Genomic DNA, 110,653 nt, shown 5'->3' on the forward strand with positions numbered 1-110,653 from the left:
GCCCCCACCCGCCACCGCCGCGAGGCCGGCGTCGGCTACATCCCCGAGGACCGCCACCGCCACGGCCTGCTCCTCGAGGCGCCGCTGTGGGAGAACCGCATCCTCGGCCACGTCACCGAGCGGCCCAACTCGCGCGGCGGACTGCTCGACCTCAAGGCCGCCCGCGCCGACACCGACCGCATCGTCCAGGCCTACGACGTGCGCACCCCGGGCATCGAGGTGACCGCCGCCTCGCTGTCCGGCGGCAACCAGCAGAAGCTGATCGTCGGCCGCGAGATGAGCCACGACCCGAAGCTCCTCATCGCCGCGCACCCCACCCGGGGTGTGGACGTCGGCGCGCAGGCCGCGATCTGGGACCACATCCGCGAGGCCCGCCGCAAGGGCCTGGCCGTGCTGCTGATCTCCGCCGACCTGGACGAGCTCATCGGGCTCTCCGACACCCTGCGGGTGATGTACCGCGGCCGCCTGGTCGCCGACGCCGACCCCGCCACCATCACCCCCGAGGAGCTGGGCTCCGCCATGACGGGTGCGGCCACCGGCCACCTGGAGCACACAGAGGACGCCGACCGATGAACAAGCTGACCCAACGGATCGACAAGGAGCGGCTGCTCCTCGGGATCGCGGCGCCGCTGCTCGCCGTGGTCGCCGCGCTCGTCGTCACGACCCTGGTCATCCTCGCCACCGGCAAGAACCCGGGCGACGCCTTCAGCGACATGGTGACCTACGGCTCCGCCAGCGACAGCCAGGTCTTCATCCTGAACAAGGCGACGACGTACTACCTGGCGGGTGTCGCGGTGGCCCTCGGCTTCCGCATGAACCTGTTCAACATCGGCGTCGACGGCCAGTACCGGCTCGCCGCGTTCATCGCCGCCGTGCTCGGCGGCGCGCTGGCCGTGCCCGGCTGGATCGCCGTCCCGCTGATCGTCCTGGCCGCCATGGCGACCGGTGCCCTGTGGGCGGCCATCGCGGGCGTTCTCAAGGTGACGCGGGGTGTCAGCGAGGTGATCTCGACGATCATGCTGAACTCGATCGCCACCGCGATCATCGGCTACCTGCTCCAGCCCGGAAAGCTCGGCCAGCTCGACCAGGCCGGCACCCTCGTCTCCACCAAGCCGCTGCACGCCTCCTCGCACTTCTTCAACATCGACACCGGCCCGGCCGGCGTCCTGGACGGCTTCATCGTCGTCGCCGTGGTCGTCGGTCTCGCCTACTGGTTCGTGCTCGGCCGCACCCGGTTCGGCTTCGACCTGCGCACCGTCGGCCAGTCCGAGAGCGCCGCCTCCGCGAGCGGTGTGTCTGTCAAGAAGATGGTCGCCACCAGCATGATCATCTCGGGTGGGGTGGCCGGTCTGATCGGCATGCCCACGCTGCTGAACGAGAGCTACCAGTACGACAACAGCTTCCCCAACGGGATCGGCTTCACCGGCATCGCCATCGCCCTGCTCGGCCGCAACCACCCGGTCGGCATCGCCCTGGGCGCCCTCCTGTGGGGCTTCCTGGAGCGCACCACCAACCACCTGGAGTTCGAGGGCTACGACAAGGAGATCCTCGGCGTGATCCAGGGCGTCATCGTCCTGTGCGTCGTGATCGCCTACGAGGTCGTCCGCCGCTACGGCCTCAAGCGCCAGCAGCAGCGGGTCGGCGCCGAACTCGCCGCCCAGGCCGTCGCCCCGATGAAGAAGCAGGAGGTGGCGTGATGACTGCCACGAAGACCGACACGCCACCGCCCGTGGCGCCCAAGGCGGACGCCGCGGCCAAGCGCCAGGGCCGGTCGCTCGGCCAGATCCTCATGATCGTCGCGGGCGCCCTGCTGCTCGTCGCCGCGGTCCGCGTGATCACCGGTGCCAACCAGCTCGACTCCGCCGGCCAGATCAGCGCCGCGCTGGGCCTCGCCGTGCCGATCGGACTGGCCGGCCTCGCCGGCCTGTGGTCCGAACGGGCCGGTGTGGTCAACATCGGCCTCGAGGGCATGATGATCCTCGGCACCTTCGGCGCCGGCTGGATCGGCTGGCAGTCCAGCCCCTGGCTCGGCCTGCTGTGCGGCATCGGCTTCGGTGTCCTCGGCGGCCTGGTGCACGCCGTCGCCACCGTCACCTTCGGCGTCGACCACATCGTCTCCGGTGTAGCGATCAACCTGCTCGCGCTCGGCGCCACCCAGTACCTCGCCAAGCTCTTCTTCGTGGACGGCGATGCGGCGGAGGCCGGCGGCAACCCCAAGCAGTCCCCGCCCTCGGACTCGCTGCCCAACTTCGACGTGCCCGGCCTCTCGGACGCCCTGCACTCGGTCGAGAAGCACCACTGGTTCCTCCTCTCCGATCTCGCCGGCATCCTCGGCGGTCTGGTCACCAACCTGTCCGTGGTGACCATCCTGGCCGTGGTGCTGTTCGTCGGGACCTGGTGGCTGCTGTGGCGCACCCCGTTCGGTCTGCGGCTGCGCTCCTGCGGTGAGAACCCGATCGCCGCGGAGTCCCTCGGCGTCAACGTGTACAGGCACAAGTACGCGGCCGTAGCCGTCTCGGGCGGCCTCGCCGGCCTCGGCGGCGCCTTCCTCTCGCTGGTCACCTCGCACATCTACCTGGAGGGCCAGACCGGCGGACGCGGTTACATCGGCCTCGCCGCCATGATCTTCGGAAACTGGCGGCCGGGCGGCCTGGCGATGGGCGCGGGCCTGTTCGGCTTCTCCGACGCGCTCCAGCTGCGCAACGGCGGAGTGACCGTGCACGCGCTGCTGCTCCTCCTGGTGGTTCTTCTCGCGGCGCTCGCCGGCTGGAAGCTCTACCGCAAGGCCCTGTGGCAGGGTGTGATCAGCGCCGTCATGGCCGCGCTCGTCCTGGTCTGGTACCTGGTCACGGACGAGGTGCCGGGCGACTTCGTGGGTGCCACCCCCTACGTCGTCACCCTGCTGGTGCTGTCGCTGTCCGCGCAGCGCCTGCGGATGCCCAGGGCGGACGGCATGCGGTACCGGAAGGGACAGGGCAAGTGATCTCGGACGCGACGACGGTCGACTGGGACGGCCTGCGCGAGGAGGCGCGCGCGGCGATGTGCCGCGCCTACGCCCCCTACTCCGGCTACCCGGTCGGCGTCGCCGCGCTGGTCGACGACGGCCGGGTCGTCACCGGCTGCAACGTGGAGAACGCCTCCTACGGTCTCGGCCTCTGTGCCGAATGCGGACTCGTCTCGCAGCTCCAGAACAGCGGCGGCGGCCGGCTCACCCACTTCACCTGCGTGGACGGCCACGGCGAGATCCTCGTGCCGTGCGGACGCTGCCGGCAGTTGCTGTACGAGTTCGGCGGGCCGGACCTGCTGCTGGAGACCCCGGAGGGGATCCTGCCGCTGTCCCGGATGCTGCCGCAGGCCTTCGGCCCGGACCACCTCGCCAAGTAACGACCCCGCGGCCCCGTACGAGCCGTCCCTCGTGGCCGGCCCGCACGGGGCCGTCCCCCTTCGCACCCGGAAGGAACCCCACCCATGGCCATGGACGCCATCTCCGTCATCCGCACCAAGCGGGACCGCGGCGAGCTCAGCGACGCGCAGATCGACTGGGTCATCGACGCGTACACCCGCGGGGAGGTCGCCGACGAGCAGATGTCCGCGCTCGCCATGGCCATCCTCCTCAACGGCATGAACCGCCGGGAGATCGCCCGCTGGACCGCAGCGATGATCGCCTCCGGCGAGCGCATGGACTTCTCCTCCCTGTCCCGCCCCACCGCCGACAAGCACTCCACGGGCGGCGTCGGCGACAAGATCACGCTTCCGCTGGCCCCGCTGGTCGCCGCCTGCGGCGCCGCCGTCCCCCAGCTGTCCGGCCGGGGCCTCGGCCACACCGGCGGCACGCTGGACAAGCTGGAGTCGATCCCCGGCTGGCGGGCCCTGCTGTCGAACGAGGAGATGCTGAACGTCCTCGACACGACCGGCGCGGTGATCTGCGCGGCGGGCGACGGACTGGCCCCCGCCGACAAGAAGCTCTACGCCCTGCGCGACGTGACCGGCACGGTCGAGGCGATCCCGCTGATCGCCTCCTCCATCATGTCCAAGAAGATCGCGGAGGGCACGGGCAGCCTGGTCCTGGACGTCAAGGTGGGCTCCGGCGCCTTCATGAAGACCATCGAGGACGCCCGTGAGCTGGCGTCCACCATGGTCGGACTCGGGACGGACCACGGCGTGAAGACGGTCGCCCTGCTCACCGACATGGCGACGCCGCTCGGTCTGACGGCGGGCAACGCCCTGGAGGTCCGCGAGTCCGTGGAGGTCCTGGCCGGCGGCGGCCCGGCGGACGTGGTGGAGCTGACCCTGGCGCTGGCCCGGGAGATGCTGGACGCGGCCGGCCTGAAGGACGCCGACCCCGCCAAGGCCCTGGCCGACGGCTCGGCGATGGACGTCTGGCGCCGCATGATCGCCGCCCAGGGCGGCGACCCGGACGCGCCTCTGCCGACGTCGAAGGAACAGCACGTGGTCAAGGTTGGCGCCGCCGGCGTCCTGACCCGCCTCGACGCCTACGGCATCGGCGTCGCCGCCTGGCGCCTCGGCGCCGGCCGCGCCCGCAAGGAGGACCCGGTGCAGGCGGCGGCGGGCGTCGAACTCCACGCCAGGCCCGGCGACACGGTGACGGCGGGCCAGCCCCTCCTGACCCTCCACACGGACACCCCGGAGCGCTTCGAGTACGCCCTCGAGGCGGTCGAGGGTTCGTACGACATCGCGGCGCCGGGCACGGCCTTCACGGCGTCCCCGGTGGTGCTGGAACGTATCGCCTGACCTGCGGTTTCCCCATTCGGATGAACGGGATCGGTGGACCTGCACCGGTCCCGTTCGGCATGCTGGGATCGGTGACGCACCGATGGGAGAACCGCCATGAGCGCACTCACCGTGAGCCAGGACCCCGACCAGAGCTGGGACGACCTCGTCCGGTTCTGGGAGGAGATGGAATGGCCCGAGGGCAGCAAGGTGGAGATCATCGAGGGGATCATCACCGTGTCGCCTGCTCCCGCACCCCGCCACAACGTCATCGCGGAGCTGATCCAGCGTCGCCTCTATTCCGCGATCCCCGACGACTGGGGGATCTACCGGACACTGGCGATCGCCGTGCCGTCGCGTCTGGGCATGCTCATTCCGGACCTTGTGGTGGCTCCGCGACCGGAGTGCGCGGAATCGGACACACACGTCCCGGCCGCTCTCGCCGAACTCGTCGTCGAGGTGACGTCCAAGTCCAACGCCCGCCACGACCGCATCAGCAAGCCCGCCGCCTACGCCACCGCCGGCATCCCGCTGTACCTCCTCGTCGACCGCTGGGCCCCCGACGGGCCCACCGTGACGCTCTACGGAGAGCCGAAGGGTGACGTCCACCGTCCCCTGGCCACGGCCAAGTTCGGCGAACCCGTCAAGCTGCCCGCCCCCTTCGACGTCGTGATCGACACCAGCGAGTTCCCGGTGGACTGATACGCGGTCACCCCAACAACGCCGCAACCACCACCAGCACCGGCACCGACGCGATGGTCGACAGCAGGATCGACTGCTGGGCCAGTGACTCGCCCACCCGGTAGCGGCCGGCGTAGGTGAAGAGGTTCTGGGCGGCGGGCAGGGCCGAGGTCACCACCACGTCCAGCAGTTGCGGGCCCCGCAGCCCGAAGACGCTCGTCGCCAGGGCCCAGGCGACGACCGGCTGACCCACCGACTTCAACGCCACCGACAGCAGGACCGGTTCACGGTCCCGGCCCCGGCCGGGGGCCGCGCTGCCGCGCAGGGCGATGCCGAAGGCCAGCAGGACGGCCGGGACGGACATGTTGGCGATGAGGGTGAGCGGCTCCATCACCGGGCCGGGCACGCGCACGCCGGTCGCCGAGATCAGTACGCCGCTCAGGGCGCCCACCGCGACCGGGTTGCGCAGCGGGGTCAGCAGCCGCCGCCACAGGGGGCCCTTCTCGCCCGCGCCGGACAGGTCCAGGATCGTCAGGGCGATCGGTGTGACCAGGATCTGCTGGAACAGCAGCACCGGGGCCACCAGCGAGGCGTCCCCGAGCACGTACACGGCGATCGGGATGCCCAGGTTGCCGGAGTTGACGTAGCTGGAGCACAGGGCGCCGATCGTGGTGCGGCCCACGCCCCAGTGCCGCAGCACGCCGAACGCCACGAACACGCCGGCCACCACCGCCGTGCTCGCCGCCGTCACCAGCAGCCGGCCGGAGAAGACCACCGACAGGTCGGCCCGGGCCAGCGTGGTGAACAGCAGGGCCGGGGTCGCCACATGGAAGGCCAGCTTGGTCAGCACCTCCTGACCCTGGTCGCCGAGGTGGCCGCGCCGCCCGATCAGATAGCCGACGCCGATCACGACCGCGATGACCGCGAAACCGGTCAGCACCCCTTGCACACGGCCTCCTCGGCACGGGGGAGGAGGCCGTCGGGTATCCAGGGCGGTGCTGATCCATGGGGCATGCACTCACCCTCCGCGGAGGGAGGGCGGCAGGTCAATGTGATCTCCGGCGGGCGGCCCCGCCGCGATGAGTTGTCGCCCGCAGCAGGGTCTACCGATCGTGGACGCCAAGACACCCGCCGTGCTCGTGCTCGCCGGCCCCGTCACCCGGGAGGAGGTGAGGGGGCTGTGCGACGACGTCTGCGGTCTGCTGGAGAGGACCGGAGCCGGTGTCGTGGTGTGCGACGTGGGCGGGCTGGGACCGCCCGGCCTCGGCACCGTCGACCTGCTGGCCCGGCTTCAGCTGGCCGCCCGGCGGGCCGGGGGCCGCATCCGGCTGCGCGACCCCGGTCCGGCGCTACACGCCCTGCTCCGCCTGGTCGGCCTCGCCTTCGAGACGGAGGGGCAGTCCGAACAGCGGGAACCAGCGCTGGGTGTCGAGGAAGCAGTGGAAACCGATGATCCGGCCGTCTGAGATCTCGAGCACCTGCACGGCCCACGGCGTGAAGCCGCCCTTCTCCGGGTCCGGCTTGTACTGCGCGAAGCCCGGCAGCCCGTTCGCCCGCACCGGCAGCAGGCGCGAGCCCGCACAGGCCGAGCCGAGCGTCGTCATGAAGCCCGTGATGTCCCCCGAGCCGGTCAGCCACAGGTCGAACGGCGGCATCGTCATCACCGCGTCCTCGTGCAGCAGCGCGGTCAGCGCCGTCATGTCGTACCCCTCGAACGCCTTCACATAGCGCTCCAGGAGCTTTTGCTGCTCCTCGTCCAGCGGGTCGGACACATCGGCGCGGGCACCGGAGTCCTCCCGCTCGGCGAGCGTGGCCCGCGCCCGCTGCAGCGCGCTGTTGACCGAGGCGACCGTGGTGTCGAGCAGCTCGGCGACCTCGCTCGCCTTCCAGGCCAGCACCTCGCGCAGGATCAGCACGGCCCGCTGCTTGGCCGGCAGCTGCTGGAGGGTGGCCATGAAGGCCAGCCGCACGGATTCCTTGGCGACCGCGGCCTCCGCCGGGTCCTGGACCGCCGGCAGGACCCGGCCGTCCGGCATCGGCTCCAGCCAGGTGCTGTCCGGGCGGGGTGCCAGCGCCGCCTGGGCCAGCGGCGTCGACTCCGTCAGATCCATCGGCCGCGCCCGCTTGTTTCCCGCCGACAGCATGTCCAGGCACACGTTCGTCGCGATGCGGTACAGCCAGGAGCGAAGGCTGGAGCGGCCCTCGAACTTGTCGTGGCTGCGCCAGGCGCGGACCAGGGTGTCCTGTACCGCGTCCTCCGCCTCGAAGGACGAGCCGAGCATGCGGTAGCAGTAACCGGTCAGCTCGACCCGGTACTTCTCCAGCTCTGCGTCGAGGTCCGCCGTCGCCGTACCGTTGCTCATCGTGGTCCACCCACCCCTGTGGCCGTTCCGTCCGTGCGCGTTTGTCGCGCCCAGCACTTCGGAAGCTACCGCAGGCCACTGACAACGGCCCCTGAAGCGGGGAAACCAGCAGGTCACCGGGTGGTGGGGCGCTCGTACCCCAGTTCGCCCGGTGCGCCAGGCGTCGCCGGCGGCACGGGGCGGGCTACGCCGCCACCGGCCCGCGCCGCGCCGCCACCCGGGCCGCCCGGGATCCGAGCACCGTGATCGTCACGACGCCCAGCACCGCCAGCAGGCCCACCCCGACCGTCCCCGGCCAGCCCTGGGCGTGGAAGGCCATGGCGCCGACCGTGCTGCCCGCGCTGGAGCCGATGTAGTACGCGGACTGGTACAGGGCGGAGGCCTGGGCACGGCCGTGGACGGCGGTCTTGCTGACCGCCGAGGAGGCCACCGCGTGCCCGGCGAAGAAGCCCGCCGTGATCAGGACCAGTCCGAGGAGCACCGGTGCGACCGAGTCCAGCAGCGACAGCAGCAGTCCCGCCGCCGTCGTGGCACCCGCCAGGTACAGGGCGCCCCGGCGGCCCAGCCGGCCCACCAGCCGTCCCGCCGTCGACGCCGACACCGTGCCGACGAGATAGACCAGGAAGATCGAGCCGACGATGCCCTGGGGCAGGGAGAACGGCGCCGCGGTCAGACGGTAGCCGATCACCGTGTAGACCCCGCCGAACACCGTCATGAACAGCGCGCCGATCGCGTACAGGCGGCGCAGCAGCGGATCGGCCAGGTGGTCGCGGACCGTGCCGGCCAGCACGCGCGGGCGCAGCGAGCCCGGACGGAAGTGCCGGGGCGCCGGCAGCAGCAGGCGGAACGCCACCGCGCACAGCACCGCGATCACGCCGACCACACCCACGGCGACCCGCCAGCCCCACTCCTGGGCGACCCAGCCGGTGATGACCCGGCCGCTCATCCCGCCCACGCTGTTGCCCGCCACGAACAGGCCGATCGCCGTGACCAGCGCCCTCGGGCGGACCTCCTCGGCCAGATAGGCCTGTGCGGAGGCCGGCAGCCCGGCCAGCGCGGCGCCCTGCACCGCCCGCAGCACCACCAGCGCGCCGAGCGACGGCGCGAACGGCACCAGCAGGCCGACCGCCACCGCCACCGCCAGCGAGGCCGTCATCACCGTACGGCGGCCGAAACGTTCCGACAGCGCGCTCATCGGGAGGACGAACAGGGCCAGTCCACCGGTCGCCGCCGCGACCGTCCAGCTCGCCTCGCTCGCCGCCACCCCGAACTCACCGGAGATCAGCGGCAGCAGTGCCTGCGTGGAGTACAGCAGCGCGAAGGTCGCGACCCCGGCGAGGAAGAGGGCCAGGCTCATCCGGCGGTAGCCGGGACCGCCGGGGGCCATGCGGGAGTCGGTGGCGTCGACGGCAGGGACGGTGCGTGCGGCGCCCACGACGGTGGACGCCCCGGTACTGGCGGGAGACATGCCTCGACCGTAGGAACCCACGCCCTCATCCGTCCAATGCATGGAAAGGCCATAATCGTTCCCATGGCGCATCAGCAGAGGTCACACGGTCGGCTGTCACCGTCCGGTGACACAGAAGACATCGAAGGAAACACCGAGGAGATCGCGCGCCTGCTCGCGCCCCGCCTCGCGCACTTCGCCGGCGTCGCCCGCACCGAGCACGTCACCCGGGCCGCGCAGGAGATGGGGGTGCCGCAGTCCACCCTCTCCCGCGCCATGGTCCGGCTGGAGCAGGACCTCGGTGTGGACCTGTTCGCCCGGCACGGCCGTACGGTGTCCCTCACCCCCGCCGGCCGCACCTTCCTCAGCTCCGTCGAACGGGCCCTCGCCGAGGTCGAGCGCGCCGCCGAGGAAGTACGCGCCGACGCCGACCCGGCCACCGGCAAGGTCGCCTTCGGCTTCCTGCACACCATGGGCGCCGAGACCGTGCCCGGACTCATCCACGCCTTCCGCGCCGACCACCCCCGCGTCCGCTTCAGCCTCGTCCAGAACTACGGCGAGGCCATGCTGGAACGGCTGCGCGCGGGCGAGCTGGACCTCTGCCTGACCTCACCCGTGCCGGACGCCCCCGATCTCGTCGCCCGCCGCCTCGACGAGCAGAAGCTGCGCCTGGTCGTCCCCGCCGACCACCGGCTCGCCGGCCGCCGCCGCGTCCGCCTCGCCGAGGCCGCCGAGGAGGTCTTCGTGACCCTGGAACCCGGCTACGGGCTGCGCCGCATCACCGACGCCCTCTGCCGCGAGGCCGGCTTCACACCGCGGGTGGCCTTCGAGGGCGAGGAGACGGAGACCCTGCGGGGCCTGGTCGCCGCCGGGCTCGGCGTGGCCCTGCTGCCCCCGCCGCCCGTACCCCGGCCGGGGGTCGCCGAACTGACGGTCACGGCCCCGCGCGCGGTACGGGAGATCGGCGTCGCCTGGCTGGAAGGCCATCCGGACACCCCACCGGTGGCGGCGTTCAAGAAGTTCCTGCTGTCCCGGCGGGGCAGGCTGCTGCCCTGACGCGCCGGCACGTTCAGCGCCGCAGCGTCCTGCCGAACCCCGCCGCCAGCGGCATCCGCAGCCCCAGCGGCGGGGGCGCCGCCAGGGCGTCCTGCACGGGCCGTGAGAAGGGCCGCCCGAACAGGGTGCCCATGACGAAGTCGGTGGCCAGCGCGGTGACCTCGTCGCGGTACTGGCGCAGCCCGTGGCCGTCGGCGTGCACCTCGAACCGGCACACGTCCCGGTTCGCCTTCTTCGCCCGCGCCGCGAACCGGAACGACAGCTCGGGATCGGTCCGCTCGTCGTTGGTTCCGTGCACGATCAGCACCCGGCGCCCGACGAGCTGCTTCACCGGTTCGGGGGAGACGGCCACGTCCTCCTCGGGCAGCCAGGGAGCGATCGCCACCACCGCCTCGACCGCCTCGTGCCCGCCCGCGTGCAGAGCCGCCCGGCCGCCCATGTCGAGGCCGGCCAGGCACACCGGAACGTCGCCGTAGCGCCGTACCACCTCCTCGACCGCCCAGGTCGCGTCGCGGGCGAGGTGCGCCTCGTCGCCGTTCCAGCCGCGGTAGCGGTAGTGCACCACGTGCGTGACCAGTCCCTGGCCGCGCGCGGCGCGGGCCAGCCGGCGCCCCAGGGCGCGCACGGAGGCGGCCGCCAGCAGGGGAGAGGGCCGGCGTCCGGAGGCCTCCCGGCCGCCCGGAAGCAGCAGCACCGCTCCGCTCACCGCCGTCGGCTCCGGGCCGAGCGTCCTCCCCAGCCTGGCCGCACGGACCGGCGTCGCTTGCTGTGCCATGCCAGAACAGTGGCAGAAGCACCGGTCCGCGCCACCCGTCCGTACGGTCACCGTTGGATATCGACGGACGTGCGCGTGACGGGGACCCGGCCATCTGCCGCGCGGTTTCGGAACTCCGGATTTCTACGCGCGTAGGCGTTAGAGTGCGGAAATGACGAACCAGACTGCCCACCTGGGGAACACCCCGAGCACGGACCAGATCCGCCGGGCGCCCAAGGTTCTGCTGCACGACCACCTCGACGGCGGACTCCGCCCCGGCACCGTCGTCGACCTCGCCCGCGCCTCCGGCTACTCCCGGCTCCCCGACACCGACCCGGAGAAGCTCGGCCTGTGGTTCCGCGAGGCCGCCGACTCCGGCTCCCTGGAGCGGTACCTGGAGACCTTCTCCCACACCGTCGGCGTGATGCAGACCCGGGACGCCCTCGTCCGCGTCGCCCGCGAGTGCGTCCAGGACCTCGCCGAGGACGGCGTCGTCTACGCCGAGGTCCGCTACGCCCCCGAGCAGCACCTGGAGGGCGGACTGAGCCTGGAGGAGGTCGTCGAGGCCGTCAACGAAGGGTTCCGGGAGGGCGAGCGGCTCGCCCTCGCCGACGGCCGGCGCATCCGGATCGGTGCCCTGCTCACCGCCATGCGGCACGCGGCGCGCGCCCTGGAGATCGCCGAACTCGCCAACCGCTACCGCGACGTCGGCGTCGTCGGCTTCGACATCGCCGGCGCCGAGGCCGGTTACCCGCCCACCCGGCACCTGGACGCCTTCGAGTACCTGCAGCGGGAGAACAACCACTTCACCATTCACGCCGGCGAGGCCTTCGGCCTGCCCTCCATCTGGCAGGCCATCCAGTGGTGCGGCGCCGACCGGCTCGGGCACGGGGTGCGCATCATCGACGACATCCACGTCCAGGAGGACGGCACCGTCACCCTCGGCCGGCTCGCCTCCTACGTCCGCGACAAGCGCATCCCCCTGGAGCTGTGCCCGAGCTCCAACCTCCAGACGGGCGCGGCCTCGTCCTACGCGGAGCATCCCATCGGGCTGCTGAGCCGCCTCCACTTCCGCGCCACGGTCAACACGGACAACCGGCTGATGTCCCACACCAGCATGAGCCGGGAGTTCGAGCATCTGGTCGAGGCGTTCGGTTACACGCTCGACGACATGCAGTGGTTCTCCGTCAATGCGATGAAATCAGCGTTCATTCCTTTCGATGAACGGCTGGCCATGATCAATGACGTGATCAAGCCCGGCTATGCGGCGCTGAAATCCGAATGGCTGTTTATCCAGACCGCCTCCACCAGGGCTTCTGTGCCCGGCAAGGACTGAAAACGGCGCCTCGGGCGAGGGGCGGGTGCGGACGGCTTTCACAAGCCGTCCGCATCTCGCTGTTTGCGGCTGGTGGCCCGGCGTGTTTACGGTCGTGGACCGCTCGATTCCCCGTCATCCACTCAAGGACACATTTTCATGAAGCAGTCTGCCGCCAAGACCCTTGGTGTCGCCGCCCTCGGCGCTGCATTCGCCGCCACGGGAGCGGGCGCCGCGAACGCGGCCCCGGCCGCTCCGGACGCCGGTCAGGCGCTGGGCACCGTCAGCCAGGCGCTCCCGACGGAGAACGTCACCAACGCGCTGCCGGGGGCCGGTACGGCGCTGAACCAGGCGAAGCCCACCGTGCAGAGGGGCCTCGCCGCCGCGCAGCCGGTGGCCCAGAGCATGCTCGAGCAGGGCCCCACCAAGCCGGTCGCCGGGCTGCTCGGCGGACTGCCCGTCCAGGGCCTGCCCACGCACGGCCTGCCGGTCAACGGCCTCCCCGTCGGCTGAGCACCGCACACCACCGCAGCCGCGCACCACACCGCACCGCACGGACGCCGACACGCCGCCGGGGCGCACCCCTGCTTCAGGGTGCGCCCCGGCGGCGTCGGGTCCGGCGATGTCCGGGCGGGCGCGGCTACCAGGCCGTGCGGGCGGCCTTGTCCTCCGAGGGCAGCAGGATCCACAGCGCGAGGTAGACCAGGAACTGCGGGCCCGGCAGCAGGCAGGACAGCAGGAAGATCACCCGCATCGTCGTCGCGGAGGTGCCGAAGCGCCGAGCCAGCGCGGCGCACACTCCGCCGATCACGCGGCCGTGGGTGGGGCGGGCAAGGGCGGCGTTCATCTGTCTGCCTCCGTGGGCTGTCGGTGGTGCGGGGGCTCCCCGTCGGCGCCCCGTCTGACATCCACGCTACGGAGACGAAGGGGGCAGAGCGTCGCTCCACGGAGCGATCCCGACCCTGGGAATCGTCGGGGTGCGACCCTGAGCCGGCTCCTCCTGCCGTACCCGCGAGACCTCCAGACGCTCGGCCCTGCGGCGCAGCCGGGAGCGGAGCGCCGGAACCACGGCGAGATGGGCGAGGGCCACGCCCAGCGTGTTCAGCAGCAAGGTGTCGACGTCCACGACACGTCCGGGCACGCCCGTCTGCAACAGTGCGATGCCCACGGATATCAGCGCCCCCGCCGCCACCGTACGGGCCAGCGACGCGAGCGGGGCGGGGCGCGGCCTGCCGCCCGCCAGCGGCAGCAGCACGCCCAGCGGGGCCAGCAGCCCCAGGTCCTCACCGATGCGCCGGGCCGCCTCGGGCCAGCCCAGTGCCAGATCGGCACGGATGCCGGCGAGGGGCCTCAGATTGGCCGGCATCACCCACGGCACGTTCAGCGGACGCAGCATCAGCCAGGCGACGAGCGAGAGATGGGCGACGAGGAGGACACTCGCGGTCACACGGACGCGGATCGCGGCACTGCCGCCGACGGAGCCTTGACGCTGCACGCCCCTCAAGACGCGCCCATCGCCCCTGTCGGTTCCGCCCCCATTTCGGCTCCCTCGCCGCGCCGGGCGCCGGGTGCCTGGGGCCGCGCGCACCGCGGGGCGCCGAGGGCGTCAGCCGTCCGTGGCCTCCGCCGACGGCGGCCTGGTCGTGCCGGGGTGGGACCGCAGCTCGTCGGTGCACGTGTAGTGGAGCAGACCGGTCTTCTGCGGGCCGCCGAGCACCACCGAGCCGTCCCCCTCGGCGGCGGCCGAGTCGGAGAGCGTGCAGACGATCTGCGCGAGGGCGTACCGGTTCAGCGCGGCCGGGGCCTTGTTCAGCCGGAGCGTGTCCTCCGGGTCCCCGGTGCGCGGCCCGGTCACGGTCAGGCCGCGCGGGACGTGCGTGGTGTACCCGGCCGCCTTCTCGGCGGCCGACGGCGAGGCGGCGAGCTGGTCCAGCAGCCCCTGCGCGACGATCACACGCCGCCGCGCGTCCGCCGTGCCCTCCGGCACCCGCACCGTACGGTCCACGGCCACCAGCGACGAGCCGCACAGCAGGAACACCCGCACGGGCACGCCGCGCGAGGTCTGCGTGCTCAGGTCGGGCCCGGGCAGCGAGCACGGCACGCGCGAGGGCGCGGCGCCGAAGTCGGTGGGCACCTGCGTGGGACGGATCCCGCACCCGGCGAGCAGCAGCAGGACCAGCGCCGGAAGCGCCGGCAGGCACCGGCGTACGGACACGCGACGTCCCTGGCGTGCGCGCCGTCTGTCGTGCGCCGTCATCGGTCGTCCCCCTCGGGCGCGTCGCCGCCGCCACGGGTCCTGCCGCGGCCCTTGCCGTCACCCTGGCCGTTGCCGTTCCCGTCGCCCTCCGTCGGCTGCGTGGCGAGCGCGGAGGCGTCCCGCGGCAGCCGCAGTGTGAACACGGCGCCGCCGTCGGGCGAGTTGGCGGCCGTGATGTCGCCGCCGTGGATGTGGGCGTTGTTCAGGGCGATGGACAGGCCCAGGCCGCTGCCCTCGGAGCGCGGCCGGGAGGCGCTCGCCTTGTAGAAGCGGTCGAAGACATGGGGGAGGACGTCCTCCGGGATGCCGGGACCGTGGTCGCGCACCTGGATCACCACCTCGTCGTCCTCCTCCCGCACCGACACGCGCACCGGCGAGCCGCCGTGCTTGAGGGCGTTGCCGATGAGGTTGGCGAGGATCACGTCCAGGCGGCGCGGGTCCAGGCGGGCGTGGATGCCGCGCTCGGCGTCCAGCTCCACCGCGTCCAGCCAGGCGCGGGCGTCGATACAGGCGGTGATCTGGTCGGCGATGTCGACGTCGTCCAGCACCAGCCGGGCCGTGCCCGCGTCGAAGCGCGTGACCTCCATCAGGTTCTCGACCAGGTCGTTCAGCCGCCGGGTCTCGCTGACCACGAGCCGTACGGCGGGCTCGATCATCGGGTCGATGCCGCCGCTCTCGGAGTCCAGCTCCTCCTCCAGCACCTCCGTCACCGCGGTGATCGCGGTCAGCGGGGTACGCAGCTCATGGCTCATGTCCGCCACGAAACGGCGGGAGGCATCGTCGCGCGCGGCCATGTCGGCCACCCGCTTCTCCAGTGCCTCGGCGGCGTTGTTGAACGTCCGGGAGAGATCGGCGAGTTCGTCCGTGCCGGACACCCTGAGCCGGGTGTCCAGCTTGCCCTCGCCGAGCCGGCGCGCCGCCACACCCAGGCGGTGCACCGGCTTCAGCACCGTCGTGGCGGCGGCCTGCGCCAGCAGCGCGGCCCCCACCAGGGCCAGCCCCGTGGCGATGCCCAGCGACCAGGCCAGCGAGTTCAGGTCCTTGGCCTCCGGCTCCAGCGACTTGAGCATGTAACCGGTCGGGCCGCCTCCGATCACCCTCGTCCCGGCGACCAGATACGGCGTGCCGTGATCGGTGATCCGCTGCCAGTACAGGTGGTACGGCGCCTTGTTGGCCGAGGTGATCTTCTGCTGCTTGTTCACGGCGGTGCGCAGCGAGGCGGGCACGTCCTCGAGGGAGAAGCCGCTCAGTCCGCCGGAGCTGCCGAACACCGTCCGGCCGTCGGCGTCCTGGCCGGTCAGCAGCACACTGAACCGCTGACTGCTGCCCGCCATCTGGCTCGCCGTGCGCTGCAACTGGTCCTGCGTGGGATGCACCGGCAGCGCACCCGCGCGGTTCTGCATCTCCTGCTGGAAGTCGCGCAGCACCGCGTCCTGCGTCCGGGTCAGCACCGCCTCGCGGTTGAGCCAGTACGCGATCGCGGACGCGGACACGGCGGCGGTCAGCGCCACCAGCGCGAAGACGACGACCAGCCGCAGCCGCAGACTGGTGAACCGCAGTCGGGACAGTGCCCCCTTACGGCCCGCGGTCCAGCCGCGGAGCCCCCCCTGCCGATCCGTCACTGAGGCGCGTCCAGGCGGTAGCCGACTCCGCGCACGGTACGGATCAGGGTCGGGGAGGACGGCACGTCCTCGACCTTGGCCCGCAGCCGCTGCACACAGGCGTCCACGAGCCGCGAGTCACCGAGGTAGTCGTGCTCCCACACCAGCCGCAGCAGCTGCTGCCGCGACAGCGCCTGACCGGGCCGCCGGCTCAGCTCCAGGAGCAGCCTGAGCTCGGTCGGGGTCAGCTGGAGGTCCTCGCCGTTCTTCGTCACCGTCATCGCGGCCCGGTCGATGACCAGGCTGCCGAAGGTCGCGGAGTCGTTGGCCTCCCGCTCGCCGCGCCGCAGCACGGCCCGGATCCGGGCGTCCAGGACGCGGCCCTGCACGGGTTTGACCACGTAGTCGTCGGCACCGGACTCCAGGCCCACGACCACGTCGATGTCATCGCTGCGCGCGGTCAGCAGAATGATCGGCAGCTGGTCCGTGCGCCGGATGCGCCGGCACACCTCGAACCCGTCGATGCCGGGCAGCATCACGTCCAGCACGATCAGGTCCGGCCGCTGCTCGCGCAACAGCTTCAGACCGTCCTCGCCGCTGGCAGCGGTGGCCACCCGGTGTCCCTGGCGCGTCAGTGAGAGCTCCAGGGCCGTCCGGATGGCGTCGTCGTCCTCGATCAGCAACAGGGAAGGCACGGGCTCATTCTGGCCCATGCGGGGGTGGGGTTTCGACACCTGGAGCGCTCTCACACATCTCCCATGGATGACGACCGTCACCAACGGCCCCTGTGACAGGTCTGTGACAGTCGACGGACACGGCCATGAAGTGGCCGGGGCAAGCTTTTCGGCACAGGCAAGCAAGCACGTGAGAACCGAGCAGGGCGAGCACCGGGACTCCACGACGGGGGGCGCGAGATGAACACGCTGCACAGCAACAGCACCAGCGCAGTGGTCACGCGTCTGCACGACGTGACCCGGGGTTCGGAGAAGTCCGGTGCCGTGAGCCCGCGGGGGTGCGCTCGCGGCACCGGGCGTCAGCACACCGCGTTCATGACGGTGGTTGACGCGCACACGGGGGAAACACACGGGGGAACCGCGTACGGGGAGGGCTCGGGGGAGCGCCGAACCCGGTCGGAGGCCGCGGACGCCGAAGCGGCGTTCACCGCCTACGTCCAGGAGCGCCGCGCCTCCCTGTACGCGACCGCCTACCACCTCACCGGCGACCGCTTCGAGGCCGAGGACCTGTTGCAGAGCGCGCTGTTCTCGACGTACAAGGCGTGGGACCGGATCAGTGACAAGGCGGCCGTCGGCGGATACCTCCGCCGCACGATGACCAACCTGCACATCAGCGCCTGGCGGCGCCGCAAGCTGAACGAGTACCCGACCGAGGAGCTGCCGGAGACGCCCGGCGACACGGACGCGATGCGCGGCACCGAGCTGCGCGCGGTCCTCTGGCAGGCGCTGGCCCGGCTGCCCGAACTCCAGCGCACGATGCTGGTCCTGCGCTACTACGAGGGCCGCACGGACCCGGAGATCGCCGACATCCTCGGCATCAGCGTCGGCACGGTGAAGTCCAGCATCTGGCGCTCGCTGCGCCGGCTGCGCGAGGACGAGGTCCTCAGCTTCGGCCGTGACCAGGAGGAGTCCTTCGGCGAGCTCGTCGCCTGAGCTCACCGGAGGTCCGGGGGACGGGGGAAACACGGGGGACGCCGCAGGGGAGCGGTGACGGGGGACCCACGGGGGACGTGGGGGAACACCATGAGGAAGCGGGACTGGAGAACCGGGGGGTCCGTCCAGTCCCGCTTTCGTCTGGTCTGCGTAACGGGGCGGCGGTACGGCGCTCAGGCCGCCGTGGGCGTGCGTCCTTGGCGGCCCGTCGCCGCGGCGGCCATCCGTCCGAGCGCCTCGTCCCGGCCGCAGGCGTGGGCGCCCAGGGCGACCTGACGGGCGATGATCGACCGTTCGGCGCGCATCAGCCGCCAGCCGCGGCGCAGCAGGAACGGCACCGACTTGCGGCCCTCCCTCAGGTCCCGCAGGAAGCGCCGGCGGAAGGTGGTCACGGGCCCCCGGGTCAGGCACAGCGCGTCGGCCAGGACGCCGAGTTCGCGGCAGCGTTCGACGATCTCGGCGGCGAAGACGCCCTCCGCGACGAACAGCGGCGTACGGCCGATGTCCAGGGTGGTCTCGCCGGTGCGGGCGCTGTGGGCGATGTCGTAGACGGGCACCGTGGTGCTGCCCGTCGCGCACAGCCGGGCGATGGCCTCGACCGCCACGTCCGCGTCCCAGGACTCCGGGTGGTCCCAGTCGATGTCCGAACTCCCCGCCACCAGCGGCAGCGTGGGGTCGTCGCCCTCCTTGTAGAAGTCGTCGAGGCGCAGTACGGGCAGCCCGCAGCGGGCGGCGACCAGGGACTTGCCCGAACCCGAGGGGCCGCAGAGCAGCACGACACGGGCGGCAGACGGGGGATGAAGGCTCACGGAACACCAGTTTGACGCATGGCGGCCCCGCTGCCGACCCCGCGGGTCGGCTTTGGAACGTGGGTTGCGTCTCAACTACCCTGTGCGCTGTTCTCGTTACTCTGCGCACCAGAAGGTGGCACCAGACATGGCCCGACACGCGTCCATCTCCCAGCTCTCCCGCCCCACCGCCCGGCGTGTCCTGATCGCCGTCGCGACCGCCGGCGCCGCCCTGGGTGCGGGCGCGGCCACGGCGTCGGCTCAGACCCTCCCGGTGGTGGGCGGGACCGACCGCACCGGCTCGCTGGGCAAGGTCGACCCGCAGGCCGGCCTTCAGGCGCTGACCGGGACGGTCGGCTACGTCACCGGACCGGTCGCCGGCCTGAAGCCCAACCCGCTGGCGGGCACCGGCGTCGACCCGCTCGACAACGGCGTCGGCACGCAGGTCGCCGACTTCCGGCCGGTGACCTCGAAGATGCTCACCGGCCCGGTGGCGCAGGCGCCGTCGGTCGGGAGCATTCCGGTGGTGGGGCAGGTGGTCGGGGCGCTGCGCTGACCGAGGCGGACACGCACGAAGAGAGCCGCGCCTCCCCCGGACGGAGGGGAGCCGCGGCTCTCCGCGTGGGCGGGTCCGTCAGTACGACGAACCCGACGCGCCCAGCGCCCCCGTCGGGTGCCAGACCGTCTTGGTCTCCAGGAAGGCGGTCATGCGGTCGATGCCCGGAGTCGCGAAGAAATCCACAGGCTGTGGACGCAGTACGCGCTTGAGGTTGTCGGCCGCCGCGATCTCCAGCTCCTTGGCCAGCTCTTCGCCGGCGCCCGCCAGGTCGATCGCGTTGACGTCCTGGTGCGCGGCGAGCGGGGCCGCGATCTCCGCCGTACGGCCGGACAGCACGTTGACGACCCCGCCGGGCAGGTCGGAGGTGGCCAGCACCTCGCTGAGGGAAAGCGCCGGAAGCGGGGACTTCTCGCTCGCGATCACGATCGCGGTGTTGCCCGTGGCGATCACCGGGGCGACCACCGACACCAGGCCCAGGAAGGACGACTCCTGCGGGGCCAGGACGGTCACGACACCGGTCGGCTCGGGCGAGGAGAGGTTGAAGAACGGCCCGGCGACCGGGTTGCCGCCGCCCACCACCTGGGCGATCTTGTCGGTCCAGCCCGCGTACCAGACCCAGCGGTCGATCGCCGCGTCCACGACCGCGGCGGCCTTCGCCTTCGCCAGGCCCTCGGCGTCGCCGACCTCGCGCACGAACTGCTCGCGCCGGCCCTCCAGCATCTCCGCGACGCGGTAGAGGACCTGACCCCGGTTGTACGCGGTCGCACCCGACCACGCCCCGAACGCCTTGCGCGCGGCCACCACCGCGTCACGGGCGTCCTTGCGGGACGAAAGGGGCACGTTCGCCAGCCAGTTGCCCTTCTTGTCGGTCACCTCGTACACCCGGCCGCTCTCGGAACGCGGGAACTTCCCGCCCACGTACAGCTTGTAGGTCTTGAAGACCGAAAGCCGCGGTTCGGTCTTGTCCGTCTTGTCAGACATCGAGGTACGCCTCCAGGCCGTGGCGGCCGCCCTCGCGGCCGAAGCCCGACTCCTTGTAGCCGCCGAACGGCGAGGTCGGGTCGAACTTGTTGAACGTGTTGGACCAGATCACGCCCGCGCGGAGCTTGTTCGCGACGGCGAGGATCCTCGACCCCTTCTCGGTCCAGATGCCGGCCGAGAGGCCGTACGGCGTGTTGTTCGCCTTGGCGACCGCCTCGTCCGGTGTCCGGAAGGTGAGTACCGACAGCACCGGGCCGAAGATCTCGTCGCGGGCGATGGTGTGCGCCTGGGTGACGTTCGTGAACAGCGTCGGGGCGAACCAGTAGCCCGACGACGGCAGTTCGCAGGCCGGGGACCAGCGCTCGGCGCCCTCCGCCTCGCCCTGCTCGGCGAGCGCGGTGATCCGGGCCAGCTGCTCGGCGGAGTTGATCGCGCCGATGTCGGTGTTCTTGTCCATCGGGTCGCCCAGGCGCAGCGTGGACAGGCGGCGCTTGAGGGAGTCCAGCAGCTCGTCGTGGATCGACTCCTGCACCAGCAGCCGCGAGCCCGCACAGCAGACCTGGCCCTGGTTGAAGAAGATGCCGGTGACGATGCCCTCGACGGCCTGGTCGATCGGGGCGTCGTCGAAGACGATGTTGGCGCCCTTGCCGCCCAGTTCGAGGGTGAGCTTCTTGCCGGTGCCCGCGACGGTCCGGGCGATCTCCTTGCCCACCGCGGTGGAACCGGTGAAGGCGACCTTGTTCACGTCGGGGTGCGCGACGAGCGCGGCACCCGCGTCACCGTAGCCGGTGAGGATGTTGACGACACCCTTCGGCAGGCCCGCCTGGCGGCACACGTCGGCGAAGAAGAGCGCGGACAGGGGGGTGGTCTCGGCGGGCTTGAGGACGACCGTGTTGCCGGTCGCCAGCGCCGGGGCGATCTTCCACGCCAGCATCAGCAGGGGGAAGTTCCAGGGGATGACCTGGCCGGCCACGCCCAGCGGCTTCGGCTCCGGCCCGCTGTGCCCATGTGTCGTCCTCCGGCCGAACCCAGCATGCTCCAGCTTGTCGGCCCAGCCCGCGTAGTAGAAGAAGTGCGCCGCCACCAGGGGCAGGTCGGCGTCCCTGGTCTCCCGGATCGGCTTGCCGTTGTCCAGCGTCTCCAGGACCGCCAGCTCACGGCTGCGCTCCTGGATGATGCGGGCGATGCGGAACAGGTACTTGGCGCGCTCGGAGCCGGGCAGCGCCGACCACTTCGCGAAGGCCTTGCGGGCGGCCTGCACGGCGCGGTCCACGTCCGCCTGGCCGGCCCGGGCGACCTCGGACAGCACCTCCTCGGTGCTGGGCGAGACCGTCTTGAAAACCTTGCCGTCGGCCGCCTCGGCGAACTCGCCGTCGATGAACAGGCCGTAGGAAGGGGCGATGTCGACGATCGAGCGGGACTCGGGCGCCGGCGCGTAGTCGAATGCGGAAGACCGCTTCTCGATGGTCATGGTGATCAGTCCACCGTCACGTAGTCGGGGCCGGAGTAGCGGCCGGTGGCCAGCTTCTGGCGCTGCATCAGCAGGTCGTTGAGCAGGGAGGAGGCGCCGAAGCGGAACCAGTGGTTGTCCAGCCAGTCCTCGCCGACGGTCTCGTTGACCAGGACCAGGAACTTGATCGCGTCCTTGCTGGTGCGGATGCCGCCGGCCGGCTTCACACCGACCTGGACACCGGTCTGGGCACGGAAGTCCCGCACCGCCTCCAGCATGAGCAGGGTGTTGGCGGGGGTGGCGTTGACGGCGACCTTGCCGGTGGAGGTCTTGATGAAGTCGGCGCCGGCGAGCATGCCGAGCCAGGAGGCGCGGCGGATGTTGTCGTACGTCGACAGCTCACCGGTCTCGAAGATGACCTTCAGCCGGGCGGACGTCCCGCACACCTCCCTCACGGCGGCGATCTCGTCGTACACCTTCAGGTACTTGCCCGCGAGGAACGCCCCGCGGTCGATGACCATGTCGATCTCGTCGGCGCCCGCGGCGACGGCGTCCCGCACGTCGGCCAGCTTGACGTCGAGGGCGACGCGGCCGGCCGGGAAGGCGGTGGCCACCGAGGCGACCTTCACGCCCGAACCGGCGACGGCCTCCTTGGCGACGGCCACCATGTCGGGGTAGACGCAGACCGCGGCCGTGGCGGGGGTCGTACGGTCCGTCGGGTCGGGGTGGACCGCCTTGGCGCCGAGCGCCCGGACCTTGCCCGGGGTGTCCGCGCCTTCCAGCGTCGTCAGGTCGACCATCGAAATGGCGAGGTCGATGGCGTACGCCTTCGCGGTGGTCTTGATGGAACGGGTCCCGAGCGAGGCGGCGCGGGCCTCCAGGCCGACCGCGTCGACGCCGGGCAGCCCGTGCAGGAAGCGGCGCAGCGTGCTGTCGGACGCGGTGACGTCGGAGAGAGCCCGCGCGCGGGGTGCGGAGGGTGCAGTGGTGGGCATGGTCACCAGGCGAGCATATCTACGCGCGTAGCGGCTTGTACAGTCCCGGTTTTCGTCGGGGCGCGCGGCGAGACGCGGAGCCGGGGCCCGGGGCCGGCTCAGGGGCCCGGCTCCGGAACCCCGGACAGGGAGCCCGCCCGCCACGGGGGACCGAGTCGCGTCCGTGGCGAGGCCGTGCCCGGCCCGTGCTCCGCGGCGGGCGGCCGTCGGGCAGAATCGGGGCCATGACGACCGAGCACGAGTCCCCCGCGCCGCAGCCACCGGGCCCCGAGTTCCAGGACCGGGTCCACCGGTCCTCCGGAGGCGTCGCGGGCGGTGTCCTGCTGATCGCCATCATTCTCTGGCTGGGCTTCGACGCGATGTTCGCCGGATCGGGCCGCATCCCGTGGCTGGCGCTGGCCGGGATGATCCTCGCCGTGCCCCTCGTGATCGCCTTCACCCTCCGCCCGGCCGTGTACGCCAACGCCGACCGGCTGCGCGTCCGCAACCCCTTCCGCGTGATCGTCCTGCCCTGGAGCCAGGTCGCCGTCCTGCGCTCCGGATACTCCAACGAGGTGATCGCCAAGTCCGGCGCCAAGTACCAGCTCTGGGCGATACCGGTCTCCCTCCGGGGACGCAAGCGGGCCGCCCGGCAGGAGGCGCGAGCCGCCGAGCGTGGTGACAGGGGCGGGCGCGCCGGCGTCGCCGCGGGCGCCGAAGCGGGGGCGGGCGAGCCGATCCGTGCGCAGACCGACCAGATCATGGCCGACCTCCGCGAGCTCCAGGAGACCCGCGAGAACGCGGCGGGCGCCCAGGGCGAGGCGCGCGTGCGCTGGGCCTACGAGATCATCGGTCCGGCCGTGGCGGGCGCGGTGGTGCTGGCGATCCTGCTGGCGGTGGGCTGAGGCCCGTCGGCTCGCCGGGCGCTGCCGGAGCCTGATCCGCGCCGCCCGGACCGGCGCCCCGCCGTCGGGAGTCCGACGGCGTCCCTGGCCGCCACGACCGCGTGCCGACGGCATCGACGCCTCAGCCGCGGCGTCCGGCCGGCGGAATCACGGCGGTCCGGGCGACCGCCTGGTCGGCCCGCCGGCCGGTCGGTCCTCGGTTCAGCCGTTGGCGGGGGCGTAGCGCTCCAGGAACGCGGTCACGTCGGCCAGCGCGGTGCCGTTCTTCAGGATGCTCACGCCGTGGTTCCCGCCGTCGTAGACCTTGAGCACCTTGTCGGAGTCGTGGTCGGCCTTGTACAGCCCGCGGATGTCGTCCGCGTACGGGAGGTCGTTCGACTCGGCGGCGAAGAACGCCGGTACCTTCAGCTTTCCGGCGGCGGCGAGTGCGTCGGTGCCGCCGAACTGCTGGGGTGAGCTCAGGGTCACCACTCCGGCGACGTTCACCCGTCCCGGATCCCCGGCGGCGGCCAGAGACGCCGTCCCGCCCTTGGAACCGCCCACCAGGACGACCTTCTGGGAGCCGCGGTGGACGAGTTCCTGCGCCGCCGCCAGAACGCCGGTCGGATCGGAGTCGTCCATGGTGAAGGCGATCAGCCGGTAGCCGCGCTCGGTGAAGTGCGGGAAGTAGTCGAGCCACTCGCACAGGTCGCTGCCGAGCTGGTGGGAGAAGACGATCCCCACCTTGCCGTCGCCCTCGACATAGGCGTCGAGGGGAGTGCCGTCGTTGTCGATGGTGATGGAGCCTGCCGACGCCTGCGCCGGGGTGAGGCACCCGTAGTCGTCGGGCGGCGTGGCCTGGGCCTTGGAGCTGCTGTCGCCCGAGGAGCACCCGGACGCGAGCAGTACGGCGGAGCAGAGCAGGGCGGCGGTTGCGCCGGTTCTGCGGCTGGTGGTGGTTCGGGTGTGTCGCATCGGCCTCTCCCCCTTGGAAGCCGGACGGTCGACCGCCGCACGGCGCGACGGCGCCGCAACCCCCCGGCGCTGGCCTCGAACTCCCGGAAACGTAAAGGGGTCGGCTGCTCGCGTCAAGGTTCTGGTGGAACCGCTCCCACGCGCACCGGCCGGACCCGCCGGGGCGACCGTGACCGCACACCGCGTCCGGTCCGATCCCACGCCCCGCACCCGATCCCGGTACGGGTCCCGGTGCCGGTCCCGACAGCGTCCCGGTCCGAAGCCCGCGTCGGGGTTCCGGACCGGGACCGGGTGTCAGGCCCCGACTGTCACGCGTCCACGCCCAGCGCGGCCGCGATGTCCTCGCGCAGCGCGGCCAGTACCTGGGCGGCGGTGTGGCGGGCGGCGGTCAGTTCGGCCGCGGCGGCGACCGGGACGACCACCTCCAGGTAGCACTTGAGCTTGGGCTCGGTGCCCGACGGGCGCACCACGACCCGCGCCGACTCCACCGGGGAGGGCAGACCGGTCCCCCGCAGGCGGTAGCGCAGCCCGTCGGTGGGCGGGAGGCCGGCCGAGCCCTGCTCCAGGTCGTCGGCGGACTCCACGGTCAGCCCGGCGAGGGCGGCCGGGGGCCGCTCGCGCAGGCGCCGCATCGCGTCGGAGATGACCGAGAGGTCCTGGACGCGGACCGAGAGCTGGCCGGTGGCGTGCAGGCCGTGCTCCACGGCGAGGTCGTCCAGCAGGTCCAGGAGCGTACGGCCCTGCTCCTTGAGGCGGGACGCCAGTTCCGTGATCAGCAGGGCGGCGGTGATGCCGTCCTTGTCGCGTACGCCCTGCGGGTCGACGCAGTAGCCGAGGGCCTCCTCGTAGCCGTAGCGCAGGCCCTCCACGCGGGCGATCCACTTGAAGCCGGTGAGGGTCTCGGCGTAGGGCAGGCCCGCCTTCTCGGCGATCCGGCCGAGCAGCGAGGAGGAGACGATCGACTCCGCGAAGGTGCCCCGCGCGCCGCGGGCGACCAGGTGGGCGGCGAGGAGCGCGCCGACCTCGTCGCCGCGGAGCATGCGCCAGTCCGCGCCGTCCTTCACGGCCACCGCGCAGCGGTCCGCGTCCGGGTCGTTGGCGATGACCAGGTCGGGATCGGTCTCGCGGGCCCTGGCGAAGGCCAGGTCCATCGCCCCCGGCTCCTCCGGGTTGGGGAACGCGACCGTGGGGAAGTCCGGGTCCGGGTCGGCCTGCTCGGCGACCAGCACGGGGGCGGGGAAGCCCGCGCGGGCGAACGCGGCGAGGAGGGTGTCCTTGCCGACGCCGTGCATCGCCGTGTAGACGGTGCGCGCCGTGCGCGGGGAGTCCGGGGCGAGGACGGCCTCGGTACGGGCGAGGTAGGCGTCGAGGACGGAGTCGTCCAGGACCTCCCAGCCGGTCTCCGGGCGGGGGACGGCGGTGAGCGTGGTGATCGCGTCGATCTCGGCGGCGATGTCCGCGTCCGCGGGCGGGACGATCTGCGAGCCGTCGCCCAGGTAGACCTTGTACCCGTTGTCGCGGGGCGGGTTGTGGCTGGCGGTGACCTCCACGCCGGCGACCGCGCCGAGGTGCCGGATGGCGAAGGCGAGCACGGGGGTGGGGAGCGGGCCGGGGAGCACGGCCGCACGCAGACCGGCGCCCGTCATGACGGCGGCGGTGTCGCGGGCGAAGTCCGCCGACTTGTGGCGGGCGTCGTAGCCGATGACGACCAAACCGGCCGTACCGTCCTCGTGGGGGGTCCCCTGCTTCTTCAGATACGCGGCGAGGCCGGCGGCGGCGCGGATGACCACGGAACGGTTCATCCGCATGGGGCCCGCGCCGAGTTCGCCGCGGAGGCCGGCGGTGCCGAACTGGAGGGTGCCGGCGAAGCGCGCGGCGAGCTCCTTCACGTCCCCCGCGTCGATGAGCTCGGCGAGTTCCGCGCGGGTCTCCGCGTCGGGGTCCTCGGCCAGCCACGCCTTGGCCCGTGCGATGAGGTCGTCGTGCACGTTTCCGTCAGCCTCTCGTGCTCTGGTGTTGTGTGAGTGGGGGTGGGGTGCTGTTCCGGCGGCCGGTGTCGATGCCGGCGCCGGTCGTCCGCGGTGCGTCGTGCGTCGGGGGCCGCGGCCGGCCGCCGCACACGGACATACTGCCCAACGTCCGGTCGGCCGGACCGGATCCGGCCCTGCGCGGCGGGCTGTGGACGCACCCCCAGGGCCTCCCGCCGTACGCTCGCGGCCCTCCTGCCGCCGGGACGCGCGTGCGGCGCCGTCGGCCCGTGTGCCGTCCTACAGGCGGTCCAGGACCTGGGCCAGCAGCGAGCCCATGCGGGTGGCGGAGTCGCGGCCCGCCTGGAGGACCTCCTCGTGGTTGAGGGGCTCGCCGGTCATGCCGGCCGCGAGGTTGGTCACCAGCGAGATGCCGAGGACCTCCGCGCCGGCCTCGCGGGCGGCGATCGCCTCCAGGACGGTGGACATGCCCACCAGGTCCGCGCCGATCACGCGGGCCATGCGGATCTCTGCCGGCGTCTCGTAGTGCGGGCCGGGGAACTGGGCGTAGACGCCCTCCTCCAGGGTGGGGTCGACCTCCTTGCACAGGGCCCGCAGGCGGGGGGAGTAGAGGTCGGTCAGGTCGACGAAGTTGGCGCCGACGATCGGGGAGGTGGCGGTCAGATTGATGTGGTCGCTGATCAGGACCGGCCGGCCCGGACGCATGCCTTCGCGCAGTCCGCCGCAGCCGTTGGTCAGCACGATCGTCTTGCAGCCGGCGGCGACGGCCGTGCGCACCCCGTGGGCGACGGCGGCCACACCGCGGCCCTCGTAGTAGTGGGTCCGGCCGAGGAAGACCAGGGCGCGCTTCTCACCGATCGTGTACGAGCGGATCCTGCCACCGTGGCCCTCGACGGCCGGCGGCGGGAATCCGGGCAGCTCGGTGACCGGGAACTCGGCCTCGGGGGCGCCCAGGGCGTCGACGGCAGGTGCCCAGCCGGAGCCCATCACGAGGGCGACGTCGTGGGTCTCCGCGCCCGTGAGTTCCCGCAGGCGGGTGGCGGCGGCGTCGGCGGCGGCGTAGGGGTCGCCCTGGATGTCGTCCGGAAGAAGAGATGCGTTCACGTGACGAGGGTAGCCCGGAATGGCCTACGCGCGTAGATGAGGGCGCTCACGGGAATGAGATCGTTGTCTTGTCGTTTCCCACGAAGGCGCGCGCCGGGCAGGGGTCCCGGACGTCCCGGATGGAGCCCATGAGCCGGGACGCGTCCGCGGACGGATCGCGGGCCGGCGGGGCGACGCCCTGGTCGGGGGCGAGGCCGGCTCAGCAGGGACGCTTGCGCAGCTCCATCACATAGTCGTGCGGCGCGCCCGCCGACTCCGCGGCGTCCGCGATCTCGCCCAGGTAGCGCGCGGAGGGCAGGCCGCCCTCGTAGGCGTTGAGGACATAGACCCAGGCGGGCTCCTCGCCGTCGAGCGTGTGGACGCGTACGCGCATACGGCGGTAGATCTCCAGGCCGACGCCCTCCCAGCGGTCGAGGGACTCCTCGTCCATCGGGGCGATGTCGTAGAGCGCCACGAAGACCTGGGAGATCGGGTCCTCGACGAGGGTCGCCAGTGCCCCCTCCCAGCCCATGTGCTCGCCGCCGAAGGTCAGCCGCCAGCCGTTCAGCCAGCCCGTTGCGCGCAACGGCGAGTGCGGGGCGCGGCGGGACATCAGCCGCGCGTCGAGATTGCCGGCGTAGGCGGCATAGAGCGACATGGGTCGAAGGGTACGACAGGGACGCGAGGGACTCATCCGCCCCGCGGGTGCGTCCCGGAGGTCGCCTCATCCGTCCCATAGGTAACAGAACGGGTCCGGCTGGGCCCCCGGGACGTGTCACCTTGAACGGTGCGGGACAATGGAGTACGTGACTCGGATCGTGATCATTGGTGGCGGACCCGGCGGATATGAAGCGGCGCTGGTGGCCGCGCAGCTCGGCGCGGAGGTGACCGTCGTCGACTGCGACGGTCTGGGCGGGGCGTCGGTGCTGACCGACTGCGTGCCGTCGAAGACCCTCATCGCGACGGCCGAGGTGATGACCACCTTCGACTCCTCGTACGAGGAGCTGGGGATCATCGTCGCCGACGACACGCCGCCCCAGGAGCAGAACGCCCGGGTGGTGGGTGTCGACCTGGGCAAGGTCAACCGCCGTGTGAAGCGGCTGGCGCTCGCCCAGTCGCACGACATCACCGCCTCCGTGACGCGGGCCGGCGCGCGGGTCGTGCGCGGGCGGGGACGGCTGGAGGGCACGCAGTCCCTGGACGGGTCGCGCAAGGTCGTCGTCACCGCGGCGGACGGCAGCGAGGAGACGCTCACCGCCGACGCCGTGCTCATCGCCACCGGCGGTCACCCGCGCGAGCTGCCGGACGCCCAGCCCGACGGCGAGCGCATCCTCACCTGGACCCAGGTCTACGACCTCACCGAGCTGCCCGAGGAGCTCATCGTGGTCGGCTCCGGCGTCACCGGCGCCGAGTTCGCCGGGGCGTACCAGGCGCTGGGGTCCAAGGTCACGCTGGTGTCCTCCCGGGACCGGGTGCTGCCGGGTGAGGACCCGGACGCGGCGGCGGTGCTGGAGGACGTCTTCCGGCGGCGCGGCATGAACGTGATGTCCCGGTCGCGCGCCGCGGCGGCCAAGCGGGTCGGCGACCGGGTGGAGGTGACCCTGTCGGACGGCCGGGTCATCACCGGCACGCACTGCCTGATGGCCGTCGGCTCCATCCCCAACACCGCCGGGATGGGGCTGGAGGAGGCCGGCGTCAGGCTGCGCGATTCCGGTCACATCTGGACCGACAAGGTGTCGCGCACGACGGCTCCCGGCGTGTACGCGGCCGGTGACGTGACCGGAGTGCTCGCGCTGGCCTCCGTGGCGGCGATGCAGGGACGTATCGCCGTGTACCACTTCCTCGGCGACGCGGTGGCCCCGCTGAACCTGAAGACCGTCTCCGCCAACGTCTTCACCGACCCCGAGATCGCCACCGTCGGCTACAGCCAGGCCGACGTGGACGCCGGAAAGATCGACGCCCGCTGCGTGAAGCTGCCGCTGCTGCGCAACCCGCGCGCCAAGATGCAGGGCATCCGGGACGGCTTCGTCAAGATCTTCTGCCGTCCGGGCACCGGCATCGTGGTCGGCGGTGTGGTCGTCGCGCCGCGCGCCTCGGAACTCATCCACCCCATCTCGATCGCCGTCGACAACAATATGACGGTCGAACAGATCGCAAACGCGTTCACCGTGTACCCCTCCCTTTCGGGGTCGATCGCCGAGGTGGCCCGTCAGCTGCACACGCGCAAGACGGCGGCCGAGGTCTGACGTCCGGTTCCGACTCCCCGCCGGTCACGGGGAGTTGTGGCTCTATACCACTTCTGTCCCTGGCGTGCGAACAACTTCTGTTATTCGGCGCAAACTGCTGAAACCAGACGGTCGCTGGGGTTACTGTCAGTTTCGTGTTCGCTGCTGAACGTCGCCAACTGATCCTCGAAATGGTGCGAGCGAACGGTGCCGTGTCGCTCCGTGAACTCGCCCGCGTCGTCCAGACCTCCGAAGTGACCGTACGGCGGGACGTGCGCGCACTGGAGGCAGAAGGACTCCTCGACCGCCGGCACGGCGGGGCGGTACTGCCGGGCGGGTTCACCCGCGAGTCCGGCTTCCCGCAGAAGTCGCATCTCGCGACGGCCGAGAAGACGGCCATCGCCGACCTCGCCGCGGGTCTCGTCGAAGAGGGCGAGGCCATCGTGGTCGGAGCGGGTACGACCACGCAGGAGCTGGCGCGCCGGCTGGCCCGGGTGCCCGGCCTGACCGTCGTGACCAACTCCCTGCTGGTGGCCCAGGCGCTGGCCCACGCCAACCGCGTCGAGGTCGTGATGACCGGCGGCACTCTCCGCGGCTCCAACTACGCCCTCGTCGGGTCGGGAGCCGAGCAGTCGCTCCAGGGCCTGCGGGTGTCGCGGGCCTTCCTCTCCGGGAGCGGCCTGACGGCCGAGCGGGGCCTGTCCACGTCCAACATGCTGTCGGCCTCCGTCGACCGCGCCCTCGTCCAGGCCGCCGCGGAGGTCGTGGTCCTCGCCGACCACACCAAGCTCGGCGCGGACACCATGTTCCAGACGGTTCCGACCGAGCTCATCACCCGCCTGGTGACGGACGAGCCTCCGGTCCACGACGACCGGGCGGCCACCGAACTCCAGGCCCTGGCGGACCAGGGCGTCCAGATCGCCGTGGCCGGCGCGATGGGAAACCCGGTGGGCGACCACCCCCCGTCCCGCACCGACCGCCGTCGTGACGTCCCCGTCCCCGGCCCCCGCCGCGGCCAGCTCGGCACCCCGACCGCCACCCTCCGCTCGACCCCTCTGACGGGCGAACAACCGGGCCCGGACCGGGCAGAGCGGGCCGCCCGGGTGGCGGATCTGCGGAGGCGCTGAGCACGGGGCCGCGGGCCGGAGGACCGGCGGTCACGGAGCCTGACGGTCACGAGGACCGGCGCTTGCAAGCCTGGCTGGTCGCGGGAGCAGCGGTCGCGGGCCTGGCGCTCCGTCCTCACGGTCGCAAGGACCGGCGGTTGCGGGCCCGGCGGTCGCGGCGAGCGGCGGAAGCCGGGATTGCCGGGTGGGCGCAGGGCCCGCGCGGCGCCTCACGGACATGCAGCAGTGAGGCGCCCGGCGGGGTGGCCGGGCGCCTCACGGGGCTGGCGCGGTCAGTCCTTGATGTCGCAGATGGAGGCGCCGGAGGTGATGGAGGCGCCGACCTCGGCGGTCAGGCCCTTGATGGTGCCGGCCTTGTGGGCGTTGAGGGGCTGTTCCATCTTCATGGCCTCCAGGACGACGACCAGGTCGCCCTCCTTGACCTCCTGGCCCTCCTCGACGGCGACCTTGACGATGGTGCCCTGCATGGGGGAGGCGAGGGTGTCGCCGGAGGCGACGGGGCCGGACTTCTTCGCGGCGCGGCGCTTGGGCTTGGCGCCGGCGGCCAGACCGGTGCGGGCCAGGCTCATGCCCAGGGAGGTGGGCAGGGAGACCTCAAGGCGCTTGCCGCCGACCTCCACGACGACCGTCTCGCGGCCCAGCTCCTCCTCCGCCTCGGTGTCGGCGGGGGCGGCGAAGGGCTTGATGTCGTTGACGAACTCGGTCTCGATCCAGCGGGTGTGGACTGTGAAGGGGGCGCTGGAGCCGGTCAGCTCGGGCGCGAAGGCGGGGTCCCGTACGACCACGCGGTGGAACGGGATGGCCGTGGCCATGCCCTCGACCTGGAACTCGTCCAGCGCGCGGGCGGCGCGCTGAAGGGCCTCCGCGCGGGTGCGGCCCGTCACGATCAGCTTGGCCAGCAGGGAGTCCCAGGCCGGGCCGATGACGCTGCCGGTCTCCACGCCGGCGTCCAGGCGCACGCCCGGGCCGGAGGGCGCGGCGAACTTCGTCACCGTGCCCGGGGCGGGGAGGAAGTTGCGGCCGGGGTCCTCGCCGTTGATGCGGAACTCGAAGGAGTGGCCGCGCAGCTCCGGGTCGTCGTAGCCCAGCTCCTCGCCGTCGGCGATGCGGAACATCTCGCGGACGAGGTCGATGCCGGCGACCTCCTCGGTGACCGGGTGCTCGACCTGGAGGCGGGTGTTGACCTCCAGGAAGGAGATGGTGCCGTCCTGGCCGACGAGGAACTCGCAGGTGCCGGCGCCCTCGTAGCCGGCCTCCGTCAGGATGGCCTTGGAGGCGCGGTAGAGCTCGGCGGTCTGCGCCTCGGACAGGAACGGGGCCGGGGCCTCCTCGACCAGCTTCTGGTGGCGGCGCTGGAGCGAGCAGTCACGGGTGGAGACGACGACCACGTTGCCGTGCTTGTCCGCCAGGCACTGGGTCTCCACGTGGCGGGGGCGGTCGAGGTAGCGCTCGACGAAGCACTCGCCGCGGCCGAAGGCCGCCACCGCCTCGCGCACGGCGGACTCGTACAGCTCGGGGACTTCTTCCAGGGTCCGGGCGACCTTCAGACCGCGGCCGCCGCCGCCGAAGGCGGCCTTGATGGCGATCGGCAGGCCGTGCTCGCGGGCGAAGGCGACGACCTCCTCGGCGCCGGAGACCGGGTCGGAGGTGCCGGCGACCAGGGGGGCGCCGGCGCGCTGGGCGATGTGGCGGGCGGCGACCTTGTCGCCGAGGTCGCGGATGGCCTGCGGCGGGGGGCCGATCCAGATCAGACCGGCGTCCAGGACGGCCTGGGCGAAGTCGGCGTTCTCGGAGAGGAAGCCGTAGCCGGGGTGGATGGCGTCGGCGCCGGACTCCTTGGCGGCCTTGAGCACCTTGTCGATGTCCAGGTAGCTGGTGGCGGGGGTGTCACCGCCCAGGGCGAACGCCTCATCCGCGGCGCGGACGTGCAGAGCGTCCCGGTCGGGGTCGGCGTAGACGGCCACGCTCGCGATCCCGGCGTCCCGGCAGGCCCGGGCAACGCGGACAGCGATTTCGCCACGGTTGGCGATGAGCACCTTGCGCACGATTGAGGCTCCCTCCTTGAAACAAGCCGAGTTTAGGGACTGCCGACACGGCACTTCGACCCGTCCCCAATGGTGAGCTTGCCCACACGGAGCGTGATTCGAGGCGCGCTCGACCCGCGAAACCCCTTGTCGCACCTTGGTACGCAGGGTTCCTCCCGGAAACCCTAGCCCGCTGATGTGGTCAAGGTCTCTGTGAGAGCGTGCTGCGGCCCACTTGGTTTCTTTGTGGAGTCCCTACGAATGGCCCAATGATTCTTTGCCACTCGACCGGCCCTCGCGCGACCCCTGCACGACCCTTGTCCCGAGGTTTACCCGTTAGTAGCGTTCGCGATGTCCGGACAGTACTCGCGGTAACAGGGCTTCCTGGCGCGGCGTGGTAGGCGAAACAGGCGAAAGTGGGTGGGACCGGTGGTGCGCAGACCGGTGGCGTGGATCGTGGCGGTCGTGCTCTTCGTCGAGGCGCTCGGTCTCGCCGCGGTGAACTGGTTCCTCGGAGTGGTCGTCCACCGGCAGAAGATGTCCCTCGCCGGCCTGGACCCGAACGTGATGTCGACCTCGTCGAAGGTCGCCGGGGTGGTCTTCGGCCTCTACTTCGCCCTGTGCGGCCTCGCCGCGCTGCTCGTCGCGGTGCGGGGCCGCCGTCCGGCCGGGGCCGGACGGATCCTGCTGATCAGCGCGGCCGTGGTGCACGGGCTGCTGGGCGCCTTCGCGTGGGGGCCGATGGGCTGGCCGGCGTTCCTGTTCATGGTCGTCGTGCTCGCGCTCATCGTGCTGCTGCTGATGACGTACGACCGCGAGGAGACCGCGTCCGCCGACGGGCCGGACGGCCCCGAGGGCGCCCCGAAGAGCGGCACGCCCGCTCCCGTCCCGCCGGTCGCCCCTCCGGGGGAACCCAGCGCCTCCTGAGCCTCGTCAGTCGCCGTCGGCCGGCGACCACAGCTCGGTGATCGCGACGCCCAGATCGGCCAGCAGCCGGCGCACCAGGGGCATGCTGATGCCGATGACGTTGCCGTGGTCGCCGTCGATGCGGTCGATGAAGGGGGCCGAGCGGCCGTCCAGGGTGAAGGCGCCGGCCACGTAGAGGGGCTCGCCCGAGGCGACGTACGCGGCGATCTCCTCGTCCGTCGGCTCGCCGAAGTGCACCACCGTGGACGCGACCGCGGAGGTGTGCCGTCCGCTCGCCGTGTCCCAGATGCTGTGGCCGGTCTGGAGGGTTCCGGCCCGGCCGCGCATCGCCTTCCAGCGGGCCGTCGCCTCCTCGGCGTCGGCGGGCTTGCCGAGCGCCTGGCCGTCCAGGTCGAGCACCGAGTCGCAGCCGATCACCAGGGCGCCCCGGATCTCCGGCCTCGCCGCCACGACGGAGGCCTTCGCCTCGGCCAGCGCCAGCGCCAGTTCGGCGGGGGCGGGGGCGGTGACCGCGTCCTCGTCCACCCCGCTCACGACCACCTCGGGATCCATCCCGGCCTGCCGGAGCAGCCCGAGCCGGGCGGGGGACTTCGAGGCGAGAACGAGGCGGCGGCGCGGCTGGTCAGTCATGCGGTCAGAGTATCCATGCGGGCGCGGGGCTCACCTCACTCCGATCACGAACATCACCAGCACCATGGCCAACGCCATGAGAACGCCCAGCCGACGCAGCATCGCCTGCATGTCGCGCAGCTCTTTCGGCGGCTCGTTCTCGGGGTCGGACCACAGCATTTCCCGATGGTGCTGCGGCGGGCCGGTCCGGCGCCTGAGTACGCGTACTCAAGTCGGCCGGACCGCGCCGCGGTGAGACGGCTCAGGCGGGCCAGTAGGTGCGCGCCCAGGAGGCCGGACCCGGCCGCGGGACGCGGTGGGCGGCGATGCGGGACGGGTCGGCCCAGGAGTCCCTCGGGCCGGGCGCGCCGGACGGCGGGGCGGCCGCCGCCGCGGCGCGGGCCCTGACCACCGCCAGGGCGGCGGCGAGCTCCTCGGGGGTGGGGTTGCCTCGTACGACCTTGATCGTCATGTGGGGTCCCTTGGTGCTCAGAGGGGGATGTTGCCGTGCTTCTTGGGGGGCAGGGTCTCGCGTTTGGTGCGCAGTTGGCGCAGGCCGCGGACGATGTGGGAGCGGGTGTCGGAGGGCATGATCACGGCGTCGATGTAGCCGTGCTCGGCGGCGATGTAGGGGTTGAGGAGGGTGTCCTCGTACTCCTCGATGAGGCGGGCGCGGGTGGCGTCGGCGTCGTCACCGGCTTCGGCGATGGTGCGGCGGTGCAGGATGTTGACGGCGCCCTGGGCGCCCATGACGGCGATCTGGGCGGTGGGCCAGGCCAGGTTGAGGTCGGCGCCCAGGTGCTTGGAGCCCATGACGTCGTAGGCGCCGCCGAAGGCCTTGCGGGTGATGACGGTGATCAGGGGCACGGTGGCCTCGGCGTAGGCGAAGATCAGCTTGGCGCCGCGGCGGATGATGCCGTCGTGTTCCTGGTCCACGCCGGGCAGGAAGCCGGGGACGTCGACGAAGGTGAGCACGGGGACGTTGAAGGCGTCGCAGGTGCGCACGAACCGGGCGGCCTTCTCGGACGCGCCGATGTCCAGGCAGCCGGCGAACTGCATGGGCTGGTTGGCGACGATGCCCACCGGGTGGCCCTCGATGCGGCCGAAGCCGGTGAGGATGTTCGGGGCGAACAGCGGCTGGGTCTCGAAGAACTCGGCGTCGTCGAGGATGTGCTCGATCACCGAGTGCATGTCGTAGGGCTGGTTCGCCGAGTCCGGCACCAGGCTGTCCAGCTCCAGGTCCTCGGCGGTGACCGTCAGGTCCGCCTGTTCGGGGAAGACGGGGGGCTCGGAGAGGTTGTTGGAGGGCAGGTAGGACAGCAGCTGCTTGACGTAGTCGATGGCGTCCTTCTCGTCGCCGGCCATGTGGTGGGCCACGCCGGAGGCGGAGTTGTGGGTGCGGGCGCCGCCGAGTTCCTCGAAGCCGACGTCCTCGCCGGTGACGGTCTTGATGACGTCGGGACCGGTGATGAACATGTGGCTGGTCTGGTCGACCATGACCGTGAAGTCGGTGATGGCGGGGGAGTACACCGCGCCGCCCGCGCACGGGCCGACGACCAGGGAGATCTGGGGGATGACGCCGGAGGCGTGGGTGTTGCGGCGGAAGATCTCGCCGTAGGCGCCCAGCGAGGCGACGCCCTCCTGGATGCGGGCGCCGCCGGAGTCGTTGATGCCGATCACGGGGCAGCCGGTCTTCAGGGCGAAGTCCATCACCTTGGCGATCTTCTGGCCGTAGACCTCGCCCAGCGCGCCGCCGAAGACGGTGAAGTCCTGGGAGAAGACGGCGACGGGGCGGCCGTCGACGGTGCCGTAGCCGGTGACGACGCCGTCGCCGTAGGGGCGCGTCTTCTCCAGGCCGAAGTTGGTGGAGCGGTGCCGGGTGAACTCGTCGAGCTCGACGAAGGAGTCCTCGTCCAGCAGGAGAGCGATGCGCTCCCGGGCGGTCAGCTTGCCCTTGGCGTGCTGCTTCTCGACGGCGCGCTCCGAGCCGGCGTGCGTCGCTTCCTCGATGCGGCGCTGAAGATCCGCGAGCTTGCCCGCGGTCGTGTGGATGTCGATCCCTGGGATCTCGTGACGCTCTTCCGGCTCGGACATCGGGATGCGGCTCCCTGCCTGCTCAAAAGGGGGGACGGTTACTCATCCGTAGCGTAGTGTCACCACCACGGTTCGGCAGTGCGGCGTTTACCACACCTAGGGTGGCTTGCATGACGCCGCGAGATGCAGCAGACAACAACCCCGAGAGCTCCGGGAATCCCGAGAACGCCGGGAATCCGGAGAATTCCGGGAATCCGGAGAGCGCCGGCGCCCCCTCGGCGGGCAGCCGCTGGTCCGACCTCGACCGCCCGCCCCTGAACGCCGCCGCGCTGCGGCGCGGACTGATCCGCCAGGGCGGCCTGTGGTCCGAGGTGGACGTGGTGCAGCGCACCGGCTCCACCAACGCCGACCTGGTGGCCCGGGCCGAGGCCGGCAAGGCGGCCGAGGGCGCCGTGCTGATCGCCGAGGAGCAGACCGCCGGGCGGGGCCGCCTGGACCGTCGGTGGACCGCGCCGGCCCGTTCCGGCCTCTTCTTCTCCGTGCTGCTCAGGCCCACCGACGTGCCGGTCGCCCGCTGGGGCTGGCTGCCGCTGCTCACCGGTGTCGCGGTGGCCACCGGGCTGGCCCGCGCCGCCGGGGTGGACATGGCGCTGAAGTGGCCGAACGACCTCCTCGTGACGGTCGGCGGCGAGGAGCGCAAGGCCGGCGGCATCCTGGCGGAGCGGGCCGGGGACGGCGTGGTCGTCGGCGTCGGCGTCAACGTCACGCTCCGGGCGGACGAACTGCCCGTGCCGCAGGCCGGTTCGCTGGCCCTGGCCGGGGCGGCGGGCACGGACCGCGATCCGCTGCTGCGCGGCGTCCTGCGCTCGCTGGAGGACTGGTACGGGCGGTGGCGGGCCGTCGGCGGCGACCCGGTCGGCAGCGGGCTCCAGGAGGCGTACGCGGCCGGCTGCGCGACCCTGGGGCGCCGGGTGCGTGCCGAACTGCCGGGCGAGCGGTCGCTGGTGGGCGAGGCGGTCGCGCTGGACGGCGACGGCCGGCTGGTCCTGGCGACCGAGGACGGGGTGCAGGAACCGGTGGGGGCCGGAGACATCGTGCACTTGCGGCCCGCGTGAACCTGGGGTCGGGTGGCCGTGGGCGGAGCGGGTGCCCACGGCTCGCGGGGCGGGTGCCCCAGTGGTGGACGCCCGGAGCCGTACACGCCGTACGAGCTGTGCGCGGCACCGGGCGGCAGGGCACCCGGCGCCCGTGTGTGGCCGCGCACCGGTGGGTACGCGTGCGCTCGTCCCGAAATCCCCGGTCAGGTCGCCCACGGCCCGACCTGACCGAGTGAGCTGGCGCACACCTGCCGTAGAGTTGAGGCCGGTCGAACCTGACCGTGGCAGATCGGAAGGGCAGCAGGCGTGACCGTCGACGACTCGGGCTCCGGCACGGACGCGGACGGCCGGGTGGACCCCCACGCCGCCGACTCCGGCGAGGACCCGCTCGCGCTGCGTCTCGAACATCTCATCCTGGGCGCGGAGCGGCGCTACACCCCCTTCCAGGCCGCCCGCAGCGCCGGCGTCTCGATGGAACTGGCCTCCCGCTTCTGGCGGGCCATGGGTTTCGCCGACATCGGCCAGGCCAAGGCGCTGACGGAGGCCGACGTGCTGGCCCTGCGCCGTCTCGCCGGTCTGGTGGAGGCGGGACTGCTCAGCGAGGCCATGGCCGTGCAGGTGGCGCGGTCCACCGGCCAGACCACCGCCCGGTTGGCCGAATGGCAGATGGACTCCTTCCTGGAGGGGCTGACCGAGCCGCCCGAGCCGGGCATGACGCGCACCGAGGTGACGTACCCGATCGTCGAGCTGCTCCTGCCCGAACTGGAGGAGTTCCTGGTCTACGTCTGGCGCCGCCAGCTCGCCGCGTCGGCGGGGCGGGTGGTGCAGGCCGCCGACGACGAGGAGATGGTCGATCGCCGGCTGGCCGTGGGCTTCGCCGACCTGGTCGGCTTCACCCGGCTGACCCGCCGGATGGAGGAGGAGGAGCTCGGCGAGCTGGTCGAGGCCTTCGAGACGACGGCGGCCGACCTGGTGGCGGCGCGCGGCGGACGGCTGATCAAGACGCTCGGCGACGAGGTGCTGTACGTCGCCGACGACGCCGGGACGGCCGCCGACATCGCCCTGCGCCTGGTCGAGACGATGGAGAACGACGAGACGATGCCCGAGCTGCGGGTGGGCATGGCGTTCGGCACGGTGACCACCCGCATGGGCGATGTCTTCGGCACGACCGTCAACCTCGCCTCCCGTCTGACCTCGATAGCCCCGCGCGACGCCGTGCTCGTCGACAGTGCCTTCGCCGAGGACCTGATCCGTTCGGGTGAGGCCCCCGCGTCCGAGGCGGAGGCGGCCGAGGCCGCGGCCGCCGCGGAGAAGGAGGGCGAGGAGCCCCCGGCGTACCGCTTCGCCCTCCGGCCGATGTGGCAGCGACCGGTGCGCGGACTGGGCGTGGTCGAGCCCTGGCTGCTCACCCGGCGGGACGAGGGAGCCCCCTGACCGCGGCTCGACGGTCGCCGGGTTCGCCGTCCGGTTCACCGCTGATCATCGGGCTCCGGTGATCAGCCGATGTCGATGCACAGTCCGATGATCGGGAGGCACAGGCCTCCGTCGCCGGACGAGGGCGGCGGGGTCTCCGCGGTGTGCGAACCGCCGCTCGGGGTGGGCGTGGGCCGTGGCGCGGGGTGTGTGGTGGCGGGCGGCCGGGATCGGCCGGTGGGGGTCTGGGTCTGCTCGGCCGGCGGGTCCGTCCGCTCCGTCGGGTCCGTCTGCTCCGGCGGGTTCGGGTCCTCGGGGACGGTCGTGGGCACGAAGTCGTGCGCGGACGCGGCGCCGGTCGTGGTGTCCGGGAGGGCCGAGGGCGGGACGGCGGCGGCCACGGAGGGGGACGCCGACGGCGCGCGGCTCGCCGCCCGGTCCGCCGTATCGCTCGCGCCGCCCGCGGACACGGACGCCGAGGGCAGCGCCGCCGGGCCGGCGCCGACGGTGGCCGAGACGTCGGCCGACCGGCCTGTGCCGTCGTCCGCGCGGGCGTCCGCCTGGGGCCCGCCCGCGCCCGGACCGCCGTCCACGTACTCGGGCGCCAGCCGCACCAGACTCAGCGCACCGGCGGCCAGCGCGAGCCCGCCCGCGACGAGCAGCACCTTGCGTCGCCGGGGCCGGCGGTGCCGCCCGCGAAGCCGCGGGCCGGCCGACGGGACCGGCGAGCCGGTGTCCTGCCCAGTGGCCGTGGGCTGCGAGCCGGTGTCCTGCGCAGTGGCCGTGGGCTGCGGGTCGGTGGGGCTGGGTGGGTGCGGCGTCGCCTGCCGGTCGGTGGGGGTCTGTGGCTGGGGCCTGGTCTTCGGGCCCGTGGTGCTCCGTGGGCGGTGCGTGGCCTGCCGGTCGGTGGGGTCCTGTGGCTGGACCGTGGGCTGCGGGCCGGCGGTGTCCTGTGAGCGGACACCCGTGTCCGGTGCGCCGTCTCCGCCCTGCCGAGCCGGGGTCGTCCGTATGCCGGTGCCGTCCCGCTGAACTGAGGTCGTGTCCTTCGTCATCGCCGTCCTCCCGGTGCGCGCCCCCTGTGCGCCGTGGCGCACGCACGTTATGCGGTGGCGCGCGGAGTTCGGCGAGACTTGGGCGGGATGTCACTCGAACGGGGGGTCGGTCCTCGACAGGCCGCCCCTTTCCCTCCGGGGGCGCGACTGCCATGATCGGGGCGTACGTTGTTAACCCGCGTTAACCCGGAGGGTGTCATGAGCGAGGAGCGGTTCGGGGAGTTCGTGCTGGTGCGGCGGCACGAGTACGTCGCGGAGCTCGTCCTCGACCGGCCCAAGGCCATGAACGCCGTGTCGACGGACATGGCCCGCTCGATCGCCGGGGCGTGCGCCGCGCTCGCCGCCGACCGTGACGCGCGCGTGGTCGTCGTGTCCTCGTCGCACGAACGGGCGTTCTGCGTCGGGGCCGACCTGAAGGAGCGGAACTCCTTCAGCGACGCGGACCTGATGAAGCAGCGGCCGGTCGCGCGCGGGGCGTACACCGGTGTACTGGAGCTGCCGATGCCGACGATCGCCGCGGTGCACGGCTTCGCGCTCGGCGGCGGGTTCGAGCTGGCGCTGTCCTGCGACGTGATCGTGGCCGACCGTACGGCCGTGGTGGGGCTGCCGGAGGTGTCCGTCGGGGTGATCCCGGGCGGCGGCGGTACGCAGCTGCTCCCGCGGCGGGTGGGGGCCGCGCGGGCGGCCGAACTGATCTTCACGGCGCGCCGGCTGGAGGCCGCCGAGGCACACGAGCTGGGTCTGGTGGACCAGTTGGTCGACGAGGGCCGGGACCGGGCGGAGGCCCTGACGCTGGCCTCCCGGATGGCCGCGAACTCGCCGGTCGGCCTGCGCGCGGCCAAGCGTGCCCTGCGTCTCGGGCACGGCCTGGATCTGCGGACCGGCCTGGAGGTGGAGGACGCGGCCTGGCGCTCGGTGGCGTTCTCCGGGGACCGGGCGGAGGGCGTGGCGGCCTTCAACGAGAAGCGCGCACCGCGCTGGCCGGGCGAGTGACCACGGGTGTGCCCGTTCGTGGGCGGACGCGGCTGTGTCGTTCTTGACCGGGCACAGCAGTCCGGTCGTGACCGGTCACGGCGGTCCGTTCGTGAGCGGGCCGGCGGTGCGGCCCACCGAGAGGCGCACCAATGTCCCGGATCGGGCGAAACATCCCTAGCCTGGGGGAATGGGCGAGAACAGGCGGCTGGCCGCCGTCGTGGCGTTGGCGCAGGGGATGGCCGCGGCGCACACTCCGCGTGAGTCGTGGCAGGCGGCGGCGCTCGGCGCCTGCCGCGCGCTGGAGGGGAGCTTCGCCGCGCTGTCGGTGTGGGAGCGCGAGCGCGGCCGGCTGCGGGTCCTGGTGAACGTGGGGGACCGCGCGCCCGAGGAGGAGGAGTTCCCCGAGGACGAGACCTACCCCGTGCACCAGTTCCCGGAGATCACCGAGTTCCTGCACGAGCGGTGGGCCGCGGGCGGTGAACCGGACGCCTGGGTGGAGACCGCCGAGGGGCCCGCGGCCGGCCGCCCCGGGTACTGCCACCAGCGGGTCGCGGCGCTGCGGCGGCGCGGCCGCGGGTGCTGCGTGGTCGCGCCGATCGTGCAGCACGGACGCGCCTGGGGCGAGCTGTATGTCGCCCGCTCGTCCGGGGACCCCTTCTTCGGCCGGGCCGACGCCGACTTCGCCACCGTCCTGGCCGCCGTGATCGCCGCGGGGCTCGCGCAGACCGAGCGCCTGGAGGAGGCCCGCAGACTGGCCTTCACCGACGCACTGACCGGGCTCGCCAACCGCAGGGCCGTCGACGTGAGACTGGAGGAGGCGATCGAGCGGCACCGGGCGGACGGGACCGTCGTCAGCCTCGTCGTCTGCGACCTCAACGGTCTCAAGAGGGTCAACGACACCTTGGGGCACGCGGTCGGCGACCGGCTGCTCGAGCGGTTCGGGTCCGTGCTGTCGCTGTGCGGCGCCATGGTGCCCGGTGCCCTCGCGGCCCGCCTCGGCGGGGACGAGTTCTGCCTGCTCGCGGTCGGAACGCCCGCCGACGAGGTGGTCAAGGCGGCCGACGAGCTGTGCCGGCGCGCCGCCGAGCTGGAGCTGGGGGAGGGCGTCGCCTGCGGGGTGGCCTCCACCGAGGACGCGATCGGGCCGGTACGGTCGGCCCGGAGGCTCTTCCGGCTCGCCGACGCCGCGCAGTACCGGGCGAAGGCGCTGCGCGCCGACCGGCCGGTGGTCGCCGGCCGGGAGGGGCCGGAGGATCCGGTGGTCCGCCTCGCCGACGAGCCGACTCCCGAGCCCCGGGGCGCGGCCGAGCGGCGCCGCTTCCGCGGCCGCCGGCCGTGACGCGATGAGCGCCGCGTGCCCGTGGCGCGGGTCACCCTCGCGGTAAGGGGTGCACCCGGTACCCACTAGTGACATCCTCACATTCACTGCGTACGCTCCTGAATATGGATATGCACACTGTGGTGGTGGGGACAGCGGGTGTCACCGCGTCCGACGTCCTCGCCGTGGCGCGCGGCGGCGCACGGGTCGAGCTCTCCGGGGAGGCGGTGGCGGCCCTCGCGGCGGCCCGGGAGGTCGTGGAGGCGCTGGCGGCCAAGCCCGACCCCGTCTACGGCGTCAGCACCGGTTTCGGCGCCCTGGCGACCCGGCACATCAGCCAGGACCTGCGCACCCGGCTGCAACGCAACATCGTCCGCTCGCACGCCGCCGGCATGGGTCCGAGGGTGGAGCGCGAGGTCGTGCGCGCGCTGATGTTCCTGCGGCTGAAGACCGTGTGCTCCGGGCACACCGGTGTGCGTCCCGAGGTCGCGCAGACCATGGCCGACGTCCTCAACGCCCAGATCACCCCGGTCGTGCACGAGTACGGCTCGCTCGGCTGCTCCGGCGACCTGGCGCCACTGTCCCACTGCGCCCTCACCCTCATGGGCGAGGGCGACGCCGAGGGCCCGGACGGGACCGTCCGCCCGGCGGCCGAGCTCCTCGCCGAGCACGGCATCCAGCCCGTCGAGCTGCGCGAGAAGGAGGGCCTGGCCCTGCTGAACGGGACCGACGGCATGCTCGGCATGCTGATCATGGCCCTCGCCGACCTCGACACCCTCTACAAGTCCGCCGACATCACCGCCGCGCTGTCGCTGGAGGCGCTCCTCGGCACGGACAAGGTCCTCGCCCCCGAGCTGCACGCCCTCCGCCCGCACCCCGGCCAGGGCGCCAGCGCCGCCAACATGCTGGCCGTGCTGAAGGGTTCCGGACTCACCGGCCACCACCAGGACGACGCCCCGCGCGTCCAGGACGCCTACTCGGTGCGCTGCGCCCCGCAGGTCGCGGGCGCCGGCCGGGACACCCTCGCGCACGCCCGGCTGGTCGCAGACCGGGAACTCGCCTCCGCCGTCGACAACCCGGTCGTCCTGCCTGGGGGTACCTCCCGGGCTTTCGGCTCTGGGGGAGGTCGCGTGGAGTCCAACGGCAACTTCCACGGCGCTCCGGTCGCGTACGTCCTCGACTTCCTCGCCATCGCCGCCGCCGACCTCGGCTCCATCGCGGAGCGCCGCACCGACCGGCTGCTCGACAAGAACCGCAGCCACGGCCTGCCGCCGTTCCTCGCCGACGACGCCGGCGTGGACTCCGGCCTGATGATCGCCCAGTACACGCAGGCCGCGCTGGTCAGCGAGATGAAGCGGCTGGCCGTACCGGCGTCGGCGGACTCCATCCCGTCCTCCGCCATGCAGGAGGACCACGTCTCCATGGGCTGGTCCGCGGCGCGCAAGCTGCGCACGGCCGTCGACAACCTGACCCGGATCATCGCCATCGAGCTGTACGCCGCCGCGCGCGCCGTCGAGCTGCGCGAGGGTCTGACCCCGGCTCCCGCGAGCCGGGCGGTGATCAAGGCCGCCCGGGCGGCGGGCGTCGGCGGCCCCGGCCCGGACCGCTTCCTGGCCCCTGATCTGGCCGCCGCCGACGCCTTCGTGCGCGACGGCCGTCTGGTCGCCGCCGCCGAGACCGTCACCGGCCCGCTCCAGTAGGCCGGTCCGCGTCAGCCGGCGCGGCGGGTGACGACGGGGCGCAGCACCCGCGGCCGCCGCGCCGGCGCCGGGAACGTCAGAAGCCGAGGCGTTCCCGGCGCACCGAGTACACGACGAAGCCGGCGCCGAGGGCGAGGAAGAGCGTGCCACCGACGACGTAGGGAGTGGTGTCGACGCTTCCCGTGTCGGCGAGTTCGGTCCCGTCGGAGGAGGGGGAATGCGCCTGGGTCGCGGTCCGCGCGGCCGGCTCGGAGACCGCCCGCGCCGCCACGGGCGCCGAGGCGGCCCGTCCCTGCTGCGTGACCTGCGCCGTCGACCGAGCCGAGGTCACTGCTCTGGCCGTCGCGTCCGTCGCGTTCGCGGAGGGAACGAACCACAGGGCGCCCAGCAGGGTGCCCGCGGCGGTGGCGGTCAGCAACGTGCGGCGAGCGGATGACACGGAATATCGATCCCCTTGTGGCGCTGGTCGATTGGCCGTATGGGCTGAGCTGATGTTAGTGAAAGTGGCGGGTCACGGGAAAGTCACGGGAGGCCCGGACCCGTGGGGTGTCGGCGGCCGGAGACACCGACGAGGCGCCGTTTCGCGGAGATTGGCGTAAGTCACCGGCCCTGTGTGACGGACAACACAGTGAGGGTCCGGTGGGACCGGCGTGTCCGCTCGTACTGATGGGCGAAGGCGTGACGGCGACGTCGCGGCCAACTCCCGGCCGGCCACGGGCCGCACGACATGCCGGAAGCCACCCCGGTTCACCGCGTCCCGGGCCCGGCGAGGATGATGGCGACCGGCACGCGCACCACCCGGCTCCCGCCCGCCCGACCGCCCCGGCGGACGTGGCGAGGCCCACAACGGCGCGGCCTGGGGAACCGGACCAAACGGTCGTAGCGTTGGTGAGTCGTGACGGGGGACGCGTGGGGTCCTGGGGAATTCGTAGCGATGGAGAAGCGTTTGATGACGAACAGTAAGCGGCGCAGGGCCCTGGCGGCCTCGTCCGCACTGCTCGGCGGTGTACTGGTGCTCTCGGCCTGTTCCGGCGGCAGCGACTCGGCCGACAAGAACAGCGGCGACACCTCGCAGGCCAAGGCCGACAAGGCGGCTGCGGAGCAGGCGTCGGAGGCCCAGATCAAGATCGCACCGGCGGACGGCACCGACAACGCCTCCATCAACAACTCCGCCGTCGTCACCGTCGCCAAGGGCACGCTGACGAACGTCACCATGACCACGGCCGACGGCACGGCCGTGGCGGGTCGGATATCCGCGGACAAGCTGAGCTGGAAGCCGAGCGCCCAGCTGGACCGCGCCACCACCTACAAGATCGCCGCGACCGCCACCGACGCCAAGGGCCGCTCCGCCCACGAGAACGCCTCCTTCACCACGGTCGCCCCGGCGCACAGCTTCATCGGCACCTTCACGCCGGACAACGGCACCACCGTCGGCGTGGGCATGCCCGTGTCGATCAACTTCGACAAGGCGATCACCGACAAGGCGGCCGTCCAGAAGGGCATCACCGTCACCTCCTCCAGCGGTCAGGAGGTCGCCTGCCACTGGTTCAACGCCCAGCGCATGGACTGCCGCCCCGAGCACTACTGGCAGGAGAACTCCACCGTCACGCTGAAGCTCGCCCTCGACGGCGTCCAGGGCGCCCCGGGTGTCTACGGTGTCCAGCAGAAGACGGTCACCTTCCACATCGGCCGCAACCAGGTCTCCTACGTCGACGCGAAGACCAAGCAGATGAAGGTCACGCAGGACGGCAAGGTCGTCAAGACCATCCCGATCTCCGCCGGCGCCCCCGAGCACACCACGTACGAGGGCCAGATGGTGATCTCCGAGAAGTTCAAGCAGACCCGGATGAACGGCGCGACGGTCGGCTTCACCGACGACGACGGCAAGGGCGAGTACGACATCAAGGACGTGCCGCACGCCATGCGCCTGACCACGTCCGGCACCTTCATCCACGGCAACTACTGGGGCGCGCCGTCCGTGTTCGGCAACGTCAACACCAGCCACGGCTGTGTGGGCCTCCAGGACAAGAAGGGCGCGGGCGACTCCACCACGCCGGCGGCCTGGTTCTACGACCACTCGCTGATCGGTGACGTCGTGGTCGTGCAGAACACCGGCGACAAGACGGTCGCCCCGGACAACGGCCTCAACGGCTGGAACATGAGCTGGGCGCAGTGGAAGGCCGGCTCCAGCGCCTGATCCGTCGTCAGCCTCCCCGCCGATGCCGCCCTTCGGGGCGGCATCGGTCGTTCACCGGCCGGGTGCACCGGACCGGGAGCGCGGCCCGAGGCCGGGAGCGCGGGTCCGGACAGGGGACGTGGGGCGGCCGAGGCGCTCTCGCGGCCCTTCTCATGGTTCTCTGATGACGGCCTTATCCCTTCATCAGCATGCGTCCCTACGGTGCGGCGCATGTTCTTCACGTATCTGAGGCGCGAGCTGCGCCGCCGCAGAAAGGCGGCCCTCGTCGTCGCCTCCGGCCTCGCGCTGGGCATCGCGCTGGTCATCGTGGTCGACTCCGTGTCCGATGGCATGGGCAAGGCCCAGGACAAGGTCCTTCAGTCGCTCTACGGGCTGGGCACGGACATGACCGTCACCAAGGCGGCGGACCCGGACGACGCGCGCAAGCCGCACTTCAGGTTCGACGCCAAGGGCGACGACGACTCGACGCAGAGCAGCGACCTCGTCATGACGCAGGGCTTCACCACCCTTCCCGCGTCGACGGTCGGCAAGGTCGCCGGCCAGCAGGGCGTCGCGTCCGCCGTCGGCGGGCTGAGCCTGCGCGTACTGAAGGTCGACGGCCGGTTCGACCGCGGCAGGATCCAGACGGAGCACAACGGCGGCGGGCGGTTCGGACGCCAGGGCGGCCAGTCGCCGCAGGGCAAGGTCGTCGGCGGCGGTGCCGACTTCGACGTCAACCAGTACACGGTCTACGGCACCGACGTCACCCGGCCGGCGCTCGGCCCGTTGACCTCCTCGAAGATCACCAGCGGCCGTACCTTCACGACCACCGAGACCGACGCCGAGGTCGTCGTCGCCGACTCCGCGTACGCCCAGGAGAAGAAGCTCGAGGTCGGCGGCACGGTCACCATCAAGAACGTGAAGTACGAGGTGATCGGCATCGCGACCGCCGACAGCGGCGACGCGGCGGCCAACCTGTACATGCCGCTGAAGCAGGCGCAGACGCTCAGCGACAACGAGGACAAGGTCACGACGATCTACGTCAAGGCGACCGGCTCCCAGCAGATCGGTGCCGTCAAGAGCGCCGTCCAGAAGAACGTCCCGGGGACCACCGTCACCACCTCCGCCGACCTGGCCAAGACCGTCTCCGGCTCGCTGTCCACCGCCTCCGACCTGGCCACCACCGTCGGCAAGTGGCTGTCGCTCACGGTGCTCGTGGCCGCGTTCCTGGTCGCCGGGCTGCTGACCTCCTCGGCCGTCTCCCGCCGGGTTCGCGAGTTCGGCACGCTCAAGGCGCTGGGCTGGAGGTCCGGCCGGGTGACCCGGCAGGTGGTCGGCGAGGCCGTCGTCAACGGTCTGGTCGGCGGCGCCCTCGGCATCGCGCTCGGCCTGGCGGGCGCGTACGCGGTGACCGCCGTCAGCCCGACCCTCCAGGCGCAGCTCGGCGCCTCCGGCGGTCAGGGCCCCGGTGCGCGGTTCGGCGGCGCGGGCGGCCTCGCCAGCCCCGGTCGGCAGGCCGCGAAGTCCCTGGAGGTGGCGCTCACCGCACCGGTCAGCCTCACCACCATCGCCGTGGCGGTCGCCCTCGCGGTGGCCGGCGGCCTGATCGCGGGAGCGTTCGGCGGCTGGCGTGCCGCCAGGCTGCGGCCGGCCGACGCGCTGCGACGCGTCGAGTAGCGCCCGCCGTCCCATCCCTCGCCACGCACCCCAGGAGTTGCCACACCATGTACGAACTCACCGGCGTCACCAAGCGCTATGCCCGCGGCAAGGAGATCGTCCTCGCCCTCGACGGCGTCGACCTGACCATCCCCGACGGCGACCGCCTGGTCATCCAGGGCCCCACCGGCGGTGGCAAGTCCACCCTGCTCCAGATGCTCGGCGGCCTGGACCGGCCCACCTCCGGCCAGGTCGTGCTGGACGGCACCGACATGGCCGGGCTGCCCGAGGCCAGGCTCACCAGGGTCCGCAGCGAGAACATCGGTTTCGTCTTCCAGTCCTTCAACCTCATCCCGACGCTCACCGCGCAGGAGAACGTGGAGACCGCCCTCGTACCCCTCGGGATCAAGGCCGGGGACCGGCGCGAACGTGCCGCCGCGGCACTGGAGTCCGTGGGACTGGGCGAACGGCGCGGTCATCTGCCCGGCGAGATGTCCGGCGGCCAGCAGCAGCGCGTCGCCATCGCCCGCGCCCTGGTCAAGCAGCCCAAGGTGCTGCTCGCCGACGAACCCACCGGCAACCTGGACGAGTCCACCCGCGACGAGATCATGGACGTGCTCGAACGCATGTGGAAGGAGCACGGGCTGACGTTCGTCATGGTCACCCACGACTCCGCGCTCGCGAAGAAGGCCCCGCGCGTGGCGACGATCCGCAAGGGCCGCATCAGCGTCAAGGACAACGCGCGGGCGTGACGGATCCGGCGTCACCTGGGCGCGACGCCCTAACCGGCGGTCCCCGCCCGGGTGGCGTCCGCGCCCCAACTGGCCAGCAGGCGCAGCGCCTCCGCCGACGGGGAGCCCGGCTCGGCGTGGTAGACGACCATGGACTGGTCGGCGTCGTCCGCGAGCTTGAACGACTCGCAGCGCAGGTCCATCTCCCCGACCAGGGGGTGGCGCAGACGCTTGACGCCGTGGCTCTTCTCCTTGACGTCGTGCGCGGCCCACAGCCGCCGGAAGTCCTCGCTCTTGACCGACAGTTCACCCACCAGCGCGGACAGCCGGGGATCCTCCGGACAGCAGCCGGCCTCCATACGCAGCGCGCACACCACGTCGATCGCCTTCTGCTGCCAGTCGAGGAACAGGTCGCGGTACTCGGGCTTCAGGAAGATCATCCGCGCCCAGTTGCGATCCTGCGCCGGCATCCGCGACCAGTCGCCGAAGACCGCCGCCGCCATCCGGTTCCACGCCAGCAGCTCGCCGCGCCGCCCCACGATGTACGCCGGGACCGTGTCCATCGTGTCCAGCAGCTGCCGCAGCGAGGCACGCACCTGCTGGGTCGGCGCGGCCTGCTTCCTCTTGTGCTTGGGCTTGGCCAGATGCGTCAGGTGGGCGTACTCGGCGTCGGTGAGGCGCAGCGCACGGGCGATGGAGTCGAGCACCTCGGCCGACACGCCCTGCCCGTTGCCCTGCTCCAGCCGCGTGTAGTACGCCACCGAGACACCGGCCAGCTGGGCCAGCTCCTCGCGGCGCAGCCCCGGCACCCGGCGGTGGCGGCCGTAGTGCGGCAGCCCGACGTCCTCCGGTTGCAGCCGGGCGCGCCGGGTGCGCAGGAACTCGCTGAGCTCGGCCCGCCGGTCCAGTCCGCCACGGGCGTCCGCACCGGTGCTCGCGGCGGGGGCGTTCGTGCTGTCCGGCTGTTCGTCCATGCCTCCAGTATCGGTGGTCGTACGCACCACAGCCTGACCCCGCCAGTAGTAGGAACGCCGAACGTAGGCAGAGCCGTGACCTGGGCGAGCACTCTCCGGCCGGGCACCCTGGAGCACGTGTCCGGCCGGAAGGCGGCCGGAGACGGCGCAACCCCGAGGAGAACCCCGGCATGACCACCACTGTTGCGGCGTACGCCGTACCCGCCCCCAAGGCTCCGCTGGAGCGGACCACCATCGAGCGCCGCGCGGTAGGTGCGTACGACGTCCTGATCGACATCAAGTTCGCCGGCATCTGCCACTCGGACATCCACCAGGCCCACGAGGGCTGGGGCGAGGCCATCTTCCCGATGGTCCCCGGCCACGAGATCGCCGGCGTCGTCGCCGAGGTCGGCTCCGGCGTCACGAAGTACAAGGTCGGCGATCGCGTGGGCGTCGGCTGCATGGTCGACTCCTGCCGTGAGTGCGACAACTGCAAGGCCGGCCAGGAGCAGTACTGCACCGGCGGCGGCAACGTCGGCACGTACAACGCCGTCGGGAAGGACGGCGAGCCCACCTACGGCGGCTACTCACAGAAGATCGTCGTCGACGAGAACTTCGTCGTCCGCATCCCCGACGGCCTCTCGCTCGACGTCGCGGCGCCGCTGCTGTGCGCCGGCATCACGCTGTACTCCCCGCTCAAGCGCTGGGGCGCCGCCCCCGGCAAGAAGGTCGCCATCCTCGGCATGGGCGGCCTCGGCCACATGGGCGTGAAGATCGCGCACGCGCTGGGCGCCGAGGTGACCGTGCTGTCGCAGTCCCTGCGCAAGAAGGACGACGGGCTGCGGCTGGGCGCCGACCACTACTACGCCACCAGCGACCCGAAGACCTTCGAGGAGCTGGCCGGCACCTTCGACCTGATCGTCTCGACGGTGTCGGTGCCGCTGGACTTCAACGCCTACCTGTCCCTGCTGAAGAGCCACGGCGCCCTGGTGAACGTGGGCGCGCCCGAGGAGCCGGTCTCCCTGAACCTCTTCTCGGTCATCGGCGGCGGCAAGACCCTCGCCGGTTCCATGATCGGCGGCATCGCGGAGACCCAGGAGATGCTGGACTTCTGCGCCCGCCACAACATCGGCTCCGAGATCGAACTGATCGGCGCCGACCAGATCAACGAGGCGTACGAGCGGGTGATCGCCAGCGACGTCCGCTACCGGTTCGTCATCGACACGGCGACGATCTGAGCCGACCGGCGGCGAACCCGGCGGGCGGGGCGGCGACATGCCGTCCCGCCCGTCGGGTTCGCCGGTCGGCCCGGGACCATGGCCGGCGGTCCGGGCACCCGGTAGCGTGGCCGGGGGCTCGGTGAAGCGGGATCCGGCGAGGGCGACGACCGGATCCGTCGGATCTGGATCTGCCGGGGCCCGTCATCCGACGCCCCCCTTCCTGCCGGACAGCATCATCCGCCCCGGCGCGCGGAACGGCCGTGAGGAGGGGGCACGGAGCGCCTGTGACGAGCGGCACCACGGCCGGTGCGGGTCACCGGCCGTGCGCATCGACGCCTCGGCTCATGAGGGCCGTCAGGGCAGCGAGACGAAGGGGGACAGGAAGGCGCGGGCGCCCGGAGTGTCGAGGCGGTAGGTCACGTTGGTGGCGTAGCACGGTGCGTCACCGGTGATCGTGGTCGCGGCGAGGACGTTCCGGCCGCCGACGACCGCGAAGTTGGGTCCGCCCGAATCTCCGTAGCAGGCGCCGCCGTTGCCCTGCGCCGCGGTCATGGCCAGCCGCAGCCAGGACTTGTTGAGGGCGTCGAAGCCCTCGGGTGCCTTCATGCGCACGCCTCCGCCGGGGTGGGTCTGCCCGCCCGGACCGTTGACGGCCTCCTGGGTGCCGTACCCGGCGACGAACCAGTCGAGCGCGTCCAGCCCCCGCGGGCCCAGCGCGTCGAACTGGCCGGCGGTCGGGAGGGTCGCGGGCGTGAAGCTCCAGCGTGCCTTCGTCTGCTGCGCGGACAGCTCGATCACCGCGATGTCGTGCGGGTCGGAGGAGGGGCCGGGGTAGGCCGGATCGGTGTGCGCGGTGCCCTCGACGCCGACGGCGCTCGCCTGCGCGGCGGGATCGCCCGGATGCTTCGTGGCGGCGGCGTCGAGTCGGGCCTGCACGTTCTGGTCCAGGGAGACGTAGAACCGCACGCCGGCCGGCCAGTCCGTGGTGCAGTGGGCCGCGGTCAGGAAGGTGTCGGCGTCGACCATGGTGCCGGAGCAGACCCAGTCGACGCGGTCCGGGGTCGCCGGGTCGCCGTCGTCGTCCCAGACGGCGACGAGGGCGCCGACCTCGGTGCGCTCCGGGGCGGGGCTCGCGTTGTAGGAGTTGATCGCGGACGAGGGCAGCGCGGTCGCGAGCACGGCGGCACAGGCTGCCGCGGCGACGGCGGTGAGGCGGGCCATGGTGGTGGCACGTCGCTTGATCAAGAGAAGACCCTTCGGACGGATGGGACGGGTGTTCTCCTGTGGGGGTGTGAGCCGCGCTCAGTGAACCGCCTGTGACCGGTCACCACAAGAGCGCGACGGAGCCTTCCGGATCTCCGCGTGCCATCTCCTCGCGACCACTCCTGCCGACCGGACCGCGTGCCGAAGCAGGAGCGGCGGATATATCGTGACAAAGGTGACAAACACGAGCAGACAGGACGCGGATGACCGTCCGACGGGCGTCGAACGGGTCGTGACGCTGACGGTGAACGGCCGCCCCCACACCCTCCCCCTGGACACCCGGGTCACCCTGCTGGACGCGCTGCGCGACCGGCTCGGCCTGACGGGCACCAAGAAGGGCTGCGACCAGGGCGCGTGCGGAGCGTGCACCGTCCACCTGGACGGCCGCAGAGTGCTGGCGTGCCTCACCCTCGCGGCCCAGGCCGAGGGCCGGGACGTCACCACCATCGAGGGTGTCTCGGGCGCCGACGGCCGCCCCCACCCGGTGCAGCGGGCGTTCATGGATCACGACGGCTTCCAGTGCGGCTTCTGCACGCCCGGGCAGATCATGTCCGCGCTGGCCCTCATGGCCGAGGGTCGGACCGGCTCCGACGAGGAGATCCGGGAGTTCATGAGCGGCAACCTGTGCCGCTGCGGCGCCTATCCCAACATCGTGGCGGCGATCCGTGACGCGGCCGCACGCGGAGGCCACGATGCACGCCTTTGACTACGTCCGGGCCACCGACACCGGCGAGGCGGTGCGCCTGCTGGCGGACGACCCGGAGGCGTCCTGCCTCGCGGGCGGCACGACACAGCTCGACCTGATGAAGGACGGGGTCCTTCAGCCGCCACGACTGATCGACATCACCCGGCTCCCCCTGCACGGCATCGAACGCCGTGACGAGTCCCTGCACGTGGGCGCCCTGGTCACCATGGAGGAACTGGCTCTCGACGCCACGGTGGCCGAGCGGCTGCCCATGGTGCGCCAGTCCCTGCTGCTCGGCGCGTCCGTACAGCTGCGCAACATGGCCACCATCGGCGGCAACCTGCTCCAGCGCACCCGATGCCGCTACTTCCGCGACCCCACGGTCCCCGAGTGCAACAAGCGCGCGCCGGGCTCCGGCTGCGCCGCGGTCCAGGGCGCGGCCCGCATGCACGCCGTGCTCGGCGCGAGCGAGCGCTGCATCGCGCTGCACGCCTCCGACCTCGCCGTCGCCCTGGTGGCGCTCGACGCGATCGTGCACGTCCAGGGGCCCACCGGGACCCGCACCGTGCCGCTGACCGAGTTCTACCTGACGGCGGACGTCAGCCCCGAACGCGAGACCGTCCTGGAGCACACCGAGCTGATCACCGGGGTCGAGATCCCGCTGCCGCCGCCGGCCGCCCGGTCGGGCTACCTCAAGGTCCGCGACCGGACGTCGTACGAGTTCGCCCTGGCCTCGGCCGCGGTGCAACTCGTCCTGGACGGCGGCACGATCCTCCAGGCCCGAGTCGCCCTGGGCGGTGTGGGGACGAAACCCTGGCGCGCCCACGCGGCCGAGCACCTGCTGACCGGCGCGCCCGCCACGACGGCGACGTTCACCGACGCGGCCGAGGCGACCATGCGGGACGCCTGGACCGTGCCCGGAACGGCGTTCAAGGTGCCGCTCGCCCGGCGCACCCTGGTGCGCGAGCTGCAGACCGTCTCAGGAGTGACCGCATGAGCACCGTGGAGAGCAGGACGCGGATCGGCGCGGGCGTCAACCGCGTCGACGGCCCGCGCAAGGTCACCGGCACCGCCCCGTACCCGATGGACTTCAGCGTCCCCGGCCAGGCCTACGGCGCCCTGGTGCAGTCCACCGTCGCGGCCGGCCGGATCGTCCGCATGCACACCGAGGCCGCCGAGGCCGCCCCCGGCGTGATCGGCGTCCTCACCCACGAGAACGCCCCGAAGGTCGGCACGGGGCCGACCACGGTGCTCGGAGCCTCGCCGCCGCCGCCCCTGCGGAACGACCGGATCCTCCACCACGGGCAGCACATCGCCTTCGTGGTGGCCGACACCCCGGAGCAGGCCACCGCCGCGGCCCGCCTGGTGCGAGCCGACTACGAAGCCACGGAGCCGCTGCTGGACCTCCAGGACCCGCGCGCCGAACAACTCGTCGACCCGTGGGGGACGGACACCGCGCGCGGCGACGCCGCAGCAGCCCTGAAGTCCGCCGAGGTGACCCTCCAGGCCACGTACACCACCGCCGACAACACCAACAACCCGCTCGGCCTGTTCGCCACCCTGGCCGCCTGGGAAGGCGACACCCTCACCGTCCACGACACCAGCCAGTGGCCGTCGATGGCGCGCACCACCCTCGCCATGGTCTTCGGCATCCCCGAGAGCTCGGTACGGGTCCTGGTGCCCTACGTCGGCGGCGGCTTCGGCGCCGGGCTGCGCGTGTGGCCGCACGTGATCCTCACCGCCATGGCCGCCCGGATGATCAATCGGCCGGTCAAGCTGGTGCTGACCCGGCCGCAGATGTTCACCTCCATCGGGCACCGGCCCAGCGGGGTGCAGTGGCTGAAGATCGGCACCACCCGCGACGGCGAGCTGGTCGCCCTGGACCACCGCAGCCTCAGCTCCCTGAGCATGGAGGACAGCGACTACGAGCCCTTCAGCTCGGCGACCTCCTTCGCCTACCGCTGCCCCGACGTGATCACCCAGGACCGGCAGGCGCGGCTCAACATCCCCGTGCCGACGTCCATGCGCGCCCCCGCCGAGGCACAGGGCAACTTCGCGCTGGAGTCGGCGCTCGACGAACTGGCCCACCGACTGCGCATGGACCCCCTGGAGCTACGGCTGCGCAACCACACCGACGTCGACCCGCGCAACGGGCTGCCCTGGTCCGGCAAGGCGCTCCTGGAGTGCTACGAGGTCGGCGCACGACGCTTCGGCTGGTCCGAACGCAACCCCGAGCCGCGCTCCATGCGCGACGGCAACTGGCTCGTCGGCTACGGCATGGCGAGCGCGCTCTTCCCCTACTTCGCGCAGCCCTGCGCGGCCCGGGCGACCGTCCGCGCGGACGGCAGCGCACTGGTGCGCAGTGCGGCCGCCGACATCGGCACCGGCACCTACACCGTGATGGCCCAACTGGCCGCCGAGGAACTGGGACTGCCCCTGGACCAGGTCCGCTTCGACCTGGGTGACTCCGACATGCCCCACTCGATGATGGCGGGCGGCTCCGGCCTCACCGGCGCGCTGGGCAACGCCGTGCACGACGCCTGCCGGCGACTGCTGCGCCAGTTCGCCGAACTCGCACACGACGACGCCGACTCGCCCCTGCGGGGCTTTCCCCCGGACGACATGGAGTGCGCCGACGGGCGGATCCACCCCACGGGCCGCCCCGAGCTGGGCGAGCCCTACGCCGACATCCTCGCCCGCCACGGGCTCACCGAGCTCACCGCGAACGGCAACAGCACCCCGCCGGTCCCCACCGAGCTGGGCATGTCCCTCGCCGGCGCCTACGGCGCCAAGTTCGTCGAGGTACGGGTCGACGCCGAGCTCGGACTCATCCGGGTGGCACGGGTGGTCTCCGTCATCGACGGCGGCCGCATCCTCAACGAGAAGACGGCCAGGAGCCAGATCATCGGCGGCACGGTCGGCGGCATCGGCATGGCCCTCTTCGAGGACACGGCCACCGACCCGCGCACCGGACGCATCGCCAACGGCACGTTCGCCGACTACCTGGTCGCGGTCAACGCCGACATCCCCGACCTGGACGTGGTCTTCGTCGGCGAACCCGACCGCGCCACCGCCACCGGCACCAAGGGCGTCGGCGAGGTCGGCCTGGTCGGCATCGCCGCCGCTATCGCCAACGCCGTCCACCACGCCACCGGAAAGCGCCTCCGCGACCTGCCGATCACCCTGGACGCCCTCCTGTGACCCATGGCACGCCGACCTGCCGGCTACCGCTCCGGCCGGTCGGAATCCCCCGGAGCGGTCAGCATCCCCCCGGAACGCTCAGTCCTCCGCGGGGGTCACGCCGATCGGACAGGACACACCCGTCGCTACGCCGTCCCTACGAGCCTGTGGTGCCGGGTGACCTGTCGTGTCACTGAGCCGGGGCGTCCCTTGTGCCGTGCCGATCGAAGCGGGCGGTCTCTAGCAGAAGCCGTTGAGGCCCCACCACTCACCGTCGGTCCGCTCGCCGGCCGCCAGGGAGCCGGTGTCCCGCCCTCGGTAGGAGACCAGCCAGCCCGGGTTGCCCGAGTAGCCGTCGATGACGTACCGGCCGGTTTCCGGGTCACCGCCGACTCCCGATCGCGAAGAAGTGGACAGAGCGGCACCTCGGAGATCATCGGTGCGGACAACGACACCACGGGGATGCTCAGCGCTCGACGGAGCGACTTGGCCATGCGGTGATCGGCTGGCCGGACGCCGCCGGACCGCCGGCCTTCCCCGTCAGGTCGAACGTCACTGGTCGTCGGAGCGGTGCGGTGTTGTCATGGGTAGGGAGAGGCGTGGACGAGCGGCCGCCAGGGCTGGGGCAACCGCGCCGTCGCGAAGCGGAGGAGGCCGAGGCCATGCTGCACCGCCGCACGGTCGGTGACCTGATGACCGAAGAAGTCATCACCCTCCGTCCCGACACGCCGTTCCACGAGATCGCCCCCCTGATGGACGCGAACGACATCGCCGCGGCCCCGGTCGTCGATGACGAGGGTGCCCCCATCGGCGTCGTGTCCGCGTCAGACCTGCTGCGGCACGAGACCGGCATGCCCGATCCGCAGGGGCAGGACGGGAACGACGAGCGCGCGTGGGGCAAGGCCCGGGCCCGGACCGCGGGCGCGCTCATGAGCAGCCCTGCCTTCACGGCCCGTGCCGATTGGACGATCCCCCGGACCGCGCGGGAACTTCGCAGACACCACGTCAAGCAACTGCCGGTCGTCGGCGACCACGGACTCCTGACCGGCATCGTCAGCCGTAGCGACCTGCTGAACGTCTTCATCCGCTCCGACGTCGAGATCCGCGGCGAGGTCGAGCGGGACGTCCTGGGGGGCATCCTCGGCCTGGAGGAGGGCACCGTCGCGGTCGAGGTCCGGGACGGTGCCGTCACCCTGTCGGGTCACGTCCCGGAACCGCGTCTTGTCCCGGTGATCGTGGGGCTCTGCCAGGGCGTCGAGGGTGTCGTCGCCGTGGACGCCCGCCTCACGGCGGTCCGGGCGGACTAGTCGCTGGTGACGTCGCGCGCCGGAGGGAAGCACGTCGAGCTGTACGTCCGTGCTTGATCGCTCGGCGTCCCGGCGGACGGAACTGCCCGACCTGCCCCACCAGCTCGACGGGCTCGGTGTTCCGGCCACCCACCCGACTGGCGCTCCGCGTGGGCGTGTCAGTGCGGCAGGGTCGCGGGGCTGCCGCCGTTCGCCTCGTAGCCCGCCACGGCCAGGGCACGGTAGACCGCGAACTCCGCCGCCGGGTCCTCGGACAGGGTCCAGGGCAGCGCGCCCACGTGGCCGTCGACGCCTATGAGCTGGTTCATGGCCTCCGCCCAGCGCTCGGAACGGACCAGGAAGAAGATCAGCAGATGGCGGACGTGCGCCACGACCGGGTCGTCGGAGCGGGCGGCGTGGACCGCGTGGAGCGCGCCGTGCACCGACTTGGTCACCACTTCGCTCTGGTAGAAGGTGCTGACCAGGTTCACCTCCGGCAGGTGCTCGAAGACCGCGAACAGGGGGAGTGCCGCCAGCAGCGAGCCCTGCGGCGCACGGGCCGCCGCGGCCTCGGCGAACGCCATCGCCAGCTTCCGCGAGCCGTGCCACTTCTCGCACCAGTAGTGCAGCGCCGCCAGGTGCGCGCCCATGTGGACCGGCGCGCGGTCCAGGATCTTCAGCCACAGCTGCTCGAACTCCGGCTGGGAGTAGGCCAGTCCGCGTGCCACCGACAGCTCGACGATGTACGGGACCGGGTCGCCGGGTGCGAGCAGCGCGGCCTGACCGCACATCTCCCGGGCCTCCTCCATGATGATCCGGAACTCGTCCGTCCCAGGGGTCGCCGTCCGCCACGCCTGCTGTACCAGGAACTCGGCGTGCACCGCCGCACCGCCGGGGTCCTTGGGCTGCTCGGCCCGCCACACGCGCAGCCACTGCCCGCCCGGCACCTCGTGGACCCCGCCCGGCCGGTGCCGCAGCTCCAGCGCCGCGGCGCCGGCGAAGGCCTGCACCCGTTGCCAGCGCAGCTCGCCGTCGGCCTCCGTGCCCGCGAGGAGCTGGGCGGCCGCGTGGTAGTCCTGCGTGCGCTGCACCAGGTCCAGCACGTCCAGCAGGTCCTGGTCGGGGCCGGGCATGCGTACGTCGAGCTCCTCCTGCGGCACGAACCCGTAGTCCGCCGGGTCCGCGGCGTCCGGATGCCCGGGCGGCACCTGTTCGATGACGCCGCGCCTGCGCCGGAGGAACGGAAGCAGCACGAAGCCGAGCATGACCAGTGCCACCAGGACCCAGAGAATCTCCATGCCTCAAGCGAACCAGACCACGCCGACAATTGGCCAACCCGTGTCCCGGACCTGTGGAAACACCCTGTGGAAACGGTCTGTGGAAAACTCCCGCGTCCCGGCTCCTCACCTTCCGCCCGTGCCCCGCCGCGGCCCGCCGCCACGCTCCGCCGCCCGGCGGTCCGCCACCGGCCCCGCGCGCGCACTACCCTCGGCGCCATGAGCGACAGGCACTTCAGTCAGCACTTCGAGACCCTCGCGATCCATGCGGGCAACACCGCCGATCCCCTCACCGGCGCGGTCGTCCCGCCGATCTACCAGGTCTCGACCTACAAGCAGGACGGCGTCGGCGGTCTGCGCGGCGGCTACGAGTACAGCCGCAGTGCCAATCCGACCAGGACCGCCCTGGAAGAGAACCTCGCCGCCCTGGAGGGCGGTCGTCGCGGGCTCGCGTTCGCGTCCGGACTGGCGGCCGAGGACTGCCTGCTGCGTACGCTGCTCAGCCCGGGTGACCACGTGGTCATCCCGAACGACGCGTACGGCGGCACGTTCCGCCTGTTCGCCAAGGTCGTCTCCCGGTGGGGCGTGGAGTGGTCGGTGGCCGACACCAGCGACCCGGCCGCCGTACGGGCCGCGATCACCCCGAGGACCAAGGTGGTGTGGGTGGAGACCCCCTCCAACCCGCTGCTCGGCATCACCGACGTCGCCGCCGTCGCTCAGGTCGCCCGGGACGCCGGCGCCAGGCTCGTCGTCGACAACACCTTCGCCACGCCGTATCTGCAGCAGCCGCTCGCGCTCGGCGCGGACGTCGTCGTGCACTCGCTGACCAAGTACATGGGCGGCCACTCGGACGTCGTCGGCGGCGCCCTGATCGTCAGCGACGCCGGGCTCGGCGACGAACTGGCCTACCACCAGAACGCCATGGGCGCTGTCGCCGGCCCCTTCGACTCCTGGCTGGTGCTGCGCGGCACCAAGACGCTCGCGGTGCGCATGGACCGGCACAGCGAGAACGCCGCGAAGGTCGCCGACATGCTGTCCCGGCACGCGCGCGTGACACGCGTGCTGTACCCGGGGCTGCCCGACCACCCCGGTCACGAGGTCGCCGCCAAGCAGATGAAGGCGTTCGGCGGCATGGTCTCCTTCCGGGTCGAGGGCGGCGAGGAGGCCGCGGTCGAGGTCTGCAACCGCGCCAACGTGTTCACCCTCGGCGAGTCCCTGGGCGGCGTCGAGTCCCTGATCGAGCACCCCGGTCGCATGACGCACGCCTCCGCGGCGGGCTCCGCCCTGGAGGTCCCCGCCGACCTGGTCCGCCTGTCCGTCGGCATCGAGAACGCCGACGACCTGCTGGAGGACCTCCAGCAGGCCCTCGGCCGCTGAAGGGCTGTCCCGCGATCCCCGGCGGGCGCGCGGCGTCGGCCACGGCACCTCGCCGCGTTGTCGGAACATCCGCATACGCCCAGTGTGCGGACGTCTCTCCGCCGATGCTCCCCCACTGCCTGAACGGCGTGGGAGGTGCCCCCGGCATCCGGCGCCGCGCGCCGATCCACCGCGGATCACGGGACAGCCCTTGGGACCACCGCAGCCAGGCCGTGACGGCGGCCGCCCCTGAGGGGCGGGCGCCGAGTTCCTCACCAGTCGCTGACCGGTGGAGTCGTCTGCGACGGCGGCTCCACCCAGGGCCGTACCGTCAGCGCCCACATGGTGAACGCGATCACCGCGACGAACAGCATCAGCCACATCGTGCGGCGGGCGAGCGTCCGGCGGCGCAGCATGCGGCCACCGCGGCGCACCACGTCGGCGTACAGCTCCGCGGGAACCTGCGGCCGGGTCTGCTCCAGGAGCTTCCGCACGGCCGCCTCGCGCTCCACCCGGTTCATGTCCGCCTCCCCCTCGCTCGCCGCCGCCCGTCCGGTTCCCGTGTCCTGGTGCGCCGCCCCGGCCTTCGGCGTGCCTACGATCGGGCCACCTGCGGGTCGCGCACCGCAGGAGCGGGCGGCGCGGGCGGGTGGGTGAGCGCGGCGATCGCACGGTCGCAGATGACGCGCACACGTTCCGGGGGCAGGCCGAGCGTCGCCGCCGCCTGTTCCTCGGCGACCCCCTCGTACAACCTGAGGACCAGGATGAGACGTTCCTGAGGGGTGAGGGCGGCCAGTGCGCCGGGGGCCCTGGACCGGCCGCGGCCCAGGACGCGCCGGTGCCACGCCTCGCGGGCGAAGCGGGCGGCCATGTGCTGGCGGGCGCACGCGTAGGGGTCCTCTCCGCCCAGCCGGTCCCAGCACGCGTACGTGTGCGCGAGGGACAGGGTCAGCAGGCGGCACGCGCGCGGGTTGTCGTCCGGGGCCTCCGCGGTGAGCAGGGTCGCGGCATGCAGCAGCCGCCCGGCGGAGCCCGCGACGAACGCCTCGAACTCCCGGGCCCGGCGCACGCCTTGGGGCACCTGCCGTTCTCCCACCGCGCCTCCCGCCAGGGGCGATCCCGAAGAAGCGGGACCCGTTGGCCGCACGGGACACGGAACCGTGCGGCAAGGGCCCGCTCTCATACCAGGCCAGCGGTGGCCCGGGAGTCAAGAGCCGCGCGCGGGGCGGACGGGACGACCGGCGGAACGCGGCTGGCCGGCAGAGCCCAGGACGTACGTCGGGGCTCGGGACGTCCGGGAGGTCAGGACGCCGGCGCCGTCTCCGTACCGTTCCCGGTACCCGGTGCCGACCCCTCTCCCGCGTCCGGCGCCGGGCCGCCGCCCTGGGCGGCCTGGCGGGCGGAGAGCGCGCGGTTGAAGCGCGTCAGGAGCGCACAGAAGGCCTCCCGCTCCTCCGGCGCCCAGTCGTGGGTGAGCTCGGCCATCAGCCGGCGCCGGGACGAGCGCACCTCCTCCAGACGCGACGCTCCGCGCGGGGAAAGCTGCAGCACGACGGCCCGCCCGTCCTCCGGGTGCGAGGTGCGCTTGACCAGCCCGGTGTCGACGAGCGGCGCCACCTGCCGGGTGACGGTGGAGGAGTCGATGCCCATGCTCGCGGCGAGCGCCTTGACGCCCATCGGGCCTTCTCGGTCGAGCCGGTTGAGCAGCAGATACGCGGCGCGGTCCATGGAGTTGCGTACCTGCCCGACCCCGCCGAGCCGGGTCTGTTCCGCACGGCGGGCGAACAGGGCCACCTCGTGCTGGAGAGTGTCGAGAAGACCGGTGTCACCGACGGTCGTCATGTCCATCGACATTTCAGGTGTTGTGGGCATGGCCGGAGGCTCACTTCTGAAGGGCTGCTGGGTTGGGGGACAGGGTACGCGGCTGGGCCGCAGGGCGTACCGGCGCTGCGCAAACCGGTCCCACACGTTGGTCACACCGGCCTGTCGCGCTCGTGAACTGCGAGACTTGGCTCATGAGCTACGGCACGGCTGTCCCCTTCCCCCCGGTCACCCTCGACGACGTGCGGGGCGCCCAGAAGATGCTCTCCGGGGTGGCGCGGGTGACCGCGATGGAGACCAGCAGGCACTTGTCGGAGCTGGTGGGCGCGCCCGTCCACCTCAAGTGCGAGAACCTCCAGCGGACGGGTTCGTTCAAGCTGCGCGGCGCCTACGTGCGGATCGCCGGACTGCTGCCCGAGGAGCGCGCCGCCGGCGTGGTGGCGGCGAGCGCCGGCAACCACGCGCAGGGGGTCGCGCTGGCGTCGTCGCTGCTCGGAGTCCACGCCACGGTGTTCATGCCCAAGGGCGCCCCGCTGCCGAAGATCAGTGCGACCCGGGACTACGGCGCCGAGGTGCGCATGCACGGCCAGGTGGTCGACGAGACGCTGGCCGCCGCACAGGAGTACGCGGCCCGGACCGGCGCGGTGTTCATCCACCCCTTCGACCACCCGGACGTCATCGCGGGCCAGGGGACGGTGGGGCTGGAGATCCTGGAGCAGTGCCCGGAGGTGCGCACGATCGTCGTCGGCATCGGCGGTGGCGGGCTCGCGGCCGGCATCGCGGTCGCGGTGAAGTCGCTGCGCCCGGACGTGCGGATCGTCGGGGTGCAGGCGGCGGGTTCGGCGGCGTACCCGCCGTCGCTCGCGGCGGGGCGCCCGGTGGCGATCGAGAACCCGGCGACGATGGCCGACGGCATCAGGGTGGGGCGGCCGGGCGATGTGCCGTTCGGAATCATCGGCGAGCTGGTCGACGAGGTGCGCACGGTCGGCGAGGACGCGCTGTCCGCGGCGCTGTTGCTGTGCCTGGAGCGGGCCAAGCTGGTCGTCGAGCCGGCCGGGGCGAGCCCGGTGGCCGCGCTGCTCGGAGGCGGCGGCATCGCCGGTCCGGTGGTGGCGGTGCTGTCCGGCGGCAACGTGGATCCGGTACTGCTGCAGCGGGTGCTGCGGCACGGCATGGCCGCGCAGGGCCGCTACCTGGCCGTTCGCCTGCGTCTGACCGACCGGCCGGGTGCGCTCGCCACGCTCCTCGGGGTGTTGTCAGTGGTCGACGCTAACGTCCTCGACGTGAGCCACATCCGGACCGACCCACGGCTCGGGCTCACGGAGGCGGAGGTGGAGCTGCACCTGGAGACGAAGGGCCCGGAGCACTGCGCCGAGGTCGGCCACGCCCTGCGCGATGCCGGTTACACGGTCATCGACTGAGCGTCGGGCAGCAGAACACCGAGGTCGGCACCTCTTCGTCACCCGTTCGGGAAAAACCGTTGAGAGACGCGATACATCGCGTTATGGTGTGTCGCATCCGTCATGGCAGGCACGCCGTCCATGCCCTTCACGCACCCACGGCATGGACGGCACCGCGTTCGCCGTGACGCACCGCCGCAGGCCTGAAAACCCCAGGCGCACCGAGGCCAAGGCCTGCGAATCTAGGCTTTTCGACCCATGACCCATCCCCGATGACGTGGAGACTCACATGCCAGGCGCCATCTACGCCGAAGGTCTGGTGAAGACCTTCGGCGACGTAAGGGCTCTGGACGGCGTCGACCTCGATGTCCCCGAGGGCACGGTGCTCGGACTGCTCGGGCCGAACGGCGCGGGCAAGACGACCACCGTCCGCTGTCTGACCACCCTGCTCCGACCCGACAGCGGCAAGGCCGCCGTGGCGGGCATCGACGTGCTCAAGCACCCCAACGAGGTGCGCCGCTCGATCGGCCTGTCCGGTCAGTTCGCCGCGGTCGACGAATACCTGACCGGCCGCGAGAACCTCCAGATGGTCGGCCGGCTGTACCAGATGCGGGCCCGGGCGGCGAAGGACCGGGCGCAGGAGCTGCTGGAGCAGTTCAACCTCGCCGACGCCGCGGACCGGCCGGCGAAGACCTACTCCGGAGGCATGCGCCGTCGGCTCGACCTGGCGGCGGCGCTGGTCGTCTCCCCGCCGGTGATGTTCATGGACGAGCCGACGACCGGCCTCGATCCCCGCAACCGCCAGCAGCTGTGGGAGGTCATCAAGCAACTGGTCTCCGGCGGTACGACGCTGCTGCTCACCACCCAGTACCTGGAAGAGGCCGACCACCTGGCGCACGAGGTCGCGGTGGTCGACCACGGCCGGGTCATCGCCCGGGGCACCTCCGACCAGCTCAAGGCCCGCACCGGCGGCGAGCGCGTCGAGGTCGTGGTGCACGACCACGGGGACATCGCCACCGCCTCCGAGGTGCTGCGCGGCTTCGGCAAGGGCGACACCACCGTGGAGGAGCACACCCGCAAGCTCACCGTGCCCGTCAGCGGTGGCGCGAAGCTGCTGGCCGAGGTGATCCGCGAGCTGGACGGCCGGGGCATCGAGATCGACGACATCGGACTGCGCCGGCCCACCCTCGACGACGTGTTCCTGTCCCTGACGGGCCATGTGGCGGAGGCCGACAGCGGTGACAACGGCGCGTCGGGCACCGACGCCAAGGACGACAGGCGCGAGAAGGAGACCGTGAAGTGAGTGCCACCACCGAGACCGCGAGAACCGTGCCGCCCGGCAACGCCGTCGTCCAGTCCGTCCGCGACTCCCTGGTCATCGCCCAGCGGAATCTGATCCGCATGCTGCGGATTCCCGAGATGATCATCTTCGGGCTGATCCAGCCCATCATGTTCGTGGTGCTGTTCACCTACGTCTTCGGCGGCTCGATCCAGGTGGGCTCGTCCAACTCCACCCAGTCGTACCGCGAGTTCCTGATGGCCGGCATCTTCGCGCAGACCGTCACGTTCGCCACGGCGGGAGCCGGTGCGGGCATCGCCGACGACATGCACAAGGGCCTCATCGACCGCTTCCGCTCCCTGCCGATGGCCCGCGGCGCGGTACTGACCGGGCGCACCCTCGCCGACCTGGTGCAGACGGCGCTGACCCTGCTCGTCCTCGCGGTCGTCGCCGTGCTGGTCGGCTGGCGCACGCACGAGAACTTCGGCAAGGTGCTCGCTGGCTTCGGCCTGCTTCTGCTGCTCGGGTACGCGTTCTCGTGGATCGGCGCCCTCATCGGCCTGTCCGTGCGCACCCCCGAGGCGGCCACCTCGGGCGGCCTGATCTGGCTGTTCCCGCTGACGTTCATCTCGAACGCGTTCGTGGACGCGAACCAGATGCCGTCCTTCCTGCGGCACATCGCGGAGTGGAACCCGTTCAGCGCCACCGTGCAGGCGTGCCGCGAGCTGTTCGGCAACATCCCACCGGGCTTCCGGACGCCCGACGCCTGGCCCATGCAGCATCCCGTGTGGGCCTCGCTGATCTGGTCGGTCGTGATCCTGCTGATCTTCCGTACGCTCGCGGTCCGCAAGTACCGCCGGGCGGCCGGCTGACGATCGGCGCGTTCCGAACGCGTGAAATGCTCCGCCGGTTCCCTCCCGGGGCGCCCTGGGAGGGGAACCGGCGGACGCCGTCCGAGCCGCCGGTCCGTCATGGGCGCTGCCCCGGGCCGGGGCGCGGCGCCCGGAGGTCATCCGGTTGTCCGGCCGTCGTACACCGCCGATTGCGAGGCGGCAGCCACTGTGCACAAATGGACTATGCCGCTCTGGTTCTCGGAGGTGCGGGTCATGACAACGGTCGGCGTCTGGTGACATTCCCCCCATGAGTGCACCGCCGCGCGAGGCTCGGCTCGTCCTCGACGAGCGAGGGACCGTCGCGCAATGGAGTCCGGAAGCTGAGCGGCTCCTCGGCTACTCCGCGCAGGAGGCACTGGGCCGCCATGCCACCGCGTTCCTGGACCGGCGGCCGGGCGACGCGGAGACTGCCGGGCAGATCGCCGCGCGGCACCGGGACGGCCGCCGGGTGGCCGTCCGCGCGGCGGTCAGTCCGCTGACCCGGCACGGCGGGGTCCGGCACTGGTCGGTGCGGTTGGTCATCGCGTCGGACACCGCCGAGGAAGAGGTCGACACCGCCCTGCTCGAGGCGCTGCTCACCGCTTCCCCGCTCGGTGTGCAGGCCGTCGACGGCGACCTCCGGCTCCTGCGCCTGAACCTGTCCGGTCCGGGAGTCCGCGGTGTCGTCGGCGCTGAGGCCATCGGCCGTGACATCCGGGACATCGCGCCGGGGCTGGTCGACGCGAAGATCGAGCAGAAGCTCCGCGAGGTGGTCGAGAGCGGTCGGCCCCTGAGTTTCCTGCACACCGGCCGGCCTCCCGCCGATTCCGAGCACGATCATGTCTACTCCGTGACCCTGCTGCCCCTCAGGGACTCGGCGGGGCGCGGTATAGGGGCCCTCGTGGCCTCCCAGGACGTGACCGAGAGGGAGAGGGCCCGGGCGCGCCTGGACCTCCTGGTGGAGGCCGGCAACCGGATCGGGACCACGCTCGACGTCCTCACCACGGCGAAGGAGCTGGTCACCGCCGCGGTTCCGGCCATCGCCGACATCGCCACGGTCGACGTGCTGGACGGCGTCCTGCACGGCGAGGCGTCCCCTCCGGGCCCGGTCCGCGAGCAGACCCGGCTGCGACGTGCGGCTTTCACGACCGCCCGGATACCCGGCACCCGGCCCGCCTACGACGTCGGTGAGCTGGTCGAGTACCTGCTCCCTTCCCACCTCGCCGGCCTGACCGAGCTGCGCCCCGTCCTGGTACCGCGGCTCGGGGCCGACGACATGCCCGCCGGTGACCGCCGCACCCCGCGCATCCTCGCCGACGCGGCCCACTCCCTCATGGTCGTACCCCTCGCGGCCCGCGGTGTGGTCCTCGGCCTGGCCAGCTTCTACCGGGCGCGAGAGCCGGATCCCTACGGTGAGGAGGACCTCGTCCTCGCCTCCGAACTCTGTGCCCGGGCGGCCGTGTCCATCGACAACGCGCGTCAGTACACCCGGGAGCGCAACGCCGCCCAGACCCTTCAGCGTGCCCTGCTGCCCCGGTCCGCGCCGCCGCAGAGCGCCGTGGAGGTGGCCTGGCGCCATGAATCGGCGCACAGCCCGGGGGACTGGTTCGATGTCATCCCCCTCTCCGGCGCGCGGGTCGCACTGGTCGTGGGCTGTATGGCAGGGCAGGGCATCGACGCCGCCGCCGCGATGGGGCAGCTGCGCGTGGCCATCAACACGCTCGCCACACAGGACCTCGCCCCCGACGAACTGCTCGGCCAGCTGCACGACCTGGTGACGGGACGCCGTGACGAGCTCGCCGACGATCCGGGCGCGGGCTCGGCCGGCGGCCATATGCAGGGAGCGACCTGTCTGTACGCGGTCTACGACCCCGTCTCGCGCCGTTGCACGCTCGCCCGGGCGGGACATCCCGCGGCGGTGGTCGTGAGCCCGCAGGGCAGGGTCGAGATCCCCGACGTCCCGGCGGGCCCCCCGCTGGGCACAGAGCACCCGCCGTACCGGACCGCGGACCTGGAGCTGCCGGAGGGCGCCACGATCGGGCTGTTCGCCGGCAGTCCGACGCCCGCCGGGAAGCCCGGACGGCCACCCGCGGCCCGCCTCCTGGACGAGATCCTGAGCAGCAACCCCCACCGCTCCCTGGAGGACAGCTGCGACGCGTTCATCCGTGCCTACGAACCCGCCACTGGTGAGGGATTTCTGCTGCTGCTGGCACGCACCCGGGCGCTTCCCGAGGAGCGGGTGGCGACCTGGACCTTCCCGCCCGACCCGGAGATCGTCGCCACCGCCCGTTCCCTGAGCCTTCGGCAACTCGCCGACTGGGGCCTGGACGACCTCGACTTCACCACCGAACTGATCGTCAGCGAGCTCGTCACCAACGCCATCCGCCACGCGACCGGGCCCGTCGGCCTGCGCCTCATCCGCGACCGCGGGCTCATCTGCGAGGTCAGCGACGGCAGCAGCACCGCCCCGCACCTGAGGTACGCCTACGAGACGGACGAGGGCGGGCGGGGTCTCTTCCTGATCGCCCAGCTCGCCCACCGCTGGGGAACGCGCTACTCCGCCCGGGGCAAGACCATCTGGGCGGAGCAGACCATCCCCGCCGGGTCCGAACGAGGCTGAGACCTACGGGGCCGGGATGAGACCTACTGGGCCCTGACGATCGGGGGCGGCGCCCAGGTGCCGTCGATCACGCTCTGCCGCGGCCAGTACATCCGCAGCATCACGTTGAACGGGCCGGACGGTGCGGGGAGTGACCAGCAAGTCGGCGGAGCGGGCGTCCGGGCGCGACGTCGGTACGGTCATGACGAAGCCCCCGGCGCGCTCAGCGCGGCGCCGGGGGCTCGTCGAGGAAGGGAGGTACGCGCGGACGCTCAGCCCGTGTACGGCTCGGCCTTGAGGATCTTCACCGAGGCCTTCTTGCCGTTCGGCAGCTCGTACTCCGCGTCCTCACCCACCTTGTGGCCGATCACACCGGAGCCCAGCGGGGACTGCGGCGAGTAGGTCTCGATGTCGGTGCTGGCGTACTCGCGCGAGGCCAGCAGGAAGGTCAGCGTGTCGTCCTCGTCGCCGTCGAAGGCGATCGTGACGACCATGCCGGGCGCGACCGCGCCGTCCGCGGACGCCGGAGCCTCGCCGACCTGCGCGTTCTCGAGGAGCTGGGTCAGCTGGCGCACGCGGAGCTCCTGCTTGCCCTGCTCCTCCTTGGCCGCGTGGTACCCGCCGTTCTCGCGCAGGTCGCCCTCCTCGCGCGCGGCCGCGATCTTGGCGGCGATCTCCGTGCGCGCAGGACCAGTAAGGTACTCAAGCTCGTCCTTGAGCTTGTTGTACGCCTCCTGGGTCAGCCAGGTGACGTTCTCGCTGGTCTGGGTCACAGGTGCTCCTCGTCGGTACTGGGAATACAAAGCATCGCCCTACCCAGAAGAATGTTCCCTCATGGATGGGCGAAACCACGAGCCTAACAATTCACGGGGGAAAGGGGGAGGACATAAGCCTCACATTCGCGTCAACGCAGGTCAGTGCCTATGTATTCCGCGGACGCCGGAGCGTTCAGTCGGCGTGGCAGCCCAGCAGCTCGCCGGTCGTACCCCGGGACGTCGTCCGCAGCGTGACGACCTTGTCGATCTGCTCGGCGTGCTCGTCGAAGCGGAAGTCGGCCCGGCCGACCTCGTTGCCGTCGGCCGCCTGCGAGCGCAGCGTGCAGTAGCCGCGGGCGTCGGCGTCCTTGTGGACCTCCAGATGGACCCGCACCGCGTCGTCCGAGGTCTCGAACGACACGACCTGTGCGCTGATCTCGTTCTGCGCGACGTAGTGGTAGGCGAACCAGCCGACCAGCGCGAGCAGGACCGCGCCCAGGACGGCGCCCGCGACCTTGAGCTTGTGATCGGCGCGCTCGTCCGAGGAGCGGCCGTAGCGGCCCTCGGGCAGCCGGGTGCTCGCCGTACTCATGATCGTCCTCTCGGCCGGTGCCGGACACACGCCCCGCGAGGGGGGCGCCGGAGCCGCACTCCGGAATTATTCCGCCCCCGCTTCGGTCACTATAGAAGGCCCGGCGTGCCGCTCGGCCGCCGCCCCGTGACGACGGAGAGTCACCGGGGCGGTACCCGCTGACGCCCGCGGAACCCGGGCACCGACCTGACCTTGAGGAATGAGCCTTGATTGACCAACTGCGACTGATGGCCGTGCACGCGCACCCCGACGACGAGTCGAGCAAGGGCGCGGCCACCATGGCGAAGTACGTGTCCGAGGGGGTGGACGTGCTGGTGGTGACCTGCACGGGCGGAGAACGCGGCTCCATCCTCAATCCCAAGCTCCAGGGCGACAAGTACATCGAGGAGCACATCCACGAGGTGCGCAAGAAGGAGATGGACGAGGCCCGGGAGATCCTCGGTGTCAAGCAGGACTGGCTCGGCTTCGTCGACTCCGGCCTGCCCGAGGGAGACCCGCTGCCCCCGCTGCCGGAGGGGTGCTTCGCCCTGGAGGACGTCGACAAGGCGGCCGGCGAGCTGGTGCGCAGGATCCGCGCGTTCCGCCCGCAGGTGATCACCACCTACGACGAGAACGGCGGCTACCCGCACCCCGACCACATCATGACCCACAAGATCTCGATGGTGGCGTTCGAGGGCGCGGCGGACACCGAGAAGTACCCGGAGGGGGAGTACGGCCCGGCGTACCAGCCGCTGAAGCTGTACTACAACCAGGGCTTCAACCGTCCCCGCACCGAGGCGCTGCACAAGGCCCTGCTGGCGCGGGGCCTCGAGTCTCCCTACGGCGAGTGGCTGAAGCGCTGGGAGAAGTCCGGTCACAGGGACCGCACGCTCACCACGCACGTCCCCTGCGCCGACTTCTTCGAGATCCGGGACAAGGCGCTGATCGCCCACGCCACGCAGATCGACCCCGACGGCGGCTGGTTCCGGGTGCCGATGGAGATCCAGAAGGAGGTCTGGCCCACGGAGGAGTACGAGCTCGCGAAGTCCCTCGTGGACACCTCGCTCCCCGAGGACGACCTCTTTGCGGGTGTCCGGTAGTCCTGAGGGACAATGCCTGACATGAGCGCAAGCGCGAGCCTGGCAACGACGCACCTGGTCACTCTGGCCGACTTCGACAAGGACAAGGTCACCCCCGGCGTCCTCGGCTTCATCGTCTTCGCGGTGATGGCCGTGGCCGTGTGGGGCCTGATGAAGTCCATGAACCGCCACATGGGCAAGGTGGACTTCAAGGAGACCCCGGAGGCCGAGGCGGACACGCCCCGCAAGGGCGCCCCGGGAGGCGGCAAGGCCCAGCCCTCCAAGGGCTGACACGGCGGGCTCACGCACGCCTGCTCCCACGGAGCGCGGTGCCCGTGTCATCCCGCAGGGTGACGTGACCCCACGCCATCCGCCCGCGTGACACGGGTCACGCCGTGCTGCCGTGAGGCGGTCGCCCGGGGTGGCCGTTCCCGCGCGGGGCCTCCCGTTCGGCCGGCCGGCCGCACCCGAGCCCGCGCGGCCGACTGCCGAGGCCCGTGCCGCCGAGGCCGCCTGCCGGACGCACGCGTCGCGCGTCCACGCCTCACCCCCGCTCCGACGCGGTCTCACCCCGCATCCCCGCGACCTCCACTCCCATCACCTCGCGGGCGTGCCGGTCCGGCACCATGCCCAGACGCCAGGCCTGCCAGCCGGCCTCCAGCTCCACACCGCGCTCAAGCAGGAGCTGGTAGGCGTCGACGTACTGCTCCAGCTTGCCGTCCCGCAGCGGATGGCCGGCGCGCCCCAGGGCGGACAGCTCCTCCTGGGCGACCGCCGTGCCGACCTCCACGCCGCCGGGCGCCGCGTACGGCAGCAGGGTGCAGCGCAGGAAACGCGCCCAGTCCTCGCCGCGGCGATCGCCGTAGGAGGTGAACAGGGCCAGCGCCTCGTCGCACAGGGCCAGCGCCTGCTGGGTGCGGGCGTTGCCCGCGTCCACCACGGCCAGCTCCAGGCACGTCCAGGCCTCGCCGTGGGCGACGCCGATCCGCTGGAAGTCGGCGCGCGCGTCGGCCAGCAGCTGGCGGGCGAAACCGGAGTTGCGCAGGGAACCCGTCTGCGCCGCCCGCTGGTCGCGGGTCACCCTCGCCGAGTGGTGGCGGGCGCACGCCAGCCCGTACACGTCCCGCATCCGGGAGAACATCGTGCGGGCCCGCTCCAGCTCGCGCAGCGCCCGGTCCAGATCGCCGGTCTCCTCCAGCGCCTGACCCAGGTGGTACAGCGACCACGCCTCGCCGCGCGCGTCCTCGTTGTCGCGGTGCCGGGCCGCCGCCCGGCGCAGCCCGTCCACCGCCGCGGAGCCGTCACCGGCCAGCAGCCGGGCCCGCGCCAGCTGCGTCAGCGCCCACGCCTCGCCGCGCGCGTCGCGGGTACGGCCGTAACGGTCCAGAGCCTGCCCCAGCTCGGCCTCCGCGCGCTCCACCTCGCCCAGCCGCAGCGCGAGCTGGCCCAGCTGGAAGTGGGCCCACGCCTCACCGTGCACCGAATCGCCCTCCCGGTGCAGCACCAGCGAACGCGTCAGCAGGTCCAGCGCCCGGGCCGGGTTCCCCCGGTCCCGTTCCACCGCCGCCAGCGCGTGCATCGTCCAGGCCCGGTCCGTCGCCAGCTCCTCGGCCGCCTGCAGGTCCAGGGCCTCGCGCAGTTTGGCCGCCGCCTCCGTGAGGTTGCCCTGGTGGTGCAGGGTGATCCCCAGGGAGTTCAGCGCACGGGCCGCCCCCGCGTCGTGATGGGCCTGCATGTACAGATCCACCACCGACGTCAGCGTGGTGCGCGCCTTGTCCAGCTCGCCCAGCTGACGGGCCGCGATACCGGTGCGCCACTGCACCGAACGGACCAGTAGCCCCTGGTCGACGGCCTGCGTCAGCTCGCTGATCTCACCCAGGCGGTACAGGTCGCCGCGCAGCAGGCAGTAGTCGCACAGCGCGCCCAGCAGATGCAGCACCGCCGCCTGGTCCACGCCCTCCGCGTGCTTCAGGGCGGCCGTGATGAAGCTCGACTCGTCGTCCAGCCAGCGCAGTGCCTCGTCCAGGGAGGTGAAGCCGTACGGGCTGAAGCGGTCCGAGCGGGTCGAGTTGTTGCCGTCGACCAGGCGCAGCACCGAGTCGGCCAGCTCGGCGTAGTTCCCGATCAGCCGCTCCTGCGCCGCCCTGCGCTCGTCGGGATCCTCCTCGTCCAGCAGCCGGGCGTGGGCGAAGTCCCGCACCAGGTCGTGCAGCCGGTAGCGGCTGCCCCGCACATGGTCGATCAGACCCGCCCGGGCGAGTTCCGCCAGCCGGCGGGAGGCCTCCTCGTCGTCCGTGGCCAGCAGCGCGGCGGCCGCCGCCCCGCCGAGCGAGGTACGGCCCGCCAGCGCGAGGCGGCGCAGCAGCCGCCGGGCCGTCTCCGGCTGGTCGGTGTAGCGCAGCCACAGCACCCGCTCGACGGCATCCACCGGCCCGTACGCCCCGAGGTCCGTGGCCAGTTGACGGGGCGAGCGCGGACCGAGCGAGGAGCCGGCGATCCGCAGCGCCAGCGGCAGCCCGCCGCACAACTGGCGGATCCGCTCGGCGGACTCCGCGTCGTACGGTCCCGAGAGGTCCTGCGCCGCGGCGCCCAGCAGCTCCTCCGCGCCCGCCTCGTCCAGGGCCTGGACCGGCAGCTGGTACACCCAGGCGGGCAGCTCGGCGGGCAACCGCAACGGCCTGCGGGCGGTGACCAGGACCAGGCTGTCGGAGCGCTCCGGGATCAGGGCGCGGACCTGCTCGGCGTCCGAGGCGTCGTCCAGCACGATCGTCACCGGCAGGCCCGTCAGATGCTGGTCGTACAGCTCGCCCAGCCGCTTGACCTGCTGGTCCGCGGAGGACCGCTCACGGAACAGCAGCTGCTCGCGCGGCGCGCCGAGCCGGTTCAGCAGATGCAGCAGGGCCTCGCGGGTGGTCAGCGGCGCCTCCTCCGTGTTGTCGCCGCGCAGGTCGACGACGACGGCGCCGCGGAACTGGTCCTTGAGGTCGTGGGCCGCCCGGACGGCCAGGGCGGTACGGCCGGAGCCCGGCGCGCCGTGCAGCACGACGACCGTCGGCCTGGTCTCGCTGCTCGCGCGGGCCGCCTGCACGCACTGCCGGATCCGGGCCAGCTCCTGCCGTCGGCCCGCGAACACGCCCTCCGCCTGGGGAAGTTGACCGAACGACTGCTCCAGCACGCTGCGCCTGCGGGCCGCCGCGCTCTTGTCCGTGCCGCGCAACCGGGGGGCCGTCTTCTTCGGCACCGTGGAGGCGGTGAGCACACGCTGCTGATCGAGGAAGGGACGGATCCCGCGCACCTCCAGCGCGGTCAGCCACTGAAGCCGCAGCTGCTCGGCGCCGCCGGGCTGACCGGCCGCGCCTGCCCGGTGGTGGGCCGCGGGCAGATGGGCGGCGGTCACCTTCACGACCGTGGCCGCCGCACCGGCCACCCCGGCCACGGCGCCCGCGCCGACGGCGGTACCCGGCCCGGTACCGAGGGCGGCGTCGGCCACGGCGGCGGCGAACGCGGCGACGACCGCGACCATCAGCGCCGTCCCGGCGCCCTCCCGCGCATATCGCTGCGCGAAGGTGAGCTGCCCGGCCGCCGCCTCGTCCAGTGCCCGGGTGTACGCCTCGTACTCCTCGGCCGCCGGCGCCGCGAGGGTGTCCAGGGCCGCCCGGGCCCGCGACAGCAGCACCCCACCGTCCACCCGGCCGCCCGACCGCCGCACCTCCTCCTCCACGGCCCGAGCCAGCAACCGCTCGGCCTCCACCCGATGCACGTCCCGCATGAACCGTCCCCCTCCTGACAACTCCTGTGCGTACGAGTGTCCTTCGAGCCCTCCACGAACGCGAGAGGGCGGCGATCACGGCCGGGGGCGGGCGGACCGTACCGCCCGGCGGCCATCACGTTCCGTGCCTGGCCGGTGCGGGTGAGGCAGGATGGGAACATGCCGAACCGACTGGCTCATGAGACATCGCCGTACCTGCTCCAGCATGCCGGGAACCCGGTCGACTGGTGGCCCTGGTCGCCGGAGGCGTTCGAGGAGGCGCGCAGGGCGGACAAGCCCGTGCTGCTGAGTGTCGGGTACTCGAGCTGTCACTGGTGCCATGTGATGGCCCACGAGTCCTTCGAGGACCAGGGCACCGCCGACTACCTCAACGAGCACTTCGTCAACATCAAGGTGGACCGCGAGGAGCGGCCCGACGTCGACGCCGTGTACATGGAGGCGGTGCAGGCGGCCACCGGTCACGGCGGATGGCCGATGACCGTGTTCCTGACACCGGACGCGGAGCCGTTCTACTTCGGCACCTACTTCCCGCCCGAGCCGCGGCACGGCATGCCGTCCTTCCTGCAGGTGCTCCAGGGTGTGCGGCAGGCCTGGGAGACCCGGCGGGAGGAGGTCGGCGATGTCGCCGGGAAGATCGTGCGGGACCTGGCCGGGAGGGAGATCGACTTCGGCGGGACCCGGACACCGGGCCCGGAGGAGCTGGGCCAGGCGCTGCTCGGGCTGACCCGCGAGTACGATCCGCGGCGCGGCGGGTTCGGCGGGGCGCCGAAGTTCCCGCCCTCCATGGTGCTGGAGTTCCTGCTGCGCCACCACACGCGCACCGGCTCCGAAGGGGCCCTGCAGATGGCCCGGGACACCTGCGAGCGGATGGCCCGCGGCGGCATCTACGACCAGCTCGGCGGCGGCTTCGCCCGCTACTCCGTCGACCGTGACTGGGTGGTGCCGCACTTCGAGAAGATGCTGTACGACAACGCCCTGCTGTGCCGTGTCTACGCCCACCTGTGGCGCACCACGGGATCCGAGCTCGCGCGCCGGGTCGCCGTGGAGACCGCGGACTTCATGGTCCGTGAACTGCGCACCGAGGAGGGCGGGTTCGCCTCCGCGCTCGACGCCGACAGCGACGACACGAGCGGCGGGCATGCGGAAGGCGTCTACTACGTCTGGACCCCCGAGCAGCTGCGCGATGTCCTCGGTGCCGAGGACGCCGAACTCGCCGCCCAGTACTTCGGGGTGACCGAGGAGGGCACCTTCGAGCACGGGTCCTCGGTGCTGCAACTCCCGCAGCAGGAAGGCGTGTTCGACGCCGAGCGGATCGCCTCCGTGCGGAGCCGGCTGCTCGCCGCGCGCGCCGAGCGGCCCGCCCCGGGCCGGGACGACAAGGTCGTCGCCGCCTGGAACGGCCTGGCGATCGCCGCCCTCGCCGAGACCGGCGCCTACTTCGACCGGTCCGACCTGGTGGAGGCCGCGGTCGGCGCCGCCGACCTCCTCGTACGGCTGCACATGGACGAGCACGCCGGGCTGTCGCGTACCAGCAAGGACGGGAACGTCGGCGCGAACGCCGGGGTGCTGGAGGACTACGCCGACGTCGCCGAGGGCTTCCTCGCGCTCGCGTCGGTCACCGGCGAGGGCGTCTGGCTGGACTTCGCGGGCCTGCTCCTCGACCACGTCCTGACCCGGTTCACGGACCCGGAGTCGGGTGCCCTGTACGACACCGCCGCCGACGCCGAGCAGTTGATCCGCCGGCCCCAGGACCCCACGGACAACGCCGCCCCCTCCGGCTGGACGGCCGCCGCCGGCGCCCTGCTCGGCTACGCCGCGCACACCGGTTCGGAGGTCCATCGCACCGCCGCGAAGCGGGCGTTGGGGGTGGTGCAGGCGCTCGGCCCGCGGGTGCCGCGCTTCATCGGCTGGGGCCTGGCCGTCGCCGAGGCGGCGCTCGACGGTCCGCGCGAGGTCGCGGTCGTCGGGCCGTCGCTCACCGACGAGGCCACGAGGAACCTGCACCGTACGGCGCTTCTGGGCGCCGCCCCCGGCGCCGTGGTCGCCTACGGCGTCCCCGGCAGCGACGAGTTCCCGCTGCTCGCCGACCGACCCCTCGTCGACGGCGCGCCGACGGCGTACGTCTGCCGCGACTTCACCTGCGACGCGCCGACGACCGACCCGGAGCGGCTGCGGGCCGCGCTCGGCGGCTGACGCGGCCGAAAGGGCCGGCGCGGCTCACCTCGGCCGGGGCGGGGCGGCCGACCGGGTGTCAGCGGCGGTCCGCGTCCGCGTCCGCGTACGTGGTGAGCGCGCGCCGCACGATCGCCTCCAACTGGTCGTGGTGGGCGCCCTTCCAGTAGGCGCGGCCACAGGAGCGGCACTGGGCGAAGACGTCGTACGTGCGCTGCGTGCCGTGTGCGAGTTGGTCGGCGACCTCCTCCTTGGTGGCCTCCTTCAGCAGGCCGTTGCAGGCGGTGCAGCGAGTCCAGGGCCGCAGCCCGGGACGGAACCGGTCGAGGACGTCGCCGAGCTGTTCCTCGGGCCGGGTGCTGTAGACGAAGGCGCCCGCCCACAGTTCACGACGGCGCAGCAGACCCCGGTCGCGGGTGAGCATGACCCGTTTCTGGGCCGCCGAGAGGGAGGCGAGGGCCGCGTCGCCGATGTCCGTCGACTCGTACGCCGTGTCCACGCCGAGCAGGCGCAGACGCCGGGCGAGGGTGCCGAGGTGGACGTCGAGGAGGAAGCGGAGGGGAGCGCCGGGCACCTGCTGGGGGCGTTCGACCGGCCGCACCGTCACGGAGTCGCCCGCGGCCGGGACGTACGAGGGCGGCACCCGGCGGCCGTCCACCACCAGCGCCCCGACCTCGGTCAGCGGCACGCCCAGCGACTCCACGACGTGGCCGAGGGAGGAGACGCCGTCGGTCATGACCTCTCCGGCTCCCCGGCGCCGGCCGTTCGGGAGGAAAGGGGCCAGCTCGGGGGCGAACTCGACGTGGATCTCGGGACCGTTCACCCGGTCAGGATGTCACGGAAGGGGCCGTGCAGCTCAGGGCTTCCCGGTGGGCAGGCCGTGCTCCAGGACGTCCAGGGCGCGGCCCACCAGGTCGCTCAGTTCGCCCTCGAAGCCGGTGTCCGCCCAGTGCATGTAGACCTCCATCAGGCCGCCGGTGAGGGACATGGCGTAGACCCGCACGTCCAGGCTGTCCGGGTCCAGGCCGGTGCGTTCGGCGATGGCCCCGCGGAGCATCCGCCCGGTCGCCGACATGCTCTCCACCATCCGGGAGCGGACGGCCGGGACCTGGAGCCCGAGGTGCGCCCGCATCCGGACCGCCTCGGGATCCTCCGCCATCATGCTGTCGAGGGACATGCGGAGCACGTGCCGCAGCGAGTCCATCCAGGGCTCGTCGGCGGGCCGTGTACGCAACTCCTCCAGCATCAGAGGGTCGTACTCGTCCGTGAGGACGATGTCCTCCTTGGTCGGGAAGTAGCGGAAGACGGTCGACGGCGACACCTCGGCCCGGTCCGCGATCTGCTCGATCGTCGTGGCGTCGTACCCCTGCTCCCTGATCAGCGCGTATGTCGCGTCGCGGATCGCCTCACGGGTCTTGATCTTCTTGCGCTCACGAAGTCCCAGCTGGGGGCGGTCGGCGGGGGAGAGGCGGGAACGTGCGGCCGTCATGGGTTCATTGTCGGGCATCCTCCACCGGGGCGACCACGTCGGGGGTGACGCTTTCCGGTGCCGGTCCGGGTGCCGGTGACGCTTCCGTGTCCGCGTCCGTGCTCTCTTCCGTGCCCGTGTCCGTGTCCGCCGTCGGTCCCGTGGCGGGCGCGGGCGTCGCCCTCGGCAGGAAGGCGGCCGCCAGCAGCGCGGCGACCATGGCGGCCGCACCGCACACCAGCAGGACCACGTTCATACCGTGGACGTACGCGCTGTCCGCGGAGGCGGCCAGACGGGCCGAGCCCAGCTTGTCGCCGATGAGGTGTGCGGCGACGACCGAGTCGCCGGCGGTGTGGGCGGCGCGCGCGGGCAGCCCGGTGACGTCGAGGCTGTCCCGGAAGACACCGGCGAGCAGGCTGCCCAGCAGGGCGATGCCGACGGCGGCGCCGACCTGGCGCAGCGTCATGAGCAGTCCGGAGCCGCTGCCGGCCCGGTCGCGGGGCAGGGTGCCGAGGGCGCTGTCCATCGCCGGCACGACGGAGAACCCGAACCCGACACCGGTGATCGAGAGCCACAGCGCGGTGAAGCCGTAGCCGGAGTCGACCGTCGTACGGCTGCCGAGCAGTGCGGCGAAGGCCAGCACCACCAGGCCCGCGCTCACCACGGCGCGCGGGCCGAACCGTGCGACCACCGGCTGTGTGCCCCTCGCGGCGATCATCAGGCCGCCCATCATCGGCAGCAGGCGCAGACCGGTGCCGAAGGCGTCGTGGCCGAGGACCGCCTGGAGGTACGGGGGCAGTACGAACAGCAGGCCCGACAGGACGAACATCACCAGGGTCGCGGCGAGCGTGTTGAACAGGAAGCCGCGCCGGGCCAGCAGCGTCATGTCCAGCATGGGGCGTACGGCCCGCCGCTCGCGCAGCACCAGAGCGGTGAGCAGCACCGCGGCCGCGCCGAACATCGTCAGCACCACGGGATCGCCCCAGCCGCGGTCGGGCGCCTCGATGATCGCGAAGACGAGGGCGCCGAGGCCGGTCGCGGTGAGCGCCGTGGAGAGGGCGTCGACCTCGGGGGAGGCGGGGTCGCTGGTCTCCGGCAGCAGGAGCACGCAGGCGGCGATGCCGATCGCGGCCATCGGGACGTTGACGAGGAAGACCGAGCCCCACCAGAAGTGGTTCAGCAGCCATCCGCCGATGATCGGGCCGAGCGGCAGGCCGAGCGCGGAGGCGGCCGAGATGATGCCGACGGCCTTGGTGCGCTCGTCGGGTCCGAAGAGCGAGGGCAGCACGGAGAGCGCGAGCGGGGTGACGAGCGCCCCGCCGACGCCCATGAACGCGCGGGCCGCGATGACCCAGTTCACGTCCCCGGCCAGCGCCCCCACCAGCGAGCCGGCGAGAAAGACGCCGAGTCCGGTGATGAGCATCAGGCGACGCCCGAAGCGGTCGCCGAGCAGCCCGGCCGGGAGCATCAGCGCGGCGAAGACGACGACGTACGCGTCCGCCATCCACTGCTGCTGGCCGGTGGTGGCGCCGAGTTCGCCGGCCATGGTCGGCAGGGCCACGTTGAGGATCGTCGTGTCGAAACCGAGCGTGAGCATGCTCGCGACCAGGGCCCCGAGGGCCCACCAGCGGCGCGGGTCGCGTTGCCCGTCTTCCCGTGGAGTGACAGTAGCCATGAAATGAGAGTAGCTCTTAAAATATAGTAACTGTCAATCGGTATCGTCTTTCGGGTACGCGAAAAGGGCCACGGCTCGTGTGAGCCGTGGCCGGGAGGGGCGTGCGGGACGGGCGGTCGGGGGCCGGGCCGGGTCCTGGGGAGGCGACCGAAGGCGGGCCGTGGGGCGCGTAAGGGCCAGGCGTGGTGGTCAGGCGTGCTGGTAGGCGACCAGTGAGATCCCCACGTAGTGCACCACGAAGGCCGCCAGCGTGAAGGAGTGGAAGACCTCGTGGAAGCCGAACCAGCGCGGGGACGGGTTCGGGCGCTTGATGCCGTAGACGACGCCGCCCGCGCTGTAGAGGAGCCCGCCGACGATCACCAGGACCAGGACCGCGATGCCGCCGGTGCGCAGGAAGTCCGGCAGGAAGAACACGGCCGCCCAGCCCATCGCGATGTAGCAGGGGGTGTAGAGCCAGCGGGGCGCACCGACCCAGAAGACGCGGAAGCCGATGCCGGCGAGGGCCGCGGCCCAGATCCCCCACAGCAGCCACTGGCCCTTGGCGCCGGGCAGGAGCAACAGGGTCAGCGGCGTGTAGGTGCCCGCGATGATCAGGAAGATGTTCGCGTGGTCGAGACGCCGCAGTACGCCGCCCAGGCGTGGGCCCCAGTTGCCCCGGTGGTACAGCGCGCTCACCCCGAACAGCAGGCAGGCGGTGAGGACGTAGACGCCGCAGGCGATCCGGCCGCGGGTGGAGTCGGCCAGCGCGGTGAGCACCAGGCCCGCTATGAGCACGGCGGGGAACATGCCCAGGTGCAACCAGCCGCGCAGCTTCGGCTTGACCGGATGCGGCAGGGAGAGCGCCGCCGGACCGCGGCCACCGGCCGGCTTGTCCAGGGGCGCGTCGGAGGCGGACGCAGTCATGCGGGGCATCGTACCTACGTCACCGTAAGTCGGGCGTGAGTGCACAGCGTGAGCGCCGGGTGATCGCGTAGCGGCCCCGGAACGCAAAAAGTTCTTCCGTTGAGCCCAAGGCGGACGCAAAGAATCACGGAAACCGTGGCCTTCCTCACGTTGCTCACCTGTGCGGCCCTCTGGACAGATGGGCGGAGTAGTCGGATGATCAAATGAGTGCGGTCGGCACCGGATGAGCGGCTGCGAAGCATCCGGGTCGAAGCCCCACGGGGCGAACAGGACAAAAACCCCTCATTTAGGAGCGATCGTGGCGCGAGACATCGCGGCTCCCCCCGTCATCCCGACCAACCACCAGGACCTGATCTCGTGGGTGAACGAGATCGCGGAACTCACGCAGCCGGACAACGTGGTCTGGTGTGACGGATCAGAGGCCGAGTACGACCGACTGTGCGAGGAACTCGTCCAGAAGGGCACGTTCAAGAAACTCGACCCGATCAAGCGCCCCAACTCCTACTACGCGGCCTCGGACCCCTCGGACGTGGCCCGCGTGGAGGACCGGACGTTCATCTGCTCCGAGAAGGAGCAGGATGCCGGCCCGACCAACCACTGGAAGGCGCCCGCCGAGATGCGGGAGATCTTCCGGGGCACGGACGGCAAGGGCGGGGTCTTCCGCGGCGCGATGAAGGGCCGGACGATGTACGTCGTCCCGTTCTGCATGGGCCCGCTGGGCTCCCCGCTGTCGGCGATCGGCGTCGAGATCACCGACTCCGCCTACGTCGCCGTGTCCATGCGCACCATGACCCGCATGGGACAGCCGGTCCTCGACGAGCTCGGCGACGACGGTTTCTTCGTCAAGGCCGTGCACTCCGTCGGCGCACCGCTGGAGCCGGGCCAGGCGGACGTCCCCTGGCCGTGCAACTCCACCAAGTACATCTCGCACTTCCCGGAAAGCCGCGAGATCTGGTCCTACGGCTCCGGCTACGGCGGCAACGCGCTGCTGGGCAAGAAGTGCTACGCCCTGCGCATCGCCTCGGTCATGGCCCGCGACGAGGGCTGGCTGGCCGAGCACATGCTGATCCTCAAGCTCACCCCGCCCACCGGTGAGTCCAAGTACGTCGCCGCCGCCTTCCCGAGCGCCTGCGGCAAGACCAACCTCGCCATGCTGGAGCCGACGATCTCCGGCTGGACCGTGGAGACCATCGGCGACGACATCGCGTGGATGCGGTTCGGCGAGGACGGCCGCCTGTACGCGATCAACCCCGAGGCCGGCTTCTTCGGCGTGGCGCCCGGCACGGGCGAGCACACCAACGCCAACGCGATGAAGACCCTGTGGGGCAACTCCGTCTTCACCAACGTCGCCCTCACCGACGACGGCGACGTGTGGTGGGAGGGCATGACACCGGAGACCCCGGCCCATCTGACCGACTGGAAGGGCCGCGACTGGACCCCGGACTCCGCCGAGCCCGCCGCCCACCCCAACGCCCGCTTCACCACCCCCGCCGCCCAGTGCCCGATCATCGCGCCGGAGTGGGAGGACCCCAAGGGCGTGCCGATCTCGGCGATCCTGTTCGGCGGCCGCCGGGCCAGCGCGGTGCCGCTGGTGACGGAGTCCTTCGACTGGAACCACGGCGTCTTCCTCGGCGCCAACGTGGCCTCCGAGAAGACCGCTGCCGCCGAGGGCAAGGTCGGCGAGCTGCGCCGCGACCCGTTCGCCATGCTGCCGTTCTGCGGCTACAACATGGGCGACTACATGGGTCACTGGATCGAGATGGGCAGGACGGCGGTCGCCCGCGACGGCGACGAGTCCAAGCTGCCCCGGATCTACTACGTCAACTGGTTCCGCAAGAACGACGAGGGCACGTTCGTCTGGCCCGGCTTCGGCGAGAACAGCCGCGTGCTGAAGTGGATCGTCGAGCGCCTGGAGGGCAAGGCCGAGGGCGTCGAGACCCCGATCGGCATCCTGCCGGCCAAGGAGTCGCTGGACACCGACGGCCTGGAGCTGTCCGAGTCCGACCTTCAGTTCCTGCTCACGGTCGACAAGGACGTCTGGCGCGAGGAGGCCGCCCTGGTCCCCGAGCACCTGAACACCTTCGGTGACCACACTCCCAAGGAGCTGTGGGACCAGTACCGGGCGCTGGTCGAGCGCCTGGGCTGAGACCCCGCCCTCCGCGTCGCCCGGGCGGGCGCCCGGACGACACCAGCTCCGCGGCCGGTCACGACGTGCCCTGACCGGCGATGTCGCTCCGGCCGGCCGCGGGAACCCGGTCCTCACCCGGTCCGGTCACGGGCCCACTCCGCACAACGGCGTACGGGGTGGGCCCGTCGTTGCTTTCCCGGGCGTGATTTCTCACGCCCCACCCCGCCACACGCCGCGAAAACGACTGTACCTGCGGGCCATTCACCTATGGTGATGCCGTGCGCGGAATTCTGTTGGCCGGGGGTACCGGCTCGAGACTATGGCCGTTGACCCGCTCGGTGTCGAAGCAGTTGTTGCCGGTATTCGACAAACCGTTGGTCTACTACCCTCTTTCCACACTGGTGATGGCGGGTATCCGGGAGATCCTGATCATCACCACTCCGGAAGACCAGTACCAGTTCCGCCGGTTGCTCGGCGACGGCAGCCAACTGGGCCTGCGGCTCGAATATGTGACGCAGGAGCGGCCGGAGGGAATCGCCCATGCCTTCGTCCTGGGGGCGGACTTCATCGGTGACGATTCCGTCGCACTGATTCTGGGCGACAACATCTTCCACGGCACCGGTCTGGGCACCCGACTGGCCCGCTACCGCGAGTTGACGGGTGGCAGGGTTTTCGCTTATCAGGTCGCAGACCCCTCTGCCTACGGCGTCGTGGAGTTCGACGAACGAGGCCGGGCGCTGTCCGTCGAGGAGAAGCCGGCCCGGCCGAAGTCGCGATATGCCGTGCCCGGACTCTACTTCTACGACAACGACGTCGTGGAGATCGCTCGCGGCCTGAGTCCCAGCGTCAGGGGCGAGTTGGAGATCACCGACGTCAACAGGGCGTATCTCGCGGCCGGGAGGCTTCATGTCACCCAGCTCGACCGGGGTACCGCCTGGCTGGACACCGGGACCTTCACCTCCATGGTCCAGGCGTCGGAATTCGTCCGGGTGATCGAGGAGCGCCAGGGCTTCAAAGTCGGCTGTATCGAGGAGGCGGCCTGGCGGGCCGGCCTCATCGACGACGACCGGCTCCGCGAACTGGCCCGGCCGCTCCTCAAGAGCGGGTACGGCCGCTACCTGCTGAGCCTGCTGGAGGACCACCGGCACCTGGTCGCGCCCCCGAGGGACGGTGGCAAGCAGACCGACCTGGCGGAGGAAGGAGGCGCTCATCGTGCAGCCATTGGGCATTGAAGGGGCCTGGGTGGACACTCCCACGGTGTTCACGGACGACAGGGGCCGCTTCCACGAGTGGTTCAAGGTCGAGAGGTTCCACGATTCTCTCGGCCAGCGGCTCCGCCTCGCGCAGGCCAACTGCTCCAGGTCGGTGCGCGGAACCTTGCGCGGTATCCACTACGCGTCGGTTCCGCCGGGCCAGGCGAAATACGTGACATGCGTCAGCGGTGCCGTCCTCGACGTGGTGGTCGACATCCGTACCGGCTCGCCGACCTTCAGGAGATGGGAGGCGGTGCAACTGGATGACAGGACACATCGCTGCGTCTACCTCTCAGAAGGTCTGGGGCACGCGTTCATGGCGCTGGAGGACAACTCCACGGTTGTCTACCTGTGCTCGGAAGGATACGCACCGCAAAGGGAGTTCGGAATCAATCCGCTCGACCCTGCACTGGCCATCGGTTGGCCCGGGGATCTCGTGCCGGTTCTTTCCGCCAAGGATGCGGCGGCGCCCACGATCGAGGAGGCCGAACGGCAAGGCCTGCTGCCCTCGTTCGCGGCATGCGACGCATATCGCAGAAGCCTCGTGGCCGCCGCGTTCCACTGAGGCGAAAATTTCCCGGCTTGCTGTACCTCTGAGGACCGTTTCGGCCGCTCGGGTGATCTTGGCCTATGCCAGGGGTCAATTCTTAGCATTCCGTCGCCGCAAGTGAACAATGGCACTGCCAGTGGCCGCGATCGGCGAGGGCGCGCAGCATGTGTGCTTGCGGTGTGGTCACTTCCCCAAGTTTCACGAGGAAGGTTCTCAGTGAGCCGTAGAACAATGCGGATTTCTCGTGTGAGATCTGCCACCATGGTTACGGCGGGCGCGCTTGCCGTCGTCCTCAATATCACTCCGAGCGCGGTGGCCGTCGCCGACGCCATCCACCGGTCCGGCGCGAGCAGCAATGCGGGACTGCCCGGCCCGAACGGTGCCGTCAGCGCCGACCGGTACCAGGCGGCCTCGGCCGACCCGCATGGAGACCACGATCGTGGGCCGCAGGGGCCACGTGGCCACACCGGTCCTCGGGGGCCGCAGGGTGAGCCCGGTGTGCCGGGCCCACAAGGTGTCCCGGGCGAGCAGGGCCCCCAGGGCGTGAAGGGCGACACGGGTGACACCGGTCCGATGGGCCCGCAGGGTCCTGTGGGTACCGGCAACGGAGAGCCGGGACCTCAGGGTCCGCAAGGCTTCCAGGGTGTGCCCGGAGAGCAGGGCCCGCAGGGCGTCCAGGGCGCCACCGGTGCCCAGGGCAGCGTCGGAGCCGGCGGTGCCACGGGCCCGATGGGCCCGCAGGGCGAGACCGGTGCGACGGGTGCCAGCGGTGCCACTGGTCCGATGGGCCCGCAGGGTGCCACCGGTGCGACCGGCCTGACCGGTGCCGAGGGTCCGCAGGGTGCCGAGGGCGTGCCCGGAGTTCAGGGCGACCCCGGTGTTCAGGGTCCGCAGGGCTTCCAGGGTGACACCGGTGACACCGGCGCCACCGGTCCCGAGGGTCCGCAGGGTATTCAGGGTGACGTGGGCCCGGAGGGCCCCCAGGGTGACCCCGGTGCCGAGGGTCCGCAGGGCTTCCAGGGTGAGACCGGTGCGACGGGTGCCACGGGTGCCACTGGTCCGATGGGCCCGCAGGGTGCCACCGGTGCGACCGGCCTGACCGGTGCCGAGGGTCCACAGGGTCCGCAGGGTGCCACCGGTTCCACCGGTCTCACGGGTCCGGAGGGTGCGCAGGGTGCCACCGGTCTTCAGGGTCCGCAGGGCTTCCAGGGCGTCACCGGTGACATCGGCCCCATTGGTCCGCAGGGTGCTCAGGGTGATCTGGGTCCGCAGGGTGTCCAGGGTGACGTCGGGCCGCAGGGTGTCCAGGGTGACGTGGGTCCCCAGGGTGTCCAGGGTGACGTGGGTCCCCAGGGTGCTCAGGGTGACGTGGGTCCCCAGGGTGCTCAGGGTGACCTCGGTCTGCAGGGTCCCCAGGGTGACGTGGGTCCCCAGGGTGTCCAGGGTGCCCAGGGCGGCGTGGCAGACACCGTCGTCGTGACTGGTGTGCAGGGACCGACGTCGACCGCCACCTGCACCGGGACCGACGTGGCCGTCGCTGGCGGATACCAGGCCGCCGACGGTGTCGTGGTGACCGAGAGTGCTCCGGTCGGTACCGGCCCGGTGACGGGCTGGACGGCAACCGCCACCGCTCCCGGTGAGGTCACTGCCTTCGCGGTCTGTGCCCCCGCCGGGGCGTGAGGCCCGACTGACCAGGGAATCAGCGGCGGTGCCCCGAGGCTTCGGCCCCGGGGCACCGGCCGTGTCCGGCCACAGTTTCCGGCAGTCACCCACGCCCGGCGCCGAATCCGGCGACACCCACATGAATCCAGCGGGCCTGCCGAGCAGAAGCAGGCGCCTTGGGTAGCGTGAGGAGCAGTTTCCGGTGACGGGTCCCACCCCCTCTTCGGAAGGCCGGGTAAAAGGAAAATCGGGGGGACGGAAATCGGAGAGCCATGCGTATCCTTGTGACCGGCGGTGCCGGATTCATCGGTTCGGAATATGTCCGCCAACGAATGAGATCCGAGCCGTCGGCGCGTGTCACCGTTCTCGACAAACTCACGTACTCGGGGGTCGAGGCCAATCTGGAATCGGTGAGGGAGCACCCCGGTTTCACCTTCGTGCGGGGCGACATCTGCGACCCGGACGTGGTCGACCAGGTGATGGCCGGCCAGGACGCGGTGGTGCATTTCGCCGCCGAGTCGCACGTCGACCGGTCGATCGACGGGGCCGGTCCGTTCGTCCGCACGAACGTGCTGGGCACTCAGGTGCTGCTGGACGCGGCCCGACGGCATCGCGTCGGCCGATTCCTGCAGGTTTCCACCGACGAGGTGTACGGCTCGATCAGCCAAGGCTCGTGGACGGAGGAGTGGCCGCTCGCTCCGAACTCCCCGTACTCGGCCTCGAAGGCCGGCGCCGACCTGCTGGCGCTCGCCTACCACCGCACCCACGGCGTGGACGTCGTGGTCACCCGGTGCTCCAACAACTACGGGCCGCACCAGTTCCCCGAGAAGGTCGTTCCGCTCTTCATCACCAACCTGCTGGACGGCAGGACGGTCCCCCTGTACGGGGACGGCCGGAACATCCGCGACTGGCTGCACGTCTCCGACCACTGCCGGGGCATCGACCTGGTCCTGAACGGCGGCAGAAGCGGGGAGATCTACCACATCGGCGGCGGGACCGAGGTGAGCAACCACAAGCTCACCGGTCTGTTGCTGGACGCGGTCGGCGCGGACTGGGACCGGGTCGAGCACGTCGCCGACCGCTTGGGGCACGACCTGCGTTACTCGCTCGACGACAGCAAGATTCGCGAAGAGCTCGGCTACACCCCCCGAACGGACTTCGCCGAGGGCCTGGCCGCCACGGTCTCCTGGTATCGCGCGCACCGCTCCTGGTGGGAGCCGCTCAAGGAGAGGGCCCGGCTGTGACGAGCACACAGTGGCTGGTGACGGGCGCCGGCGGGCTCCTGGGACAGGACATGCTGGCCGAACTGGCCACCGACGCGGACGCCACTGTGACGGGACTGAGCCGTGACCAGTTGGACGTCACCGATCCAGCCGCCGTGCGCGCGGCCGTCCGGGGCAGGGACGTCGTGGTCAATTGCGCCGCCTGGACGGACGTCGACGGTGCCGAGGCGTGCGAGGCGGCGGCAACGGCCGTCAACGGCACGGGCGTCCACCATCTGGCACGGGCCTGCGCGGACGGCGGCGCGGTCCTGCTGCACGTGTCCACCGACTACGTGTTCCCGGGCGACAGCCGTGAGCCCTACGCCGAGGACGCGCCGACGAGGCCGGTGAACGCCTACGGGCGCAGCAAGCTGGCCGGGGAGCGGGCCGTCACCGAACTGCTCGCGGACACCGGCTACATCGTGCGGACCGCCTGGCTCTACGGCGCGCACGGCCGCAACTTCGTTGCCACCGTTCTCGACCTCGCGGCCCGGCGCGGAACCCTGGACGTGGTGGCCGATCAGCACGGCCAGCCGACCTGGTCGCGCGCGCTCGCCCGGCAGTTGGCCGCTCTCGGCCGGTCAGCCCTGGCCGGCCGGGCGTCGGCCGGTGTCTACCACGCCACGGCGGCAGGCCACACCACTTGGTACGGCCTGGCGCGGGAAACGTTCCGCCTGTGCGGCCTGGACCCGGAGCGGGTCCGCCCGGTCGGTTCGGACAAGTACCCGCGTCCGGCCGTGCGTCCGGCCTTCGGTGTTCTCGGGCACGACAGATGGGCCCGGTGTGGTCTCACGTCCCTGCCGCGGTGGGACGACCAGCTGGCCGCGGCCCTGGCCACACCGCCCTTCGCCGCTCTGGCGGCCGCGGCACGCGAGGAGGGCGCCGGGCTGAGGGTCTGACCGGCGCGAGCCCGGCCCGGCACGGGGGCGCCCCGCGGAACCCGATGGTCCGCGGGGCGTCTCTTCCGTGTACAGGCGTTCGGAACAGCTTGTCTAGACCAGCAGAGGTCCTCCGCTGCGCTCGGCGCCTTCCTTCATCGCGATGAGATTGGCGACGACGTAGGAGATGTTGTTCCGGGAGTGCCACTCGGTCGGGAAGTAGGTGACCAGCCGCGACGACTGGAATTTCGCCTGGATCTCCGGCACGAAGGCCCGGTACTGGTTGTCCGTGTAGTACCAGAAGGAGTTCTCGTTGTAGAAGGCGACGTGAGTCGGGTCCTGGTACGCACCGCGGCCGTCGGAGCTGGGCGTCATCGTCAGGAGCATGCCGCCGGGGGCCAGCAGCCGGTACAGCTCGTTGATGAGGGGGATCTTGGCGGGCACGTGCTCGAGGAAGTCGACCGCCCGCATCAGGCCGACGGAGTCGTCGGGCAGGTCCAGCTTCTTGGGCAGGGTCGCGACGATGTCGACGCCTTCCCCGGGGTACTGGTCCACGCCCAGGTAGCCGGGCGGCTTGCGGTGGGCCGCGCCGAGGTCGAGGGCGAGCAGCCCGCGCCGGTGTGTCCAGGCGAGGGCGTTGGCCTCGATGTACTTGTCGTACAGAGCCACCGTCTCGCGCTGGATATGGGCGTTGATCTGCGGGTCGCGCTGGGTGTTCGCGGGGTGCATCCGCTGCAGGTACAGGCAGCGCGGGATGTGGTGGAAGTCGCCGATGTGGAAGAGGCGGCACATCAGGTCCTGGTCGTCCAGCACCGTACGCGTGGCGTCGTACCCGCCGGCCTGCTCGTAGCTCTCCCTGCGGAACGCTCGCACGTGGTTCGGCGCGTACCAGATGTAGGAGACGTTGTGCGGCGTCGGCTCCAGGGAGATCGCCTGGAGCAGCTTGCGGCCGTCGACGCGTACGTCCTCGTACTTCCAGCCGTACGCCTCGTTGAAGCGGGAGTCGTCGCGCTTGCCGTTCTCGGTGATCTGTGCGGTATTGCTGTAGACCAGGACGGCTTCGGGGTGCGCGTCGAACGCCTTGGCCAGCTCCGCCAGGCATGCCTTCGCCAGGAGATCGTCGTGGTCGAGTTCCACGAGGATCTCGCCGCGTGCCAGTTCACATGCCCTGCGCTTCGCCGCCCCGACGCCGTGGAGTTCGTCCGCGATCTCCACGCGGACCCGGTCGTCCTCCCGCTCCGGTCGCCACCGGGCGCCGTTGTTGAGCAGCACGATCCATTCCCAGTCCGTACAGGTCTGCGCCTGCAGGGACTTGAGGCACTCGTCGAGGAAACGGGGTCGGTGGCTGGGGGTGAAGACGGAGAACCTGGGAGTGGGGGTCGAGGTCATCTGGTAGCACCTGCCTGGCTCGAGAGGGGGGTGGGGCTCACGTGGTCCTGGAACCTCTGCGGCACATGGGAGTGCAGCGAGGGATCGGCCGCGACAGCACGGCGGAACTCGTCCTCGGCCTCCTCGTCGCGGTCCTTCCGCGCCAGGATCAAGCCGAGTTGAAGGTGGGCTGTGGGGGCCTTGGGCTGGGTGGCGATGGCGCGCCTGAGCAGGCGCATGGCCTGGTCGGGCGCATCGGACTTCAGCAGGAGTGCCTCGTTGTACAGGGCCGAGGCGTACTCCGGATCGACCGCCAAAGCCTTGTCGTAGGCCTTACGGGCGTCGGTGACCCTGCCTTCCTGCTGCGCGACGACCCCGAGGTTGTACCAGGCGACCTTGTTCTTCGGGTCGATCTCCAGCACTTTGCGGTAGGTTCGGGTGGCACCGGCGAAGTCGTGGTGACGCGTCTGCAGATTCGCGGCCTGTAAAAGGGCGGCGAGCTGCGGGGGTTTGGATGCCGACGCGTTCTTGGATGCGGGGGGCGGGGGCGCGTGAGAATACACCACCCATAGGGTCGCCCCGGTGGCAAGCCCTGCCGTCACGGCAATTCCTGCCCACAATCTCCTGCGTTTCACTCCACCGACGTTACGAGTTTGATCCTTTGTGGCGGCTGTTCAAAGGGTAATTGGAGTCGTGGACCACTCGAATGTACGCAGCAGATAAGTTGTTTCAGCGGAATGTATTCTCCAATTCCTTATTTTCATCTGCTGAGTGGCGGGACGCTCGCGCACTGATCCGAAGGCTGGGTCGAGGCGGGGCGCCGAGGGTGACGGCCGGTGGTTCGTTCGGCGCCGTGCCCTGACGGCGTACGGTGCGGGACGACCGACGGTCCGACGCCAGAGCGGCCTGAGCGCCCCGGCGACCGAAGTGTCGCCGCGGCTTCGGGTGATCCAGGAGACCGCTCGGCACCGCGGCCGGACCCACTCAGTCCGTCGTGCCTGGTCGTATGGCCGGGTCGGCTCAGGGGTACTCGGGACTGACCCCGGTGAAGGAGCGTGATCAGGCCATGGCTGGAGATGGTGACTTCTACAAGCATGACCGCCCGGACACCCCGGACCTGAACGAGGACCGTCCGCGCGGTGGTGGCCCCGAGGAGCCGCAGGGCCGCGGGAACTGGCCGGTCTGGATGATCGTGCTCGCGATCCTCGTGGCGTTCGTCGTGTTCGTGGTGATGTTCGGCTGACGTGAACTCGTCATGGAGCCGGCCGCGGCTCACCCGGAATCCGGAGGACGCGAAGACGGGGTGGAAGGAGATGTGGGCCCGCGGTCGCCGGCGATCGCCGGCTCGGTGTCATGGCGCCCGGTCCGCGTGTCGCTGCGGGTGCACGCGGACCGGGGCCGATCATGAGGCGGCGCCGCTCAGCTCCTGGTGTTCTCCCCGGTCGGCAGCGGCCGCGTGCGCGTCCATCCGCTCGGCCGCCAGGATGGCCGCCGCCGTGTCCGCCCGGGACGCGGCGACGACGAGGGCGCGGCCGGCGAGCGCGTGGGCCCTCTGGTGCAGCGCCGCGGCCTCGTCCGGGCCCTGACCCACGGCATCGGCGGGCACCGACGCGCGGACCGGGGTGCGGCCTCCGCGCAGGCGGGCCACCTGACCGGCGAGGCGCTCGGCCGCCGTGTCCAGGTCGGGGGACGGGGTCAGTGCGCGGAGCTCGTCCGTGGTGGCGAGCAGCGCCGCGAGATGGCCCGCGAGCTGGATGTCCAGCTCTTCCTCCCGGGAACGATGGGGGAAGTCCGAGGTGGTGCCGGCCATCGGGCTGTGGACCGACTTGGTGCGGATCGGTTCGTACATGGTGGATGGCCTCCTGTGCTCTGACAGAAGGCATCCTAGCTTAGAATGCGTCTAAAGTTGAGTCGGTTCGCACAACCGGCTCGTAAGGGCACGGTACGTGAAGGCGCATCGCACCGGGGTCGTCCGCGTCGAGGAGCCGGCCGTGCTCGGGCGGTCCGGTCCGGTCGAAGCTCAGGGCTGGCTGTAACCGTCCAGGAAGCTGCCGATCCGGCCGATCGCGTCGCGCAGGTCGCCGACCGAGGGCAGGGTGACGACCCGGAAGTGGTCCGGCTCGGGCCAGTTGAAGCCCGTGCCCTGCACCACCATGATCTTCTCCCGGCGCAGCAGGTCCAGGACCATGCGGCGATCGTCCCTGATCTTGAAGACCTTGGGGTCCAGGCGCGGGAAGAGGTACAGCGCCCCCTTGGGGCGTACACAGGTCACGCCCGGGATCTGGGTGAGCAGGTCGTAGGCGACGTCCAGTTGCTCCTTGAGCCGCCCGCCCGGCAGGACCAGTTCCTTGATGGTCTGCCGGCCGCTGAGCGCCGCGACCACGCCGTGCTGTCCCGGCATGTTCGCGCACAGACGCATGTTGGCCAGGATCGTCAGGCCCTCGATGTAGGAGTCGGCGTGCGCGCGCGGGCCGGAGATCGACATCCAGCCCACCCGGTAACCGGCCACCCGGTACGCCTTGGACATGCCGTTGAACGTCAGGGTCAGCAGGTCCGGGGCGACCGAGGCGGTCGGGGTGTGCGTGGCGCCGTCGTAGAGGATCTTGTCGTAGATCTCGTCGGAGCAGACCAGCAGGTTGTGCCGGCGGGCGATGTCCGTCAGGCCCTTGAGCACGGACGGGTCGTAGACCGCGCCCGTGGGGTTGTTCGGGTTGATGATGACGATCGCCTTGGTGCGGTCGGTGACCTTGCGCTCCACGTCGGCGAGGTCGGGCATCCAGTCGGACTGCTCGTCGCAGCGGTAGTGCACGGCGGTGCCGCCGGACAGCGAGACGGCGGCCGTCCACAGCGGGTAGTCCGGCGCCGGTACGAGCACCTCGTCGCCGTCGTCGAGCAGCCCCTGCATCGCCATCACGATCAGCTCGGAGACGCCGTTGCCGATGAACACGTGCTCGACGTCGGTCTCGATGCCGAGGGTCTGGTTGTGCATGACGACCGCGCGGCGGGCGGCCAGCAGGCCCTTGGCGTCGCCGTAGCCGTGGGCCGTGGAGACGTTGCGGAGGATGTCCTCCAGGATCTCCGGCGGGCACTCGAACCCGAACGCGGCCGGGTTGCCGGTGTTGAGCTTGAGGATGCGGTGGCCCGCCGCCTCAAGCCGCATGGCCTCCTCGAGAACCGGGCCGCGGATCTCGTAACAGACGTTGGCGAGCTTGGTCGACTGGATCACTTGCATGTCTGGGAGCTTACGGCTTGGTAACGCCCCATGCGTCGTGTTATCCGCCACGCGAGACGGCCGGGCATGACCATTACCGGCGGTAGCTGTCCCATCGGCCCCTCTGGTACCTAGGATTTCAAGCCATGTCCATGCCTCCGCAGACTCCTGGTGTCCCACGCTCGGGTGACGGGCCCCAGGAGCCGCCGAACGTGTACCACCCGCATGCCGCGCCGATCCCGGCGTACGAGGAGTACGCCGACCCGGCGGTCGCCCACGGGTGGCAGACCGCGTACGACGAGACACGGGAGATGCCCCCGGTACCGGCCGACCCGCCACCGGGCGCGGAGCGGGACGAGGACGCCGGGCAGTGCGACGGGCCTGGTCGGTATGACGGAGCGGGCCAGTACCTCGAGGCAGGACGATACGGCGCCGCGGAGCCGCACCCCGGCGGGGAGCCGGACGGCGGTGCGGAGCCCCTTGGCGGTGCCGGGCCGGGCGGCGGCCGCCGTGCGCGGCGGGTGGAGCAGCGGCGCGGCGCCCGGCGGTCGCGGCGCGCGGTGATCGCCGCCGGGGCCGTGGGTGCCGTGTCCCTCGCCCTGATCGCCGGTTTCACGGCGCTGAACTCGTCGGGGAGCGGAGCGCGGGGCGACCGGGAGCACGGGGAGCCGACGGCCGACGCCGACACCGTCGCGAGCGGCACCCCGTCCGCGGATTCCTCGGACGACTCCGTATCGTCCGGCGCCCAGGGGTCCTCCGCCCCGGGCGACGGGCGAACGTCCCCGGCCACCACGGCGAGCGCCACCGCCTCGCTGGGCGCCCCGGAATCCCGGACGACGAGCGCGACCCCCTCCCGGCCGGGGTCCACCGCCACCACCCCGGGCACCGCCCCGACGTCCACACCCACCCCCACGCTCAGCACACCGGGCTCCTCCGGCCGCGGTCACGGGGGCCGCGGCCGCGGTCACTGGCACTAGGCGGCACTGGGGTGCGGGACGGCACCGAGGTGCGAGACGGCACTGGCCGGCACCGGACGGCACTGGACGAGCAAGCGCCCGGAGCCGGCACGTCCTCTCCCCCCACTGCCGCACCGGCATGAAGGACCCCACCGGCATCGAATTCTGACGGTTCGTCGACCGTCGGACCGTCCGTCTGGGCACGGGTTCTGATGGCCCGTCGCCTTACCGGCTTCGGCCGGACGGCTTCTTGTGGCCACCCCTTCGCGCTATCACAATGCGCATGACAAGACAGGCGACCGGAAGATCTCCGGCCGCCCGCGTCTGACAGAGGGGACCCCCACATGAACAAGCCTCTCCTCGCCACACTCGCCTCCCTGGTGATCACCGGGGCGGGCATGGCGCCCGCGGTCGCCGCCACGCAGACCGGCGGTACGGCACCCGCGCCCGCGACGAAGACCGTCGGTTCGGCGCCCGCGCTCAAGGCCGTCGACTTCGCCGGCACCGTCGCGTTGAGCAACTGCTCCGGCTCCCTCGTCCGTTTCCCGCGCTCCGCGGACAGCGACCCGGCGCTCGTGCTCACCAACGGGCACTGCCTGGAGACGGGCTTCCCGGAGCCCGGCGAGGTCATCGTCGGCCGGTCCTCCAGCCGCTCCTTCGGCCTGCTCAACTCGGCCGGCAGCCGGGTCGGGACGCTCCGCGCCGCCAAGGTCGCCTACTCGACCATGACCGACACGGACGTCACGATCTACCAGCTCACCCGCACCTACGCGCAGATCCGCGGCTCGTACGGCATCTCCGCGCTGAGCCTGAGCGACACCCACCCGGTGGCGGGCACGGCCATCAAGGTCGTCTCCGGCTACTGGAAGCGCATCTACAGCTGCTCCGTCGACGGGTTCGTCTACCGCCTGAAGGAGGGCGGCTGGACCTGGAAGGACTCCGTCCGCTACACCTCCGCCTGCGACACCATCGGCGGTACCTCGGGCTCGCCCGTCGTCGACACCGCCACCGGCAAGGTCGTCGCCGTCAACAACACCGGCAACGAGGACGGCGAGCGCTGCACCGTGAACAACCCGTGCGAGGTCGACGAGAGCGGCAACGTCACCGTCCGGCAGGGCATCAACTACGCCGAGGAGACCTACCAGATACCGGCCTGCTTCACCACCGGCAACCGGCTCGACCTGAATGCGAGCGGCTGCGTCCTGCCCAAGCCGTAGGCCGGCACGAGGTCCGTACCGCGCGCCGCGGCGGGCGGTCACGCCGGAGTACGGCGTACCGCCCGCCCCGCAAGCACGTCCGTGCGGCGCCCGTCCTCGATCACGAACCGGCCGTCGATCAGGACGTAGGGGATTCCCGTCGGCAGTGCGCGGGGCTGTTCGAAGGTGGAGCCCGGTGCGACCGTGGCCGGGTCGAAGAGGACGAGGTCGGCCCGGTGACCCTCGCGGACGGTCCCGCGGTCCGGCAGTCGCAGCCGGGCCGCGGGGCGGCCGGTGAGATGCGCGACGCACTCCTCCAGCGACAGCACGCCCAACTCGCGCACATAGCGGCCCAGATACCGCGGGAAGGTGCCGTAGGCGCGCGGATGCGGCTTGGTGCCCTGGAGGATGCCGTCGGAGCCGCCGGTGTGGACGCGGTGGCGCATGATCGTACGGACGTTCTCCTCGTGGCCGACGTGCTGGAGGATCGTCGTGCCGAGCCGGTCCTCGGTCAGCAGCCGGCGGGCGACCGTCCAGGGACTCTCGCCGCGCCGGTCCGCCGAGGCCCGGACGGTGTGGCCGACGTACTCGGCGAGCGCGGGTGCGGTCACCCCGGAGATCTCGATCGTCTCCCACTCCACCGGCACCCCGTGGCAGCCGTCGGAGCCGGTGACCTCCAGATGGCGGCGGATCCGCTCGGCGGTCGCCTCGTCGGTGAGCCGCTTCAGGATCTGCTCCGGGCCGCCCTCGCTCGCCCAGCTGGGCAGCAGGGCCACCAGGGTGGTGCAGCCCGGGGTGTAGGGATAGGTGTCGAGGGTGATGTCGGCGCCGGCGGCGAGCGCGTCGTCCAGCAGCGCCAGCAGTTCGGGGGCGCGGCCCTTGTTCGGGCCGAAGTTCATGGTGGCGTGCGCCAGGTGCAGCGGGCAGCCCGCCTCACGGGTGAGGGCCACCATCTCCGCGTAGGCCTGGAGCGCTCCGGCGCCGTAACTGCGGTGGTGCGGACAGTAGTAGCCGCCGTGCGCCGCCACCACCCGGCACAGTTCGGTCAGTTCGGCGTTCTTCGCGTACATGCCGGGCGTGTAGGTGAGCCCGGAGGACATGCCGACGGCGCCCTGCTCCATGCCCTCGGCGACCAGGCGCCGCATCCGGTCCAGCTCCTCTTGCGTGGCCTCGCGGTCCTCCCAGCCCACGGCGAGCGCGCGGACCGTGCCCTGCGGGATCAGACAGGCCGCGTTGACGGCGATGCCCTCGCCGTCGAAGCCGTGGTCGAGGCGGTCCAGGTACTCGCCCACCGAGCGCCAGGTGAAGTCGATGTCGTCGCCGTACCCGTTCCAGCCGGTGATCGCCCGGCGCACCTCCTGAAGGGTGCGGTCGTCGACCGGCGCGTACGACAGCCCGTCCTGACCGATCACCTCCAGGGTGACGCCCTGCGCGGCCTTGGCGCTGTGGTCGGGGTCGCGCAGCAGGGCGAGGTCGCTGTGGGCGTGCATGTCGATGAAGCCGGGGGAGAGGACCAGGCCCTCCGCGTCGAGTTGCCGGCGCCCGCGGGGCCGCTGGCAGCCGGCCGCCGCGGCCTCCTTGACGATCGACACGATCCGGCCGTCCTTGATCGCCACGTCGGCGCGGTAGGAGGGCGCGCCGGTGCCGTCGACGACGTCCGCGTCGCGGATGACGAGATCGGTCAGATCGGCGAGCTCGACCGGATCCATGGGGTCTCCTCTGTGGCTCTGGTGGCTGGTGGGTTCCGGCTTCCGGCTGTGGAAAAAGGCTCTGGACGTACGCCTCCGGCTTCTAGAAGAAGGTACGGATGTAGTCGACGACCGTGCCGTCCGCCTCCGCGACCGGGATCAGCTGCCACTTGTCGAAGGACGTGCACGGGTGCGACAGGCCCATGCCGACCCAGTCGCCGACCTCCAGCGCGGCCTCCGGCGTGGTGCGCAGCCAGGCGTGCTGGTCGGACAGCCCGGTGACGGTGATGCCGGTGGCCGGGCGTTCGCCGCCTCCGCCGCTGTGCCGCACCACCTGGGCGAAGGGCAGGTCGAGGTCGTAGGCGGCGTCCCGCTTGCCGGCGTTGGCGAACGCCTGCTCGGCGGTGGGACGGGAGACGACCTGCGTCCACAGGCGGAAGGCGGGCTCCAGGGCGCCTTCCTCGGGGACGCGGTTGAAGGGGGTGAGCTTCCGGTAGTGGCCGTCGTCGTGCGAGACGTACGCGCCTGAACGCAGCAGCCTGAGCACCGGCCGCGACAGCTCGGGGATCTCGGTGAACGCGGCGGCCACCGCGTCGAACCAGGCACTGCCGCCCGCGCTCACCACGATCTCGTCGGTCCCGGCGAACCGTCCGGCCTTGTCGAAGCCCACGGCCAGGGCGACGAGCCGGTCCAGCCACGCGCGCACCCGCTCCGGGTCCGCCTGCGGCACCTCTCCCTCGTACCCGGCGACCCCCACCAGTCGCAGGGTCGTGGTGGCCGCCACCGCGTCGGCGACGGCCGCGCACTCCGTCTCCGTACGGATCCCGGTGCGCGCGTCCTCGCCCGCGCCGAGCTCCACGACCACGTCGACCGGACGCGCGGCGCCGGCCTCGCGCAGGGCCGCGTCCATCAGCTCGACGCCGCGCACGGAGTCGACGTAGCAGACGAAGCCGAAGGACGGGTCGGCGGTCAGTTCGGCGGCGATCCAGCGCAGGGCGGCCGGGTCCACCAGCTCGTTGGCCAGGAAGACCCGCTCGACGCCGAACGCCCGTGCGACGCGCACCTGATGAGGCACCGCGAGCGTGATGCCCCACGCCCCGTGCTCGATCTGCCGGTGGAAGAGCTGGGGCGCCATGGAGGTCTTGCCGTGCGGTGCGAAGGCGAGGCCGTGGCGGGCCGCGTACGTCTCCATCAGCTTCAGGTTGTGCTCCAGACGCTCGGCGGACAGCGCGAGCACGGGCGTGGCGAAGCCGTCGGTGAAGAGGTTGCGGCGCTGGGCGGCCAGCTCGCCCACGGTCATCCCGTCCGCGTCCGGCGGGAGTCCCTTGAACCGGTGGTCGACGCGTTCCTCGGCCAGACGGGCGAGCGCCTCACTCTTCATGGAACCTCCCTGATCAGATGCGTTGCACATATTGCAATGCTCATTGCATGTGTCGCTCACTGCTGTCTAACATCCTGGCCACGCGAGGTCAACGAACGGAAGTCCCGCGACCCCCTCACCTCACCCCTCACCTCATCGAGGAGCCCAGAGCATCGTGACCGCCACCGGACCCTGCAACAGCCCCGACGCCGTCGACGTCGTCGCGCTCGGCGAGTCCATGGTCACGTTCCTTCCCACCCGGCCCGGCCGCCTCGCCGACGTACCCGCCTTCGAACGGGCCATCGGCGGCGCCGAGTCCAACGTGGCCTGCATGCTCGCCGCCGCCGGGCACTCCGCGCGCTGGGTCGGCCGGGTCGGCGCGGACGGCTTCGGCGACCATCTGGTGGAGACGATCGGCTCGTACGGCGTCGACGTCTCGGCCGTACGGCGCGACCCGGACCGCCCCACCGGCATCTACTTCCGCACCGCCGGGGACCGCGCCACCGACGCCCACGAGGTCGCCTATTACCGGTCCGGTTCGGCGGCCTCCGCGATGAAGGTCGGCGACGTCGACGAGGCGGCGCTCGGCGCGTGCCGCGTGCTGCACCTGTCCGGGATCACGGCGGCGCTCTCCGACGACTGCCTGGCGCTGATGCGGGAGCTGACGGCACCCCGCCCCGGGCGTCCGCTGGTCTCCTTCGACGTCAACTTCCGGCCCGGGCTGTGGCGGGACGCGGACGGGCCGGACGTGCTGCTGGAACTGGCGCGCCGCGCCGATCTGGTGTTCGTCGGCGACGACGAGGCCCGCCAGGCCTGGGGCCTGCACGGCGGCCGGGCCGTCCGGGAGGCGCTGCCCGAGCCGGAGACCGTCGTCGTCAAGCAGGGCCCGGCCGGGGCGACCGCGTTCGACAGCAACACGGACGGCCTGGAGGACGGCGACGGACAGGCGACGTCCGTCCGGGCACCCGAGGTCGACGTCGTCGCCCACGTCGGCGCCGGCGACGCCTTCGCCGCCGGCTACCTGTCCGCCACCCTGCGCGGGCTGCCCGTACGCGACCGGCTGCGCCACGGCCACCTCATGGCCGCCGCCGCGCTCACCGTCCCCGGAGACCTGGCCGTCCCCCCCGCCCGCGACCACGCCGACCGGCTGACCGCCCTCGACGAGGCCGCGTGGGGGACACTTCGACTCGGCCCCGGCTGGACAGGCACCGCCCAGGGAGCCGACGAGGAGGTACGTACGCCATGAGCCAGACCGTCGACCGAGCGCTGAGCATCCTGCCGCTGCTCGCCGAGGGACCCGCCGACCTCGGACAGGTCGCCGACCGCCTCGGCGTCCACAAGTCCACCGCCCTGCGGCTGCTGCGTACCCTCCACGAGCACGGCCTGGTCTACCGGCAGTCCGACCAGCGCTACCGCCTGGGCGCCCGCCTCTTCGCCCTCGCCCAGGAGGCGATGGAGAACCTCGACATCCGCGAGATCGCCCACCCCCACCTGACCCGGCTGAACGAGAGCTGCGGACACACCGTCCACCTCGCCGTGTACGAGGAGGGCGAGGTGCTCTACATCGACAAGGTGGAGAGCCGCTACCCGGTACGCATGTACTCGCGGATCGGCAAGCCGGTCGCCATCACCGTCGCCGCCGTGGCCAAACTGCTGCTGGCCGACCTGCCCGAGGCCGAGCGCCGCGCCGTCGCGGAGAAGCTCGACTACCCCCTCTACACGGCCCGTTCGACACCCAACGCCGCCGCCTTCCTCAAGGAGCTGACGACGGTGCGCGAACAGGGCTGGGCCACCGACCTCGGCGGCCACGAGGAGTCCATCAACTGCGTCGCCGCCCCCGTCCGGGGCGCCGACGGCCGGGTGGTCGCCGCGATGTCGGTCTCCGCGCCGAACGTCGTCGTCACCGCCGACGAGCTCCTCACGCTGCTCCCGCAGGTGCGCCGTACCGCGGACGCCATCAGCGGCGAGTACTCCGGGCGAACCCCCGTGACCACCCCCGCCACCACCCCGGACAGGGACGCCGTATGACCGAGAAGACCGCGCTCACCCCCAAGACCCACACCACCCCGCCCGCGAAGTTCTCCCACGGTGTGAAGAAGGGCAACATCCTCCAGGTCGCCGGCCAGGTCGGCTTCCTGCCCGCCGAGGAGGGCAAGCCCCCCACGCCCGCCGGTCCCACCCTGCGCGAGCAGACCCTCCAGACCCTCGCCAACGTCAAGGCGATCCTCGAAGAAGGCGGCGCGAGCTGGGACGACGTCATGATGATCCGCGTCTATCTGACGGACGTGGACCACTTCGCGGAGATGAACGACATCTACAACGCGTACTTCGAGGAGCAGGGCCTCACCCAGCCGCCCGCCGCGCGCACCACGGTCTACGTCGGCCTGCCCGCGGGACTCCTCGTCGAGATCGACGCGCTCGCCGTACTCGGCTGAGGAGCAGCGGCGCTCGGGCGTACGGCCCCAGGAGCGGCCGGTGGCGCTCGCGACGGTCGTCGGCATCATCGGTACGCCCCTGGTGCTGATCCTCGCGGCCACCTTCTCCTCGGTCGCGCTGGACCCGTCCACCGTCCGGTCGGTGATCGAGTTCCTCGGCCACCCGTTCGTGGCGCTGACGATCGCGCTGGTGCTGGCGTACTACCTGCCGGGCATCCGCCGGGGCTGGTCACGCAAGTCGCTGGAGACGGTGTCCACGGCGTCCCTGAAACCGGTCGGCAACATCCTGCTGGTGGTCGGCGCGGGCGGGGTCTGCGGCGCGGTCCTGAAGGCGAGCGGGGCGCCCAGGCCCTGTCGGACACCTTCAACGGCGTGGGCCTGCCGGTGATCGTGCTCTCCTACCTGATCTCGCTGGTGCTGCGGGTGGCGCAGGGCTCGGCGACGGTGGCGATCGTGACCACGGCGGGCATCGTGGCCCCGCTGCTGGCCGAGGGCCACCACTCGCAGGCCTTCGTCGCCCTGGTCATCATGGCGATCTCGGCCGGTTCCATCTTCGCCTCGCACGTCAACGACGGCGGCTTCTGGATGGTGGCGAAGTACTTCGGCATCAGCGAACGGGACACGCTCAAGACATGGACGGTGCTGGAGAGCGTGCTGTCGGTCGCGGGCTTCGCGGTGGCCGCCGTGCTGAGCCTGTTCGTCTGAGCGGGCGTCGGGCGGTGCCGTTGTAGGCATCCGATAACGAAGTCAGGGGCTGGCTGTGCCGGGCACAGGATTGTCGACCATACTGCCCGCTGTGGAGCAGCGCATAGGTTCGAGCAGCCAGCCCCTGAAGAGCGAGCCCGTGACGGGCGCCGGGTTCGACCCGGCGTTCATCCCCGGCCTCCCGATGCCGGCGACGGAGGAGCCGGACGACGCGAGGCCCGAGGACGCCGGGCTGGACGGGGAACCGGAGGACACGAGCCCGGAGGCCGAGAAGGCCGCCGCGGAAGGGCACGAGGAGCCTGCCGCGGAACGGCACGAGAAGGAGCCTGCCGCGGAAGGCGCCGAGGAGCCTGCCACGGCGGACGAGGCTCCCGACGGCCCCGTCTTCGAGGCCGCCGACCGCCGCGCCCGGATCGTCGCCGACCACAGGGGCGTACGTCTCAGCCTGGACGACCAGGAGTGCGAGTTCCGCTGGGAGGAGATCGGCGCCGTCGAGACGGCGACGCCTCGCTTCGGCAAGCGGTTCACGATCACCGTGCACACGCCCGAGCGCCGCTGGTACCCCATCGAGATCGAGGCTCCCTCCAGGTCCCGCTTCGGCGAGTGGGAGAGCCGGCTGGACGCGGTCCTGGACGCCTACTTCGACGACGGCGCGGCGGACGCCCAGGACGGCACGGCCGAGAAGGACGCGGCCCAGGAGGACACGGCGATCAGCCGATCTTGAGCCACTTCGGGTCGGTGGCGATCGCCTCCAGCTGCCGCATGGTCAGAGCCGGGGTCCGACGGGTCGCCGGGGTGTTCTGCGCGCCGGAGTTGAAGGCGCTGATGACCACCCGGCGGCCGTCGGGCCGGATGGTGTCCACGGTCCACATGACGATCCCGGCGATGCCCTTCTCGCCGGCCTGCTCACGCCGGACGACCTTGGTCCCGTCGGGCAGGGTCCTGGTCCCGGCCCCGAACAGCTCGCCCTCGACGTCCCGCGCGTCCGGCTGGACGTTGACCTGCACCAGGGTCGCGCCCCGGCCGTCGTCGACGACGACGTGCCCGAACTCGTAGTCGTCCGACCGGCTCAGGGAGACGATCTTCAGCCCGTGCGGCACCAGCCGGGCGAGCGTCGCCGTGACAGAGCCGTGGTGGGCCGTCGTCGCGCCCGGCGCGGCGGTCGTCCGGGGATCGACGGGGAGGGCGCCCGCGGCGGCCCGCCACTCGGGCGCGGTGGCCAGCGTCTTCAACTGCTCGGCGGACAACGGCGGTTCCGCGCGCGTGACGGGTGAGTCCTTCTCCGCGGCGGCGTTCCACTCCTGCACACCGACGTGCGCGCCCGTCGGCGTCACGAGTTCGGCGCGCCACAGTTTCGTCCCGCTGCGCTTGTTCGGATACTCGTAGCCCTTGAGGATCATCAGGGCGGAACCGTCGGACAGCTTGGTGCTGGTACAGGTGTCGTAGGCGATGTACACCCGCTCGGGGCACTGGGTGGTCTGGGTGGCTTCCTGGCTGCCCGGCGGGACCAGGCCGAGGGAGACGGCCACGGCGGCCTTGCCTCGTCCGTCGTCGTACACGACTTGGGCGAAGGCGCTGCCGCCGACGTCCTTCCCGGAGGGACCGCCGGCGGCCTTGGTGAGGGGGGTGCCGTCGGTCCCGCGTCCGTCCGGGGCGCTGAACCGGCCCTTGGGCAGCAGCCGTTCGAGGGTGCGGACGAGCTCCTGGGCGGAGACGCCGGAGCCGGAGGACCCGGACGCGTCCGCTCCCGGGCGGGCGGAGTCCGCCCGCCCCGAGGGCCGGCCGTCGGCCACGGACCGCCGCCCGCCGCCGTCGCCCTGCCCGCCGGGCAGGACCAGGGAGCCGCCCACCCCGATGAGCGCGACCGCGGCGACCCCGCCCACGACGGCGGCCCGTCGCCGCACCAGCAGCCGCCGCCCGCGCGCTCGGCCGCCGGCGGCCAGCTCCTGCTGGTCGGCCGCGAACGTGGAGCCGGCGTCGCGCAGGGCGTCGGCGAACCGTTCCTCGAAGGGGTCATGGTGTTCGTCGTGGTGTTCAGCAGGCATGGCGAACCGCCGTTTCTGGGACGTTGGTCGGTGATGCGGGTGCCGGAGGAACGGGTCAGGGGCGGGCGTACTCGCCGAGGGCGTCGCCGAGCAGCAGACGCAGCCGGGCGAGCGCGCGGACGCAGCGCGTCCGCACGGCGGCCGAGCTGGTGTTCATCACGGCGGCCGTCTCCTCGATGCTGCGGTCCTCCCAGTAGCGCAGGACGACCACCGCCCGGTCCTTGGGGGGCAGCTGGCCGAGCGCGTCCAGCAGGGTCAGGCGCAGCGGCGCGTCTCCGCCCGCGTCCGGCCCCGGGACGTCGGGGAGCACCTCGGTGGCACGCTCCCGCCGGCTGCTGTGGCGACGCCTGTGGGCGAGGAAGGTGCGGGTGAGGACGGTCTGGGCGTACCCCACCGGATTGCCGACCCGGGAGATCCGGCCCCAGCGGACGTACACCCGCCCCAGTGTCTCCTGGACGAGGTCCTCGGCGAGGTGGGTGTCCCCGCCCGTGAGCAGACAGGCGGACCGGTAGAGATGCCCGGCGCGCGCCGTGGCGAACTCCGGATACCCGTCGTACCCGTCTCCCCGCCCTTGCCTCATGCGTCCCCGCTTCCCGCTCGTCTCCGGCACTCTCACCTCATTGATGCGCCAGGCCCCCCGGAATGTTTCATCCGCCCGAGAACGCGGGCGACGCCCGGAACCCTGGGTGGGTCCGGGCGTCGCGTCGGGTGCGGCGTGTCAGGTCACGGCAGGGCGTGGACGTGGGCGCCGACCGAGTTGGACCAGGCGTTGCCGGCCGCGGCGTCCCAGTTGGTGGACCAGGTCATGGCACCGCGCAGGTCGGGGTAGGTCTTCGACGGCCTGAAGGTGCCGCAGTTGCTGAGCCTGGTCAGGCAGTCGAGGGCGTTGTTGACGGTGGTGGGCGAGACGTAGCCGCTGCCGGCGCCGCTGGGAGAGGCCGGGACGCCGAGGCCGACCTGGGACGGGGCGAGGCCGCCTTCGAGCTGGATGCAGGCCAGGGCGGTCAGGAAGTCCACCGAGCCCTGCGAGTACACCTTGCCGTCACAGCCCAGCATCGAACCGCTGTTGTAGTACTGCGTGTTGACGACCGTCAGGATGTCCTTGATGTTCAGGGCCGTCCTGAAGTAGCTGCCGGACGTCGACTGCATGTCGATCGTCTGCGGCGCCATGGTGATGATCAGGTTCGGCCCGGCCTTCGCGGACAGCGCGCGCAGCGCCTGCGACATGTAGGTCGGGTTCAGGCCGTTCTCCAGGTCGATGTCGACGCCGTCGAAGCCGTACGTCTGCATCAGGGAGTAGACCGAGTCGGCGAAGCGCGTCGCCGATGCCGAGTCGCTGACCGACACCGTGCCCTTCTCGCCGCCCACCGAGACGATGACCTTCTTGCCGGCCGCCTGCTTGGCCCTGATGTCCGCCTTGAACTGGTCGACGGTGTAGCCGCCCAGACCCGCGGAGTCGAGGTTGAAGGTGACGGCGCCGGGCGTGGTCGTGGCGTCGGCGAAGGCCACCGCGATGATGTCGTAGGCGGAGGGGACGTCCGAGATCTTCTGGACGGTCGCTCCGTTGTCGAAGTTCTGCCAGTAGCCGGTCACCGCGTGCTTGGGCAGGCCGGTGACCGGGCCGGGGCCGCCGCTGCCCGCCGTCGTGGCGGTCACCGTCGCCGACTTCGCCGACTCACCCGCCGCGTTGGTCGCCGTGACCTGGAAGGAGTACGACGTCGAGGCGGACAGGCCGGTCACGGTCGCCGAGGTGCCCGTCACCGACGAGACCTTCGTGCCGTTGCGGTAGACGTTGTAGCCGGTCGCGTTCGAGACCGTGCTCCAGGCCAGGGACACCGAGGACGACGTGGTCCCCGTCGCCGTCAGGCCGGCCGGGGCCGCCGGAACGGTGGGGGCCGGGTCACCGCCGCCGCCCCCGTCCGGGCCGAACACCGAGACGTCGTCGGCGTAGTAGGCGGCCGTGCCGTACCAGCCGTGCAGGTAGATCGTCACCGACGTGGTCGAGGAGCCGGTGGTGAAGGTGGTCCGGAGCTGCTTCCAGGACGGGGTGTCCGGCGTCCAGGTCGAGACGTCCGTGGTGCCGGTGCCGGTGGCGCCCAGGTAGGCGTAGCCGCCCTGCACCCACGCGCCCAGTGTGTACGTGGAGTTGGGCTTGACCGCGACGGTCTGGGTGCACTGGGCGTTGTCCAGCCCGGCCGGGGTGGCCTTCAGGGCGGCCGAGCCGCTGTGCACCGGGGAGGAGACGGTCGTACCGCTGCCGGCCGAGCACGTCCAGTTGCCCAGACCTGACTCGAATCCGGCGTTCTTGGCGTTGTTGACGTCGGCCGCCGACGCCTGGCCGGTGCCCGCGAGGGAGAGGGCGACGGCGGCGGTCACGGCTCCGGACCACATGCGCAGCGGCCGGAGCGGTCTGTTCGTTGGCATGCCTGGTACGCGGTCCACTGAGGCCTCCGGGGAAAAGAGAGGGGGGGATGGGAGGGGAGGGAGGTGCGGGCACGTGCGGGGAGGGAGCGGGGTGACGGCGGTCATGGGTGGGGGTGGGCACCGCTCGCCGTACAAGTTGGTCCAGACCAATTGTGTTGTCAAGAGGTCCAGACCAAACTGCCGTGCTCCTGGACCGCTTTGACGGCTCGTCCGTCGAAGCGTCCGCTCCGGGTCAAGGAAGGGAGGCCGGGCCCAACGCTTTCGGGCCGTTTGTGATGCTCAAGCTGCCCCGTTTTGCCGCGACTTGTGCAACAGCCGTTGCCACCCAGCTACGGATTCGCTGTTCTCCGGTCACAGAGGCGTGGATACAGTGCTGAGGTAGTCACGCAGTGAAGTCAACTGGGTGCACTGGAGGAACACGACGGTGCGCCGACAGGCGTCAAACGGGGAGCTGGCGTGTCAACTGCGATCGCTGTCACCGGCGCCGACATGGCGCTGCCCGCACAGGACGAGCGCACGGTGCCCGCCGTCGTCCTCCAGGACCTGGACCGGCGGCCGCTGGAACAGGCCCTGGACGGCATGCGGGCCCTGCTCGACCAGCACGGACACGTGATCGTCGTCTGCTCGCCCGCCGTCCCCGACGGGGTGCAGCGCCGGCTGCACACCGTCCGCTCCCTGCTGGAGAGCGACCGTATCGCCTTGTTCCGGCCCGAGCTGCCCCCGCTGGGCATCGCCGTCCTCGCCCGCCAGTTGAGGCAGCTGGCCTCCTGCGACCTCAGCCCCGGCGTCCTCGCCTCGGCGGGCCGCCTGCTCACCCACTACGTCCACTGCGGCGCCGTGCTCAACTCCGTCACCCGCCTGGACCGCGTCCCCGTCGGGCTCAAGGCCCATGCCAAGTCCTGGGTGCCGGGAAGCCAGTTCGGCGTGATCGCGCACCCGGAGCCGCAACTGGTCCGGCTCGGGCCGGAGGCCGTCCTCGCCGGGCCGGACTTCGCCACCTGGATGCTGGTCGCCAAGGGCCAGCTCCAGTCCGACTGGATCACCGGCACCCTCGCGCCGGCCTGGCGCGTCCTCGGGCTGCACGAGGCCGCCCTTCCGGCCGAGTCCACCGCCTGGTGGGGGACGGCGAAGCTGGTGGAGTTCTGCACCTACCTGCCCGACCTGTCCGTGCTGTACCAGCTCGTCACCTCGGTACGGCAGAGCGTGTGCCACTGGTGCGGCATCGACGTCATCGGAGACCGCTGCGTCTTCTGCTCCGCCACACCGCCGGGCACCGAGAGATCCGGCCGGCACAGTCACGCCTCCCTGGGTGAGCCGTGAGACGTGCGCCGCCGGTCGTACGCCGCCGGCCCGGGTGAGCCGCACCGCCGGCCTCACCGCCCCGCCATCCGACCCCGCTCGACGAGATCCCCGATGAGGTTGCACGGTCCATGAACTCCCGTCAGCGCCGCGGCGTGATACTCCTGCTCCTGTCCGTCGTCTGCGCCATCGGCGCGTTCGCCGGCGTGCTCTCCGTGATCAGCGACGTCAGGTCCAAGGTCGGCCCCGAGGTCACCGCGTACCAGCTCAAGAGCGACGTGAAGCCGTACACGCCGCTGAACGCGAGCCAGTTCGAGAAGATCAGGATGCCCGAGCGGTGGCTGTCGTCCAACGCGGTCACCGACCTCGCACAGATCCGGGGCAAGATCGCGGTCACCACGCTTCGGCACGGCTCCCTGCTGCAGAACGACATGATCGTGGATCAGCCGGCCCTCCAGCCGGGGCAGCAGGAGGTCGCCATCATGATCGATGCGGCGACCGGCGTGGCCGGCAAGATCACACCGGGCTCCACGGTCAACGTGTACGCCACCTTCCCCGGACAGCGTGAGGGCGACCCCGCCCAGTCCAAGATCATCGTGACCGGCGCCAAGGTGCTCGACGTGGGCGAGATCACCGCGCTGGACCCGAACGCCGACAACAAGAACCAGCAGTCCACCGAGACCGTCCCCATCACCTTCGCGCTCTCCACGATCGACGCCCAGCGCATCACCTACGCCGAGTCCTTCGCCCAGCGGGTCAGGCTCGCGCTGGTCGCGCCCGGCAGCGACACCAGCGTCCCGGCCAAGGACCGGACCTACGAACTCGCGAACGACAAGTGAGAGGCCCGCACGCATGCCCACCAGGATCCTCCCGGCAGTCGGCGACGCGGACGCGGTCCGGTCCCTCACGACACTGCTCAGCCAGCTCCCCGACGCGGAGCCGGTGACCCCTGTCGCCGACTCCACCCAGCTCGTCGACACCCTCGCGCGCCTGGCCGCCGAGTCCATCGACGAACTGCCCGAGGTCGTGGTGGTGCACGAGCGGATCGGCCCGGTGCCGGCCCTGGAGCTGATCCGCGAGGTCGCCCTGCGCTTCCCGGCGGTCGGCGTCATCCTCGTCACCTCCGACGCGAGCCCCGGCCTGTTCTCGGCCGCCATGGACTCGGGGGCACGGGGCCTGGTGGCCCTGCCACTGAGCTACGAGGAGCTGGTCAGCCGGGTGCAGGCGGTGGCCCAGTGGTCGGTGGGTGTACGGCGCCACCTCGGGCACGGCGGCGACGTGTTCACCGGGACGGGCGGCCGCGCGATCACGGTGAGCGGCGCCAAGGGCGGCGTGGGTGCCACGGTCACGGCCGTCCAACTGGCCCTGGCGGCACAGGCTTCCGGGCACAGCACCGTCCTGGTCGACATGGACCTCCAGGCCGGTGACATCGCCTCCTACCTGGACGTCCAGTTCCGCCGCTCGGTCGTGGACCTGGCCGCGATCACCGACATCTCCCCGCGGGTCCTGGCCGACGCCGTCTTCCGTCACGACACCGGCATGGCCCTGCTGCTCGCTCCCGGCGAGGGCGAACGCGGCGAGGAGGTCACCGACCGCGCGGCCCGCCAGATCGTCAGCGCCCTGCGCTCCCGCTACGAGGTCGTCGTCCTGGACTGCGGCGCCCAGCTGAGCGGCGCCGGCGCGGCCGCCGTGGAGATGGCCGACACCGCGCTGCTGGTCACCACCCCGGACGTGGTCGCGGTGCGCGGCGCCAAACGGACGGTACGGATGTGGGACCGGCTCCAGATCCGCAAGGCCGAGGAGACGACGATCGTCGTCAACCGCCACACCCGCGGTACCGAGATCCAGCCGCCGCTCATCCAGAAGATCACCGGCACGGCGGTGGCGGGCACGGCGATCCCCGCGAACTTCAAGGAACTCCAGGGCGCCGTGGACGCCGGCCGCATCCACGAGCTGGACCACAGGAGCACGGTCAAGCAGGCCCTGTGGGGCCTCGCGGCCGAGCTGGGCATCGTCAGGACACCCGAGGGGGACCGCAAGGGCGGAGGCCGGCTGAAGGGCGACCGGGGATCGGTGAGTTTCCGGCGGCGCAAGGGGGCAGGGGGATGAGGGGACGTGCGGTTGATGCGGGGCGGCGGTTACGGCGCCGGCTCCGCCCGGACAGCGGCCCACGGCTGCGGCTCCGCTCGGACAGCGGGCAGGTCGCCATCGAGTTCCTCGGCATGGCGCCGACCATCATCGTCACGCTGGTGCTGCTGTGGCAGTGCGTGCTGCTGGGATACACGTACACGCTCGCGGGGAATGCTGCCGACGAGGCGGTGCGGGCGGGGGCGGTGGGGGAGGCATGTCAGCAGGCGGGGGAGAAGGATCTGCCGAGCGCGTGGCAGGGCGCCGAGATCAGCTGCGGCGGACAGGGGACCGGCTACGTCACGGCCGACGTACGCATGAAAGTCCCCGTCCTCGTCCCCGGCCTGATCGGTTTTCCGATCCCGGTGACGGCCCACGCCGGTGCCGTGGAGGAGGTGCCGCACTGACATGCCGTACGCACGCGGACGCACCCACCGGGACGGCGGGCAGGTCGCCGTCGAGTACCTGGGATTCATCCCGGTCCTGATGCTGGTCGCCATGGCCGCCATTCAGATCGGGCTCGTCGCCTACACCGCCATGCAGGCGGGGACGGCGGCCCGGGCGGGCGCACGTGCCGCCTCACTCCAGCAGAGCGCTCAGCAGGCCTGCGCCCGGGCGGTCAGCGGCCGGCTCGCGAGCGGGACCACCTGCGTGGCGTCGTCCGGCGGCGACACGGTCACCGTCACCGCCACCGTCCACATCCCGTCGATCATCCCGTTCTGGGATCCCATCGGTGACGCCCACAAGACCGCCACCATGCCGCTCGACCACTGACCGAGGACGAGGAGCCCTGGACCCATGAGCCTCCGCGCACGCATCAACTCCCCCGAGGAGCAGGCAGCCCGGGGCGAGGACGGTCGTCTCGTCGCCTCCTACCGGGCGAAGCTGCTGGAGGAGATCGACCTCGCGGAGATGAGTTCGCTGGCCGCCGCCGAGCGGCGGGTGCGGCTGGAGCGGGTGCTGGGACACATCATCAGCCGGGAGGGCCCGGTCCTGTCGACCGTCGAGCGCTCGCAGCTGATCCGCCGGGTGGTGGACGAGGCACTGGGGCTCGGCATCCTCGAACCGCTCCTGGAGGACGCCTCCATCACCGAGATCATGGTCAACGGCCCGGACGCGATCTTCGTCGAGCGCGGCGGCCGGGTCGAGCAGCTCCCGATCCGCTTCGCCTCCACCGACCAGCTGATGCAGACGATCGAGCGGATCGTCTCCACGGTCAACCGGCGGGTGGACGAGTCGAATCCGATGGTCGACGCCCGGCTCCCGTCCGGCGAGCGCGTCAACGTGATCATCCCGCCGCTGTCGCTCACCGGCCCCACCCTCACCATCCGCCGCTTCCCGCGCTCCTTCACCCTCCATGAGCTGATCGGCTTCGGCTCGCTCGACGAGCACATGCTGTTCCTGCTGGCCGGGCTGGTGCAGGCGAAGTTCAACATCATCGTCTCGGGCGCCACCGGCACCGGAAAGACGACCCTGCTCAACGCCCTGTCCGGGCTGATCCCCGGAGGCGAGCGCATCATCACCATCGAGGACTCCGCCGAACTCCAACTCCAGCAGCAGCATGTGATCCGGCTGGAGTCCCGCCCGCCGAACGTCGAGGGGCGGGGCCAGATCACCATTCGCGACCTGGTGCGCAACTCGCTGCGCATGCGCCCCGACCGCATCGTCGTCGGTGAGGTCCGCGGCGGCGAGTCCCTGGACATGCTCCAGGCGATGTCGACCGGTCACGACGGCTCCCTCGCCACCGTGCACGCCAACAGCGCCGAGGACGCGCTGATGCGCCTGCAGACGCTGGCCTCCATGTCCGACGTGGAGGTGCCCTTCGTGGCGCTGCACGACCAGATCAACAGCGCCGTCGACGTGATCGTCCAGCTCACCCGCTTCGCCGACGGCGCCCGCCGG

Annotated in this window: 102 protein-coding genes and 1 pseudogene (2 of these 103 running past the window's edge); 56 read left to right on the forward strand and 47 right to left on the reverse strand. The window is 71.8% G+C overall.

Annotated elements, in window-relative coordinates:
- The 6 genes from ACWDUZ_RS02525 to ACWDUZ_RS02550 all read left to right on the forward strand — a co-directional run.
- A protein-coding gene (locus ACWDUZ_RS02525; RefSeq protein WP_451630171.1) for an ABC transporter ATP-binding protein crosses the window boundary here: on the forward strand, nt 1-573 show its final stretch. Its footprint begins 954 nt before the window's first position; only the last 573 of its 1,527 coding nucleotides appear in the window; its start codon lies beyond the left edge, outside the window; the stop codon is at nt 571-573.
- Entirely contained in the window at nt 570-1,697 is a 1,128-nt protein-coding gene (locus ACWDUZ_RS02530; RefSeq protein ID WP_451629909.1) for an ABC transporter permease, read from the forward strand. Before ACWDUZ_RS02525 ends, ACWDUZ_RS02530 begins: the two co-directional genes overlap by 4 nt.
- Nucleotides 1,697-2,983 (forward strand): ABC transporter permease, encoded by a 1,287-nt coding sequence (locus ACWDUZ_RS02535; protein ID WP_451629910.1) that lies wholly within the window; start codon nt 1,697-1,699, stop codon nt 2,981-2,983. Before ACWDUZ_RS02530 ends, ACWDUZ_RS02535 begins: the two co-directional genes overlap by 1 nt.
- Nucleotides 2,983-3,384, forward strand: a complete 402-nt coding sequence (locus tag ACWDUZ_RS02540; protein WP_451630172.1) for a cytidine deaminase — start codon at nt 2,983-2,985, stop codon at nt 3,382-3,384. Before ACWDUZ_RS02535 ends, ACWDUZ_RS02540 begins: the two co-directional genes overlap by 1 nt.
- Before the next feature lie 84 nt (nt 3,385-3,468).
- On the forward strand, nt 3,469-4,752 hold the full coding sequence (locus ACWDUZ_RS02545) for a thymidine phosphorylase (RefSeq protein WP_451629911.1): 1,284 nt from the start codon (nt 3,469-3,471) through the stop codon (nt 4,750-4,752).
- 96 nt (nt 4,753-4,848) lie between these two features.
- Complete coding sequence (locus tag ACWDUZ_RS02550) at nt 4,849-5,433, forward strand: Uma2 family endonuclease (RefSeq protein ID WP_451629912.1); 585 nt, start codon at nt 4,849-4,851, stop codon at nt 5,431-5,433.
- Nucleotides 5,434-5,440: 7 nt separating this feature from the next.
- On the opposite strand, the gene ACWDUZ_RS02555 is transcribed toward ACWDUZ_RS02550, so the two are convergent.
- A complete protein-coding gene (locus ACWDUZ_RS02555; RefSeq protein WP_451629913.1) occupies nt 5,441-6,361 on the reverse strand; it encodes an AEC family transporter in 921 nt (306 codons plus the stop codon).
- Between the two features lie 130 nt (nt 6,362-6,491).
- Here ACWDUZ_RS02555 and ACWDUZ_RS02560 point away from each other — a divergent pair, with 130 nt between their 5' ends.
- Nucleotides 6,492-6,878, forward strand: coding sequence for an STAS domain-containing protein (locus ACWDUZ_RS02560; RefSeq protein WP_451629914.1), 387 nt, complete (start codon nt 6,492-6,494; stop codon nt 6,876-6,878).
- Here the strand turns inward: ACWDUZ_RS02560 and ACWDUZ_RS02565 are convergent.
- Together ACWDUZ_RS02565 and ACWDUZ_RS02570 are read right to left on the reverse strand one after the other, a co-directional pair.
- On the reverse strand, nt 6,762-7,775 hold the full coding sequence (locus ACWDUZ_RS02565) for a sigma-70 family RNA polymerase sigma factor (RefSeq protein ID WP_451629915.1): 1,014 nt from the start codon (nt 7,773-7,775) through the stop codon (nt 6,762-6,764). The two genes, ACWDUZ_RS02560 and ACWDUZ_RS02565, sit on opposite strands and share 117 nt — an antisense overlap.
- A gap of 184 nt (nt 7,776-7,959) precedes the next feature.
- Complete coding sequence (locus ACWDUZ_RS02570) at nt 7,960-9,243, reverse strand: MFS transporter (RefSeq protein ID WP_451629916.1); 1,284 nt, start codon at nt 9,241-9,243, stop codon at nt 7,960-7,962.
- Nucleotides 9,244-9,306: 63 nt separating this feature from the next.
- On the opposite strand from ACWDUZ_RS02570, the gene ACWDUZ_RS02575 reads away from it, so the two are divergent.
- Entirely contained in the window at nt 9,307-10,278 is a 972-nt protein-coding gene (locus ACWDUZ_RS02575) for a LysR substrate-binding domain-containing protein (protein ID WP_451629917.1), read from the forward strand.
- 13 nt (nt 10,279-10,291) lie between these two features.
- Here the strand turns inward: ACWDUZ_RS02575 and ACWDUZ_RS02580 are convergent, their stop codons facing one another.
- Nucleotides 10,292-11,053, reverse strand: a complete 762-nt coding sequence (locus ACWDUZ_RS02580) for an alpha/beta hydrolase (protein WP_451629918.1) — start codon at nt 11,051-11,053, stop codon at nt 10,292-10,294.
- 151 nt (nt 11,054-11,204) lie between these two features.
- Between ACWDUZ_RS02580 and ACWDUZ_RS02585 the strand changes: the two genes are divergently transcribed.
- Together ACWDUZ_RS02585 and ACWDUZ_RS02590 are read left to right on the forward strand one after the other, a co-directional pair.
- Nucleotides 11,205-12,368 carry an adenosine deaminase gene (locus ACWDUZ_RS02585; protein ID WP_451629919.1) on the forward strand — a complete coding sequence of 388 codons (1,164 nt, stop codon included), beginning with the start codon at nt 11,205-11,207 and terminating at the stop codon, nt 12,366-12,368.
- A 138-nt stretch (nt 12,369-12,506) separates the two neighbouring features.
- Nucleotides 12,507-12,860, forward strand: a complete 354-nt coding sequence (locus ACWDUZ_RS02590) for an ATP-binding protein (protein ID WP_451629920.1) — start codon at nt 12,507-12,509, stop codon at nt 12,858-12,860.
- Between the two features lie 127 nt (nt 12,861-12,987).
- Here the strand turns inward: ACWDUZ_RS02590 and ACWDUZ_RS02595 are convergent, their stop codons facing one another.
- From ACWDUZ_RS02595 to afsQ1, 5 genes are all read right to left on the reverse strand, one after another.
- Entirely contained in the window at nt 12,988-13,194 is a 207-nt protein-coding gene (locus ACWDUZ_RS02595; protein ID WP_451629921.1) for a PspC domain-containing protein, read from the reverse strand.
- A 66-nt stretch (nt 13,195-13,260) separates the two neighbouring features.
- Entirely contained in the window at nt 13,261-13,842 is a 582-nt protein-coding gene (locus ACWDUZ_RS02600) for a VanZ family protein (RefSeq protein WP_451629922.1), read from the reverse strand.
- Between the two features lie 111 nt (nt 13,843-13,953).
- Nucleotides 13,954-14,562 carry a hypothetical protein gene (locus ACWDUZ_RS02605; RefSeq protein WP_451629923.1) on the reverse strand — a complete coding sequence of 203 codons (609 nt, stop codon included), beginning with the start codon at nt 14,560-14,562 and terminating at the stop codon, nt 13,954-13,956.
- Between the two features lie 38 nt (nt 14,563-14,600).
- The gene (locus tag ACWDUZ_RS02610) at nt 14,601-16,226 is read right to left on the reverse strand and encodes an ATP-binding protein (RefSeq protein WP_451629924.1); all 1,626 of its coding nucleotides are present in this window, start codon (nt 16,224-16,226) and stop codon (nt 14,601-14,603) included.
- Nucleotides 16,223-16,900: a two-component system response regulator AfsQ1 gene (gene afsQ1, locus ACWDUZ_RS02615; RefSeq protein WP_037868090.1), complete on the reverse strand. Its 678-nt coding sequence runs from the start codon at nt 16,898-16,900 to the stop codon at nt 16,223-16,225. The genes ACWDUZ_RS02610 and afsQ1 overlap by 4 nt, the downstream gene beginning before the upstream one ends.
- A gap of 219 nt (nt 16,901-17,119) precedes the next feature.
- Here afsQ1 and ACWDUZ_RS02620 point away from each other — a divergent pair, with 219 nt between their 5' ends.
- Nucleotides 17,120-17,872, forward strand: a complete 753-nt coding sequence (locus tag ACWDUZ_RS02620) for a SigE family RNA polymerase sigma factor (RefSeq protein WP_451629925.1) — start codon at nt 17,120-17,122, stop codon at nt 17,870-17,872.
- Between the two features lie 173 nt (nt 17,873-18,045).
- Here the strand turns inward: ACWDUZ_RS02620 and ACWDUZ_RS02625 are convergent, their stop codons facing one another.
- On the reverse strand, nt 18,046-18,681 hold the full coding sequence (locus ACWDUZ_RS02625) for a uridine kinase family protein (RefSeq protein WP_451629926.1): 636 nt from the start codon (nt 18,679-18,681) through the stop codon (nt 18,046-18,048).
- Between the two features lie 127 nt (nt 18,682-18,808).
- On the opposite strand from ACWDUZ_RS02625, the gene ACWDUZ_RS02630 reads away from it, so the two are divergent.
- Complete coding sequence (locus ACWDUZ_RS02630) at nt 18,809-19,216, forward strand: hypothetical protein (protein ID WP_451629927.1); 408 nt, start codon at nt 18,809-18,811, stop codon at nt 19,214-19,216.
- A gap of 78 nt (nt 19,217-19,294) precedes the next feature.
- On the opposite strand, the gene ACWDUZ_RS02635 is transcribed toward ACWDUZ_RS02630, so the two are convergent.
- Genes ACWDUZ_RS02635 through deoC form a run of 3 tightly spaced genes read right to left on the reverse strand, consistent with a single transcriptional unit; the run spans nt 19,295 to nt 22,645 of the window.
- Nucleotides 19,295-20,200 (reverse strand): aldehyde dehydrogenase family protein, encoded by a 906-nt coding sequence (locus tag ACWDUZ_RS02635; RefSeq protein ID WP_451629928.1) that lies wholly within the window; start codon nt 20,198-20,200, stop codon nt 19,295-19,297.
- Nucleotides 20,193-21,671 carry an aldehyde dehydrogenase family protein gene (locus ACWDUZ_RS02640; RefSeq protein ID WP_451629929.1) on the reverse strand — a complete coding sequence of 493 codons (1,479 nt, stop codon included), beginning with the start codon at nt 21,669-21,671 and terminating at the stop codon, nt 20,193-20,195. The genes ACWDUZ_RS02635 and ACWDUZ_RS02640 overlap by 8 nt, the downstream gene beginning before the upstream one ends.
- A 5-nt stretch (nt 21,672-21,676) precedes the next feature.
- Nucleotides 21,677-22,645 (reverse strand): deoxyribose-phosphate aldolase, encoded by a 969-nt coding sequence (deoC, locus tag ACWDUZ_RS02645; RefSeq protein WP_451629930.1) that lies wholly within the window; start codon nt 22,643-22,645, stop codon nt 21,677-21,679.
- Between the two features lie 224 nt (nt 22,646-22,869).
- Between deoC and ACWDUZ_RS02650 the strand changes: the two genes are divergently transcribed.
- Nucleotides 22,870-23,529 (forward strand): PH domain-containing protein, encoded by a 660-nt coding sequence (locus ACWDUZ_RS02650; protein ID WP_451629931.1) that lies wholly within the window; start codon nt 22,870-22,872, stop codon nt 23,527-23,529.
- A gap of 201 nt (nt 23,530-23,730) precedes the next feature.
- Here ACWDUZ_RS02650 and ACWDUZ_RS02655 read toward each other — a convergent pair whose 3' ends face one another.
- From ACWDUZ_RS02655 to ACWDUZ_RS02670, 4 genes are all read right to left on the reverse strand, one after another.
- Complete coding sequence (locus tag ACWDUZ_RS02655; protein ID WP_451629932.1) at nt 23,731-24,483, reverse strand: alpha/beta hydrolase family protein; 753 nt, start codon at nt 24,481-24,483, stop codon at nt 23,731-23,733.
- Nucleotides 24,484-24,791: 308 nt separating this feature from the next.
- Complete coding sequence (locus ACWDUZ_RS02660) at nt 24,792-26,471, reverse strand: phospho-sugar mutase (RefSeq protein ID WP_451629933.1); 1,680 nt, start codon at nt 26,469-26,471, stop codon at nt 24,792-24,794.
- 279 nt (nt 26,472-26,750) lie between these two features.
- Complete coding sequence (locus tag ACWDUZ_RS02665; RefSeq protein ID WP_451629934.1) at nt 26,751-27,575, reverse strand: purine-nucleoside phosphorylase; 825 nt, start codon at nt 27,573-27,575, stop codon at nt 26,751-26,753.
- A 199-nt stretch (nt 27,576-27,774) separates the two neighbouring features.
- Nucleotides 27,775-28,212 carry a gamma-glutamylcyclotransferase gene (locus ACWDUZ_RS02670; RefSeq protein WP_451629935.1) on the reverse strand — a complete coding sequence of 146 codons (438 nt, stop codon included), beginning with the start codon at nt 28,210-28,212 and terminating at the stop codon, nt 27,775-27,777.
- A gap of 139 nt (nt 28,213-28,351) precedes the next feature.
- Here ACWDUZ_RS02670 and ACWDUZ_RS02675 point away from each other — a divergent pair, with 139 nt between their 5' ends.
- Together ACWDUZ_RS02675 and ACWDUZ_RS02680 are read left to right on the forward strand one after the other, a co-directional pair.
- Nucleotides 28,352-29,800, forward strand: coding sequence for an NAD(P)H-quinone dehydrogenase (locus ACWDUZ_RS02675; protein ID WP_451629936.1), 1,449 nt, complete (start codon nt 28,352-28,354; stop codon nt 29,798-29,800).
- A gap of 170 nt (nt 29,801-29,970) precedes the next feature.
- Nucleotides 29,971-30,906, forward strand: a complete 936-nt coding sequence (locus ACWDUZ_RS02680; RefSeq protein WP_451630173.1) for a DeoR/GlpR family DNA-binding transcription regulator — start codon at nt 29,971-29,973, stop codon at nt 30,904-30,906.
- Between the two features lie 272 nt (nt 30,907-31,178).
- Here ACWDUZ_RS02680 and ACWDUZ_RS02685 read toward each other — a convergent pair whose 3' ends face one another.
- Nucleotides 31,179-32,951 (reverse strand): acetyl/propionyl/methylcrotonyl-CoA carboxylase subunit alpha, encoded by a 1,773-nt coding sequence (locus ACWDUZ_RS02685; protein ID WP_451629937.1) that lies wholly within the window; start codon nt 32,949-32,951, stop codon nt 31,179-31,181.
- A 399-nt stretch (nt 32,952-33,350) separates the two neighbouring features.
- Here ACWDUZ_RS02685 and ACWDUZ_RS02690 point away from each other — a divergent pair, with 399 nt between their 5' ends.
- The gene (locus ACWDUZ_RS02690) at nt 33,351-33,857 is read left to right on the forward strand and encodes a hypothetical protein (RefSeq protein ID WP_451629938.1); all 507 of its coding nucleotides are present in this window, start codon (nt 33,351-33,353) and stop codon (nt 33,855-33,857) included.
- A gap of 6 nt (nt 33,858-33,863) precedes the next feature.
- Here the strand turns inward: ACWDUZ_RS02690 and ACWDUZ_RS02695 are convergent, their stop codons facing one another.
- From ACWDUZ_RS02695 to ACWDUZ_RS02710, 4 genes are all read right to left on the reverse strand, one after another.
- Nucleotides 33,864-34,487, reverse strand: coding sequence for a Maf family protein (locus ACWDUZ_RS02695; RefSeq protein WP_451629939.1), 624 nt, complete (start codon nt 34,485-34,487; stop codon nt 33,864-33,866).
- A 30-nt stretch (nt 34,488-34,517) separates the two neighbouring features.
- Entirely contained in the window at nt 34,518-34,646 is a 129-nt protein-coding gene (mmpB, locus tag ACWDUZ_RS02700; RefSeq protein ID WP_451629940.1) for a morphogenic membrane protein MmpB, read from the reverse strand.
- 82 nt (nt 34,647-34,728) lie between these two features.
- On the reverse strand, nt 34,729-34,938 hold the full coding sequence (locus ACWDUZ_RS02705; RefSeq protein ID WP_451629941.1) for an acyl-CoA carboxylase epsilon subunit: 210 nt from the start codon (nt 34,936-34,938) through the stop codon (nt 34,729-34,731).
- A gap of 17 nt (nt 34,939-34,955) precedes the next feature.
- Nucleotides 34,956-36,560: an acyl-CoA carboxylase subunit beta gene (locus tag ACWDUZ_RS02710; RefSeq protein WP_451629942.1), complete on the reverse strand. Its 1,605-nt coding sequence runs from the start codon at nt 36,558-36,560 to the stop codon at nt 34,956-34,958.
- 110 nt (nt 36,561-36,670) lie between these two features.
- Between ACWDUZ_RS02710 and ACWDUZ_RS02715 the strand changes: the two genes are divergently transcribed.
- Both ACWDUZ_RS02715 and ACWDUZ_RS02720 read left to right on the forward strand, forming a co-directional pair.
- Complete coding sequence (locus tag ACWDUZ_RS02715) at nt 36,671-37,615, forward strand: biotin--[acetyl-CoA-carboxylase] ligase (protein WP_451629943.1); 945 nt, start codon at nt 36,671-36,673, stop codon at nt 37,613-37,615.
- A 288-nt stretch (nt 37,616-37,903) separates the two neighbouring features.
- Nucleotides 37,904-39,031 carry an adenylate/guanylate cyclase domain-containing protein gene (locus ACWDUZ_RS02720; RefSeq protein ID WP_451629944.1) on the forward strand — a complete coding sequence of 376 codons (1,128 nt, stop codon included), beginning with the start codon at nt 37,904-37,906 and terminating at the stop codon, nt 39,029-39,031.
- 62 nt (nt 39,032-39,093) lie between these two features.
- On the opposite strand, the gene ACWDUZ_RS02725 is transcribed toward ACWDUZ_RS02720, so the two are convergent.
- On the reverse strand, nt 39,094-40,065 hold the full coding sequence (locus ACWDUZ_RS02725) for a hypothetical protein (protein WP_451629945.1): 972 nt from the start codon (nt 40,063-40,065) through the stop codon (nt 39,094-39,096).
- Nucleotides 40,066-40,263: 198 nt separating this feature from the next.
- On the opposite strand from ACWDUZ_RS02725, the gene ACWDUZ_RS02730 reads away from it, so the two are divergent.
- The 3 genes from ACWDUZ_RS02730 (at nt 40,264) to hutH (ending at nt 44,058) form a co-directional block, all read left to right on the forward strand.
- A complete protein-coding gene (locus tag ACWDUZ_RS02730) occupies nt 40,264-41,058 on the forward strand; it encodes an enoyl-CoA hydratase/isomerase family protein (protein ID WP_451629946.1) in 795 nt (264 codons plus the stop codon).
- A gap of 169 nt (nt 41,059-41,227) precedes the next feature.
- The gene (locus tag ACWDUZ_RS02735) at nt 41,228-42,379 is read left to right on the forward strand and encodes a diguanylate cyclase domain-containing protein (RefSeq protein WP_451629947.1); all 1,152 of its coding nucleotides are present in this window, start codon (nt 41,228-41,230) and stop codon (nt 42,377-42,379) included.
- A 110-nt stretch (nt 42,380-42,489) separates the two neighbouring features.
- Nucleotides 42,490-44,058, forward strand: coding sequence for a histidine ammonia-lyase (gene hutH / locus ACWDUZ_RS02740; RefSeq protein ID WP_451630174.1), 1,569 nt, complete (start codon nt 42,490-42,492; stop codon nt 44,056-44,058).
- A gap of 76 nt (nt 44,059-44,134) precedes the next feature.
- On the opposite strand, the gene ACWDUZ_RS02745 is transcribed toward hutH, so the two are convergent.
- Entirely contained in the window at nt 44,135-44,497 is a 363-nt protein-coding gene (locus ACWDUZ_RS02745) for a hypothetical protein (RefSeq protein WP_451629948.1), read from the reverse strand.
- A gap of 510 nt (nt 44,498-45,007) precedes the next feature.
- Between ACWDUZ_RS02745 and ACWDUZ_RS02750 the strand changes: the two genes are divergently transcribed.
- From ACWDUZ_RS02750 to ACWDUZ_RS02760, 3 genes are all read left to right on the forward strand, one after another.
- The gene (locus ACWDUZ_RS02750; protein WP_451629949.1) at nt 45,008-46,255 is read left to right on the forward strand and encodes a L,D-transpeptidase; all 1,248 of its coding nucleotides are present in this window, start codon (nt 45,008-45,010) and stop codon (nt 46,253-46,255) included.
- A gap of 210 nt (nt 46,256-46,465) precedes the next feature.
- Nucleotides 46,466-47,911 carry an ABC transporter permease gene (locus tag ACWDUZ_RS02755; protein ID WP_451629950.1) on the forward strand — a complete coding sequence of 482 codons (1,446 nt, stop codon included), beginning with the start codon at nt 46,466-46,468 and terminating at the stop codon, nt 47,909-47,911.
- Between the two features lie 47 nt (nt 47,912-47,958).
- Nucleotides 47,959-48,642: an ABC transporter ATP-binding protein gene (locus ACWDUZ_RS02760; protein ID WP_451629951.1), complete on the forward strand. Its 684-nt coding sequence runs from the start codon at nt 47,959-47,961 to the stop codon at nt 48,640-48,642.
- Nucleotides 48,643-48,671: 29 nt separating this feature from the next.
- Here ACWDUZ_RS02760 and ACWDUZ_RS02765 read toward each other — a convergent pair whose 3' ends face one another.
- Complete coding sequence (locus ACWDUZ_RS02765; RefSeq protein ID WP_451629952.1) at nt 48,672-49,595, reverse strand: helix-turn-helix domain-containing protein; 924 nt, start codon at nt 49,593-49,595, stop codon at nt 48,672-48,674.
- A gap of 170 nt (nt 49,596-49,765) precedes the next feature.
- On the opposite strand from ACWDUZ_RS02765, the gene ACWDUZ_RS02770 reads away from it, so the two are divergent.
- Nucleotides 49,766-50,812 carry an NAD(P)-dependent alcohol dehydrogenase gene (locus ACWDUZ_RS02770; RefSeq protein WP_451629953.1) on the forward strand — a complete coding sequence of 349 codons (1,047 nt, stop codon included), beginning with the start codon at nt 49,766-49,768 and terminating at the stop codon, nt 50,810-50,812.
- A 336-nt stretch (nt 50,813-51,148) separates the two neighbouring features.
- On the opposite strand, the gene ACWDUZ_RS02775 is transcribed toward ACWDUZ_RS02770, so the two are convergent.
- Nucleotides 51,149-52,039 (reverse strand): trypsin-like serine protease, encoded by an 891-nt coding sequence (locus tag ACWDUZ_RS02775; RefSeq protein ID WP_451629954.1) that lies wholly within the window; start codon nt 52,037-52,039, stop codon nt 51,149-51,151.
- 193 nt (nt 52,040-52,232) lie between these two features.
- Here ACWDUZ_RS02775 and ACWDUZ_RS02780 point away from each other — a divergent pair, with 193 nt between their 5' ends.
- The 4 genes from ACWDUZ_RS02780 (at nt 52,233) to ACWDUZ_RS02795 (ending at nt 57,229) form a co-directional block, all read left to right on the forward strand.
- Nucleotides 52,233-52,763: a (2Fe-2S)-binding protein gene (locus tag ACWDUZ_RS02780; protein ID WP_451629955.1), complete on the forward strand. Its 531-nt coding sequence runs from the start codon at nt 52,233-52,235 to the stop codon at nt 52,761-52,763.
- Nucleotides 52,750-53,739 (forward strand): FAD binding domain-containing protein, encoded by a 990-nt coding sequence (locus tag ACWDUZ_RS02785; RefSeq protein WP_451629956.1) that lies wholly within the window; start codon nt 52,750-52,752, stop codon nt 53,737-53,739. Before ACWDUZ_RS02780 ends, ACWDUZ_RS02785 begins: the two co-directional genes overlap by 14 nt.
- Nucleotides 53,736-55,943, forward strand: a complete 2,208-nt coding sequence (locus ACWDUZ_RS02790; protein WP_451629957.1) for a xanthine dehydrogenase family protein molybdopterin-binding subunit — start codon at nt 53,736-53,738, stop codon at nt 55,941-55,943. Before ACWDUZ_RS02785 ends, ACWDUZ_RS02790 begins: the two co-directional genes overlap by 4 nt.
- Before the next feature lie 641 nt (nt 55,944-56,584).
- On the forward strand, nt 56,585-57,229 hold the full coding sequence (locus ACWDUZ_RS02795) for a CBS domain-containing protein (RefSeq protein WP_451629958.1): 645 nt from the start codon (nt 56,585-56,587) through the stop codon (nt 57,227-57,229).
- Nucleotides 57,230-57,387: 158 nt separating this feature from the next.
- On the opposite strand, the gene ACWDUZ_RS02800 is transcribed toward ACWDUZ_RS02795, so the two are convergent.
- Nucleotides 57,388-58,506, reverse strand: a complete 1,119-nt coding sequence (locus tag ACWDUZ_RS02800; protein WP_451629959.1) for a hypothetical protein — start codon at nt 58,504-58,506, stop codon at nt 57,388-57,390.
- A 198-nt stretch (nt 58,507-58,704) separates the two neighbouring features.
- Here ACWDUZ_RS02800 and ACWDUZ_RS02805 point away from each other — a divergent pair, with 198 nt between their 5' ends.
- Complete coding sequence (locus tag ACWDUZ_RS02805) at nt 58,705-59,862, forward strand: cystathionine gamma-synthase (protein ID WP_451629960.1); 1,158 nt, start codon at nt 58,705-58,707, stop codon at nt 59,860-59,862.
- Nucleotides 59,863-60,113: 251 nt separating this feature from the next.
- Here the strand turns inward: ACWDUZ_RS02805 and ACWDUZ_RS02810 are convergent, their stop codons facing one another.
- The 3 genes from ACWDUZ_RS02810 to ACWDUZ_RS02820 form a co-directional block, all read right to left on the reverse strand.
- The gene (locus ACWDUZ_RS02810) at nt 60,114-60,362 is read right to left on the reverse strand and encodes a hypothetical protein (RefSeq protein ID WP_451629961.1); all 249 of its coding nucleotides are present in this window, start codon (nt 60,360-60,362) and stop codon (nt 60,114-60,116) included.
- A 74-nt stretch (nt 60,363-60,436) separates the two neighbouring features.
- A complete protein-coding gene (locus ACWDUZ_RS02815; RefSeq protein WP_451629962.1) occupies nt 60,437-60,937 on the reverse strand; it encodes a sigma factor-like helix-turn-helix DNA-binding protein in 501 nt (166 codons plus the stop codon).
- 206 nt (nt 60,938-61,143) lie between these two features.
- Nucleotides 61,144-61,695: a MarR family winged helix-turn-helix transcriptional regulator gene (locus tag ACWDUZ_RS02820; protein WP_451630175.1), complete on the reverse strand. Its 552-nt coding sequence runs from the start codon at nt 61,693-61,695 to the stop codon at nt 61,144-61,146.
- Nucleotides 61,696-61,856: 161 nt separating this feature from the next.
- On the opposite strand from ACWDUZ_RS02820, the gene ilvA reads away from it, so the two are divergent.
- The 4 genes from ilvA to ACWDUZ_RS02840 all read left to right on the forward strand — a co-directional run bounded on the left by ilvA (nt 61,857) and on the right by ACWDUZ_RS02840 (nt 67,833).
- Nucleotides 61,857-63,083, forward strand: a complete 1,227-nt coding sequence (gene ilvA / locus ACWDUZ_RS02825) for a threonine ammonia-lyase (protein ID WP_451629963.1) — start codon at nt 61,857-61,859, stop codon at nt 63,081-63,083.
- 268 nt (nt 63,084-63,351) lie between these two features.
- On the forward strand, nt 63,352-64,365 hold the full coding sequence (locus ACWDUZ_RS02830) for an ATP-binding cassette domain-containing protein (RefSeq protein WP_451629964.1): 1,014 nt from the start codon (nt 63,352-63,354) through the stop codon (nt 64,363-64,365).
- Complete coding sequence (locus ACWDUZ_RS02835; protein WP_451629965.1) at nt 64,362-65,213, forward strand: ABC transporter permease; 852 nt, start codon at nt 64,362-64,364, stop codon at nt 65,211-65,213. Before ACWDUZ_RS02830 ends, ACWDUZ_RS02835 begins: the two co-directional genes overlap by 4 nt.
- 268 nt (nt 65,214-65,481) lie before the next feature.
- Nucleotides 65,482-67,833 (forward strand): SpoIIE family protein phosphatase, encoded by a 2,352-nt coding sequence (locus tag ACWDUZ_RS02840; RefSeq protein ID WP_451629966.1) that lies wholly within the window; start codon nt 65,482-65,484, stop codon nt 67,831-67,833.
- Between the two features lie 251 nt (nt 67,834-68,084).
- On the opposite strand, the gene greA is transcribed toward ACWDUZ_RS02840, so the two are convergent.
- Nucleotides 68,085-68,585: a transcription elongation factor GreA gene (gene greA, locus ACWDUZ_RS02845; protein WP_451629967.1), complete on the reverse strand. Its 501-nt coding sequence runs from the start codon at nt 68,583-68,585 to the stop codon at nt 68,085-68,087.
- A gap of 175 nt (nt 68,586-68,760) precedes the next feature.
- Nucleotides 68,761-69,159 (reverse strand): DUF4307 domain-containing protein, encoded by a 399-nt coding sequence (locus ACWDUZ_RS02850; protein WP_451629968.1) that lies wholly within the window; start codon nt 69,157-69,159, stop codon nt 68,761-68,763.
- Nucleotides 69,160-69,386: 227 nt separating this feature from the next.
- Here ACWDUZ_RS02850 and mca point away from each other — a divergent pair, with 227 nt between their 5' ends.
- Both mca and ACWDUZ_RS02860 read left to right on the forward strand, forming a co-directional pair.
- Nucleotides 69,387-70,238, forward strand: coding sequence for a mycothiol conjugate amidase Mca (gene mca, locus ACWDUZ_RS02855; RefSeq protein WP_451630176.1), 852 nt, complete (start codon nt 69,387-69,389; stop codon nt 70,236-70,238).
- Nucleotides 70,239-70,250: 12 nt separating this feature from the next.
- A complete protein-coding gene (locus tag ACWDUZ_RS02860; protein ID WP_451629969.1) occupies nt 70,251-70,508 on the forward strand; it encodes a hypothetical protein in 258 nt (85 codons plus the stop codon).
- Nucleotides 70,509-70,761: 253 nt separating this feature from the next.
- Here the strand turns inward: ACWDUZ_RS02860 and ACWDUZ_RS02865 are convergent, their stop codons facing one another.
- Nucleotides 70,762-73,986: a tetratricopeptide repeat protein gene (locus ACWDUZ_RS02865; RefSeq protein ID WP_451629970.1), complete on the reverse strand. Its 3,225-nt coding sequence runs from the start codon at nt 73,984-73,986 to the stop codon at nt 70,762-70,764.
- Between the two features lie 159 nt (nt 73,987-74,145).
- On the opposite strand from ACWDUZ_RS02865, the gene ACWDUZ_RS02870 reads away from it, so the two are divergent.
- Nucleotides 74,146-76,179: a thioredoxin domain-containing protein gene (locus ACWDUZ_RS02870; protein ID WP_451629971.1), complete on the forward strand. Its 2,034-nt coding sequence runs from the start codon at nt 74,146-74,148 to the stop codon at nt 76,177-76,179.
- 58 nt (nt 76,180-76,237) lie between these two features.
- Here the strand turns inward: ACWDUZ_RS02870 and ACWDUZ_RS02875 are convergent, their stop codons facing one another.
- From ACWDUZ_RS02875 to trhA, 4 genes are all read right to left on the reverse strand, one after another.
- A complete protein-coding gene (locus ACWDUZ_RS02875) occupies nt 76,238-76,981 on the reverse strand; it encodes a Mut7-C RNAse domain-containing protein (RefSeq protein WP_451629972.1) in 744 nt (247 codons plus the stop codon).
- Between the two features lie 33 nt (nt 76,982-77,014).
- Nucleotides 77,015-77,647 carry a TetR/AcrR family transcriptional regulator gene (locus tag ACWDUZ_RS02880; RefSeq protein ID WP_451629973.1) on the reverse strand — a complete coding sequence of 211 codons (633 nt, stop codon included), beginning with the start codon at nt 77,645-77,647 and terminating at the stop codon, nt 77,015-77,017.
- A gap of 4 nt (nt 77,648-77,651) precedes the next feature.
- Nucleotides 77,652-79,301: an MFS transporter gene (locus ACWDUZ_RS02885; RefSeq protein WP_451629974.1), complete on the reverse strand. Its 1,650-nt coding sequence runs from the start codon at nt 79,299-79,301 to the stop codon at nt 77,652-77,654.
- Between the two features lie 189 nt (nt 79,302-79,490).
- Nucleotides 79,491-80,204 carry a PAQR family membrane homeostasis protein TrhA gene (trhA, locus tag ACWDUZ_RS02890; RefSeq protein ID WP_451629975.1) on the reverse strand — a complete coding sequence of 238 codons (714 nt, stop codon included), beginning with the start codon at nt 80,202-80,204 and terminating at the stop codon, nt 79,491-79,493.
- A 298-nt stretch (nt 80,205-80,502) separates the two neighbouring features.
- Between trhA and ACWDUZ_RS02895 the strand changes: the two genes are divergently transcribed.
- From ACWDUZ_RS02895 to ACWDUZ_RS02905, 3 genes are all read left to right on the forward strand, one after another.
- Nucleotides 80,503-82,350, forward strand: a complete 1,848-nt coding sequence (locus ACWDUZ_RS02895; protein ID WP_451629976.1) for a phosphoenolpyruvate carboxykinase (GTP) — start codon at nt 80,503-80,505, stop codon at nt 82,348-82,350.
- Between the two features lie 260 nt (nt 82,351-82,610).
- Complete coding sequence (gene rfbA, locus ACWDUZ_RS02900; RefSeq protein ID WP_451629977.1) at nt 82,611-83,564, forward strand: glucose-1-phosphate thymidylyltransferase RfbA; 954 nt, start codon at nt 82,611-82,613, stop codon at nt 83,562-83,564.
- A complete protein-coding gene (locus ACWDUZ_RS02905; protein WP_451629978.1) occupies nt 83,545-84,150 on the forward strand; it encodes a dTDP-4-dehydrorhamnose 3,5-epimerase family protein in 606 nt (201 codons plus the stop codon). The genes rfbA and ACWDUZ_RS02905 overlap by 20 nt, the downstream gene beginning before the upstream one ends.
- A gap of 198 nt (nt 84,151-84,348) precedes the next feature.
- On the opposite strand, the gene ACWDUZ_RS02910 is transcribed toward ACWDUZ_RS02905, so the two are convergent.
- Entirely contained in the window at nt 84,349-85,908 is a 1,560-nt protein-coding gene (locus ACWDUZ_RS02910; protein ID WP_451629979.1) for a hypothetical protein, read from the reverse strand.
- Nucleotides 85,909-86,069: 161 nt separating this feature from the next.
- Here ACWDUZ_RS02910 and rfbB point away from each other — a divergent pair, with 161 nt between their 5' ends.
- Nucleotides 86,070-87,041 carry a dTDP-glucose 4,6-dehydratase gene (gene rfbB / locus ACWDUZ_RS02915; RefSeq protein ID WP_451629980.1) on the forward strand — a complete coding sequence of 324 codons (972 nt, stop codon included), beginning with the start codon at nt 86,070-86,072 and terminating at the stop codon, nt 87,039-87,041.
- A complete protein-coding gene (gene rfbD, locus ACWDUZ_RS02920) occupies nt 87,038-87,958 on the forward strand; it encodes a dTDP-4-dehydrorhamnose reductase (protein WP_451629981.1) in 921 nt (306 codons plus the stop codon). Before rfbB ends, rfbD begins: the two co-directional genes overlap by 4 nt.
- 93 nt (nt 87,959-88,051) lie before the next feature.
- On the opposite strand, the gene ACWDUZ_RS02925 is transcribed toward rfbD, so the two are convergent.
- On the reverse strand, nt 88,052-89,326 hold the full coding sequence (locus tag ACWDUZ_RS02925) for a glycosyltransferase (RefSeq protein ID WP_451629982.1): 1,275 nt from the start codon (nt 89,324-89,326) through the stop codon (nt 88,052-88,054).
- A complete protein-coding gene (locus ACWDUZ_RS02930) occupies nt 89,323-89,907 on the reverse strand; it encodes a tetratricopeptide repeat protein (RefSeq protein WP_451629983.1) in 585 nt (194 codons plus the stop codon). Before ACWDUZ_RS02930 ends, ACWDUZ_RS02925 begins: the two co-directional genes overlap by 4 nt.
- Nucleotides 89,908-90,371: 464 nt before the next feature.
- On the opposite strand from ACWDUZ_RS02930, the gene ACWDUZ_RS02935 reads away from it, so the two are divergent.
- Complete coding sequence (locus ACWDUZ_RS02935) at nt 90,372-90,548, forward strand: hypothetical protein (protein ID WP_451629984.1); 177 nt, start codon at nt 90,372-90,374, stop codon at nt 90,546-90,548.
- A 159-nt stretch (nt 90,549-90,707) separates the two neighbouring features.
- On the opposite strand, the gene ACWDUZ_RS02940 is transcribed toward ACWDUZ_RS02935, so the two are convergent.
- Complete coding sequence (locus ACWDUZ_RS02940) at nt 90,708-91,154, reverse strand: SCO4983 family protein (protein ID WP_451629985.1); 447 nt, start codon at nt 91,152-91,154, stop codon at nt 90,708-90,710.
- Nucleotides 91,155-91,325: 171 nt separating this feature from the next.
- Entirely contained in the window at nt 91,326-92,537 is a 1,212-nt protein-coding gene (locus ACWDUZ_RS02945) for a pyridoxal phosphate-dependent aminotransferase (RefSeq protein ID WP_451629986.1), read from the reverse strand.
- 191 nt (nt 92,538-92,728) lie between these two features.
- Here ACWDUZ_RS02945 and ACWDUZ_RS02950 point away from each other — a divergent pair, with 191 nt between their 5' ends.
- Together ACWDUZ_RS02950 and ACWDUZ_RS02955 are read left to right on the forward strand one after the other, a co-directional pair.
- The gene (locus ACWDUZ_RS02950) at nt 92,729-93,493 is read left to right on the forward strand and encodes a hypothetical protein (RefSeq protein ID WP_451629987.1); all 765 of its coding nucleotides are present in this window, start codon (nt 92,729-92,731) and stop codon (nt 93,491-93,493) included.
- 323 nt (nt 93,494-93,816) lie between these two features.
- Nucleotides 93,817-94,689: a trypsin-like peptidase domain-containing protein gene (locus ACWDUZ_RS02955; protein ID WP_451629988.1), complete on the forward strand. Its 873-nt coding sequence runs from the start codon at nt 93,817-93,819 to the stop codon at nt 94,687-94,689.
- Between the two features lie 38 nt (nt 94,690-94,727).
- On the opposite strand, the gene ACWDUZ_RS02960 is transcribed toward ACWDUZ_RS02955, so the two are convergent.
- Complete coding sequence (locus tag ACWDUZ_RS02960) at nt 94,728-96,377, reverse strand: N-acyl-D-amino-acid deacylase family protein (RefSeq protein ID WP_451629989.1); 1,650 nt, start codon at nt 96,375-96,377, stop codon at nt 94,728-94,730.
- 82 nt (nt 96,378-96,459) lie between these two features.
- Nucleotides 96,460-97,737 carry an amino acid deaminase gene (locus tag ACWDUZ_RS02965; RefSeq protein ID WP_451629990.1) on the reverse strand — a complete coding sequence of 426 codons (1,278 nt, stop codon included), beginning with the start codon at nt 97,735-97,737 and terminating at the stop codon, nt 96,460-96,462.
- Between the two features lie 154 nt (nt 97,738-97,891).
- On the opposite strand from ACWDUZ_RS02965, the gene ACWDUZ_RS02970 reads away from it, so the two are divergent.
- From ACWDUZ_RS02970 to ACWDUZ_RS02990, 5 genes and pseudogenes are all read left to right on the forward strand, one after another.
- Complete coding sequence (locus tag ACWDUZ_RS02970; RefSeq protein WP_451629991.1) at nt 97,892-98,962, forward strand: sugar kinase; 1,071 nt, start codon at nt 97,892-97,894, stop codon at nt 98,960-98,962.
- Nucleotides 98,959-99,744, forward strand: coding sequence for an IclR family transcriptional regulator (locus ACWDUZ_RS02975; protein ID WP_451629992.1), 786 nt, complete (start codon nt 98,959-98,961; stop codon nt 99,742-99,744). Before ACWDUZ_RS02970 ends, ACWDUZ_RS02975 begins: the two co-directional genes overlap by 4 nt.
- A complete protein-coding gene (locus tag ACWDUZ_RS02980; protein ID WP_451629993.1) occupies nt 99,741-100,151 on the forward strand; it encodes a RidA family protein in 411 nt (136 codons plus the stop codon). The genes ACWDUZ_RS02975 and ACWDUZ_RS02980 overlap by 4 nt, the downstream gene beginning before the upstream one ends.
- Nucleotides 100,150-100,856: pseudogene (locus ACWDUZ_RS02985) on the forward strand (GntP family permease); the annotation flags it as partial. The gene ACWDUZ_RS02980 and the pseudogene ACWDUZ_RS02985, both read left to right, overlap by 2 nt.
- A 91-nt stretch (nt 100,857-100,947) precedes the next feature.
- Nucleotides 100,948-101,580, forward strand: a complete 633-nt coding sequence (locus tag ACWDUZ_RS02990; protein WP_451629994.1) for a hypothetical protein — start codon at nt 100,948-100,950, stop codon at nt 101,578-101,580.
- Here ACWDUZ_RS02990 and ACWDUZ_RS02995 read toward each other — a convergent pair.
- The 3 genes from ACWDUZ_RS02995 to ACWDUZ_RS03005 all read right to left on the reverse strand — a co-directional run bounded on the left by ACWDUZ_RS02995 (nt 101,567) and on the right by ACWDUZ_RS03005 (nt 105,325).
- Entirely contained in the window at nt 101,567-102,901 is a 1,335-nt protein-coding gene (locus ACWDUZ_RS02995) for a hypothetical protein (protein ID WP_451629995.1), read from the reverse strand. The genes ACWDUZ_RS02990 and ACWDUZ_RS02995 overlap by 14 nt on opposite strands.
- Nucleotides 102,902-102,956: 55 nt before the next feature.
- The gene (locus ACWDUZ_RS03000; RefSeq protein ID WP_451629996.1) at nt 102,957-103,481 is read right to left on the reverse strand and encodes a SigE family RNA polymerase sigma factor; all 525 of its coding nucleotides are present in this window, start codon (nt 103,479-103,481) and stop codon (nt 102,957-102,959) included.
- A gap of 143 nt (nt 103,482-103,624) precedes the next feature.
- A complete protein-coding gene (locus ACWDUZ_RS03005) occupies nt 103,625-105,325 on the reverse strand; it encodes a chitinase (protein ID WP_451629997.1) in 1,701 nt (566 codons plus the stop codon).
- Between the two features lie 489 nt (nt 105,326-105,814).
- Between ACWDUZ_RS03005 and ACWDUZ_RS03010 the strand changes: the two genes are divergently transcribed.
- From ACWDUZ_RS03010 to ACWDUZ_RS03035, 6 genes are all read left to right on the forward strand, one after another.
- On the forward strand, nt 105,815-106,645 hold the full coding sequence (locus ACWDUZ_RS03010) for a hypothetical protein (protein WP_451630177.1): 831 nt from the start codon (nt 105,815-105,817) through the stop codon (nt 106,643-106,645).
- Between the two features lie 110 nt (nt 106,646-106,755).
- Complete coding sequence (cpaB, locus tag ACWDUZ_RS03015) at nt 106,756-107,463, forward strand: Flp pilus assembly protein CpaB (RefSeq protein WP_451629998.1); 708 nt, start codon at nt 106,756-106,758, stop codon at nt 107,461-107,463.
- Nucleotides 107,464-107,476: 13 nt separating this feature from the next.
- Nucleotides 107,477-108,733 (forward strand): AAA family ATPase, encoded by a 1,257-nt coding sequence (locus ACWDUZ_RS03020; RefSeq protein ID WP_451629999.1) that lies wholly within the window; start codon nt 107,477-107,479, stop codon nt 108,731-108,733.
- Nucleotides 108,730-109,158: a TadE/TadG family type IV pilus assembly protein gene (locus tag ACWDUZ_RS03025; RefSeq protein WP_451630000.1), complete on the forward strand. Its 429-nt coding sequence runs from the start codon at nt 108,730-108,732 to the stop codon at nt 109,156-109,158. The genes ACWDUZ_RS03020 and ACWDUZ_RS03025 overlap by 4 nt, the downstream gene beginning before the upstream one ends.
- Nucleotide 109,159: 1 nt before the next feature.
- Nucleotides 109,160-109,525 carry a TadE/TadG family type IV pilus assembly protein gene (locus ACWDUZ_RS03030; RefSeq protein ID WP_451630001.1) on the forward strand — a complete coding sequence of 122 codons (366 nt, stop codon included), beginning with the start codon at nt 109,160-109,162 and terminating at the stop codon, nt 109,523-109,525.
- Nucleotides 109,526-109,549: 24 nt separating this feature from the next.
- Nucleotides 109,550-110,653 carry the 5' portion of a CpaF family protein gene (locus ACWDUZ_RS03035; protein WP_451630002.1) on the forward strand. The gene runs 234 nt beyond the window's last position, so 1,104 of the gene's 1,338 nt are visible here — the first part of the coding sequence; its start codon is at nt 109,550-109,552; its stop codon lies off the right edge, out of view.

The sequence above is a fragment of the Streptomyces sp. NPDC003393 genome (assembly GCF_053589015.1).

What these genes read in the sequence shown, in the direction of transcription:
- ACWDUZ_RS02530 (WP_451629909.1), top strand. Translation starts at nt 570, where the DNA reads ATGAACAAGCTGACCCAACGGATCGACAAGGAGCGGCTGCTCCTCGGG.
- ACWDUZ_RS02535 (WP_451629910.1), top strand. Translation starts at nt 1,697, where the DNA reads ATGACTGCCACGAAGACCGACACGCCACCGCCCGTGGCGCCCAAGGCG.
- ACWDUZ_RS02545 (WP_451629911.1), top strand. Translation starts at nt 3,469, where the DNA reads ATGGCCATGGACGCCATCTCCGTCATCCGCACCAAGCGGGACCGCGGC.
- ACWDUZ_RS02550 (WP_451629912.1), top strand. Translation starts at nt 4,849, where the DNA reads ATGAGCGCACTCACCGTGAGCCAGGACCCCGACCAGAGCTGGGACGAC.
- ACWDUZ_RS02560 (WP_451629914.1), top strand. Translation starts at nt 6,492, where the DNA reads ATGAGTTGTCGCCCGCAGCAGGGTCTACCGATCGTGGACGCCAAGACA.
- ACWDUZ_RS02565 (WP_451629915.1), bottom strand. Translation starts at nt 7,775, where the DNA reads ATGAGCAACGGTACGGCGACGGCGGACCTCGACGCAGAGCTGGAGAAG.
- ACWDUZ_RS02570 (WP_451629916.1), bottom strand. Translation starts at nt 9,243, where the DNA reads ATGTCTCCCGCCAGTACCGGGGCGTCCACCGTCGTGGGCGCCGCACGC.
- ACWDUZ_RS02575 (WP_451629917.1), top strand. Translation starts at nt 9,307, where the DNA reads ATGGCGCATCAGCAGAGGTCACACGGTCGGCTGTCACCGTCCGGTGAC.
- ACWDUZ_RS02580 (WP_451629918.1), bottom strand. Translation starts at nt 11,053, where the DNA reads ATGGCACAGCAAGCGACGCCGGTCCGTGCGGCCAGGCTGGGGAGGACG.
- ACWDUZ_RS02585 (WP_451629919.1), top strand. Translation starts at nt 11,205, where the DNA reads ATGACGAACCAGACTGCCCACCTGGGGAACACCCCGAGCACGGACCAG.
- ACWDUZ_RS02590 (WP_451629920.1), top strand. Translation starts at nt 12,507, where the DNA reads ATGAAGCAGTCTGCCGCCAAGACCCTTGGTGTCGCCGCCCTCGGCGCT.
- ACWDUZ_RS02595 (WP_451629921.1), bottom strand. Translation starts at nt 13,194, where the DNA reads ATGAACGCCGCCCTTGCCCGCCCCACCCACGGCCGCGTGATCGGCGGA.
- ACWDUZ_RS02620 (WP_451629925.1), top strand. Translation starts at nt 17,120, where the DNA reads ATGAACACGCTGCACAGCAACAGCACCAGCGCAGTGGTCACGCGTCTG.
- ACWDUZ_RS02630 (WP_451629927.1), top strand. Translation starts at nt 18,809, where the DNA reads ATGGCCCGACACGCGTCCATCTCCCAGCTCTCCCGCCCCACCGCCCGG.
- ACWDUZ_RS02635 (WP_451629928.1), bottom strand. Translation starts at nt 20,200, where the DNA reads ATGTCTGACAAGACGGACAAGACCGAACCGCGGCTTTCGGTCTTCAAG.
- ACWDUZ_RS02640 (WP_451629929.1), bottom strand. Translation starts at nt 21,671, where the DNA reads ATGACCATCGAGAAGCGGTCTTCCGCATTCGACTACGCGCCGGCGCCC.
- deoC (WP_451629930.1), bottom strand. Translation starts at nt 22,645, where the DNA reads ATGCCCACCACTGCACCCTCCGCACCCCGCGCGCGGGCTCTCTCCGAC.
- ACWDUZ_RS02650 (WP_451629931.1), top strand. Translation starts at nt 22,870, where the DNA reads ATGACGACCGAGCACGAGTCCCCCGCGCCGCAGCCACCGGGCCCCGAG.
- ACWDUZ_RS02655 (WP_451629932.1), bottom strand. Translation starts at nt 24,483, where the DNA reads ATGCGACACACCCGAACCACCACCAGCCGCAGAACCGGCGCAACCGCC.
- ACWDUZ_RS02670 (WP_451629935.1), bottom strand. Translation starts at nt 28,212, where the DNA reads ATGTCGCTCTATGCCGCCTACGCCGGCAATCTCGACGCGCGGCTGATG.
- ACWDUZ_RS02675 (WP_451629936.1), top strand. Translation starts at nt 28,352, where the DNA reads ATGGAGTACGTGACTCGGATCGTGATCATTGGTGGCGGACCCGGCGGA.
- ACWDUZ_RS02680 (WP_451630173.1), top strand. Translation starts at nt 29,971, where the DNA reads ATGGTGCGAGCGAACGGTGCCGTGTCGCTCCGTGAACTCGCCCGCGTC.
- ACWDUZ_RS02695 (WP_451629939.1), bottom strand. Translation starts at nt 34,487, where the DNA reads ATGACTGACCAGCCGCGCCGCCGCCTCGTTCTCGCCTCGAAGTCCCCC.
- mmpB (WP_451629940.1), bottom strand. Translation starts at nt 34,646, where the DNA reads ATGCTGTGGTCCGACCCCGAGAACGAGCCGCCGAAAGAGCTGCGCGAC.
- ACWDUZ_RS02705 (WP_451629941.1), bottom strand. Translation starts at nt 34,938, where the DNA reads ATGACGATCAAGGTCGTACGAGGCAACCCCACCCCCGAGGAGCTCGCC.
- ACWDUZ_RS02710 (WP_451629942.1), bottom strand. Translation starts at nt 36,560, where the DNA reads ATGTCCGAGCCGGAAGAGCGTCACGAGATCCCAGGGATCGACATCCAC.
- ACWDUZ_RS02715 (WP_451629943.1), top strand. Translation starts at nt 36,671, where the DNA reads ATGACGCCGCGAGATGCAGCAGACAACAACCCCGAGAGCTCCGGGAAT.
- ACWDUZ_RS02725 (WP_451629945.1), bottom strand. Translation starts at nt 40,065, where the DNA reads ATGACGAAGGACACGACCTCAGTTCAGCGGGACGGCACCGGCATACGG.
- ACWDUZ_RS02730 (WP_451629946.1), top strand. Translation starts at nt 40,264, where the DNA reads ATGAGCGAGGAGCGGTTCGGGGAGTTCGTGCTGGTGCGGCGGCACGAG.
- ACWDUZ_RS02735 (WP_451629947.1), top strand. Translation starts at nt 41,228, where the DNA reads ATGGGCGAGAACAGGCGGCTGGCCGCCGTCGTGGCGTTGGCGCAGGGG.
- hutH (WP_451630174.1), top strand. Translation starts at nt 42,490, where the DNA reads ATGCACACTGTGGTGGTGGGGACAGCGGGTGTCACCGCGTCCGACGTC.
- ACWDUZ_RS02750 (WP_451629949.1), top strand. Translation starts at nt 45,008, where the DNA reads ATGACGAACAGTAAGCGGCGCAGGGCCCTGGCGGCCTCGTCCGCACTG.
- ACWDUZ_RS02755 (WP_451629950.1), top strand. Translation starts at nt 46,466, where the DNA reads ATGTTCTTCACGTATCTGAGGCGCGAGCTGCGCCGCCGCAGAAAGGCG.
- ACWDUZ_RS02760 (WP_451629951.1), top strand. Translation starts at nt 47,959, where the DNA reads ATGTACGAACTCACCGGCGTCACCAAGCGCTATGCCCGCGGCAAGGAG.
- ACWDUZ_RS02765 (WP_451629952.1), bottom strand. Translation starts at nt 49,595, where the DNA reads ATGGACGAACAGCCGGACAGCACGAACGCCCCCGCCGCGAGCACCGGT.
- ACWDUZ_RS02770 (WP_451629953.1), top strand. Translation starts at nt 49,766, where the DNA reads ATGACCACCACTGTTGCGGCGTACGCCGTACCCGCCCCCAAGGCTCCG.
- ACWDUZ_RS02785 (WP_451629956.1), top strand. Translation starts at nt 52,750, where the DNA reads ATGCACGCCTTTGACTACGTCCGGGCCACCGACACCGGCGAGGCGGTG.
- ACWDUZ_RS02790 (WP_451629957.1), top strand. Translation starts at nt 53,736, where the DNA reads ATGAGCACCGTGGAGAGCAGGACGCGGATCGGCGCGGGCGTCAACCGC.
- ACWDUZ_RS02795 (WP_451629958.1), top strand. Translation starts at nt 56,585, where the DNA reads ATGCTGCACCGCCGCACGGTCGGTGACCTGATGACCGAAGAAGTCATC.
- ACWDUZ_RS02800 (WP_451629959.1), bottom strand. Translation starts at nt 58,506, where the DNA reads ATGGAGATTCTCTGGGTCCTGGTGGCACTGGTCATGCTCGGCTTCGTG.
- ACWDUZ_RS02805 (WP_451629960.1), top strand. Translation starts at nt 58,705, where the DNA reads ATGAGCGACAGGCACTTCAGTCAGCACTTCGAGACCCTCGCGATCCAT.
- ACWDUZ_RS02810 (WP_451629961.1), bottom strand. Translation starts at nt 60,362, where the DNA reads ATGAACCGGGTGGAGCGCGAGGCGGCCGTGCGGAAGCTCCTGGAGCAG.
- ACWDUZ_RS02820 (WP_451630175.1), bottom strand. Translation starts at nt 61,695, where the DNA reads ATGTCGATGGACATGACGACCGTCGGTGACACCGGTCTTCTCGACACT.
- ilvA (WP_451629963.1), top strand. Translation starts at nt 61,857, where the DNA reads ATGAGCTACGGCACGGCTGTCCCCTTCCCCCCGGTCACCCTCGACGAC.
- ACWDUZ_RS02830 (WP_451629964.1), top strand. Translation starts at nt 63,352, where the DNA reads ATGCCAGGCGCCATCTACGCCGAAGGTCTGGTGAAGACCTTCGGCGAC.
- ACWDUZ_RS02840 (WP_451629966.1), top strand. Translation starts at nt 65,482, where the DNA reads ATGAGTGCACCGCCGCGCGAGGCTCGGCTCGTCCTCGACGAGCGAGGG.
- ACWDUZ_RS02850 (WP_451629968.1), bottom strand. Translation starts at nt 69,159, where the DNA reads ATGAGTACGGCGAGCACCCGGCTGCCCGAGGGCCGCTACGGCCGCTCC.
- mca (WP_451630176.1), top strand. Translation starts at nt 69,387, where the DNA reads ATGGCCGTGCACGCGCACCCCGACGACGAGTCGAGCAAGGGCGCGGCC.
- ACWDUZ_RS02860 (WP_451629969.1), top strand. Translation starts at nt 70,251, where the DNA reads ATGCCTGACATGAGCGCAAGCGCGAGCCTGGCAACGACGCACCTGGTC.
- ACWDUZ_RS02865 (WP_451629970.1), bottom strand. Translation starts at nt 73,986, where the DNA reads ATGCGGGACGTGCATCGGGTGGAGGCCGAGCGGTTGCTGGCTCGGGCC.
- ACWDUZ_RS02870 (WP_451629971.1), top strand. Translation starts at nt 74,146, where the DNA reads ATGCCGAACCGACTGGCTCATGAGACATCGCCGTACCTGCTCCAGCAT.
- ACWDUZ_RS02880 (WP_451629973.1), bottom strand. Translation starts at nt 77,647, where the DNA reads ATGACGGCCGCACGTTCCCGCCTCTCCCCCGCCGACCGCCCCCAGCTG.
- ACWDUZ_RS02885 (WP_451629974.1), bottom strand. Translation starts at nt 79,301, where the DNA reads ATGGCTACTGTCACTCCACGGGAAGACGGGCAACGCGACCCGCGCCGC.
- trhA (WP_451629975.1), bottom strand. Translation starts at nt 80,204, where the DNA reads ATGACTGCGTCCGCCTCCGACGCGCCCCTGGACAAGCCGGCCGGTGGC.
- rfbB (WP_451629980.1), top strand. Translation starts at nt 86,070, where the DNA reads ATGCGTATCCTTGTGACCGGCGGTGCCGGATTCATCGGTTCGGAATAT.
- ACWDUZ_RS02925 (WP_451629982.1), bottom strand. Translation starts at nt 89,326, where the DNA reads ATGACCTCGACCCCCACTCCCAGGTTCTCCGTCTTCACCCCCAGCCAC.
- ACWDUZ_RS02935 (WP_451629984.1), top strand. Translation starts at nt 90,372, where the DNA reads ATGGCTGGAGATGGTGACTTCTACAAGCATGACCGCCCGGACACCCCG.
- ACWDUZ_RS02940 (WP_451629985.1), bottom strand. Translation starts at nt 91,154, where the DNA reads ATGTACGAACCGATCCGCACCAAGTCGGTCCACAGCCCGATGGCCGGC.
- ACWDUZ_RS02945 (WP_451629986.1), bottom strand. Translation starts at nt 92,537, where the DNA reads ATGCAAGTGATCCAGTCGACCAAGCTCGCCAACGTCTGTTACGAGATC.
- ACWDUZ_RS02955 (WP_451629988.1), top strand. Translation starts at nt 93,817, where the DNA reads ATGAACAAGCCTCTCCTCGCCACACTCGCCTCCCTGGTGATCACCGGG.
- ACWDUZ_RS02960 (WP_451629989.1), bottom strand. Translation starts at nt 96,377, where the DNA reads ATGGATCCGGTCGAGCTCGCCGATCTGACCGATCTCGTCATCCGCGAC.
- ACWDUZ_RS02965 (WP_451629990.1), bottom strand. Translation starts at nt 97,737, where the DNA reads ATGAAGAGTGAGGCGCTCGCCCGTCTGGCCGAGGAACGCGTCGACCAC.
- ACWDUZ_RS02975 (WP_451629992.1), top strand. Translation starts at nt 98,959, where the DNA reads ATGAGCCAGACCGTCGACCGAGCGCTGAGCATCCTGCCGCTGCTCGCC.
- ACWDUZ_RS02980 (WP_451629993.1), top strand. Translation starts at nt 99,741, where the DNA reads ATGACCGAGAAGACCGCGCTCACCCCCAAGACCCACACCACCCCGCCC.
- ACWDUZ_RS02995 (WP_451629995.1), bottom strand. Translation starts at nt 102,901, where the DNA reads ATGCCTGCTGAACACCACGACGAACACCATGACCCCTTCGAGGAACGG.
- ACWDUZ_RS03000 (WP_451629996.1), bottom strand. Translation starts at nt 103,481, where the DNA reads ATGAGGCAAGGGCGGGGAGACGGGTACGACGGGTATCCGGAGTTCGCC.
- ACWDUZ_RS03005 (WP_451629997.1), bottom strand. Translation starts at nt 105,325, where the DNA reads ATGCCAACGAACAGACCGCTCCGGCCGCTGCGCATGTGGTCCGGAGCC.
- ACWDUZ_RS03010 (WP_451630177.1), top strand. Translation starts at nt 105,815, where the DNA reads ATGGCGCTGCCCGCACAGGACGAGCGCACGGTGCCCGCCGTCGTCCTC.
- cpaB (WP_451629998.1), top strand. Translation starts at nt 106,756, where the DNA reads ATGAACTCCCGTCAGCGCCGCGGCGTGATACTCCTGCTCCTGTCCGTC.
- ACWDUZ_RS03020 (WP_451629999.1), top strand. Translation starts at nt 107,477, where the DNA reads ATGCCCACCAGGATCCTCCCGGCAGTCGGCGACGCGGACGCGGTCCGG.
- ACWDUZ_RS03025 (WP_451630000.1), top strand. Translation starts at nt 108,730, where the DNA reads ATGAGGGGACGTGCGGTTGATGCGGGGCGGCGGTTACGGCGCCGGCTC.
- ACWDUZ_RS03030 (WP_451630001.1), top strand. Translation starts at nt 109,160, where the DNA reads ATGCCGTACGCACGCGGACGCACCCACCGGGACGGCGGGCAGGTCGCC.